The sequence below is a fragment of the Pseudomonas sp. ASL3 genome (assembly GCF_056680425.1).
In genome coordinates this window covers 1,645,343-1,759,000 of record NZ_CM155281.1, presented here as the reverse complement: position 1 = coordinate 1,759,000, position 113,658 = coordinate 1,645,343, and the positions used below count along the sequence as shown (strand labels likewise).

The following is a 113,658-nucleotide window of genomic DNA, read 5'->3' as shown; positions in this document are numbered from 1 at the left end:
ACGTTCTCACGCAGGGTCTTGTCGAAAATCGCGTTGTCGTACGCCGCGGTGTAGTAATCGGAAAACGCGCGCTTTCCGCCAGCCTTCTGATAGTTCTCGTTATAGACACGGATATTTTCCAGGGAAAAAATCCCCTGCTTGGCCTTCTCCAGCGAGCTGGGGTTGATGTCGGTCGCATAGAGGATGGTTCGCTCAAGCAACCCCTCCTCGCGCAGCAGGATGGCCATTGAATAGACCTCCTCCCCGGTGCTGCAACCGGCAATCCAGATCTTGATCGAGGGATAAGTCTTGAGCAGCGGAACCACTTCCTGACGGATCACCAGAAAATGCCCCGGATCGCGAAACATCTCACTGACGGGAATGGTCAGGAGCTGCAGCAATTGCATGAACGCTGAAGGATCGTGCAGCACACGCTCCTGCAAGGCCGAAATGGTTTTGCAGTCAAACTGGCGCAACGCATGATTGACCCGGCGCTTGACCGACGCACCGGAGTAATCACGAAAGTCGTAGCTGTATTTGAGGTAAATGGCCTCGATCAACAAGCGCAATTCAATTTCAGCGTTTTGCTCAAGCGACATGACGCAAATCCGGATACTCGATGCTGAGAGTCAACTTAGTGGCTTCAAAACTGGATACGTTCAATCAATCAGATGCGTTCCATTTTTGGCAGCCATACACGAATCAGCGAAAACAAGCGGTCAAGGTCGATGGGTTTGGCCAGGTAATCGTTGGAGCCGGCCTGCAGGCAGCGCTCTTGATCGTCCTTCATGGCCTTGGCCGTTACCGCAATGATCGGCAGTTTGCGCCAGCGTGGATCCTTGCGGATTTCTATGGTCGCCTCGTAGCCGTCCATCTCGGGCATCATCACATCCATCAATATCAGGTCGATGTCGTCGACTTCATTGAGCTTGCTGATGGCTTCTCGACCATTTCGAGCAATTTCAACCACAGCGCCCTTGTGTTCCAGGGCACTGGTCAGCGCAAAAATGTTGCGTACGTCATCATCCACCACCAGGATCTTGCGACCCTCGAAGACTTTGTCGCGGCTGCGGGCGGTCTTGAGCATCTTCTGCCGTTCGTTGGACAGCTGCGATTCGACCTTGTGCAGGAACAGCGTCACTTCATCGAGCAAACGTTCCGGCGAGCGAGCGCCCTTGATGATGATTGAGCGCGAATACTTGAGCAGCTCGGCCTCTTCATCACGGGTCAGGTTGCGCCCGGTGTAGACGATCACTGGCGGGAATGCACAGATGTCATCGGTGGACATGCGCTTGAGCAGGTCGTTGCCGAGCATGTCTGGCAGTTTGAGGTCGATGATCATGCAGTCATAGACGTTATCGCGCAGCAACTCCAACGCATCCTGAGCGAACCCGACGGCCGTGATCTCGATGTCATCGTCACCGATCAGCCGCGCGATACTGTCGCGTTGCAGGGCATCGTCCTCGACCAGCAGGATGCGCTTGACCTTCTGTGTCAGCTTGGCTTCGAGCTTGGCAAAGACATCCTTGAGCTCTTCGCGGGTGGTCGGCTTGACCACATAGCCGACGGCGCCCATGTGCATGGCGGCTTCCTGACGATCTTCGACCGAGATCACGTGCACCGGGATATGTCGGGTCTGCGCCAGTTCCTTCAAGCGTTGCAACACCGTCAGACCTGAATGATCCGGCAGACGCATGTCCAGCAGTATCGCGTCGGGCATGAACTGCGCGGCGAGGTTAAAGCCGTCGTCAGCGGCGTGGGCTACCAGACACTGATAACCCAATTCGTGGGCCAGATCGTAAAGAATCTGCGCGAAGCTAACCTCATCCTCGATAACCAGAATGCAGCGGCTGCTGAAGGGGCTGTTGTCTCGGTCATCGGCAAAAGCTGGAACGGGCGTCGGCACAACAACGGGGGCAATGACCGGGGCCACCGCCACAGGTGCCGCGACCGCAACCGGTTGCTCACCGTATTCGAGCTGAACCTGTTCAACGTAGTGCTCAGGCAGCACCAGGGTGAAGATACTGCCCTGCTCCGGCGCGCTGGTGACGGTGATGGAGCCACCGAGCAATCTGGCCAGATCGCGGGAAATCGACAATCCCAGACCTGTGCCGCCATACCGCCGATTGGTGGTGCCGTCGGCCTGACGGAACGCCTCGAAGATGCTTTCCTGCTGGTCTTCGATAATCCCGATCCCCGAGTCGCGGACAGTGAAGGTAATGCCCTCGCCCGGCTGACGCGACACCGTCAGGCTGACGCTGCCGTGCTCGGTAAACTTGATCGCGTTGGACAACAGGTTTTTCAGAATTTGTTCCAGTCGTTGGCGGTCGGTGAACAGCAGCGCGGGTGTTCCGGTCTGCAGTTCGACCTGGAAATCGAGCTTTTTGTCTACCGCCAAGGGTTGAAACATGCCACGCAAGCCTTCGACCAACCGCGCCACGCTGGTGTTTTCCGGGCGCATGTCGAGCTTGCCGGCTTCGACTTTGGAAATATCGAGAATGTCATTGATCAAGTTGAGTAGGTCATTGCCTGCCGAATAGATCGACTCGGCAAATTTGACCTGCTCGGCCGTCAGATTCTCCGTCGGGTTTTCCGCGAGCAATTTCGCCAGAATCAGTGTGCTGTTGAGCGGGGTGCGCAACTCATGGGACATGTTGGCGAGGAATTCGGATTTGTATTTGCTGGAGCGTTGCAGCTCTTCGGCCCGCGCCTCGAGTTCGACCTGCGCAACACTCAGCTCTTCGTTATTGCGGTCCAGCGCATCGCGCTGATCAGCCAGGGCCTGGCCCTGTTCGGCCAGTTGCTCATTGGTCCGCTCAAGTTCCGCCTGTTGGGTTTCCAGATGGACCTGGGATTCCTTGAGGATCCGCGACTGCTCTTCAAGCTCTTCGTTGGCGGTTTTGAGCTCTTCCTGTTGTACCTGCAACTCTTCATTGAGTTGCTGGGTTTCAGCGAGGATTTCCTGCAAACGCTGACGGTAACGCGCCGCTTCGATCGAAGTGCCAATGTTATCGGCTATCACCTCGAGGAGTTCGACATCACGCTCGGTCAGGGCCCGTAAAAATCCCAACTCAATCACGCCGTTGACCTGATCGTCATTGCGGGTCGGCACTATCAGGACGCTGCGCGGTAAGCCTTCGCCCAAACCCGAGCTGACCTTGAAGTAATCACCCGGTACATCGTTCAGGGTGATGATTTTGTCCTGCTGAGCCGCCTGACCAATGATGCCCTCGTCGCTGTAAACCGACTGTTCACGCTGTTCCTGCTCACGAGATAAACCGTAGGACGCCATGCGCTTAAAACCGCCATGCTCCTGGCGGACATACATCGCCGCCACGACCGAGCCCAGGTAATGAGCGAAAAACTGCAACACATTGCGACCCAACAGATTCACTGTCAGTTGTCCCAGCACCTGCTCAGCCAGTTCGCTTTGCCCGTTGCGCAGCCACGCCACATGCTGCAGGCGTTGAGCATTGTTCTCTTGCAGCTTCAGGTTTTCACTGTAACTGACTGATAGCGCTAACATATCGCGGCGACCGATGTACGCCAGCAACGCGCTGATCGAGAGGACGAAGATGAGGTACAGACTGATGCTGAGCACGGTCGTGTGGGTAACGTCTTCGTTGCGATTGATGCGCAGTTGCTGCTCCATCGCCACGGCTTGATCGTATTCGCTGCGAATCTCGTCGGACAACCGCTTGCCTTGCCCGGCCTGAATTGGGCTCAGGTAGTCGCCGTTTTGTCGACGCAGAGTGATCATTTCCTGCGCAAAATCGTTCCAGTCATTCTGCAACGCAGACAGTCGCTTGAAGCGATCTACCTGTGGAGGGTTGTCGTCGACCAACGCTTCCAGCCCTTTGAGTTCAGACTTGATCCCGGGTTTGGCCACTTCGTAGGGGTCAAGAAAGTGCTCATCTCCCGTCAATAGAAACCCGCGCATGGCGGTTTCCATGTCAATCGACAGTTTGAGTGAATGGTTAGTGTTGTTGATCACACGGTCAGTGTGTTCGACCCATTGGATCACCGACAATAAATAAGTAATCAGCGCAATAAAGAACACCGCGCTCAGCACGCCGACGCCCAAAGGCAGGCTGACATTGCGGCTCAGCATTTTACGGAAGCGTTGCTCGTCAATCGAAGACAGCTTGTTCATCAGGACGCCCAGGCGAATTCATCGAATTCACGGAGTTTGCCGTAAACGTCAGCAAAAGACTTGATTTCTAATACTGGAAGCGGAAATTTCAGGCACAAGGCCATGACGTTTCCTGGCTAAATTTTTTTCTGGATGAAAAGTGAACAAAAAAATATCCGAATGGATACTTTTTCAAGTTGTTGGGAACTTGTAGTCATCTTCTACTCACTTATTAACGAGCAGAACAGAGACAATCAGGCTCGAACCACCGCCTTTTCTACAGGGAGCACACCATGTCCGCACCAGCCAGCACCATCCTCGTGGTCGAAGACGACAATATAGTGCGTATGTTGATCGTCGACGTGCTTGAAGAGCTGGAGTACACCGTGTTCGAAGCCGCTGACGGTGAGGCCGCGCTCGCCCAACTGGGCGATGCTCAAAAAGTCTTCGACCTGCTGATGACTGATCAAGGATTGCCTGACATGCAAGGCAGCGACCTGGCGACCGCCGCCCGACAATTGCGCCCCACCTTACCCGTGCTGTTCGCCAGCGGCTACGCGGAAAACCTGGAGGTTCCGAAGGACATGTACATCATTGGCAAGCCGTTTTCCATCGATCAACTGCGCGACAAGGTGAAGGGAATTTTGAACCCAAGGGGCTGATGCTCAGCTTCTTGCGCAGCTGCAAACCTGTCGAGGTCAGTGCCTGTTAGCCGCCCTGTGGTTTAATTGCGCACCCTGCCCACCAAGGAACCTCCGTCCATGAGCCAGACCCACTCGAGCGCACCCACCCACGTGCTCATTATTGGTTACGTCTGGCCAGAGCCGTGCTCGTCGGCAGCGAGTGGGCACATGATGCAATTGATCGAATGCTTTCGGGAGCAAGGCTGGCAGATCACATTCAGCAGCCCGGCGACCGAGGGCGAGCATAAAGCTGATCTTGCGGCCCTGGGCATTACCGAGATTGGCATTGAGCTCAACAACAGCAGCTTCGACGCGTTCATTGCCGAACTCCAGCCCGACATCGTGTTGTTCGACCGTTTCATGATGGAAGAACAATTTGGCTGGCGCGTGGAGAAGCACTGCCCTAGTGCCCTGCGCGTTCTCGAAACCTCAGACCTGCAAAGCTTGCGCGACGCGCGCCATCAACTGTTCAAAGATCACCTGAAGACAAGTCCTGAACTTGATGATTTTACTGATTTTTTCAGACTTTCATCTCAGGCCGTTTTCCAACCTATGGCAGCAAGTGACCTTGCCCAGCGCGAAATTGCCGCTATCTACCGCTCAGATATCAGCCTGATGACTTCCGACGTAGAAATCGACCTGCTCGTTGATCAGTTCAGGGTACCCAAGGCGTTGTTGCAGTGGTGCCCGTTGATGCTTGACGGCAGTCCCGCCAGCGCGCGGCCGTTCGAAGAGCGTGCGCACTTTCTCAGCATCGGTAATTTTCGCCATGTGCCGAACTGGGATGCAGTGTTATGGATGAAAAACACCATCTGGCCGCTGATTCGCCAACAGTTGCCATCCGCGCAACTGCACATCTACGGCGCCTATACCCCGCCCAAAGCCACCGCTCTGCACAATGCAGCGCAAGGGTTCCACGTAATGAACTGGGCCGAAGATGCGCTGGAAGTGATGTCCGGGGCGCGAGTCTGCCTGGCACCCTTGCGCTTCGGCGCCGGTATCAAAGGCAAAATCATCGATGCGATGATCTGCGGCACGCCCAATGTGACCACCCCTATCGGCGCCGAAGCCATGAGCGGTGAACTGCCGTGGCCGGGTGTGATCGCCACCAGCGCCAGCGCTATTGCTGCCGCCGCCGTCGAGCTTTATCGGGATGAAAGCCTGTGGACCCAGGCGCAAGCCAAGGGCTGGGCGTTATTGGCAGCGCGTTATCAACACAAGCAACACTGCGCGAGCCTGATTGCCCGGATTGAGGCCTGTCGGCAGAGCTTGCAGCAGCATCGAACCGATAACTTCACGGGGGCGATGTTGCGTCACCATCATCATAAAAGCACTCAGTACATGGCTCAGTGGATCGAGGCGAAGAACCGCAAGGTTTGAGTCAGATCGGCTCGATCGGCTTGCGCAACAAGTAAGTGTCCATGATCCAGCCTTTCTCGCGTCTGGCGGCTTCGCGGACGCGCTGGATTTCAGCACTGACGTCCTTGAGCTTGCCGGCGATCAGGATTTCATCCGGAGTGCCCAGATACGCGCCCCAATAGATGTACAGATCGCTATCGGTCAGGGTATCGAACGTACAATGTGCGTCGAGCATCACCACGACGTTCTCTATACTTTCGACGTCCTGCTGCGCCAATCTCCGCCCCGTGGTGATCTGGATCGGCTCGCCAATGCGGTTGAGTGGAATCCGGTGCTGGGCGACCAACGCCTGTACGCTGGTGATGCCTGGAATGACCTGGTAATCGAACGACTGCGCGCCGCGCTCCAGTACCCGGTCGAGAATTCGCAAGGTGCTGTCGTACAGCGATGGATCGCCCCACACCAGAAAGGCGCCGACCTCCCCTTCGGCCACTTCATCGCCAATCAGTTGCTCGAACAACACCGCACGCTGCTCATGCCAGGTCTCGATGCCGAGTTGATAGGACTGCGGATCGTCTTTGCGTTGCGGATCCTGAATCTGCACCACGCGGTAATTGTCGCCCGTGATGTAGCGCTGGCAGATATCCCTTCTCAACCGCAACAGATCGTCATTGGCATAGCCCTTGTCCAGGATGAAAAACACGTTCGCCTGATTCAACGCGTTGATGGCCTGGACCGTGATCTGTTCCGGATTGCCTGCACCAATGCCGATCAGCAGGATTTTTCTCATCAGGTAACAACTCCGAAGTGGCGTGGTTTTCATGCGTGTGGATAGTGAACACCATATGCAATGGAAGCAAAAGCGACACATTGACTTTATCCCCATATAGGTATAATTTCGCCCATGTCATATGGATATGAAAAGCCACTATTCTGGGTGGCCAGTAGCAAAAAGGACCTGAGCACCATGCCTGAAGAAGTCCAGGACACGTTCGGCTTTGCCCTCCACCTTGCTCAGCACGGTGGCAAGCACCCTCAAACCAAACCACTCAAAGGTTTCGGCGGAGCGGGCGTGCTGGAAGTGGTCGAGAACGTTGATGGCAACACTTACCGGGCTGTCTATACCGTACGCTTTGGCGCAGCTATCTATGTTCTTCATTGCTTTCAGAAAAAGTCCACCAAGGGCATTCAGACGCCGCAGCCTGAGATCGCGATGATCAAGGCTCGCTTTATGGCGGCAGAGCATCACTCGAAAGGATCACCAACATGACTGAAATCGAAACCGGCAGCGGTAATGTCTATGCCGACCTGGGTCAGGCCGACGCAAGCGAAATGCTGGTCAAGGCGCAACTGGCCGCAAAAATCGGTAGCATCATCAAGGCGCGACACCTGACTCAAGTCCAGGCCGCCGAAATTCTTGCCATGCCTCAACCCAAGGTCTCGGAAATGCTTCGGGGCAAGTTTCGTGGCATCAGCGAATCAAAAATGATCGATTGCCTTGCTCGTCTGGGTCGTGACGTCCAAATTGTCATCAAGGCCGCACCACGTTCTCGACGTGAAGGACGTGTTGAAGTGGTATTTGCCTGATCCATCATTCCTGACGATTCACACATGACTAAAACAACAAGAATCACCGACCCTTCCTACGAGCTGATGGACGACCATAACGGCCTGTCGATCATTTATCGCGAGCATGGTTTCCCTTGTCCGTTGGTGCGCTGGCACTTCCATAAGGAATACGAGTTGCACCTGATCGTTGCCAGTTCCGGCAAGGTGTTCATTGGTGATTACATCGGCAATTTCTACCCGGAGAGTCTATTCCTGACGGGGCCCAACCTGCCGCATAACTGGATCAGCCAGGTCGGTGAGGACGAAGTGGTGCCCAAGCGCGACATGCTGGTGAACTTCACCGACGAGTTGTTCGAGAGCGGCAATCTGGTGTTCTCCGAGCTCAAGACCCTGACCCCACTGCTGGAGCGCGCTCAGTACGGCATCGAGTTTCGCTGCAAGCGCACGATCCGTCAGGCAATGAAACTGATGCAGAAAATCGCCGACAGCAAAGGCATCAGCCGGTTGGGGCATTTTTTCATTCTGTTGGAGCTGCTGGCTGCCAGTGATGATATCCAGTTGCTGTCGGGAACAACCTCGCCGCAATTGGCCGATGAGCACAGCATCGACCGCACCAACCGCGCAGTGGATTACATCTTTGCCCATTACGCGCGCGAACTGCCGCTAGAAGAAGTAGCCGATTACCTGGGCATGAAGCCGACGTATTTTTCCCGGGTGTTCAAGCAGGCAACCGGCCGCTGCTTCGTCGAATTCGTCAACCGTTTGCGCATCAGTAAATCCTGCGAGTTGCTGGCCGATGGCGATAAACCCGTGACCGATGTGTGTTTCGAGTCCGGCTTCAATAACATTTCCAATTTCAACCGGCGCTTCCAACAGCTTAAAGGCATGACACCGTCCCACTATCGTCGCTTGGCCGTGCAGCGCCTGACCGAACAAAACCTGTACTGATTCACCCCTCCTTTACCCACTTCAACTACGCTGGAATCGGCCTATCCCGTGTCGGAGCGGTGTTCCCGTGCATTTTCATTTCTGCCCTGAGTGCAAAATAGTATCGATTTGAGTGCGGCGCAGGATTTGTCATTAAACCCTCAGACCGTTGTAATCAGCTCACAGTCTTCCTTGCCTCCGGAAGATACAAAAACAATAACCGACCTTCTGCAGCTCACTGGGCGCAGGAGAGGAGTGATCGATGAAAATCGCAGCAAACGTTCTACTCGCAAGCACCTGCCTTATCGTCGGCGGTAGCGCCTTCGCTGGCACCGTGACCATTGCCACGGTCAATAACAGCGACATGATCCGCATGCAACGCCTGTCGAAAACCTTCGAAGAAAAGCACCCTGACATCAAGCTCAACTGGGTGGTGCTGGAAGAAAACGTCCTGCGCCAACGCCTGACCACCGACATCGCCACCAAGGGCGGGCAATTCGATGTGCTGACCATCGGTATGTACGAAGCATCACTGTGGGGCGAAAAAGGCTGGCTGGCGCCCATGACTGATCTGCCGGCGAGCTACGCGCTGGATGACGTCTTCCCCTCGGTACGTGACGGCCTTTCGGTCAAAGGCACGCTGTACGCCCTTCCGTTCTACGCCGAAAGCTCGATGACCTATTACCGTAGCGATCTGTTCAAGGATGCCGGGCTGGTCATGCCGGAGCGCCCGACCTGGACCGAGATCGCTGGTTTCGCCGAAAAACTTACCCATCGCGACAAAGAGCAGTACGGCATCTGCCTGCGCGGCAAGGCCGGCTGGGGTGAAAACATGGCGCTGATCAGCACCGTCGCCAACTCGTACGGCGCACGTTGGTTCGATGAGCAATGGAAACCTCAGTTCGATCAACCTGAGTGGAAAAACGCGCTGAACTTTTACGTAGAAACCATGAAGAAGTCCGGCCCGCCCGGTGCCTCCAGCAACGGTTTCAACGAAAACCTGGCCTTGTTCAACAGCGGTAAATGCGCGATATGGGTCGATGCCACCGTTGCGGGCTCTTTCGTGACCGACAAGAGCCAAAGCAAAGTCGCCGACCACGTAGGGTTTACCTACGCACCGCATGAAGTGACCGACAAAGGTTCAGCCTGGTTGTACTCCTGGGCGCTGGCCATCCCGACCAGCGCGAAAAATCAGGCTGACGCCAAAACCTTCAGCACGTGGGCGACGTCCAAGGAATATGCCGCACTGGTCGCCGAGAAAGACGGCGTTGCCAACGTACCGCCAGGCACCCGTGCTTCGACTTACAACGATGCATACATGGCAGCAGCGCCGTTCGCCAAAATCACCCTGGAATCGTTGAAAGCGGTCACACCCAAGACGCCGACGCTCAAGCCTGTGCCATACGTCGGTATCCAGCTGGTGACCATTCCCGAATTCCAGGCAATCGGCACCACGGTCGGCCAGAAATTCTCGGCGGCCCTGGTGGGCACAGCGACGGTCGATGCTGCCCTGACCGACGCGCAGACCTCCACTGAACGAGACATGAAGCGAGCGGGTTATCCGAAGAAATAGTCACGACTGACTGTTGCTTGTGTCGAGGGGAGCCTTGCCTCTCGACACCTTGTTCAAGCTTGCACCCAGGTTCGGAGTCATCATGAATACCTCAGCCGTTAATCCCCGTCTGGACACGTCCAGTCAACAACCCCAGGCCAAACGCCGCTTGGTCAAACCCGGCTGGTTGCTGGTCAGCCCATCAGTGTTGCTGTTGCTGGTGTGGATGATCGTGCCACTGGGCATGACCATTTATTTCTCGCTGATCCGCTACAACCTGCTGTCTCCTGGCGAGAACGAATTCGTCGGTCTGGAAAACTTCATCTACTTCATCACCGACAGCGGCTTCATCCCCGGCGCCACCAACACCTTGTTGCTGGTGGGCAGCGTGCTGGCGATCAGCGTGATTCTGGGTGTGTTGATTTCGGCACTGCTGGAAGCCAGCGAGTTTCTCGGTCGCGGCATCGTCCGAGTGCTATTGATTTCGCCGTTTTTCATCATGCCGACGGTCAGTGCGCTGATCTGGAAAAACCTGATTTTCCATCCGGTCTCCGGGATTCTCGCGGCCATATGGAAGTTCTTCGGCGCGCAACCGGTGGACTGGCTGGCGCACTTCCCGCTGCTGTCGATCATCATCATCGTGTCCTGGCAATGGCTGCCCTTTGCCATTCTGATCCTGATGACCGCCATGCAATCGCTGGATCAGGAGCAGAAAGAAGCTGCGCGTCTGGACGGTGCCGGTCCGCTGGCGATCTTCTGGCACCTGACGCTGCCGCATCTGGCACGGCCGATTGCCGTGGTGATCATGATCGAAACCATCTTTCTGCTGTCGGTGTTCGCCGAAATCTTCACCACCACCAATGGCGGGCCGGGCTACGCGTCGACCAACCTGGCGTACCTGATCTACAACCAGGCGTTGTTGCAGTTCGACGTCGGTATGGCTTCGGCCGGCGGCCTGATTGCCGTGGTCATCGCCAACATTGCCGCGATCATCCTGATTCGGATGATCGGCAAAAACCTCACCGACAAGTCATGAGGGCCTTGCCATGATGACGCTCAAACAATCCCGCCGCATGCAAAGTGTTTTGCTCGGCACCCTGTCCTGGGCCATTGCGGCGCTGGTGTTCTTTCCGATCTTCTGGATGGTGCTGACCAGCTTCAAGACCGAAATCGACGCCTTTGCCACGCCGCCGCAGTTCATCTTCACGCCGACACTGGAAAACTACCTGCACATCCAGGAACGCAGTGACTACTTTCACTTTGCCTGGAACTCGGTGGTCATTTCTTTCAGCGCCACCATTCTGTGCCTGCTGATCGCGGTGCCAGCGGCCTACTCCATGGCCTTCTTCGAGACCAAACAGACCAAGCGCACGCTGTTGTGGATGCTCTCGACCAAGATGTTGCCGCCGGTGGGCGTCCTGATGCCGATCTACCTGTTGGCCAAGACGTTCGGCCTGCTGGATACACGATTCGCGCTGATCGTCATCTACACCCTGATCAACCTGCCGATCGTGGTCTGGATGATCTACACCTACTTCAAGGACATTCCGCCGGACATTCTCGAGGCCGCGCGTCTGGATGGCGCCACGACCCTGCAGGAAATCTTCCGCGTGTTGGTGCCGATCTGCAAAGGCGGCCTGGCGTCCACAGCACTGTTGTCACTGATCCTGTGCTGGAACGAGGCCTTCTGGTCACTCAACCTGACCTCCTCCAACGCCGCGCCGCTGACCGCGCTGATTGCCTCGTATTCAAGCCCCGAAGGTTTGTTCTGGGCCAAGCTTTCCGCAGTCTCGACCCTGGCGTGCGCGCCGATCCTGATCTTCGGTTGGATCAGCCAAAAACAACTGGTTCGCGGCCTGTCTTTCGGCGCCGTCAAATAGTCTCTCAAGAATAAGACTGGAGGCCATCATGGCTAACCTGAGCATCAGAAATCTGCAAAAAGGCTTCGACGGTAACGCCATCATCCAAGGCATCGACCTGGATGTTCGCGATAAGGAGTTCGTGGTGTTCGTCGGCCCGTCAGGTTGTGGCAAGTCGACCCTGCTGCGCTTGATCGCCGGGCTTGAAGAGGTCACCGCCGGCACCATCGAACTCGATGGCCGCGACATCACCCAGGTCACCCCGGCCAAGCGCGATCTGGCCATGGTTTTCCAGACCTACGCCCTGTACCCGCACATGACCGTACGCAAGAACATGTCCTTTGCCCTCGATCTGGCGGGCGGCGACAAGGCCGAGATTAAACGCAAGGTCAGCGAGGCCGCACGTATTCTGCAGCTGGAACCGTTGCTGGAGCGTAAGCCGAAACAACTGTCCGGCGGTCAGCGTCAACGCGTGGCGATTGGCCGGGCCATCGTGCGCAACCCGAAGATCTTCCTGTTCGACGAACCCTTGTCCAACCTCGATGCCGCCCTGCGTGTGCAGACCCGACTGGAACTGTCGCGCCTGCATAAAGAACTGCAAGCAACCATGATCTATGTGACCCACGATCAGGTCGAAGCCATGACCCTGGCCGATAAGGTCGTGGTCCTCAACGGCGGCAAAGTGGAACAGGTCGGCTCGCCCCTGGAGCTGTACCATCATCCGGCCAACCTGTTCGTCGCAGGCTTTCTGGGCACGCCCAAAATGGGTTTCCTCAAGGGCACCATCAGCCGCATCGGTAGCAACGGCTGCGAAGTCGCTCTGGACGCCGGAACCAAAGTCAATCTGCCGTTGAGCGGCGCCAACTTGAGTGTCGGCAGCGCGGTGACCCTGGGGATTCGCCCGGAGCACTTGAATATCGCCAAGGATGGCGACTGCCAGATGCAGGTGATTGCTGACGTCAGCGAGCGCCTGGGCAGCGACACCTATTGCCATGTGCGTACCGCTTCAGGCGAAGCCCTGACCATGCGTATCCGCGGGGATCTGGCCAGTAAATATGGCGAGACACTGAACCTGCATCTGGATAGCGCCCACTGCCATTTGTTCGACGCCCAGGGCCTGGTGATCACCAAAGCCTTGCAGGTCGCCGCCTAAGCGAGATCGTTACCATGAAGCTCAACAAGCAGAACCTTTCGCAACTGGCAAAGCACATCGCCCGACCTGCCTACTCACCGAGCGAAACGCGTCAGGGCATCGCCCACATCGGTGTTGGCGGTTTTCATCGCGCGCATCAGGCGTTCTATACCGACGCGTTGATGAACGTTGGCGAAGGTCTTGACTGGAGCATCTGCGGGATCGGCTTGCGCCCGGAGGATCGCGCCGTGCGTGACGCCCTCGCAGGACAGGACTACCTCTATACGCTCTATGAGCTAGGCGACACTTACGACACCGAAACCCGCATCATCGGCGCTATCAGCGACATGTTGCTGGCTGAAGATGGCGTACAGAGGCTGATCGACAAACTGGCCAGTCCCGAGATTCGTATCGTCTCGCTGACGATCACCGAGGGCGGCTATTGCATCGACGATAGCAACGGCGAGTTCATGGCGCACTTGCCGCAAATCCAGCACGATCTGGCGCACCCGACCGCGCCAAAAACCGTGTTCGGCCTGCTCTGCGCGGCCCTGGCTAAACGCCGCGCGAACGCTACGCCAGCCTTTACTTTGATGTCGTGTGACAACCTGCCGCACAACGGCGCCGTCGCGCGCAAGGCCTTGCTGGCCTTCGCCGCCCTGCGCGACGCCGATCTGCATGACTGGATCGCCACCAACGTCAGCTTCCCCAACGCCATGGTCGACCGCATCACGCCGATGACCAGTACTGCCCACCGACTTCAGTTACATGATGAAGAAGGTATCGACGACGCCTGGCCGGTGGTCTGCGAACCGTTCGTGCAATGGGTGTTGGAAGACACCTTCGTCAACGGTCGCCCGGCCTGGGAAAAGGTCGGCGTGCAGTTCACCGACGACGTGACACCTTACGAAGAGATGAAAATCAAACTACTCAATGGCAGTCACCTGGCGCTGACCTATCTGGGCTTTTTGCAAGGCTACCGCTTCGTCCACGAGACCATGGAGGATCCGCTGCTTGTCCAGTACATCCGCGCCTATATGGACCTTGATGTCACGCCACAATTGGCTTCGGTGCCGGGCATCGATCTTGAAAGCTACAAGGACACGCTGATTGAACGCTTCTCCAATCGAGCGATTGCTGACCAGTTGGCGCGGGTTTGCTCGGATGGCTCGTCGAAGTTTCCCAAGTTCACTGTCCCGACCATCAATCGTCTGATTCTCGATCAGCGCAACCTCGACCGCGCGTCGCTGGTGGTGGCGGCCTGGGCCTTGTACCTCAAGGGCGAGGATGAAGCCGGCAATATCTACCCAATCCCCGACCCGCGGTCTGAGTTCTGTCAGGCATTGGTCGCCGACGATGTACTGATCACCCAGCGCTTGCTGGAGGTTGAAGAGATATTTGGCACGGCGATTCCACAGTCCGCCGAGTTTGTCGCCGCGTTCGAACATAACCTCAACAGCCTGCGGGAACTGGGCGTCAGCAAGACCCTGGAAAATCTGCTGGCCAAAGAAGGCTGAGGTGCCCATGTTTCTCGGTATCGATTGCGGCACCCAAGGCACCAAGGCGATTGTCCTCGACGCAGCAAGCGGTAAGGTCCTTGGCCAGGGCTCGGCGGCGCACAGCCTGATCAGCGCCGCCAACGGCCGGCGCGAGCAGGATGTACAGCAGTGGCTGACGGCGTTCGAACACGCCACCCATGGCGCGTTGGCAGAAGCAGGCGTCAGCGGGTTGCAGATTCAGGCAATCGGCGTTTCCGGGCAGCAGCACGGACTGGTGTTGCTTGATCAATACGGCGAGGTGTTACGCCCGGCCAAGCTGTGGTGTGACACCGAGTCCGCCTCGGAAAACGATCGACTGCTGGACTATCTCGGTGGCGAAGCCGGTTCTCTGGCGCGCCTGGGCGTTGCCATTGCACCGGGCTATACCGTGTCGAAACTGCTTTGGACCAAGGAGCAGCATCCCGAGCTTTTCGAGCGCATTGACAAGATCCTGCTGCCCCACGATTACCTCAACTACTGGCTGACCGGACGCTGTTGCAGCGAATTCGGCGATGCGTCCGGCACCGGCTACTTCAACGTGCGCACCCGCCGTTGGGACGTGGCGCTGCTCGAACATATCGACCCCAGCGGCCGCTTGAGCCGCGCGTTGCCGCAGCTGATCGAAGCACAGCAAGCCGTAGGCACGATTCGTCCGCAGATCGCCCAACGGCTGGGGCTTAACCCGCACGCCATTGTCGCCAGCGGTGGTGGCGACAACATGATGGGCGCCATCGGCACCGGCAATATCCAGCCAGGTTCCATCACCATGAGCCTGGGTTCCTCGGGCACGGTGTACGCCTATGCCGACCAGCCACAGGTCAGCGATCAAGCCTCCGTGGCGACCTTCTGTTCTTCTTCTGGCGGTTGGCTGCCGTTGATCTGCACCATGAACCTGACCAACGCCACCAGCGCAATTCGCGAACTGTTCGCGCTGGACATAGACGGCTTCAACCGCTCGATTACCCAGGCGCCGATCGGCGCTGAAGGCGTGTTGATGCTGCCCTTTCTCAACGGTGAGCGAGTGCCCGCCCTGCCCCATGCCACCGGCAGTATTCTGGGGCTCGACAGCACCAACCTGAGCCAGGCCAACCTGTGCCGGGCGGTAGTCGAGGGCACCACCTTTGGCTTGCGCTACGGCCTGGACCTGCTGCGCGCCAATGGCATCAAGAGCGAGGCCATCCGTTTGATCGGCGGCGGCGCGAAAAGCGCAGTCTGGCGGCAAATCGTCGCTGACATCATGGACACTCCCGTCATCTGTACCGAACACAGCGAAGCGGCGGCACTCGGCGCAGCGATTCAGGCAGCGTGGTGCTGGTCCGAAGAAATGGGGCAGAATCAGGGGTTGCAAGCATTGTGTCAGCGCTGCGTCAGCCTCGATGCAAACAGCGAAACGCAGCCAATCCGCGAGAATGTCGTTGCTTATCAGCAGGTCTATGACCGCTATCGCACTCACTTACCGGCACTTTAAACGCCGTGGACCCCCTTATGTTGATGGAGCGTTTATGTTTCTAGTCTGTGGCGAAGCGCTGTTCGATTTTTTCAGCCAACCGGATAGCAGCGGGCAAAGCAATAAACTGGGCTTCCAGGCCATTGCCGGCGGCTCACCGTTCAACGTCGCGGTGGGGCTAAGCCGTTTGGGAATCGATGCGGCTTTCTTTGCCGGGCTCTCCACCGACTATCTGGGCCGGCGCCTGCGCACGGTGCTCGATGAAGAAGGTGTGCGACCCTACTACCTGATCGACTTCGACGCACCCACCACGTTGGCGATGGTCGCTGTGGGTGCCGACGGTTCACCTCACTACAGCTTTCGCGGCGAAGGCTGCGCCGACCGACAATTGCAACATCAACACCTGCCGACGCTGAATGAGCAGGTGCGCGGCATTCATGTTGGCTCGTTTTCGTTGGTCGTGCGCCCTGTCGCCGACACCTTGCTGGCACTGGTCGAGCGCGAAAGCAATCAACGCCTGATCACCCTGGACCCGAACGTGCGCCTGAATCCGGAGCCGAATATCCAGCGCTGGCGCGAGCAAATCGCCGCGTTTGCCGAGCACGCACACATTATCAAGGTCAGCGACGAAGACCTGTCCCTGCTCTACCCGGATCGCGACCCACAGAGCGTGGCTCAGGGCTGGTTGAACAAACGCTGCCAACTGGTGTTCCTGACCCGCGGGAGCCAGGGCGCCAGCGTCTTCACCCGGCAACATGGAAGCTGGTCGGTGCCCGCCCGTGACGTCATCACGGCCGACACGGTCGGCGCAGGCGATACCTTCCAGGCCGCACTGATCACCTTCCTTAGCGAACGCCAACTCGACGCCCCGGACAAACTGGAATCGCTGTCTCGAGAGCTTATCGACGACATGCTCACATTCGCCGTAGCCGCCGCCGCACTGACCTGCACCAAGGTTGGGCCGGATTTGCCGTATCGGGAGCAGCTGGGTAAATTATAACTCTGGATACATCTTTTCTATTGCCTTAAGATAACCCCAGCCACACCATTCAGCGCTATCTGATTCAAAAGGAGCTGATGGTGAAGAGCAGGGAGTTGATAGCAGAACTTGAAGCGGCAGGCTGGACGCTTCAAAGGATCAAAGGCAGTCACCACATTTTTACGCACCCCTGCAACCCAAACACAATCCCTGTCCCCCACCCGAAAAAGGATTTGCCGGTCGGGACAGTTCGAAGCATCAGGAGGCGCGCATGGTTGATCCAGCCCAGCCTTGCCTGACACTTTTGCAGGAGAGCACCATGCAATACCCAATCGCCATAGAATGGGGTGACGAAAACACCGCCATCGGCATTCATATTCCCGACATCCCTGGTGCAGTGACCGCAGGCGATACCTTCGAAGACGCCTACAACGCAGCCATAGAAATCGCCCACATCATGCTCGAGGAAATGGCAGCTAACGGTCACGCCGTGCCCATGCCTACATCGGCCATGGACCATCACAACCACCCCGACTACGCCGCAATGGGCTGGGGCATGCTGGAAATCGATATCTCGCCTTATCTGGGCAAGACCGAAAAGGTCAACGTCACCCTCCCCGGCTTCGTCATCCAACGCATCGACCGCTATGTCCGCGACCACAACATCAAAAGTCGCTCGTCCTTCATTGCTGACGCAGCGATGGAGAAATTGAGCCGGCCTTACGGATGAATCCATTCAAACAGGAGCTAAAGAACATGGCAGTTGATTGCGAAAACATCGAGCAAGTCCGCGGGTATAGCACCGAAGCGGGCATGGGAGGTGGCGGGCGTTGCGGCCGGGCAAACCGTACTGATTGAAACGTTGGTATGGGGTGTGATGTACAGGGTGCCAATGGGCACGATGGTGACAGTTTTGCGCGAAAGGAATCACCGCAATGTAACATTGTTTTTGCACGTTAACATCAACGATGTTAACGTGCAGATATTAAGTTATATAGCGCTCCCATGAACATCTTTGACAGCACACAACATTACCTTCAAACGCTGTTCGGTTTATCCATTCAAATGGAGCGCTGGGCCGCAGATGGCGCGTTGCCTTATTTCCTGATCGACACCTACGAATTCCGCCTGATCCGACTTCTGGACACGCCCTGTTTACTCATGCGGTTTCGCGCCGACTATCCGGGGTTAGTGCAGGTTAAAAAACATATTCGGACGGTGAGAAACCTCACTGATGTCACGCCGGTATTGTTGTTCGAGGAGTTGGCCTCGTATGAGCGCAAAACATTGATCGATGGGCAGGTGTCCTTTGTCGTGCCAGGCAACCAGACTTACATCCCCGAACTGGCCGTGGATCTACGCGAGTATTTCAGAAAGAAAGAGGCAAAGGATAACGTGCGGGTGTCTCCCGCGACTCAAGCGCTGTTGATTCGAGCCTTACTCGGTGTATGGCAACAAAAAAACCATCCAAGCCTGCTGGGTGCAGAGCTGGGTTATACCGAAATGACCCTTTCCCGCGCAGCCAAAGAAATGATTGGTTTCAACATCGCGCAACCGATAACCCAGGGGCGAGAGCGCTGGGTGGAGTTTTTTGCTAAGAGCCCTCAAGAACTTTGGACGCAAATACGTCCGCTGCTTTCGACACCGGTAAAAAAGCAGCTGTACGGTGACCTCGATTCGTCTTCAAGGAAAATCCGTGCAGGTGAAACCTTGCTTGCCACACGAACGATGCTCACAGCCGCATCGCGAACAACAGTGGCTACCAACACTGAAATCATCAAGATCGCTAAGGGTTCGGGGCAGGAGTTTTCAGCAATGGATCAACGGCAGCCGCTCATGATCGAGGTTTGGAGCTATTCACCCTGGCTCCTGCCAAACGCTGAAGAGGCAGATCCTTTTTCGCTAATACTCAGCCTCCAGGGCCACCCTGACGAACGCGTACAAATGGCATTGGCCGATTTTGAGGAAAATATCGAATGGTAAGAGGACTGGATGTCTTCACCCGTTTCTTTGCGGATTTTACTGACCGCTACGTTCTTATTGGCGGCGTTGCGAGTGCCAAAGTCATGGATGAGGCGGGCCTTGCTTTCAGGGCAACCAAGGACTTGGATATCGTTCTGATTATCGAAGCGCTGGATGCCAACTTCGCAGAAATCTTCTGGCAGTTCATTGCAGCCGGTCATTATCAGATCGCTCAGCGCAGTGATGGTGCGCCGCAGTTTTATCGATTCCAGAAGCCACAGGATGAGAGCTTCCCTCTCATGCTGGAGCTTTTTTCTCGCATTCCCGACGGGTTGATCTTGATGCCTGGAGCCGAACTTTCACCCATTCCCGTTGACGAGGCTGTATCAAGCCTTTCGGCAATCTTGCTGGATGAGGATTATTACAACTTCATTATTACCGGCAGGCAGACTGCTGATGGTTTGTCCTTCATAGGCCCAGAACGGTTGATTCCCCTCAAGGCCAATGCCTGGCTGGATCTGAGCCGACGCAAGCTCGAAGGACAGGATGTCGATAGTAGAAATATCAAAAAGCACCGCAACGATGTGTTGCGCATTTCTCAATTGCTAAGTCCAGCGGCACAAATCGAGTTACCCGAGCGGGTCGCTGCCGATCTAGACCAATTTCTCACAAGGCTTGCCCACGAGAATATCGACCTGAAACAGCTGAACATTTCGGGAGGGGATTTACCCACATTGATCGCCCGCATTCGTCCGTCATTCAAGCTCACCGCATGAGCACCTTGCCAAATGCTCGTCAAGGATCGACGATTGTCAGTCGATACATCCCCTTATCGAACGTTTGAGGAATCAGCATGAGCCTGTCTTATTACCAACTGTCTGTTCCGGTGTTTTTGCGCGGTCTCAACAATCTCTCGACGTTGCTGGATAAGGCAGTCGACCACTCCAGCGCCAATGGCATGGAGATCGACGAGCTGTTGCAGGCCCGTCTCGCGCCCGACATGTTTAACCTGATTGGTCAGGTCCAGAGCGCCAGCGATGCTGCGAAATTCTGTACTGCGCGGCTGGCCGGCGTACAGGCGCCGAGCTTTCCCGATACCGAAACCACCCTTGAGCAACTGCGAGAGCGCATTGCCAATACACAAACCTTCATGCATAGCCTGACGCCTGAGCAATACCAGGCCAATGCCGGCAACACGGTGATCGTCAAGACCCCGAGCCAGGCGCTAACCTTCAGCCAGCAGGATTACCTGTTGAATTTCGCCCTGCCAAACTTCTATTTCCACCTGACCACGGCCTACGACATCCTGCGCCACAAAGGCGTGGCTGTCGGCAAGATGGACTATCTGGGCGGGCTTTGAGTCCCACCCCACCCTCTAGACGTGATCCTAAACCCCCGCCAGCTCCCGCAACCGTGCCAGTTCAGCCACAGGAATGTCGATACCCTGGGTTTGGGCCTTGGCGCGTTGCAGGTAGCGGCGGTCGCCGGGCATGCGCTCCTGACCGACGCCGTGCATCTGCCGGACCAACTCCTCACTGCGCTCGGCAAAGTTCTGCCCGGTGCCCTTGTTCGGGTCGATGACGATAAACAGTTGGCCCGTCCAGGGGGTTTGCGCGCCAGGATGTTTGGACCAGTCGAACTCGAAGGAGAAGTTGCCGCCCGTGAGCCCGGCCGCGAGCAGTTCGACCATCATCGACAGCGCTGAGCCCTTATAGCCACCAAACGGCAGCAGCGCGCCGCCATCGAGGATGGCCTTGGGGTCCTCGGTCGGTTGTCCAGCGCGATCCACGCCCATGCCGGCTGGCAGCATTGCACCCTTGCGGGCGGCGATCTGCACGTCACCGTTGGCGATGGCGCTGGTGGCCAGGTCGAACACAATCGGATCGCCACCGGCACGCGGTGCGGCAAACGCAATGGGATTGGTGCCGAACAACGGGCGCTGTGCACCATGAGGCACCACGCACGTCATACTGTTGACCACGCTTAACGCCACCAGCCCTTCACGTGCGAACGGCTCGACATCGGGCCACAGAGCAGCGAAATGGTGCGAGTTGCGAATCGCCAGGACAGCGATCCCGGCATTTTTAGCCTTTTCCACCAGCAACGACCTGGCTGCTGCCAATGCCGGTTGAGCAAATCCATTGGCCGCATCGACCCGGATAAACGCAGCCCCGACGTCCTCGACCTTGGGCACAGCCTTACCGTCCACCCAACCACTGGCCAGGGTTGAAAGGTAACCGGCAATGCGAAAAATACCGTGGCTATGGGCACCGTCACGCTGAGCGCTGGCGCAATTTTCGGCCAGGATACTGGCCACTTCCGGGGAGGTGCCGTTGCGTTGGAAGATCTGGCGCAGCAGCTCGACCAACTCAGGGAAGGAAATGTTTTGCGTCTCGACCTGGACAGCGGTATCGCCGGATGCAGACATTTGAAACTCCGATGTATTTATTGGGAGGTAATGGCGCTACTCATTGATCCCGCGCCTGTCGATAGACGTCAGGGTTTGACCTTGCGGCGCATGAACCCGTTGATGATCACCACCAGCACCGCAACGGCGATGGCGATGTATTGAAAGGTCTTCTCGGTGATCACGCCGCTGTTCTGTAGATGCGACAAGCCCAGCATGATCGCCAGCACCGTGAGGGCGATCAGAATCGAATACGTCAAACGCTGTTTGTTGGTCATTGCGGTTTCCTGAATGCTCGTAGAGATCATTTGTTCTGCACAAATGCGACCCTATGTTACCGCTGATTTAGTCCGCTCTCGTAGCGGGATTTTTTATCCATCACTCCCGAGAGCGAATACTCAACCACGCATTAATCCGATAGAGCGACTGCCGTGATCAACCAGTGATCCCGATCAGCACTCAATGAACGCTGATGAGGTAAACCTCCCATGATTTAATGCCCCACTATTCCAGTTGATCAAACCGTAACGAATCCAGGAGCTCACCATGCCCCACGAAGGCAATCTGCTGCAGGCCGCCGTTGTGTTTCTGCTCGCTGCAGTATTGACCGTGCCGCTGGCCAAACGTCTGCAATTGGGCGCCGTGCTGGGGTATCTGTTTGCCGGAGTCATCATCGGGCCGTCAGTGCTGGGCCTGATCGGCAATCCACAAAGCGTCAGTCATATTTCCGAGCTGGGCGTGGTCCTGCTGCTGTTCATCATCGGCCTTGAGCTCTCGCCACGTCGCTTGTGGGTGATGCGCAAGGCAGTGTTTGGCGTCGGGCTGGCGCAGGTGCTGCTGACTGGAATGGTCATTGGCAGCGTCGCCCTGTTTGCCTTCGGCCAGCCGCTGAACAGCGCGGTGGTGTTGGGTCTGGGGTTGGCGCTGTCATCTACCGCCTTCGGCCTGCAAAGCCTGGCCGAGCGCAAGGAATTGAACAGCCCTCATGGACGTCTGGCCTTCGCCATCCTGCTGTTTCAGGACATCGCGGCAATTCCGTTGATCGCCATGGTGCCGTTGCTCGCCGGCGTCGATCACAACGCCAGCACCGCCGATGACCTGGCCCACGGCCTGCGGGTGTTGGGCAGTATCGCGATTGTGGTGGTCGGTGGGCGTTACCTGTTGAAACCGGTGTTTCGTATCGTCGCCAAGACCGGTTTGCAGGAGGTCTCGACCGCCACCGCACTGTTGGTGGTGATCGGCACCGCCTGGCTGATGGATCTTGTGGGCGTGTCGATGGCCCTCGGTGCGTTTCTCGCAGGACTGCTGTTGGCCGACTCCGAATACCGTCATGAGCTGGAATCGCAGATAGAACCCTTCAAAGGCTTGTTGCTCGGATTGTTTTTCATCAGCGTTGGCATGGGCGCCAATATCAGCCTGCTCTTCAGCGCTCCGATGACGGTGCTGGGCCTGACACTGCTGCTGATTCTAATCAAACTGCCGTTGCTGTTTTGCATCGGGCGCCTGGCCAGTGGCCTGGGCCTGAGAAGCGCGTTACGTCTGGGCGTAGTATTGGCTGCCGGAGGTGAGTTTGCTTTCGTGGTGTTCACGATCGGCCGCGATCAAGGACTGTTCGAGGCGCGGCTGTACGACATTCTGGTACTGACCATTACCCTGTCCATGGCGCTGACACCGTTGTTGTTGCTGCTGATTTCGCGATTGCTCAAACCTAAACCCACCCCGCAGGTGGTGCCGGACGAGTACCGTGATATCGACAGCGATTCACCGCGTGTGGTGATCGCTGGCATGGGCCGTATGGGCCAGATCATTTCGCGGATACTGCGGGCGCAAAAAATCCCCTTCGTGGCGCTGGACACCTCCGTGGAATCCATCGAATTTTCCCGCAGTTTCGGCCATATACCGGCGTTCTACGGCGACCCGTTGCGCCCGGAGATCCTGCGCGCGGCGAAAGTCGATCAAGCCGAATTTTTCATCATCGCCACCGACGATCCGGACACCAACATCAAGACTGCCGAGCTGGTGCGCAAGCTGTACCCGCACATGAAAATCATCGCCCGGGCGCGCAACCGTCAGCATGTGCACCGACTGATGGACGTGGGCGCTCAAGCGGTACGGGAAACCTTTTATTCCAGCCTGGAGATGAGCCGACGTACGTTGGTGGGGCTGGGCCTTAGCCAGACTCAAGCCGATGCACGGATCAGCCGCTTCAAGCGCCACGATGAGCAGCTGCTGGCCGCCCAGCATCTGGTCTATGACGACGCCGCGAAAGTATTGCAGACCGCCCGCGAAGCCCGAACCGAACTGGAGAAGTTGTTCGAAGCGGACCGGCTGCAAGAGGAGTCAGCGACGCCTGAATAGCGGCCGTGGCTCGATCGCGGAGCGGCCATACGCAACACTGACGCCGGCCAGGCCCTTGAGCGCATCTTCGATCGATTTATCCTCGCGCACGGCAAAACAATCGAAGCCGCACTGGCGCATATGGCTGAGTTGATCGCGCAACACATCGCCAATGGCCCGTAGCTCACCTCCCCAGCCAAGGCGGGTGCGCAGCAGGTACGCTTGACTGTAACCCCGACCATCGCGAAAGCTGGGGAAGTCCACGGCAATCAATGGCAATACCGACAGAACCGGTTTCAAGGTTTCGACTTCGTCATCGGGCCCAAGCCAGACTCCGTCAAGACTCAAGCGCTCACCGGCCAGAGTCGCTCGATCCTGACGCGACCACCAACGGGACACTGGCAATAACAATGGCCCGCTCGGCAGTTCCCCTTGTGCTTCGCGAATCAGCGTCCACGGATCGAGGGCCGCGACATGCGCCAGGCCCGCTTTAAGTTTCAGCACATTGTTCACGGTGCCACCTCGGCTTCGACTTTCTTGTAGACGCGTTCTTTGAAGGGCTCCAGACCGATGCGATTGACGGTCTGCACGAAGCTCTCCTCGCTTTCCCGGTAATCGCTGAAGGTAGAGACGATCATTTCGATCACGTCCGGGACCTGGTCGGCACTGAAAGACGGCCCGATCACTTTGCCCAAGGCAGCCGCCTTACCTTGAGAGCCACCGAGGGTAATCTGATACCACTCGCTGCCATTTTTATCGACGCCCAGAATGCCGATATTGCCAATGTGATGGTGGCCGCAGGCGTTCATGCAGCCGGAGATATTCAGGCTGACCTCACCCAGATCGTGCAGATAATCCAGGTCGTCGAAACGCTGTTGAATGGCTTGCGCAATCGGGATCGACTTGGCATTGGCCAACGCGCAGAAGTCGCCGCCCGGGCAGGCGATGATGTCGGTCAACAGCCCAATGTTGGCGGCGCCCAGCCCGCTTTCGGAGGCGAGGCACCACAGCGCATGCAAATCGGATTTGCGAACGTCCGGTAAAACGATGTTCTGTTCATGGGCAATGCGGATTTCACCGAACCCGAACAATTGCGACCAATCGGCCACCGCGTCCATTTGCTCCGCGGTCACGTCCCCCGGCGGTGCGCTGATTCCGGGTTTGGTCGACAGCACCACGCTGACATAGCCGGGGATTTTATGCGGCTGCACATTGCGTGAGACCCAGCGCGCGAACGCAGGGCTTTGCGTCAGATGCGAACCGAAGTCCAGATCGGTGTCCGACAACCTGGCGTAGGCCGGGGCTACGAAGGCTGAGGCGACACGCTGAAACTCCTCATCCGTCAGCTGCGCCGGGCCGTCTTTGATGTATTGCCACTCTTGCTCGACTTCGCGGGAAAAGGCGTCGATGCCCAAGGCTTTGACCAGAATCTTGATCCGCGCCTTGTACTTGTTGTCCCGCCGCCCATGTCGGTTATAAACCCGCAACACCGCTTCGACATACGACAGCAGGTGCTGCCAGGGCAAACCTTCACGGATTTGCAGCCCGAGAATCGGTGTACGCCCCAACCCGCCACCGACCAGCACCCGCAGCAGCATCTGTCCGGCCTCGTCGCGGTACAGGTACAGCCCGATGTCATGCATCTGAATCGCCGCCCGATCCTGCTCTGCTGAACAGATAGCGATCTTGAATTTGCGCGGTAGAAACAGGAACTCCGGGTTGATGGTCGACCATTGCCGCAGGATCTCGGCCAGCGGACGCGGGTCGAGCAACTCGTCGGCGGCGACCCCGGCGAAGGCTTCGGTGGTGATATTGCGCACACAGTTACCGGACGTCTGGATTGCGTGCATCTCGACACCGGCCAGGCGCTCGAGAATGTCCGGCACCTGCGCCAGCTCGATCCAGTTGAACTGCATGTTCTGCCGAGTGGTGAAATGGCCGTACCCACGATCGTAATCGCGGGCGATGCTGGCCAACGTGCGCATTTGCCCGGCGCTCAAGGTGCCGTACGGAATGGCCACCCGCAGCATGTAAGCGTGCTTTTGCAGGTACAGGCCATTTTGCAGGCGTAGCGGCAGAAACTCTTCTTCGCTTAGATCGCCACTCTGGAAGCGCTGCACCTGATCACGAAACTGCGCGACCCGTTCAAAGACCAACGCACGGTCGTACTCGTCGTATTGATACATCGTTCACCCCCTCAAGCTCATCAGTGCTGGCTGCCTTCTTCGCAGGTCGAGGCAGTTGTCGAGACTTGAGACTATGGCGAAGGACAGCGGCGCAAAACAGCTTCAGGCTGGGTAAAAAAAACCGTATCAGACACTTTGATTTCGGGTCGTCTGCTCCGCTTTTCTTTGCGTTTTCTGAGTCTGTTTTGTTGGCCTCACAGTTTCTACAGTGCAGCCTCGTGCCAGACCGCGGGGGCCTGGCAAGCAATGGATTGATGGAAACTCAACCATGAGCACAGAACACATCGGGCAGGCCTACAACTACAAGGTGGTCCGGCAATTCGTCGTGGCGACCGTGGTGTGGGGCGTCATCGGAATGGCCGTTGGCGTCTGGATCGCCTCGCAACTGGTCTGGCCGCAGATGAACCTGGACTTGCCCTGGACCACGTTCGGCCGACTGCGCCCCTTGCACACCAGCCTGGTGATTTTCGGGTTCGCCGGCAGCGCGCAGTTCGCCGCAAGCTATTACGCAGTACAACGCACCTGTCAGGTACGGCTGTTTTCCGACAGGCTCGCCGCGTTTACCTTCTGGGGCTGGCAGTCAGTGATCGTAATCATGTTGGTCAGCCTGCCGCTGGGCTACACCACGACCAAGGAATACGCCGAAATCGAGTTCAGCGGCGCAGTGTGGATGACCGTCGTCTGGATCGCTTACGCCATCGTCTTTTTCGGCAGCGTGATCAGCCGCAAGACCTCCCACATTTACGTCGGTAACTGGTTCTTCGGCGCATTTATCGTGGTCATCGCCATGCTGCACGTAGTCAACCATCTGTCGATTCCGGTGAGCTGGTTCAAATCCTATCCGGTGTATGCCGGCGCTACCGATGCCATGGTGCAATGGTGGTATGGGCATAACGCCGTAGGGTTTTTCCTCACTACCGGCTTCCTCGGCATGATGTATTACTTCGTGCCCAAGCAGGTTGGGCGGCCGGTGTATTCCTATCGGTTGTCGATCATTCACTTTTGGGCGCTGATCACCCTGTACATCTGGGCTGGCCCGCACCATTTGCATTACACCGCCTTGCCGGATTGGGCGCAGTCGCTGGGCATGGCGATGTCGCTGATTCTGCTTGCGCCGAGCTGGGGTGGCATGATCAACGGCATGATGACCCTCTCGGGCGCTTGGCATAAGTTACGCAGCGACCCGATCCTGCGGTTTCTGGTGGTGTCACTGGCCTTCTACGGCATGTCGACCTTCGAAGGCCCGATGATGGCGATCAAGACCGTCAACGCCCTGTCCCACTACACCGACTGGACCATCGGCCACGTCCATGCCGGGGCGCTGGGCTGGGTGGCGATGATCACCTTCGGTTCGATGTATCACATGATTCCGAAAGTCTTCGGTCGGGAGCAAATGTACAGCGTTGGCCTGATCAACCTGCACTTCTGGTTGGCGACCATCGGTACGGTGCTGTACATCGCCTCGATGTGGGTCAACGGCATCACTCAAGGCCTGATGTGGCGGGCAGTGAATGACGACGGCACCCTCACCTACTCGTTCGTCGAAGCGTTGCAGGCCAGCCATCCAGGGTACATCGTGCGTTTTACCGGCGGCGTGTTTTTCCTGACCGGTATGTTGCTGATGGCCTACAACACCTGGCGCACCGTGCGCGTGGCCAGTCCGGTGCTCGCCGAGCAGCAAGCACAGTTCGCCTGACCTTACTGCGGGAGTACAGCGTGGCTCCCGCCTTTCTGACAAGGCCCTACTTTATGATCGAATCAGGTTACGAGTGGCTGGGAATCGCCGCCGTGGTGTTTTTCTTCGTGGTTACCCAGCTGTGCCTGAAAAACAGCAGCACCCAGAGCATCGACGAAGCCAGCATGCTCCCCTTCGCCGATGACCCGGAGGTGGCTAGACGGGTTGAACAGGCCACAGGCAAGACTATCCGCTGCGTGGAAGTCACCCAGTGGGATCAGGTCGAGATGTAATGGGCTGATACTTGTGGGAGATTCTATGCTGCCAGGCAAATTGATGGTGCCGGGACTGGATTCTAATGAAATGGTTACCCCCCGTCCCGCCCGGTGAAACGCCACTAAGCTTTCATCGGGCACCTAACGGAGACCATTGCCATGAATCGTGTAGAAGTCGTGAGTGTTGATCTGGGAAAACAGTGCTTCCACGCTATTGAGTTTGATAGTCGCGAGAAGGAGATTCTTCGCAAGAAGCTCACTCGCGTGACGCTGTTGCCATTCTTTGCCAACCTCGACCCTTGCACCGTGGTGATGGAGGCCTGTGGCGGTGCCCATTTTCTAGCGCGTGAGCTGATCAAACTCGGGCATACGCCCAAGCTGATTGCCGCCAAGCACGTGAAGCCAATGCTCAAAAGCAACAAAAATGACTTTGCCGATGCCGAAGCGATTTACGAAGCACGCAAGCGTCCGAATATTCATTTTGTCTCGCCAAAAACCGAAGTCCGGCAAGCGCAGGGCCTGTTGATTACGGTGCGCGATGCTTTCGTCAGAGACCGCATAGCGACGTCAAATCGGATTCACTGCATCCTTCTGGAGATCGGTATTGCGTTGAGTGCCAGCCACAAATCAATCAGAGAGCTCCCCGTCCTGCTTGATCAAAAGAGCATCCCGCCTGCTTTCAAAGCGCTGCTGTTAGAGCTGCATAGCCACTTCAATTACCTCGAGGTGAAGATCAAGGACATGGACCGGCAAATCAAACGCCAAGCCGCTGAAGATGATCTGGCTCGCCGTTTGATGACAATTCCGGGCGTCGGCCCGATCACCTCCAGCGTCCTGGCCTCGGAGCTGGGCGATGGCAAGCAGTACAAGTGTGGTCGCGACTACTCGGCGTCGATCGGGTTGGTGCCCAAGCAGTACACGACAGGCGGCAAGCCGAGACTTTTGGGGATCAGCAAGCGCGGCGATCCCAACCAGAGAAGGTTGTTAATCCAGTGTGCGCGGGTCTATTTGATCGCTCTGGATCGACAGAAAGGCGCGTTGGCAGACTGGGTCCGCCAACTGCTGAGCCGACACCACAGCAATCATGTGGTCTGCGCCCTGGCCAACAAATTAGGCCGCATTGCCTGGGCAATCGCGGCCAATCACAGCGAATTCGATGCAGGGCCAAGCGCGATGAGCGCCTGACCCTGCTGTCACCCGAGCACCACCCACCTGGTTTTGCGATGCTGGATAACAGATGACGTGAACGGCATACCGGCCTGACGAATACCCTGGGCTCCCACACGGCTGAAAAAGCCGTCATTCTATCAAGGGTCGTCGGGCGCGATTTTCATCGAGGCGCGGGGTGCGATATTCCCCAGACGCCGGATAGATTAAAGCAAGCCAAACACGCATCAAAAACAGTATTGCAGAAAAGGGGGTAACCATAGATGTGGGAGCAGGCTTGCAACTACGCGTCCCGCTGCGAAAGCCTTGGATCAGGCACAATATTTCGCAAGTCATGACGCTCTTCTTTGTGCGACCGGCCTCTTCGCAGGCAAGCCTGCTCCCACGGTTGATCCGGTACATCAAAAAGCTCTTTAAAAACAATGATTTAAACGGTGTTTGATAAGAGCTGCCGATCACAGGTCACCTGTAGGCACGGGGTCGTCGGTAGTTAGCCCAGCACCTCACTCAACGGAATGAAATTCAGGTAATCGCCCTCGGCAACGGTCGTGCCTTCACGCACTTCGATCAGGCCGTCTGCCCAGGCGGCGCTGCGCAATATGCCCGAACTCTGATTGCCGTGGAATACCGCGCGCCCCTGTTCCAATCGCCCGCGCAAGTATTCGCGGCGATCGCCAGCCTTGTTCCAGGTGAAACCGGCGGGGACCGGGAACTGCAACGGCGCAACATCCGCGACGCCTTGACGGCGCAACAGATAGGGGCGCGCAAGCAAAGCGAACGTCACCAGCGTCGAGGCTGGATTACCCGGCAGGCCAATCACCGGCACACCACGAAAATGGCCGAAAGTCAGTGGTTTCCCCGGCTTGATGGCCAGTTTCCACAATGACAATTCACCGTCTTCACGCAAAGCATGTCCGAGAAAGTCCGCCTCGCCCACCGACACACCGCCGGTCGACAGAATCAAATCGACGTGGCCCAGACTGCCCAGCGTGTTGCGGGTTTTTTCCAGATCGTCCGGCAAAATCCCGGCATCCACCACCTCACAACCCAGTCGCTGCAACCAGCTGCACAGCAATACCCGGTTACTGTTGTAGATCTGGCCAGGCCCCAGCGGCAGACCTGGTTCAATCAACTCGTCGCCCGTCGACAGCACCGCCACGCGGATGCGCCGCACTACGTTCAGCTCAGCCAGTCCCAGCGACGCGGCCAGACCCAACTCGATGGGCCCCATGCGCGTGCCAGCGGCAAGCACTTGCTCACCGGCAGTGGTTTCCTGGCCTTGCGGACGAATGTTTTGCCCTACGCGCATAGGCTGGCTGAAGCGCACCCGCTGGTCGCCCAGCACTTCGGTGTTTTCCTGCATTTCCACGCAATCGGCACCGGCCGGAACCGGTGCGCCGGTGAAAATCCGGGCGCAGGTTCCGGGTGCCAATGGCTCCGGCGCTTGTCCGGCAAAGATCCGCTGACTGACCACCAGCGGCTCGCCAGTCCAGTCCGCGAGGCGCAACGCATAACCGTCCATGGCGCTGTTGGACCACGGCGGTAAATCCAGGGTGGAAATCAGCGCCTCGGCCAGAACCCGGCCTTGCGCGGCTGCCAGTACGACCTGCTCACGCTCAAGGATCGGCATCGCCTCAGCCATCTCCAGCACGTGCGCCATTGCCACTTCGACCGGCATCATCGGTCGCGCTTCAGAGCGGCTCATATCAGTTCATCCACGGGTTTCGCAAGGCTCGGCCTGCTTGAGGTGGGGGACGAAGTTGCAGGGGCGGTGACGTGAATCCAGTTGCTCGGCAAGAATGCCGTCCCAACCGGTGCGGCAGGCATTGGTCGAACCCGGCAGGCAGCAGACCAGCGTGCCGTTGGCCAAGCCCGCCAGCGCGCGGGATTGCACGGTCGAGGTACCGATATCCGCCACGGAAATCTGCCGGAACAGCTCGCCAAAACCATCGACCTGTTTGTCCAGCAGGCAGGTTACGGCTTCGGGCGTGCTGTCGCGGCCGGTGAAGCCTGTGCCACCGGTGATCAGCACCACCTGCACGTCATCGTCGGCAATCCAGGTCGCGACCTGAGCGCGGATTTTGTACAGATCGTCCTTGAGCAGCACTCGCTCGATCAGGCTATGGCCTGCGGCGGTCAAGCGATCGACGAAGACCTGGCCGGACGTATCGGTTTCCCGAGTACGGGTGTCGCTGACGGTCAATACAGCGATGTTCAATGGCACAAAAGGTGTATCAGCCTTCGCTTTCATAGGCTCAATCCAGAGAGAGGGAAACAGCCCGCTGTTATATCACAGCGTCCATTTTAGCTGCCCACTCGTTGATCCAGACCAGTGATCGAGACCCCTGACCACTATTCATGGAACTTGCCAGTGATGTATACGTCTCAACCTCAGTAAAACCAAAGCATCCCCTGACGGAGACACACAATGACTCAACGGACCCTACCCGCTGCCTTCCTGCTCGCATTGAGCCTCGCCAGCCTTGCAGGTTGTGCTTCGCCCACGGTAATCACCCTCAACGACGGTCGCGAAATCCAGTCTGTTGATACGCCCAAGTATGACGAAAACTCGGGCTTCTACGAGTTCAAACAGCTCGACGGCAAAGAAACTCGCGTCAACAAAGACCAGGTTCGCACCGTTAAGGATCTCTGACCTTTACCGCACCCCTTGCGGCCTTGTGTCGCGAGCGGCTGGCGGACTTGTAGACCCTATTCCGCTGACTACCACAGCAGCTTGATTTCCGTCTCAAAGTGCCTGTGCTGCCCGGACAAAGGATCAATGAAACGCAGGCCCTGGGCCAGCAGCTTCAGCGGCTGGCTATAATCGTCCACCGTGGTTTTCACCACGTCCGGGTAAAACGGGTCATTGCAGATCGGCGCGCCCAAAGCGGCCATGTGCACGCGCAGCTGATGCTTTTTTCCGGTCACGGGAGACAAGCCGTAACGCCAATATTCGCCATTGCGTTCACTGACTTCAATGCGCGTTTCCGTGTTGCTGGCGCCCGGCCCTTCCTGCATGCGAAAGAACGGCTCGCCCGCGACCAGGCGACTTTTATGCACGCGGGGAAATTGCACCTCGGGCAACGCCCGGGCAATGGCCTCATAACGCTTGTCGATCTGACGCGTTGGAAACAGCGACTGATACGCCGAGCGACTGTCCTTGTTCGCCGAGAACAACACCAGGCCCGCCGTGTGCCGGTCAATCCGGTGCAACGGCACCAGATCAGGGTTGTCCAGGCGACGAATCAAGCGTCTGAGCAAAGTTTGCTCGACATATTCACCCGCTGGCGTGACCGGTAAAAAATGCGGTTTATCCGCCACCACCAGATGCTCATCCGCATACAGGATCGACTCCAGCACCGGTATTGGCGTTTCGTTCGGCACTTCGCGAAAGTAATGAACGCGCAAGCCTTCTTTATAAGGCAGTTCCGGCGTAATGACTGCGCCCTGAGCATCCAGCACCCGTCCCCTGGCTATTCGGTCCAGCCATTGTTCCCGGCTGATGGCAGCAAAGTGCGCGCACAAACAATCGAGCACTGTTGACCAGCGCCCGGCAGGCAGATACAGGGTGCTGGCTTGGCTTTGCGCGGGGGAGAAAACGGACTCGGACATGGGCAGGCTCAAAATCTCGGGCGGCGTTGATTGGCTAGCGGCGCATTATCGCGCAAGGGCTTGGCAGAACCTAATGACCGCAAATCAACCTCACTCATCCACGTGCCAATACCGGCGTTTGCGTGGCTGCTGCCTCAGTGAATTCCTTGAGCCAGCGCAGTACATCCACCGCTTCCCAGCGCGCCGGGTCATACAGTGCATAAAGCAGGCCCTGATAGCCAACCACGTCCAACTGACGGTGGTAGCCGGCACGCTGGAACAACGCTTCGATTTCCGCGAAACAGGTATTGAAATGCAATTTGGTAAACGGAGTTTTCCCCTCCGTGACGAGACCGTCCATACGCAGCTCCAGCACGGCCTCGCTGACCACCTCGGTAGACATGCGATTCACGCTGTTTTTAAGTTGTTCGACATTGACCATGGCTGTGCTCTCGTTGTGATCTTTTGATTCGCTCAATCGGGATGCGACCGCACTGTCAATCACCGACCTGTATCGGTTCATTGCGGGCAAGGAAGATGAGAGGCATACGGAGCTATCCGCAAACTGTATATGCATACAGTAAACGAATCGACGTTCGCTGGCCAATCGATTAACGACCGGCCGCGACGGATGGAGGGGTTTACCGAAGGAACAAGACCACCTGTTCGGCATCGAAAGGCCAATCCAGCTCGGCCCCTGTGTCCACTCGCCGCAGCACAGGGATGCGCAGGCCATATTGGTCCACCATCGCCGCGTTCTCGCCGATATCGATCAACTCGACCAGCAGGCCATGCTCGACCAGTGGTAACAGTTCGGCTTCGGCGACTTCGCACAGGTGACACCCAAGGGTGCCGAACAATTGGCATTCAGGAGGCATGAAGGCACCCTTAAACGTTGCGCAGGAAGAATGAAGAGTGCCGTATTTTAGGCCGCCCCGAATGGCCGCGTCGAGCCTGAATCCTGTGCGGCAGTCCCTTGCTTCACTCCTGACTGACCGAACCAATCTTGTGGATCGACAGATCGGCGCCGTAGTACTCCTGCTCCTGGCTCAAGCGCAGGCCGGTGATCATCTTGATTGCGCCGTATACCAGGAATCCGCCGAGCAAGGCCACGATCACCCCCAGCGCGCTGCCGATCAATTGGCTGACGAGACTGACCCCACCCAATCCGCCCAAAGCCGTCTGGCCAAAGACGCCACACGCGATGCCACCCCAGACGCCACACAGCCCATGTAAAGGCCAGACACCCAGCACGTCATCGATTTTCCAGCGCACCTGAGCCGCGGTAAAACACCAGACAAACAACGCGCCGGCGATAACGCCGGTGATCAAGGCACCCACTGGATGCATCAAATCCGATCCTGCACAGATCGCAACCAGGCCAGCCAAAGGCCCGTTGTGCAGAAAGCCGGGGTCGTTACGCCCCACAATCAGCGCGGCAACCGTACCGCCCACCATGGCCATCAATGAGTTGACTGCCACCAGACCGCTGACACCTTGCAGCGTCTGTGCGCTCATGACGTTGAAGCCGAACCAGCCGACAATCAGAATCCATGACCCCAGCGCCAGAAACGGGATGCTCGATGGCGGATAGGCGATCAACCGCCCTTCCCGATAGCGCCCGTTACGCGGCCCCAGCAACAGCACCGCGGCCAGTGCCAGCCAACCGCCCATGGCGTGGACGACGACAGAGCCGGCAAAATCATGAAAACTGGCGCCAAAGCGTGCCAGCAACCAGGCTTGCAGACCAAAGTTGCCGTTCCAGACCACGCCTTCGAAGAACGGGTAGACGAAGGCCACGATCAACACGGTTGCACACAACTGAGGGGCGAACCGCGCACGCTCGGCAATACCGCCGGAGATAATCGCCGGGATCGCCGCGGCGAAGGTCAGTAGAAAAAAGAATTTCACTAGCCCGTATCCATGATTGGCACTGATCACCGCGGCAGGCTGTAAAAAATTCACGCCGTAAGATATCCAGTAGCCTATAAAGAAATACGCCAGTGTCGATACGGCAAAATCGCTGAGAATCTTCGACAGTGCGTTGACTTGGTTCTTGTGCCGGACGGTACCGACCTCAAGAAAGGCAAAACCCGCATGCATGGCCAGAACCATGACTGCGCCGGTCAAGATGAACAAGGTATTGGAGCTTTGGACTAGAGTGTCCACCGCACTTTGTAAATTTTCCATGTAGGGGGCAGGCCTGCAAGTAGCTGAAAAGCACCAAAGCAGGTCAATCGATCCTCATGGCGCACCGAACTGGCGCCCAACCCCAGCGTAGCGCTGGAATGCGTGACCCGCTTTGGAGCAGTCAAGCCTGGAGGACAAATTGCTGCTTGAGCTTTTTCTCAAGTTTTTAGGGTGTGAGCGTAAGGTCTGGGCTCATTTGCCACCGCCTCCGCCCTTATTCAGCGCATCCGCCCTCCGTGGCGCACCAACGAGAAGCAAAACCTGTACCAGCCAACCGATCGAGTGCCGTTGGTGATTGAAATGAACCTTCAGTAATCCCTTGGACTCGAAACCCCATAAGCCACTAAACGGAGAACACCATGGCCCGCAAAACAGCGCAAAGCCCTCAGGATATATTGATGTCTGACTTTCAAACATTGGTCAGCGACACGGAGAAACTTCTTGAGCACACCGCCAGTCTGGCGGGCGATCAGGCCGAGGAGTTGCGGGGGCAGATTCAAGAGAGCCTGGTAAAGGCACGGGAAACGCTAAAACTGACCGAGGAATCGCTGCGCGAGCGCGGCAAGGCGGCGGTGGTGGCCACTGAAGATTATGTTCAGAGCAACCCATGGCAATCAGTGGGGATTGCGGCTGGCGTCGGGTTCCTGTTGGGGCTTCTGGCTACAAGGCGCTGACGACTATGGCTCTGGGTACGGAATCAGGTCCGCCACCTGCGGAAGACTCCTCATCGCGGCGCCTGGGTGCTGCGTTCCTGGGTCTGTTGCATGGCCATGTCGAACTGTTCGGCATCGAATTGCAGGAACAAAAATCACGCACGGTGAGCCTGCTACTGTTTGCCGGATTGACGCTGGTGTTCGCCCTGTTGCTATTGATCGGGCTGTCGGCGTTGGTACTGATCGTGCTGTGGGACAGCTATCGCCTGGCTGCCATCATCGGCTTATGCGTCTTCTACACGCTCGCAGCCGTGTTCTGCGGGTTGCGTTTGAAAGCGGCAATCTTCGATGAGTCGTCGCCTTTCCATTCCACCCTTCAAGAGCTGGCCAATGACCGCGAGCGACTGATCCCATGAGCCTGCCTGAACTGCCTGCAACCAATTCCCGGCGGGAACTGCGCAAGGCGCTGATTCGCCTGCGCATGGAAATGTATCGTCAGGAGATTCGTCACGAGTCCAGTCAACTGCTGCAGCCGCTGCGCCGTGTGCGCGGCATGACCCAGGACTGGCAAGGCACCCTCGGCATCAAACACGCCCCACTCTGGGGTCTGGGCATCGTTACCCTGCTGGGCTTTCTCAGCGGCAAGGGCGCCAAAGGCGGCGGCATCAGCAGCCTCACGCGCCTGGTCCAATTGGGCGCCAGCCTCATACCGCTGATAAAACTTGCGTTACAGGGTTCTTCGCCTAAACGCTGACCCTCCCCATCTGGCTACATTCTTGCAATGCGTTACGAATCCCGTCACTCCATGGTTCGCCATGGGTGACGGGTGCTGCCTGCCTGGCAGCCCAATTCCAAGATCTACTAAGGAGGCTCTGTGATCCATGGGCAACCGCTAGCCTGCTTTCAGCCGTTCATCGATACCGCTACTGGCCGCATTGCGGGTGTTGAAGCCTTGGGTCGTCTGCGCCAGAGCGATGGCAGGCTTTTATCCGTAGGCCCCTTGTTCGCCGACCCGAAGATCTCCCCTGCTACGCTTCGCCGCCTGGACCGGACGATCCGCGACAATGCCTTGAGCCGGCTGCATGAAGTGCCCAGCGACTGGTTTTTAAGCCTCAACATTTCCCCGCGCTGGATCAGTCGCCTGCGCCCCGAACAGCCGCTGCCCAGTCTCAAGCAATTGCACCGGCACAGCGTGGCGCCCCAACGAATCCTCTTCGAAATCACTGAGCTGGGCGGCGACAGCCAACGCCTGGCCAATGTGGTGGCACGCTATCGAGAAGCGGGTGCACGTATCGCGATCGATGACTTTGGGGCCGGTTATTCACAGTTGGATCGGGTATTGGCACTGCAACCTGACATTTTGAAACTGGACATGCGCTTGTTTCAAGCTGCCGCCCGCGGCGGTCCCAGCAGCGATGTCGTCAAGGCGCTGGCGCAAATGGCAGAGAAAACCGGCTGTTGGATCATCGCCGAAGGGGTGGAAACCGAAGCCGAACTGGATTTCGCCCTGGAGTGCGGCTCGCGCTACGTTCAGGGTTTTTTGTTCGCCCAGGGTGAGCTGGAGTTTTTCGCCGCCGACGCGTTCGTCCAGCGTTTCGCCCAATTGCGCGATCGTTATGTGTTGAAAAAGGTTGCCGAACGCGCGCGTATGATGACCCTGCGCCAGCAACTGAACAAGCTGATGACCGTCCTGCAAAGCTGGGCCGAAGGTGAGGCGCCCCTGAGTCAGTTGCCCCAATTGGACGACTATCCGTGGTTGTTGCGCTTTTACCAATGCGACCGCCATGGCACCCAGCTCACACCGAACCTGGAATGGCGCAATGGTGCCTGGCAGTCCGACGCCAGCTATATGGGTCACAACTGGTCGTGGCGACCGTATTTCTATCACTTTCTGGCCGAGGGTTGGGATGAACGACGCCTGACCCTGTCCAACACCTACCGCGATGCCACCAGCAACCAGTATTGCCTGACTGCCGGACAGTTCTTCGACAACGGCCAACGCCTGCTGCTGGTCGATATAGACGCCGCCGGGTTGTGATCGGAACGCGTCGATCAAGACACGACGATCAACGCTCTTGCAGCCCAAGGGCTGAACCGGGAAGCTAGGCTCATTCAACAGACGGAGTGAACGCCTTGGATTGGCAAACCCTGCTTACCCGCGAACGACTTGGCAAACCCCTGCACAGCCCTGAAGAACTGGGGCGCAGTCCATTCCACAAAGATCATGATCGCATCATTTTCTCCGGCGCTTTTCGCCGCCTGGGGCGCAAGACACAGGTTCATCCGGTATCGAGCAACGATCACATCCACACCCGCTTGACTCACTCGCTGGAAGTCAGCTGCGTCGGCCGCTCACTCGGCATGCGGGTCGGCGAAACCATTCGTGACGCCCTGCCCGACTGGTGCGAGCCGAGCGATTTGGGAATGGTCGTACAATCGGCCTGCCTGGCCCACGACATCGGCAACCCTCCGTTCGGGCATTCCGGTGAAGATGCGATTCGCCACTGGTTTCTACAAGCCGCCGGACGCGGCTGGCTGGATGCCATGAGTGACGCCGAGCGCAATGATTTTCTCAACTTCGAAGGTAACGCCCAAGGTTTTCGGGTTCTTACTCAGCTGGAGTACCACCAGTTCGAAGGCGGCACCCGCCTGACTTATGCAACCCTGGGCACCTACCTGAAATACCCCTGGACCGCGCGTCACGCTGACTCGCTGGGTTACAAGAAACACAAGTTCGGTTGCTACCAGAGCGAACTGCCAATCCTCGAACAAATCGCGCACAAACTCGGTTTGCCACAAATCGAAGAGCAGCGTTGGGCACGTCATCCACTGGTCTATCTGATGGAGGCGGCCGATGACATCTGCTATGCCCTGATCGACCTTGAAGACGGTCTGGAAATGGACTTGCTCGAATACGCCGAGGTGGAATCCCTGCTCCTGGGACTGGTGGGCGACGACCTCCCGGAAACCTATCGGCAACTGGGCCCCAGTGATTCACGTCGACGCAAACTGGCTATTTTGCGCGGCAAGGCCATCGAACACCTGACCAACGCCGCCGCCCGTGCTTTCGTCGAGCAGCAGGATGTGTTGTTGGCTGGCACCCTGAGTGGCGACCTGGTGGAGCATATGCACGGCCCCGCCAAGCGTTGCGTACTCAATGCCAAGGACATGGCGCGCAAGAAAATCTTCCAGGACAAACGCAAGACCCTGCATGAGATCGGCGCCTACACCACGCTGGAAGTGCTGCTCAATGCATTCTGCGGTGCCGCGCTGGAGCAGTTCGGCGGACGCACCCCCTCGTTCAAACACCGACGCATTCTCGACCTTCTAGGCAACAATGCGCCTGACCCCCATTGGCCGCTGCACACCTCGTTCCTGCGCATGATCGATTTCATCGCGGGGATGACCGACAGCTATGCCAGCGAGATGGCGAGAGAAATGACCGGCCGTTCAAGCCCGGTTTAACACGTGCGACCGAATGACCGGATGAGTGACCCGCATGCTGTCACTCATCCGGCGGCGGATCTGCAATGTGTGCCCCACGCATTGCAATTAAAGAGATGCCCTACATCCAGAACAGAAAAGCCCTATCGATCGAGATGCTCGGCTGCCGAATAATTCGACCTGTTCTTGCCCCGTACCGGTGAGATCACTTATCAGCCCGGAAGATCCTGATGTCAAAAAACAACCTGCGCATCTTGTTGGTGGAAGATCACCCTTTCCAGTTGATTGCCACCCAAATACTGCTGAACAACCAAGGCTACTACCGGTTGACCCCGGTGTTGAGCGCTGCTGAAGCAATGGTGGCAATGGAGAAGGCAAAAGACCCCTTCGACGTCTTGCTCTGCGATCAATGCCTGCCCGATCTGCCGGGCCTGGACTTGATAGAACTGGCCAGCCAGCAGGGTCTGATTCGCAGGGCTGTGGTGCTCAGCGGATTGAGCCAGGAACAATTGGAAGAACTGGAAAGCACTGCTGCTCAGCGCCGGCTACCCCTCCTGGGATGCTTGAGCAAGCCCTTGCACGTTCAGGCCTTCACCGCACTGCTGGCGGCAACGGCAGCCTCCATCGCCACTGACCGACCTATGTAATGGCTTGCTCATGCGCTTGCAAATGCTTCATCACCCTTTAAACGTCCATGTTAGATACAGCGAATAAACAAAGTCTTTGTCACGCAGGCAAAATCCTAATTTGCTGTAGGGTAATTCCCAAACGCTATAAATCGCGTGCAGTTTGATAGCAAATCTACACACTAGAACTGTCCGATATTTTAAACATCGACTCAGTTCCGTGAGCATTTACGTACGTAAATACGTTAATTCTTGTAGGAACTTTCCTATATCCACTTGGCAGCCCTGTCGGTTCATGTGCCTGCCTGAACATCTGAGCTAAGGTGCGCGCTTTCTTCGCTTGTATGGAATTGAATTATGAACTCGGTTTTTATCATCGACGACCACCCCGTTATTCGCCTGGCAGTACGCATGCTATTGGAAAATGAAAATTATGAAGTGGTTGGCGAAACGGACAACGGCGTGGACGCCATGCAAATGGTCCGCGAATGCATGCCTGACCTGATCATTCTCGACATCAGTATCCCCAAACTGGATGGCCTGGAAGTCCTGGCCCGCTTCAACGCGATGGGCTTGCCATCGAAAATCCTGGTGCTGACCGCTCAGACCCCCAATATTTTCGCTATACGCTGTATGCAATCGGGTGCAGCTGGTTATGTCTGCAAGCAGGAAGACCTGAGCGAATTGCTCAGTTCGGTAAGAGCGGTGTTATCCGGCTACAATTACTTCCCAAGCCAAGCCCTGAGCCCTGCTTGTCGCGAAGACGGGCCGCCTTCTGAAATTGAATTATTCAAGTTGGTCAATGATCGCGAATTGATGGTATTGCAGCTGTTCGCCCAAGGCAGAACCAACAAAGAAATTGCCAAAGGCATGTTCCTCAGCAACAAAACCGTCAGCACCTACAAGACCAGGCTTATGCAGAAACTCAGGACAAAAACCTTGGTAGACCTTATCGAGATGGCAAAACGCAACGCGCTAGTGTGAGAGACCGGATGTCGAAGCGCTTAATGGATTATCTGAAGCTGGTCGCAGGCATTTGCTTGAGCATGAATGTGCAGGCAGCAGAGCTTGCGTCCCAGCACTACACGCTGCTCAGCCGCTCCAGCCCCAGCCACATGGAAACCCGGCTGGACAGGGCGCAATGGCAGTGGCTGCAGAACAAGCGTGAGTTGATACTGGGCACTTCAGCCCCGGATTACCCGCCTTTCGACATGACCCTCACCGGTCGCGATTACGAAGGATTCACTGCCGACTACGCGGGCATTCTCGCCCATGCCCTGGACACGCCGATCAAGGTCCAGCGCTTCGAATCCAGGGACGCGGCCATTGAAGCCCTGACCCAGGGACAGATCGACCTCCTCGGTAGCGCCAACGGTTTCGAGGCGAAGGGCAAGAACATCACATTGTCCATGCCCTATGCCATTGATCAACCGGTGCTGGTCACCCGCGTGGGAGAGACCCGCCCGCTCACCGAGGGCCTGGCCGGCATGCGTTTGAGCATGGTCTATCACTACCTGCCGCTGGAAGAAGTCGAAGCGCTCTACCCCAACGCACTCATTCAAACGTACCCTTCATTTCAAAGTGCAATCAACGCCGTCGCCTTCAATCAGGCCGATGTCTTCCTTGGTGACACCATCTCGACCCACTATCTGATCAACAAGGGCTATCTGAACAATGTGCAGATGGCCAATTTCGGCAAGCATGAGGCCGACGGTTTCAGCTTCGCCGTGCGCAGCGATGACACCCAGTTGCTGGAGATCGTCAACAAAACACTCAAGGCGATCCCGATCGACGAACGGGTCAGCATTTCCAAACGCTGGAGCGCCGGCAGCGATTTGCTGCTCACCGACCATAAACTACAACTGACCCAACGCGAAGAGCGCTGGATTGCACAGCACCCGGTGGTGCGTATCGTCATCAATGAGGCGTATGCGCCGTTGACGTTTTTGGACGCCAGCGGAAACTTCCGCGGGATTACCGCCGACGTGCTCGATCTGGTCCGCCTGCGCACGGGCCTGAACTTCGAGGTCAAACGCGTTCCGAGCATGACCGAAATGATGAAGCAGGTCAGCGAGGGTGAGGCAGACTTGATCGGAACGATGATTCCCAGCGATGAACTGGAAAGTCGTTTCAGCTTCAGCCGTCCCTATCTGGACACCTCTTTCGTGCTGGTGACCCCAAAAAAACCCTCCAGCCCGACCCATCTGGATCAGCTCGCGGACAAGCGCCTGGCCGTCACCCAAAGCAGCCCGAGCCTCCCCTTCCTTCAGCGCGAGTACCCTCAGATCGACCTGGTGGAGACGGACAACCCTTTCCAGGCGCTGGACATGCTGGCTCAAGGGCAAGTGCAAGGCGCAGTCATTTCGTTGGTCAGTGCCAACTATTTCCTGTCCTCGCAGCTGTTCGAAGACAAATTGCAGATGAGTGCCACTGTCAGTGACGATCAGGCACGCATCTCCATGGCCACCGCGCGTAATGCCACAGAGCTAAGTTCGATCCTGGACAAGGCCCTTTCGAGCATCGTCCCGGAGGACCTCGCCGTGATCAACAATCGGTGGCGCGCCTATGTCCCGCCAAGCGGTGGTTACTGGCGCAACTACCATGAGCTGATTTATCGGATCGTAATCGGCACCGGCCTGTTACTGCTGGGCTCGCTGGCCTGGAACGCCTACATGCGCCGCCAGATCAAACAACGCGAGATGGCAAAGCGCGCCTTGAACGATCAGTTCGAATTCATGCGCACATTGCTCAATGGCACCCCTCATCCCATCTATGTGCGCGACCGTGAAGGTCTGCTGCAAACCTGCAATGACAGCTATTTGGCAGCCTTCTCGGTCAGGCGCGAAGACGTTATCGGCAAAAGTGTCATGGATGGCGTGCTGGGCAATGTGTTCGAAGCCCGGGAGTATGCCGCCGACTACCAACGGGTCATGGCCGAGGGCATCCCGCTGATTCTTGACCGCGCGCTGCAGATCGGCGATCGCCAACTGACCATCTATCACTGGATCCTGCCTTTCCGGGACTCGTTGGGTGAGGTACAAGGCATCATTGGCGGCTGGATCGACATTAGCGAGCGACGCCAGCTGATCGAAGACCTGCACGCCGCCAAGGACCTGGCCGACGATGCCAACCGCGCCAAAAGTACGTTTCTGGCGACCATGAGTCACGAAATCCGTACCCCGATGAACGCCGTGATCGGCATGCTCGAACTGGCTCTCAAACGTGCGGACCAAGGGCATCTGGATCGTCCGGCCATCGAAGTCGCCTACAACTCGGCCCGAGACCTGCTGGAGTTGATCGGCGACATTCTCGATATCGCCCGGATCGAGTCCGGCCGCCTCTGCCTGAGCCCGGAACGGGCCAATCTGCGGGAGCTGGTGGAGTCAGTGGTGCGAGTGTTCGACGGCCTGGCCCGGCAAAAAAGTCTGAACCTGTTGCTGGACTTCGACAGCCGCATAAACGTCGATGTGCTGCTCGACCCGTTACGCTTCAAACAGATCCTTTCCAACCTGATCAGTAATGCGATCAAGTTCACCGAACAAGGCCAGATCAAGATCAGCCTGCACCTCGAAGACAGCCCGGATCCGCAACAATTGCACCTGCACCTGTTGATTCAGGACAGTGGCATCGGCATCAGTGACGAGGACCAGCGGCGACTGTTCGAACCATTCGCCCAGGCCGACAATTCCGGTCAGTTGGCCAGAAGTGGTGCGGGATTGGGTCTGGTCATCTGCCGCAGCCTGTGTGAAATGATGGGTGGCCAGCTGACCTTGAGCAGCCAACACGGCCAGGGCACCCAAGTGCAGGTTGCCTTGACGCTGACCACGCTGGAATCGATCAAGGTCGTCGCGCAGCACCGCGTTCCCCTGCTCGATGTCAGCACCCCCCTGAACATTCTGATCGTCGATGATCACCCCGCCAATCGGCTGTTGATGTGCCAGCAGCTTGGCTTCCTGGGGCATCACTTTCAAGCGGCCGAACACGGCGCCGAGGGCTTGCACATCTGGCTGGAAGGTCATTTCGATCTGGTCCTTGCCGACTGCAACATGCCCGTGATGAACGGCTATGACCTGACCCGTGCCATCCGCGCTCATGAGCAGGCTCAGTCGCTCCCCCATTGCACCATTCTCGGTTTCACCGCCAACGCGCAACCCGAGGAGTTCCAGCGCTGCCGGGACGCAGGAATGGACGGCTGCCTGTTCAAACCCATCAGCCTGACCGCGCTCAATGAGCAGTTGACGAAGATAACCCCCCTCCCCCTGCATTCGACGAAAATCGCCACGGCGGTCTTCAGTGTCGACGGTATCAACGCGTTGACCGCTGGGCGTCCGGAACTGATTCAACGCTTGCTCGCGCAGTTGCTCAGCAGCAGTCAGGAAGACCGTAAAGAGCTGGCGGCGACTGCGATCGAGAGTAATCGGCAAAGCCTTCGCGACATGGCTCATAAAATCATAGGGGCAGCGCGAATCATCCAGGCCCGCGACGTGATCGAACACTGCGAAGCGCTGGAAGACGCCTGTGATGAAGCGACATCGGACGAAGTGATCGCCGCCCGGCTGCAGGCGATCGACGCCGCGATGATCGAACTCGAACACGCATTGCGCGCGCAACAGATCGATGGCGCTGCGACGCCAAACCCTCTCACTTGACCGAACAGGGCGTTCAACCGATGGTGCACTTGATCAACATGAGCGAAGAGCAATTTCAACGCTTCGTGGCCCACTCGGCCGCGGGTTATGTACAAGACGTCGGAGAGACGTATCGCCAGCCACCGCCGCCGGAAGACGTCATCGATGGCATGAAAGAGCTGCTCCCGGCCGGACTGGATACCCCCGACCACCATCTATTCAGTCTGCAATCCACCGAGGGCGAAGACGTCGGCGTCCTGTGGTTCGGCGTCAGCACGGAGCATGAGGTCGAGACTCTCTTTATCTATGACCTCGAAATTTTTCCTCATGCGCGGCGCCGTGGTTATGCGAAAAAGGTACTGCAAACAGTCGAGCAATGGGCCAGGGCCCGAGGCATCGGGAGCATCGAGCTGAATGTCTTCGCTCAGAATCAGGCGGCGCAGGCGCTTTACCGCTCGTTTGGCCTCAAACCTTACGAAATAACAATGGGCAAGCCATTGGATTGATTTGCCGACCGAATATCAAGTAGCCATCATTCGGACGATCTCGGCAGTCCTCAGCGAAGCGCTGACGATCATGGCGCAGATGTGTCGCGATGCGCATATCGATCCAGAACTGTTTCAGCTGTTTATCCAGGCAGGTATCTATCAGCAATACGCCACCCGCTTTCTACAGCCGCAACAAATCGACACCGTCGATGAAAACAGCGTTTTGGCCAAAGCGGGATTGGGTGCGCGGGGATAAATCGGGAGTCATCGCCGGAGCATTGCACTCGGCGAAAAAAGCAGGCCCTGGGGCGCCCCGGGGCCTGCCTTTTCTTACATCAAGTACATCAAGCTACCGGATTGATCGGCTTTTCCGGGTACCAGACGTCGATCAGCGGGCTGACGGTCATTTCTGTCAGTTCGCTGCGGCCTTTCAGCCAGGCTTCGACAGTGACACGCTGCTCTTCGTTGACCGAGCCACGTTTGCTCAAGCAAACCAGACCGAAATCATCACCGCCAACATAATTCAAACCATTGGCTTCCATGGCGTCAGTCAGGAAAGCGTCGAGGAAGGCATCAATAGCCTGATCATCAAGGTCTTGTTTGAAGTCCAGGTTCAGCTCAAAACCCAGCTCCTGGAATTCATCCACGCAGAGTTTTTTGCGCAGACGTTGGGAACGGTTAGTGGCCATGGAACAATCCTCATAAGTAATAACGGGCGGCACTTTACCAGCTTGGGCCATTAAATGCCCGCCTCAGTGCCGATGTTTGCCGGTGAGCGAGCCCTTCGCAGAAAAATTACCCGCCTGTCGAAAAAAATAGCCGATCAGACGGCCTTGCCACGGCACAAGTCACCCACGCTTGGGGCATAATGCCGCTCAATTCGGGGCCCGCTCCAGTCACTGACAAATCAGCCGTCAGCACAACAGCGCCTTGAACCGCCGTTTTCACTCCGCCTGAAGTAACGATGACCGAGGGAACCCATCCATGCCCTCCATTTTTTCCCCCTTCTCAGCAGTAGGGTTTTATTTCAAATGATCAAATCTTTGCGTCCATTGTTTTTCGCCAGCCTTCTTTTCCCCCTGGCCATGTCCGTCGCCGCCGCACCCATCAACACCTCATTGCCACCCAGGGTTCAGCAAGCCCTCAAAGCCGCCAAACTGCGAAACGATGCCCTGTCTCTGGTGATGTTGCCGCTCAATGGCCCGGGTACCGCGACCGTGTTCAATGCCGATGTTTCGGTCAACCCGGCGTCGACCATGAAACTGATCACGACCTATGCATCGCTGGAAATGCTCGGCCCGAACCATCAATGGAAAACCGAATTCTTCACCGATGGCACCCTGAGCAATGGCGTGTTGCATGGCAACCTCTACCTCAAGGGCGGCGGCGACCCCAAGCTCAACATGGAAAAACTCTGGCTGTTGATGCGTGACCTGCGTGCCAACGGCGTGCAACAGGTGACCGGTGACCTGGTGCTGGATCGCAGTCACTTCATCCAGCCGCAACTGGCGGAGTTCAATGACGACGGCAATGACGAAAACAAGCCGTTCCTGGTCAAGCCCGACGCATTGATGGTCAACCTCAAAGCCCTGCGCTTTGTGGCGCGCAATGACACGGGCAAGGTGCTGGTGTCCGTCGAGCCACCGATTGCCGGCATCCATATCGATAATCAGGTCAAAGCACTGCCGTCGGACAAATGCACCGGCGACGTCCGTTACAGCCCGGCCCCCCAGGCTGACGGCAGCGTCACGGTAACGGTCAGCGGCCAATTGGGCCAAGGCTGTAACTCGCAGACGTATCTGTCGCTGCTGGATCATCCAACCTATACCGCTGGCGCCGTACGCGCGATCTGGCAGGAACTGGGCGGAAGCATTCTGGGCAAGGACCGACTCGATGTCGTGCCGGGCGATGCGAAGTTGCTGGCCAAGGCGTTTTCTCCGGACCTGGCCGAGATCATTCGTGACATCAACAAATTCAGCAACAACACTATGGCTCAGCAGCTGTTCCTCAGCCTGGGCGCGCAGTTCCGCAACGAAGCCGACGGCGATGATGCCAAGGCCGCGCAACGCGTAGTTCGGCAGTGGCTGGCGAAGAAAGGCATCATCGCTACACATCTGGTCATGGAAAACGGCTCAGGTCTTTCTCGCGCCGAACGGGTCAGTGCACGTGAAATGGCACAGATGCTCCAGGCCGCCTGGCAGAGCCCCTACGCGGCTGAGTACATGAGTTCTCTGCCTCTGGCAGGCGTGGACGGCACCATGCGCAAACGCCTCAAGAACACGCCAATGCGGGGTGAGGCGCATATCAAGACCGGCACCCTGAACACCGTGCGCGCGATTGCCGGCTTCAGCCGCGACAGCAATGGCAATACCTGGGCGGTGGTAGCGATCCTCAACGGCTCAGGGGTAGGGGGCACAGCTTCAGTGCTCGACGAGGCGTTACTCGACCTGTATCGCCAACCGAAGCTGGCCAGCACCGCGGTCTCTCTGCAGCCCTGATCTTCAGCGGACCCGTTTATTGACGGGTCCGTTGACTGCCTATGGCTTCAAGGCAACTCTGGCTCGACCCGATCGCGCCCAGCCTGTTTAGCGGCATAAACCCCCGAGTCAGCCCTCAGCAACAAGGCATCGCCGCCTTCAGCCGGGCGCCAGCTGGCGATGCCGAAACTGGCCGTCACCACACCAACACCGTCGATGGGGTGGCTGCGCAGCACATTCCACAACTCCAGTGCCAGCGCATAAGCCTGCTTCCCATTCGTGTCTGGGCACAGCACCATAAACTCCTCGCCACCGAGCCGACAGAACACGTCGTCGCGGCGTAACCGCTGGCCGATCCGCTGGCAGAGCGCCTGCAACACCTGGTCACCCGTGGCATGACCGAATTGATCGTTGATGCGTTTGAAGTGATCGATATCGAGCATGATCACCGACAGCTCACGGCCATGCCGCTGGACCCGAGACAGCTCGGCCTTGAGCCGCTCCTGGAAATAACGGCGGTTGTAGACACCCGTCAGCACGTCCGTCACCGACAACGCACGCAACCCCTCCTCGACCCGCTTCAAGTCGGAGATGTCAGAGACGAAGCCGTGCCACAGCACCCCGCCATCGGGCAATCGCTCAGGAGTGGCCTCGGCACGCAACCAGCGCTGTCCCTGGCACGGCAGTTCGACACGGTACTCTTCACACAACGGGGTCAAGTGCTCGGCGGAAAAACCGATCGACCTCTTGATCCGGTCCAGGTCCACGGGGTGAATCCGCTCGAACACTGCATCTGCACTGCGCTGCATCACATCCTGCGACAGCTCGTAAATTCGCCACATACCGTTATTGGCGTAGTTAAAACAGGAACTGCCATCGCGATTCATCTGGTACTGATAAATACCACCGGGCACATGGGCACTGAGTTTTTCCCATGCGCTCAACACGCTGCTTAACTCGGTCGTGCGCTGCTCGACCAACAGCAAGGCGCGTTGACGCTGGCTGATCAGGCTGTAGAACAAGGCACTGAGGATCAGGCTGAGCAAGCCGCCCAACACGACCACACTGGTCGACGAGGACTGATTGGCCGCCATGAATGCAACGGATGGACGAATGTCCAACTGGTAATCACGGTCGGCCATGCTCAGCATCGTGGTGATGTGCAGATCGCTTTCGACGGCGCTGTTACTCGACTGGTAGAGCAAATCAGGCTCGGCCGGCGAAGACATGTCGAACAGCTGCACCGCGAGGTTATCGCGTGTCTGTTCGGGCAAGCCTTCGGACATCAATCTACGCAGGCTGATCACCGCCATGACATACCCCGACAGCGCCTGATTCTGCGCCCCACCTCCAAGACCCGGTGACAGCACCGGCGAAACCAGCAATACGCCACTGGTGTTGGCCGGCTCCAGGCCCACCAGATCCATTCGCGGCGACACTGCCATACCGCCCGTCAGGCGCGCGCGCTCAAGCGTGGCCCGGCGTATGCCTTCGGACAGCACGTCGAACCCCAGCGGCACCGGCAGCGTGCTGCGGGATTGGGTGTAGAGCACCGGGAAGTATTCCGCGCGATTCGTTGCAGGCTTGAATACGCCGGATGCATCCATCTCGCGAATGGTGTAATCGCTCAAGCCTGACGCATGCGCCCGCTGTTCGAACGCCAAGCGTTCAGCACCTGGAACCCTGGGCGTCCAGGAATAGGCCTGCGTCCACACCAACAAGGGCGCCGCATAACCATCGAATTCGCGTTGGGTGATTTCGTCGGAAAAGACAAAGAAGCGACGCAGGTCGTCAAGACGCTGGACCTGATCGTCGAAGCGCTCCTGAATCCGACTGAACCGTTCGCTGGCCAACAGATTGAAACGCTGATGCAGTTGGTGTTGATGCTTCTCGCTGTTGGCCGCGGCGAGCATAGCGGTCAGCGCGGCACCTGCCACGAACGCCAGAACAGCAGCGGACCATGCGCAGGCATCTTCGCTGATCAAACCTAAAATCTTGGGGCGGACGGTGTTGAGCGGCATAAGCAGAACTCATAACGCCGGCGTGTTGTGGCGTCACCTTGGCTATAGCTCCGTTATAGCCATTCGCCACTAATTTGCCTAGCCTCACGCCCGACTAATTGAAGTAAGGGCGTGAGGCATCGTCGATCTAGCGCGCCGTAATGCGCCAGGCGCGGTGGATCTTGCTGTTGCGAGCGAAGTCCGGGTCCACGGTTTGTGCGGTGATTTCCTCGACCGCATAACGCTCGCTGAGGTTTTCATCGAGCTGGAACTTGCGGAAATTGTTGGAGAAATACAACACACCACCCGGCGCCAGACGCGCCATCGCCAGATCGAGCAATTGCACCTGATCGCGCTGCACGTCGAAGATCCCTTCCATGCGTTTGGAGTTGGAGAACGTCGGCGGGTCGATGAAGATCAAGTCGTACTCGTCGCGGCTCGCTTCCAGCCAGGCCATGACGTCGCCCTGCTCCAGGCGGTTCTTGTCAGAGAAGCCATTGAGCGACAGGTTACGCCGTGCCCAATCAAGGTAAGTCTTGGACAGATCGACACTGGTGGTGGTGCGTGCACCGCCCTTGGCTGCATGCACGCTGGCGGTTGCGGTGTAGCAATACAGGTTGAGGAAACGCTTGCCCGCCGCCTCACGCTGGATGCGCATGCGCATCGGCCGGTGATCGAGGAACAGACCGGTATCAAGGTAATCGGTCAGGTTCACCAGCAGCTTGACGCCACCTTCGCTGACTTCCTTGAACTGGCCTTGGGCGCTCTGGCGTTCGTACTGTTTGGTACCGCTCTGGCGCTCGCGACGCTTGATCACCACACGGCTCTTGTCGATGCTCAGCGCCTGGGGAATGGCAGCCAAGGCGTCGAACAGACGGGCCGAGGCCTTTTCCGGGTCAATGGACTTCGGTGCGGCGTATTCCTGAACGTGAACCCAATCGTGGTACAGATCGATGGCCAGCGAGTATTCCGGCATGTCAGCATCGTAGACCCGATAACAATCGATGCCTTCGCGGCGCACCCACTTGCCCATCTGCTTGAGATTTTTTTGCAGGCGGTTGGCAAACATTTGCCCGCCTTCGCTCAGGCGTGCCTGCTCGACGACCACCGGGGCCGGTTTGATCGGATTGCCATTCTTGTTGTACTTTTCGTACTTGCCCGGCGCTTCGACTTCGCTGGAGATCTCGGTCTCGACCTGTTCGCGTTCGATTTGACGCTGTTCGGCGGTGCGACGCTCGCCGGTGACGAACTGATCCGGCAACACCTTGATCAACAGCAATTTGCACGGCAATGCGCCGTTCCAGAAGGCGTATTGCTTGTGGCTGCGAATGCCCATGCGCTTGCCCAGATCCGGTGCGCCGGTGAACACCGCCGCCTCCCAGTTCAGACACGCCTGACGCAGACGCTCGCCGAGGTTCTGGTAGAGATAGAGCAAGCTCGCTTCATCACCCAGACGTTCGCCGTAGGGCGGGTTACAAATCACCAGGCCTTTCTGGTTCTGGTCCGGGCGCGGCTCGAAGGTCGCGACTTCGCCCTGATACACCTTGATCCACTCGCTCAATCCGGCGCGTTCAATGTTATTGCGCGCAGGCTGAATCAGACGTGGGTCGGCTTCATAACCGCGAATCCACAGCGGTGGCTTGGACAGACCGATGTCGGCCCGCGCCTGAGCTTCTTCGTGCAGCTTTTTCCACAAGGCCGGGACGTGCCCCAACCAGGCCGAGAAGCCCCAACGCTCGCGCCTGAGGTTTGGCGCAATGTCCGCCGCCATCATTGCCCCTTCCACCAGGAAGGTACCGACACCACACATCGGGTCAGTCAGTGCGCCGCCTTCGGCTGCGATGCGCGGCCAACCGGCACGCACCAGAATCGCCGCTGCCAGGTTCTCTTTCAACGGTGCCGCGCCCTGCTGCAGGCGATAACCGCGCTGGTGCAGGCTGTGCCCGGAAAGGTCCAAAGACAGAATCGCTTCGCCGCGATCCAGACGCAGGTGAACACGCAGGTCCGGGTTGAGTTTATCGACGGACGGACGCAGTCCCGACGGGGTGCGCAGCTTATCGACGATTGCATCCTTGACCTTCAGCGCGCCGAAGTGGGTGTTGTCGATCCCCGAACCGTTACCGCTGAACTCCACCGCGAGGCTGCCTTCGGCGTCCAGGTGATCTTCCCATTCAACGTCGAGTACACCGTGGTACAGGTCCTCGGCATCTTTCATCGGGAAACGCTTGAGCACCAGCAACACGCGGTTGGCCAGGCGCGACCAGAGACACAGCCGATAGGCCGTCTCCATGTCGCCCATGCCACGAATCGCCGAGGTGTGTTCGCGGGTCTCCTCGAGGCCAAGCCCGGTGGCTTCCTCTGCGAGCAAGCCTTCGAGGCCCTTGGGGCAGGTAAGGAAGAGTTCGTAACGGTCCGACATGGGTAATCCAACGCCTTTGGCGATAAGCGGCGGGGCAACGCATTGCCCGACCAGATTTTAAACAGGCGCCTTTCTTGGAGAACGCCTGCGTGGCACACACATTGTGCCGGTCCACCGTCATCAGCGCAGAGCGTCAATGCGGCAGTCAGTCCATCAGCCTGGCGGCCGAATGACAACTAATGGTTCGAGCCAAGCGCGTTTATCTTGATGATCGTTGCGACAAAAAGTCACATCCCTCGACCCTTCGTCGATTAACGGTAGCGTGCAATTCGCCATCATTCATGCCTGAGAAACAACTTCAAATTTCAGCCAAAGCCTCGGTTCAGGGGGCTCGTGACAAAAACATCACGCCAAAAGAGTGACTTGCTTATGGCCATAACATGCCAACCGTTACGTTCTTATGACAAAACGATCATTCACAGGGCCCAGCGCATTGGTTAGAAATCAACTCAGGTTGTCACCGCAACGATGACGACACCAAGCCCGCGACGCCGGCAGCGGGTACCAACGGCAGAAGATTCTGCCCGACCTCGACATGAGGTCTTCAGGGACATAACAGTCAACAAACGAGGGCAATACCCTATGAGAAGACTTAAGCGTGATCCGTTGGAAAGAGCATTTTTACGCGGATATCAATTTGGTGTTCATGGTAAATCCCGTGAGCTTTGCCCCTTTACTCTACCGTCGGTACGCCAAGCCTGGATCAATGGCTGGCGAGAAGGACGCGGCGACAACTGGGACGGTATGACCGGCACTGCGGGCATCCACAGACTCAACGAACTTCACGCGGTCGGCTAACCAGGCACATTCCGATCAAGTTTTTTTAAAATCTTCGACATTAAACCTGAACCATGCACGCCCCATCCGGGCGGCGGGCGAAAGCCCAGGGGGTTCCCTCAAGGGAACCCCCTTTTTTATCGCCGTCTTTTATGGATAGCGGCTCAGCGTCTTGCCATCGCCGCGATGGCGTCCACCGACTGACCAATCAACGCCGGCCCTTTGTAGATGAAGCCCGAATAGATTTGCACCAGACTCGCACCTGCGGCGATTTTTTCAGCCGCGTGCATGCCTTCGGTGATCCCGCCCGCCGCAATGATCGGCAACCGCCCCGCCAGCTCGCCTGCCAGTATCTTGACCGTATGGGTACTTTTTTCGCGAACCGGCGCGCCCGACAGACCACCCGCTTCGTCGGCATGGGGCAAACCTTCGACACCCTTGCGGCTGAGGGTGGTGTTAGTGGCAATCACCGCATCCATACCCGACTCGATCAACGCAGCGGCCACCAGTACGGTTTCCTCATCTGTCATGTCCGGGGCGATCTTGATCGCCAGCGGCACACGTCTACCGTGCTTTTGCGCAAGGTCTTCCTGACGCAGGCGCAGCGCTTCGAGCAATTGCTTGAGCGAGTCGCCGAATTGCAGGCTGCGCAAACCGGGCGTGTTCGGCGAACTGACGTTGACCGTCACATAGCTGGCATGGGCGTAGACCTTGTCCAGACAGATCAGATAATCGTCCACGGCCCGCTCGACCGGCGTATCGAAGTTCTTGCCGATGTTGATTCCCAGGATGCCGCTGTATTTGGCCGCCTTTACGCGGCTGATCAGGTGATCGACACCCAGGTTGTTGAAGCCCATGCGATTGATGATCGCCTCGGCCTGAGGCAAGCGGAAAATCCGTGGTTTCGGATTGCCCGGCTGCGGGCGCGGGGTCACGGTGCCGATTTCGACAAAACCAAAGCCCAACTGCGCGAAGCCATCGATGGCCGCACCATTCTTGTCCAGTCCCGCCGCCAACCCGACCGGATTAGGGAAGTTCAGGCCCATGACCGTTACCGGCAACCGCGCGGGCGCTTTGCTCAACAAGCCATTGAGCCCCAAACGCCCGCCCGCGCCGATCAAATCCAGCGACAGGTCATGGGAGGTTTCCGGGGAGAGTTTGAACAATAACTGGCGGGCCAGGTTATACATGGGCGGGCGTAGCTCGTGAGGGGCTGAATTCAGGGCGGCGATTATAGACGGGCTGGGGGCTCGCAGGCGAGTTCGAACTACAGCAGATCAACATTGTGGGTTACCGACATTTGTAGGAGCGCGCTTGCCCGCGATGGCGGTGGGTCAGTCGCAGAAGGTCCTTCGTGTCGGACGCGACCCCGGCCTATCGCGGGCAAGCGCGCTTCTACAGGTTATGTGCCTTGGCAAGAGTGGCATATGCCTTGCACGAAACCGTGCATCAGCACTCGCTCCAACGGCGGAGCGAGGCATCGGACAATGGCGTCGTGACCGTCTTTGCTTCTGCAAACAGGGCGCGACGCTTTTTTATGGATGGCGCACACTCATGAACGACCGATTATGAATACATCACCGAGCAATGCCCTGGCGTGGGTCGCAGGCAGCGATGCGCCGGAGAAAAATGCCATCGACGTGGGCTTCATGGCCCTGACCGACTGCGCGTCATTGGTAGTGGCGGCCACCCAGGGTTTCGCTCAGCCGTACGGCCTGACCCTGAACCTGAAACGTCAATCGTCCTGGGCCAATCTGCGCGACAAGCTGGTCAGTGGCGAACTGGACGCCGCGCACAGCCTTTATGGCTTGATCTACGCCGTACAGTTAGGTATCAGCGGCAGCCTGGCCACCGACATGGCGGTGTTGATGGGCCTGAACCAGAATGGGCAAAGCATCAACTTATCCAAAGCACTGCAAGACGCCAACGTGACCAGTCCTGAGGCGCTCGACCGGCGCGTGCACCAAAGCCGCACAAAACTGACCTTCGCCCAGACCTTCCCCACCGGCACTCACGCCATGTGGTTGTATTACTGGCTCGCAAGCCAGGGCATTCACCCGCTGAACGACGTCAACAGCGTGGTTGTGCCACCGCCACAAATGGTCGCGCACCTGCAAGCCGGTCGTATCGACGGCTTTTGTGTCGGCGAACCCTGGTGCGCCAGCGCGGTGAATCAGGAGCTGGGTTTTACCCTGGCAACCACCCAGGCAATCTGGCCGGATCACCCGGAGAAAGTCCTCGGCTGTACCCGTGAGTTCGTCGAACAGTATCCCAACACCGCACGGGCGCTGGTCATGGCGGTGCTCGAAGCCAGCCGCTTCATCGAACAAAACGATGAAAACCGCCGCAGCACTGCACAGTTGCTCAGCGGCAGCGAATACCTCAACACGGCGGTGGGCTGCATCGAACCACGCCTGCTGGGGGATTACGCCGATGGCCTGGGCAATCACTGGCACGACCGGCATGCCGTGCGCTTTCACGGCGCAGGTGAAGTCAACCTGCCTTACCTGTCCGACGGCATGTGGTTCATGACCCAATTCCGGCGCTGGGGCCTGTTGCGCGAAGACCCCGACTATCTCGCGGTCGCCATGCAAGTGCAGCAGTTGCAGTTGTACGGCCAGGCCGCCGCCGCAGTGGGCGTTGCGATCCCCGCGTCGGCCATGCGCAGCAGCCAACTGATTGATGGCAACGTCTGGGACGGCAGCGATCCAGCAGCCTATGCACGCAGCTTCAAGCTGCACGCACTGGCTGATACCGTCCCCACCCGTGTCAGCCGCTGAAGGAGATCGCGAACATGCTGCGTATCCTGCTGATCAACGACACGGCAAAAAAAGTCGGACGCCTCAAGGCCGCCCTTAGCGAGGCCGGTTTCGAGGTGATCGATGAATCCGGACTGACCATCGATTTACCCGCACGGGTGGAAGCGGTGCGCCCAGACGTGATTCTGATCGACACCGAATCCCCCGGTCGCGATGTGATGGAACAGGTGGTGCTGGTCAGCCGCGATCAGCCACGCCCCATTGTGATGTTCACCGACGAACACGACCCCGCCGTCATGCGTCAGGCGATCAAATCCGGGGTCAGCGCCTACATCGTCGAAGGCATTCATGCCCAGCGCCTGCAACCGATTCTGGACGTGGCCATGGCCCGTTTTGAGAGCGATCAGGCGCTGCGTGCCCAATTACAGGCACGCGACCAGCAACTGGCCGAGCGCAAACGCATCGAACTGGCCAAAGGTTTGCTGATGAAAATGAAGGACTGCAAAGAGGAAGAGGCCTACACACTGATGCGCCGCCAGGCCATGAGCCGCCAGCAGAAGCTGATCCAGGTGGCCGAGCAGATCATTGCCATGAGTGAGTTGCTGGGGTAGATCACCCACCATCCATGTAGGAGCGCGCTTGCCCGCGATCGGCTGCGGAGCAGTCGCAAAATCAGCGACTCGATTCTGGCAGTAGAACGGTACTCAGCATTTTTGGGACCGCTTCGCGGTCCATCGCGGGCAAGCGCGCTCCTACAGGGATTTGCGTACAGCATTTGGCCCGGCTCTTGCTTTAACAATCTCAGGTAGCCAACGGCGGTTGCCCCGCATTACGACAAAGACGTCGCACACCCTTCTCGCTCAAGCGATTCGGGTTGCGGCGTTTTTTGCTTTCTGGCCTCCGGCCACGACTCTTTTTTTGCAGATGAGGTGTTCAATGAATACAAGCTTCTGGAAAGCCGGCCACAAACCGACTCTGTTCGCAGCCTTCCTGTATTTCGACCTGAGTTTCATGGTCTGGTACCTGCTCGGCCCATTGGCCGTACAGATCGCCGCCGACCTGCACCTGACCACCCAGCAGCGCGGATTGATGGTCGCGACACCGATTCTGGCGGGTGCCTTTTTGCGGGTTTTGATGGGCCTGCTCGCGGACAAACTGTCACCCAAAACGGCCGGCATCATCGGTCAAGTGATCGTGATTGGTGCGTTGTTGACAGCCTGGAAATTGGGCATCCACAGCTACGAGCAAGCGTTACTGTTGGGGATATTCCTCGGCATGGCAGGCGCATCCTTCGCCGTCGCCCTGCCGCTGGCCTCGCAGTGGTATCCGGCAGAGCATCAAGGCAAGGCCATGGGGATTGCCGGTGCAGGCAATTCCGGCACCGTATTCGCCGCCTTGATCGCGCCCGCGCTGGCCATGGCTTTTGGCTGGAGCAATGTGTTCGGTTTCGCCCTGATTCCGCTGGGTCTCACCCTGATCGCCTTTACGTTGCTGGCCCGCAACTCACCGCAGCGGGCCAAACCTAAATCCATGGCGGACTACATGAAAGCCTTGGGTGACCGTGACACCTGGTGGTTCATGTTTTTCTACAGTGTGACCTTCGGCGGCTTCATCGGCCTGGCCAGCGCCCTGCCCGGCTATTTCAACGACCAATACGGCCTGAGCCCGGTGACTGCTGGCTATTACACGGCTGCCTGCGTGTTCGGTGGCAGCATGATGCGCCCACTCGGTGGTGCACTGGCGGACCGATTCGGCGGGATTCGCACCTTGTCGGGGATGTACGCCGTAGCGGCCGTCTGTATTGCGGCGGTAGGTTTTAACCTGCCCAGTTCGTGGGCGGCCTTGGCGCTGTTCGTCTCGGCAATGCTCGGTCTTGGTGCCGGTAACGGCGCGGTGTTTCAACTGGTGCCACAGCGCTTTCGTCAGGAAATCGGTGTGATGACCGGCTTGATCGGTATGGCCGGTGGGGTCGGTGGTTTCTTGCTGGCAGCCGGTCTGGGGGCGATCAAGCAGAACACCGGCGAATACCAGATGGGCCTGTGGCTGTTCGCTAGCCTCGGCGTGCTGGCCTGGTTCGGCCTGTATAACGTCAAGCGTCGCTGGAGAACCACGTGGGGCTCGGCCGCTGTGACCGCCGCACGGGTTTAGGCCCAGCGATGAGCCTGCAACTGAGCTTCGCCCATTTCAGCGCCAGCGGCCCGCGTCCGGAGAATCAGGACGCCGGCCGTCTGGTGACACCGATGCCGGCGCTGGCGGCGAGCAAAGGCTACCTGTTCGCCCTCGCCGATGGTGTCAGCCACTGTGTCGATGGCGGACTGGCGGCCCGTTCGACTTTGCAGGCACTGGCACTAGACTACTACGCCACCCCGGAAACCTGGGGCATTGCGCAATCGCTGGATCGCCTGTTGCTGGCACAAAATCGCTGGCTCCAGGCCAACGGGCTGCTGACCACCTTGAGCGCAATCGTACTGCGCGGGCGGCGTTTCACCCTGGCTCATGTCGGCGACTGCCGGGTCTACCGCTGGCACGCCGGGCAACTGCAACGTGTCAGTGAAGACCACGTCTGGGAGCAGCCGGACATGCAGCATGTGCTCAAGCGCGCGCTGGGGCTGGATCAATACGTGGTCATGGACTACCTCGACGGCGAACTGCGCGATGGCGAGCGCTGGCTGCTGCTCAGCGATGGCGTGTGGGCGACTCTAAGTGATGCCAGCATCACCTCGATCCTGCGTGAACAGGACAATCTCGACAGCGCAGTGCAGACCCTGGTCAGCGCTGCGCACCTCGCTGGTAGCCAGGACAACGCCAGCGCCCTGCTGATTCAGGTCGATGGCCTGGGCCTGGACAGCCTCGGCGACACACTGATCCAGCTTCAGCAATGGCCATTGCCACCCCCACTGAAACCGGGGCAATGGTTTGAAGGCTGGCAGGTGGAAGCGGTACTCGGGCAGTCGCGGCAATCCTTGCTGTATCGGGTACGCGACCGGCAGCAACAGCCCTGGCTACTGAAAACCTTGCCCGCGAGTCGCCACACCGAAGCCAATGCCGGGCAAAGCCTGTTGCTGGAAGAGTGGTTTTTGCGACGCGTGGCCGGGCGGTTTTTCCCTGAGGTTCATCCGGCCACCGAGCGTCAACACCTGTATTACCTGATGCGCGAGTACCCCGGCCAGACATTGACTGAGGTGTTTGCGCAAAACGGTCCGTTGCCGTTAGCGCAGTGGCAAGACCTCGCAACACGCCTGCTGCGGGCCGTGGGCCTGCTGCATCGGCGCAATATCCTGCACCGCGACATCAAGCCGGAGAACATCCTGCTCGATGATGACGGCGAACTACGCCTGCTGGATTTTGGCCTGGCGTATTGCCCCGGCTTGTCGGTGGACACCGCCAACGATTTACCGGGCACGCCGAGTTACATCGCGCCCGAAGCCTTTACCGGCACGGCCCCGAGTGGACAACAGGATTTGTACAGCGTCGGGGTGACGCTGTATTACCTGCTCACCGGCAACTACCCCTACGGCGAAATAGAAGCGTTTCAGCATCCGCGCTTCGGCATTGCGGTCCCGGCCAGTCGCTATCGGCCGGACGTGCCCGACTGGCTGGACCATAACCTGAGTCGGGCGCTGCATGCCGACCCTGCCCAACGTTACGAGACCGCCGAAGAGTGGCTGCTGCAACTGGGGCAGGCCGAGACGACCATGCTCGAGGTCAGGCCCAGACCGCTACTGGAACGCGAACCGCTGAAGGTGTGGCGGACGTTAGCGCTGGTGTCGTTGTTGGTGAATCTGCTGCTGATGATTTGGCTGCTGCATGGATAACTAATGTGGGAGCAGGCTTGCACCATATCCGCGCAACCTGCTTTAAAAGGGTGCGATAAATCAGCCACCTCAGCGGGTAAACACCAGAAAAACCGGACCTTCCCCGACTTGGCACAACCACTGCATTAGCTTCATCAAGCAATTTATAAAAGTGCAGCTTTCAACGACGAAAGCTGCACTTCCCGAGAGAACGGGACTGGACAAAGGTGTCCTCGCCAGGTGACTGGCGGGACGCCTTTTTTTGTTTGCGCGGAATTTGTCGAGCACGCCCCTCGTGGTCTCTCGGAGGCAACATGAAAAAACTCAAACTGGTGATGATTGGCAACGGCATGGCCGGCGTTCGCACCTTGGAAGAACTGCTCAAACTGAGCGCCGATCTGTACGACATCACCGTGTTCGGGGCCGAGCCGCACCCCAATTACAACCGTATCCTGCTCTCGCCGGTGTTGGCGGGTGAGCAGACATTCGATGAAATCGTGCTCAACGATTTGAGCTGGTACCTGGACAACAACATCCAGCTGCTGCTCAACCGCAAAGTGGTGAAGATCGACCGCGCCAAGCGCATCGTCATCGCCGACGACGGCACCGAAGCACACTACGATCGCCTGCTGATCGCCACCGGTTCAACCCCCTTCATCCTGCCAATCCCTGGCAATACCTTGGAGGGCGTGATCGGTTACCGCGACATCGCCGACACCCAGGCCATGATCAACACCGCCAAGACCCACACCCACGCGGTAGTGATTGGCGGTGGCCTGCTCGGTCTCGAAGCCGCCAACGGCCTCAAGCTGCGCGGCATGGACGTGACCGTGGTGCATATCGGCGACTGGCTGCTGGAGCGGCAACTGGACAAAACCTCCGCCGGACTGCTGCAAACCGAGCTGGAACAACGCGGGCTGAGCTTCCGCCTGAACGAACAGACCCAGGCGCTGCACGATGACGGCAACGGCCGGGTGAAAACCGTGCAGTTCAAGAATGGCGATGTGATTCCAGCCGACCTGGTGGTCATGGCCGCCGGTATCCGCCCCGCCACCGAGCTGGCTGAACAGTCCGGCATCCCCTGCAACCGCGGGATTCTGGTCAACGACACAATGCAAACCTACGACCCACGGGTCTACGCCATCGGCGAATGCGCCAGCCATCGCGGTATCGCCTACGGCCTGGTAGCGCCACTGTTCGAACAGGCCAAGGTCTGCGCCAATCACCTGGCTCAGTTGGGCTTCGCTCGCTATCAAGGCTCGGTGACCTCGACCAAGTTGAAAGTGACTGGCGTCGATCTGTTTTCCGCTGGCGACTTCATGGGCGGCGAAGGCACCGAGACCATAACCCTCTCCGACCCGATTGGCGGCGTGTACAAAAAGCTGGTGATCAAGGATGACGTGCTGGTCGGCGCCTGCCTGTATGGCGACACTGCCGACGGCGGCTGGTACTTCCGGCAGATCCGCGAGAACGCGCAAATCAATGAAATCCGCGACCACCTGATGTTCGGCGAGAATGCCTTGGGCGACGTCGGCCACCAAGGCCAGGACAAAGCCATGGGCATGGCCGACAGCGCCGAAGTCTGCGGCTGCAACGGCGTTTGCAAAGGCACCATCGTCAAGGCGATTCAGGAACACGGCCTGTTCAGCGTCGATGACGTGAAAAAGCACACCAAAGCGGCCAGCTCCTGCGGCTCGTGCGCCGGGCTGGTGGAGCAGATCCTGATCAATACCGTGGGCGGCGCCGCAGACGTCAAGCCGAAGAGCGAAAAAGCCATCTGCGGTTGCAGCGACCTGAACCATGGGCAAATTCGCAAGGCCATCCGCGAGCAGCACCTGCTGACCATCGCCGGCGCCATCAGTTACATGAACTGGCGCACCCCCAACGGTTGCGCCACCTGCCGTCCGGCACTGAACTATTACCTGATTTCCACTTGGCCGGGTGAGGCGAAAGACGATCCGCAATCGCGCCTGATCAACGAACGTGCCCACGCCAACATCCAGAAGGACGGGACCTATTCGGTGGTACCGCGGATGTGGGGCGGCGTGACCAACCCTTCCGAGCTGCGCCGCATTGCCGATGTCGCCGACAAATACAACGTGCCCATGGTCAAGGTCACCGGCGGGCAACGCATCGACCTGCTGGGAATCAAAAAGCAGGACTTGCCGGGCGTCTGGAAAGACCTCGACATGCCGTCCGGGCATGCCTACGGCAAATCGATCCGCACGGTGAAAACGTGTGTGGGCAGTGAATTCTGCCGCTTCGGCACGCAGAACTCGACCCAACTGGGCATTGAGCTGGAGCACGACCTGTTCAACATGTGGTCGCCGCACAAGGTCAAGCTGGCCGTTTCCGGTTGCCCACGCAATTGCTCGGAAGCCGGGATCAAGGACGTCGGCATCATCGGGGTCGACTCCGGCTGGGAGATGTACATCGGTGGCAACGGCGGGATCAAGACCGAAGTCGCCGAGTTTTTCGTCAAGCTGAAAACCGCTGAAGAAGTCCGTGAATACAACGGCGCGTTTTTGCAGCTGTATCGCGAAGAAGCTTTCTACCTTGAGCGCACCGTGCACTACCTGCAGCGGGTCGGCATGGAACACATCAAAAAAGCCGTGCTGGAAAACGATGACAACCGCCGCGCCCTGAATGCACGGCTGCAATTCTCCTTGTCATTCGAGCAAGACCCCTGGAAAGAACGCATCGAGCAACCGCTGCTGAAAAAAGAATTCGAACGCATCCCTGTGGAGGTGCTGGCATGAACTGGCTCGATATCTGCGCACTGGACGACATCAACCCGTTGGGCTCGCGCATCGTCGAAGGGCCAAAAGGTGACATCGCGATCTTTCGCACCAGCGACGACGAAGTCTTCGCTCTGGATGACCGCTGCCCGCACAAAGGCGGGCCGCTGTCTCAGGGGCTGATCTACGGCAAACGCGTGGCTTGCCCGCTGCACAACTGGCAGATCGACCTGGAGTCGGGTGAAGCGCAGGCGCCGGACGTGGGCTGCGCGCACAAACACCTGGCCCGGATCGAGAACGGCCGCGTGCTGCTGGCACTTAAGGAAGCAGCATAATGCGCGCGCCAGCCGCGACGCAGATCACCGCGTCGACCTGCTGCTACTGCGGGGTCGGCTGCGGCGTGCTGATCGAGCATGACGATGAGCGCATTCTCGGGGTCAGCGGAGACCCGCAGCACCCGGCCAACTTCGGCAAGCTGTGCAGCAAAGGCTCGAGCCTGCACCTGACCGGCGACCTGACCGCCCGGGCGCTGCACCCGGAACTGCGCCTGGGTAAATCCCTGGCACGCAGCCCCACCGATTGGGACACGGCGCTGGACCACGCAGCCAATGTCTTCGCCGACACCATTCGCGAACACGGACCGGACAGCGTCGCGTTCTATGTCTCCGGGCAACTGTTGACCGAGGACTACTACGCGTTCAACAAACTGGCCCGGGCACTGGTTGGTACCAACAACATCGATAGCAATTCGCGGTTGTGCATGTCCTCCGCCGTAGTTGGCTACAAGCGCAGCCTGGGGGCCGACGCGCCACCGTGCAGCTACGAAGACATCGAACTCAGCGATTGCGTATTGATCGTCGGCAGCAACATGGCTTACGCCCATCCGGTGCTGTTTCGCCGGCTGGAAGAAGCGAAAAGCCAACGTCCGGACATGAAAATAATCGTTGTTGACCCCCGCCGCACCGACACCTGCGAACTGGCTGACCTGCATCTGGCGATCCAGCCGGGCACCGATGTCGCGCTGTTTCACGGCATCCTGCATCTGCTCCTCTGGGAAGACTGGATCGATCGCAGCTTCATCGACCACCACACCCAGGGCTATGCCGAGCTGAAAACCCTGGTGCGCGACTACACCCCGCAAATGGTCGCGGATATCTGCGGCATTCCCGTGGAGCAGCTGCACGCCTGCGCGCAGTGGATTGGCACGGCGCCAAGCTTTCTGTCGCTGTGGTGCATGGGCTTGAATCAGTCCAGCGCCGGCAGTGCCAAGAACAGCGCGCTGATCAATCTGCACCTGGCCACCGGGCAGATTGGCCGCCCTGGCGCAGGCCCTTTCTCTCTCACCGGTCAGCCAAACGCCATGGGCGGCCGCGAAACCGGCAGTTTGTCCAACTTGCTGCCGGGTCATCGCGAAGCGGCCAACGCCACGCATCGCGCAGACGTCGCCGCGTATTGGGGGGTCGATGCACTGCCTGCCACCACCGGGCTGACCGCGATCGAACTGTTCGAGCAACTACAGACCGGCAAGATCAAGGCCTTGTGGATCGCCTGCACCAATCCTGCACAGTCATTACCGGATCAGCAAAAGATCCAGCAAGCGCTGAGCGCCTGCCCCTTCGTCGTTTTGCAGGAAGCCTTTCGCACCACCGAAACCGCCCCATTTGCCGATTTGCTGTTGCCAGCCGCCAGCTGGGGCGAGAAGGAAGGCACTGTGACCAACTCTGAACGGCGCATCTCCCACGTCCGCAAGGCGATTCCGGCCCCGGGCCAGGCGCGCGCGGATTGGGCGATTACCGTGGATTTCGCCCAACGTCTCGAGCAACGGCTGCGCCCGGGCATGCCCAGCCTGTTCGATTTCGATCAGCCACAAGCGCTGTTCGACGAGTACAAACAACTGACTCGTGAACGCGACCTGGATTTGTCGGGCATCAGCTATGCCTTGCTCGATCAGCAAGGGCCACAGCAATGGCCCTTCCCAGTCGGCGCCCAGACAGGCACAGCGCGCTTGTACGGCGATGGCGTATTCCCTACCGACTCAGGCCGCGCCAACTTCATCGCCGAGCCCTACAGGGCCGCCAAGGAGCTGCGTGACGCGCGTTTCCCTCTGACATTGAACACTGGCCGCCTGCGCGATCAATGGCACGGCATGAGCCGTACAGGCACCTCTGCGCAGCTGTTCGGCCATGTCAGCGAGGCGGTATTGAGCCTGCACCCTGATGAACTGCGACGCCATCGCCTGCAAGCGGGTGATCTGGTGAGTTTGAAAAGCCGTCGCGGCAGCCTGATCGTGCCCGTCAGCAGCGATGACAGCGTACGCCCCGGCCAGGCGTTCCTGCCGATGCATTGGGGTAACCGCTTTCTCAAGGGCGGCGTTAACGTGCTCACGCAACCGGCCTTCGACCCGCTGTCCAAGCAACCGGAGCTGAAACACGCTGGCGTGCGCATCGAAGCGGTGAGCTTGCCGTGGCAACTGTTCGCGCTGGTCGAGGGCGACGTGCAGGCCCACCTGGAAGCCCTGCGCCCCCTGTGTGAGGCGTTTGCCTACGCCAGCCTCAGCCTGGCGGGCCGTGAGCGTCCCGCACTGCTGATACGCGCTGCCAGCGCCGAGGCACCCGACAATCGATTACTCACACAGATCGACCAATTGCTCGGTCTCAACGAAGGACCAGTGCTGTCCTACGACGATCCGCGGCGCTCCATTGGCAAGCGGGTGCGTATCGAAAATGGGCGAATCACTGCTATCCGTCTGGCCGGGGAAACCATCGCCCGGCATTGGCTGCAGAGTCTGTGGCTGGAAGGTCGCGCCGATGAGCAACTACGCCGCTGGCTACTGGCACCCATCAGCACGCCACCCGGCAACGCGGCGGCCGTGCCTCACAACAGCAAAACCTTGTGCAACTGCATGAATGTCAGCGAAAGCGCCGTGCTGGCGGGGATTGGTCGCGGGCTTGATCTGAATCAACTGAAAACACAACTGGGCTGCGGTAGCCAATGCGGCTCTTGCGTACCGGAAATCAAACGGCTGTTGGCGGTCAATCCGCTGCCGGTCGCGATCAATCAATGAGGGTTACAGCATGAGCGCAAAAGTCTGGTTGGTAGGCGCGGGCCCCGGCGATCCTGAGCTGCTTACGCTCAAGGCCGTGCGGGCCCTGCGCGAAGCCCAGGTGGTATTGATCGACGACCTGGTCAACGACGCGGTACTGGAACATTGTCCTGCGGCCCGCGTCATCGCCGTCGGCAAACGCGGCGGCTGTCGTTCGACGCCACAGGCCTTCATCCATCGGCTGATGCTGCGTTACGCCCGCCAGGGCAAATGCTTGGTACGGCTAAAAGGTGGCGATCCGTGCATTTTCGGGCGTGGTGGCGAAGAGGCTGATTGGCTGCGAGCACAAGGGGTGGAAGTCGAACTGGTCAATGGCATCACCGCAGGTCTGGCCGGGGCGACTCAGTGTGGTATCCCGCTGACGTTGCGCGGCGTCAGTCGTGGCGTGACGCTGGTTACCGCCCACACCCAGGATGACAGCAGCCTCAACTGGCAGGCTTTGGCGCAGAGCGGCACGACACTGGTGGTTTACATGGGCGTTGCCAAACTGCCGGAAATCCGTGACAGCCTGCTGGCAGGCGGTCTGGCTGCGGGCACACCAGTGGCGATGATCGAAAACGCTTCACTGCCTCATCAGCGCGAATGCCGCAGTTCGCTGGCCGATATGCAGCGGGATGCCGTGGCGTTTGAACTGAAAAGCCCGGCGATTCTGGTGATTGGGGAAGTGGCGGCTGCTCAAGCAGAGGTGACCCTGGCAGCGCAGTTCGCCTGACACACCGCGTCAAGCGCATCGCGGGCAAGCGCGCTCCTACAGGATTTCGCACGCGCCACTTTTTCCGTCCCGTTGAATCCTGAGTTCGGGAGAGGCCCCATTGCCAGAATGCCGGAGCGAGGGCAGTCCGAGCCACAGCGAGGACCCGCATGGAGGGGCAAGCGTTTTGGGTTACCTTTTTGTGGTCCGGCATTCCGGCGTTTGTAAAAGGTGACCCGCTGTAAGAGCGGAACCATAATCCCAGCAAACGCAAATGCCGGATATACACGTTGACTTCAGCAACGCCCACAAGCGCCGTCCGCATCTGCCGCCCCTAAATCGCAGGCAAAGAAAAGCCCGGCCTGAGCCGGGCTTTTCTTGAGAGGCTTTAGCTAGAATTACTGAGCTTTGGCTTCTACTTCAGCTTCTACGCGACGGTTCATCGCACGGCCAGCGTCAGTTTTGTTGTCAGCGATTGGGCGGGATGCACCGTAACCAACCGAGTTCACACGACCAGCGCCAACACCGTACTGCTTAACCAGTACTTGTTTGACAGCGCCTGCACGCTTCTCAGACAGTTTTTTGTTGTAAGCGTCAGGACCGACGGAGTCAGTGTGACCTTCAACAACGGTGGTGGTTTGTGGGTACTGCTTCATGAAGTCAGCAAGGTTCTTGATGTCGCCGTAGCTGTTAGGCTTGACCACAGCTTTGTTGAAGTCGAACTTGACGTCCAACTGAACACGTACGACTTGTGGAGCGGCTTCTACTGGAGCTGGCGCGATTTCAGCAACTGGCTCTGGAGCAGGTGCTGGAGCTGGAGCTGGCTTGGAGCCGCCACCGAAGTTCACACCCAGACCGATGCTAGGAGCGTAGTCCCAACGACCGTTATCCAGCTTGTACGAGGCATCAACGCCAGCACGAGCATACAGATTGTCGGTGATGTACCACTTGGCACCGCCGCCTACCGTAGCGAATGTGGAACCGTCACGACCGGAATGGCCATCAGCCTGCACGTTGGTCAGGCTCTGGTGAGCGAAACCACCGGAAACGTATGGACGAATAGCGTCGCCAACGGTACCGAAGTGGTACAGACCCTTCAGAGAAGTTTCGTCGCCGTTGATTTTCTGCCAGTTGGTATTGTTGTTCGAGCGCGTGTAATTGGTTTTGTCGTAGCTCAACGCAATTTCGACGTCGTCGGTCAAGAAGTAGCCGATGGAAGCACCAGGATTGTAGCCATCTTCAACGTCATTGACGCTACGGTTGAAGTGTTTCTGGTAGAACAGCTCACCCTCGACCGCGCCTTGGCCTTGTGCCAGAACGCCGAACGAAGTCACGGCTACAATTGAACCAATGGCAATGCCCAAGGTGTTTTTCAGTTTCATCCGTTAAATCCCCATCTGGTGATTGTTAAGCAGCCCTTCCTAACGAAGGACAACTCGTCGGCAAGTCTATCAGAACTTGCCAGCACGTTAGAGATATTTACCCGAGTTAAGTTTCGGTAATGCCTGCAAATTTCTCACGTAGTTTATCAAGGGCCCGTTTGTAGCGCATTTTCGTGGCGCTCAGGCCCATGTGCATAATATCTGCGATTTCCTGAAATTCCAGCTCTGCGACAAATCGTAGCACCAGAATTTCCCGATCAATCGGGTTCACATGGACAAGCCAGCGATCAAGTCCGCCCCGCTCTTCTGGTTTCGGCGTCCTCTCTTCAGACGCCTCCTCAAGTGGGTCGAGACTCAATGCGTCCATCAAGCGACGCTTTCGCCGTTCCTTCCTGTACTGCGTGATGCATTCATTGTAAGTGATGCTGTAGAGCCAGGTTTTGAACTTCGATTTGCCCTCGAAATTCTTCAATCCGTACAAGACCTTAAGCATCACTTCCTGACAGACATCATCAGCATCGCGATCGTTCCCTAAATAACGTGCACACACGTTAAAAAGAGTCCTTTGATAGCGCCGCATCAGTTCTTCGTATGCGCGAGTCACATGAAACAGCTCGACGTGCGCCCGCGCCACCAACTCCTCATCAGAGAGATCGCGGGGGTCGTAGCGCATGGATAGCGATTGGGTTTTATTCAAAACAAGTCGTGCCGACAGTCAGGTCAATGTCCGCCACTGCCCGTGTTCCTGGCAATTCTGTGGCGGCATACATTAGCAGGAATCGCCGGGTTAGCGGCTGCTCACTCGCTGTTCGAGGAGGATTCGGTTGGACAATGACACCAACTCTCCCTCATCGGTCAGCAAGGTAGTTTTCACCGTGCCAATTTCTTCGATCTGACCTTCGACCTCGCCAACACGCACTTGTTGCCCAACTTGATACAGCTCACGCACATAAATTCCCGCCAGAATCTGCCCGGCGATTTCACGGCTGCCCAGCCCCATTGCCAACGCAACGGCCAGACCAACGGTAATCAAACCGATCACAATCACATGGTTGAGCAGGTCGGTTTTGACCTCCAACTGGCTGATAGCGACCGAAATACTGATGATAATGACCAGCCCTTGAGCGATTCGCCCCAGGCCAGCGGAATAATCGAGCCCTACACCCTCGGCAGCACCGCGCACCAGACCATTGGCCAGTTGCGCCAGCAGTACACCGACGAGCAATACCAATGCGGCACCAAATACCTTCGGCAAGTACAGGGCCAACATGTCCAGCGTCGCGGAAACCCGCTCAAGACCCAGGGATTCAGCGGCCGAGACGAGGAAAATCAACAACACGAACCAGTAGACGATTTTGCCGACCAGGGTCGAAATCGGCACCTGGACGCCGGCCCGAGCAATCAATTTGGTCAAACCAGTACCGCCCATCAGGCGATCCAGCCCCAGCTTGGCCAGCAACTTTGACAGCAGCGTGTCGAGCAATTTGGCAACGACAAAACCCAGCAGCACCACAATGAGTGCGCCAAACAGGTTGGGAATGAAGTTAGCGACTTTGGTCCACAATACCGTCATTGCGGTGACCAGGCTCTGCGTCCAGAGATTTAATTCCATATTCAATCAGCCTTATCAGCAGGGCGAGCAGAAGAAAGAGTGCGACGCGAAACTGGCGCTACATGAGGCGAGCCGTTGTTCATACCGATCATCAACGCTTGCGACCAACGGCCGAGCAAGCTGAACAGGTCCCCCGCACCGACCTGACGGTTCGCGGTTTTCAGCACACGGCCCAGGCAAGCATCGTCATCCCGGCTGGAGGATGACGAATTGAGCATGTCGCGCAGTGATTCTTCGAACGGATCGTGCATAGGTACCTCACGCAATGTCACTGAAAGACGCGCCAAAAATTGCCCGAGTCACAAATGAGTCATTGGGTAGCGAAAACATCGACACGTCTAAACCCAGCGCAAGCGACGGAATAACCACCACTGCCCCACGCCCACTGCGCCCATTATCAAGCAAGCAATCAGAAACCCGTGAGGGTTGGCGGAACCGGGAAGGCCCCCGACGTTAACGCCCAGCAGACCGGTCAGGAAGCTCATGGGCAGGAAGATCCCGGTGATGATACCGAAGCGGTACATGACCCGGTTCATGCGCTCGCTCAGGCGTCGGTCCTCGGATTCGAGGATTAATCCGACACGTTCGCGGGTCAATTCCAACTCTTCCAGATAGCGGGTCAGGCTGTTGTTCAGTTCATTCCAGTAATTGGCATCGTCATCGACGAACCAATGCACTTTATTGCGGGTCAATTGAGCGTAAACCTCGCGTTGCGGTGCCAGAAACCGGCGCAAACCGGCAGCGCGGCGGCGAATGTGCAGCATATCGCCGTGATCAGACGCATACCGTTCATCGGCATCTATCTTTTCTTCCTCTTCATCGACTAACTCCGTCAGTTCACCGACCAGCGTCTGGACCTTGTCGGTGAGGTGTTGAGCGAGGTAGAGGATCAATTCGGAAGCGGTTTTCGGCCCTTTGCCTTGATTCAGGTGCTCGATTAGCTCATCGGTGGCACGCAGAGGACGCAAACGCAGGGAAATAACCTGCTGTGCCGCAGCAAAGATACGCACCGACACCATATCCTCAGGCTCGGCACCCGGGTTGAGGTTGACTCCACGCAGAAACAGCAGCAACTCGGCGTCGGGTAATGGCACCAAACGTGGCCGTGTGTTCTCTTCCAGCAGCAGATCGCAGCTGAACTCGCTCAGCCCGCTGGAGCTGCGCAACCAAGTCTGCGTTTGCGGATGACTGCGATCCCAATGCAGCCAGACACTTTCGTGCGGCTGCAATTGAAGACCGTCCAATTCGGTTCGAGCAATGAAACGCGCCCCGCCCTTACCATCCAGCACCAGGGCATGTACCAGCCCCCATTGCGCGTTTGTTTCGTCGAACATTCGGTGTCCTGTTTATTCCGGCATCTTTAGAGAGGTCGGGGAGATGATCACGCCGTTATTGTCGGCATAAACGTACTCTCCCGGACGAAAGGTCACGCCGGCGAACGTCACCGCCACATTCAGGTCGCCAATACCACGCTTGTCGGTTTTCATCGGGTGACTGGCCAGTGCCTGTACGCCCAGATCGGTTTGCGCGATAACGTCGACGTCGCGGATACAGCCGTAAATCACCAGCCCTTCCCAACCATTCTTTGCGGCTTTTTCGGCCAACATGTCACCCAGCAACGCCCGGCGCAGCGAACCGCCGCCATCGACCACCAGCACTTTACCCTTTCCGTCGAGCTCGACTTGCTCTTTGACCAGCGAGTTGTCCTCGAAACACTTGATGGTGACTATTTCGCCACCAAAGGAATCGCGGCCACCGAAATTGCTGAACATAGGTTCGACGACCTGCACCAATTCCGGGTAGGCATCGCACAAATCGGGAGTGAGGTAATGCATGGGTGAACTCCTGTCAGTGAAAAAACAACAATCTCATGGGGTACAGCTGATGTGACATGAAGAATCGCCTGCTGCAGATTAATTGCTGCATAGACAGACCTCATGTACGAGTCAAGGTTCCGCCGAAGCGCTAGACATCGATACCGATCCGATCGCCTTCGTACGCCAGGGTAAACAATTTCAGGCCCGGACATGAGCCCTGCAAGGGTCGTCCGCTTGGCAACTGAAACTCAATCCCATGACGCTGGCATCGCAAGACCGTACCCAGAAGAGTGCCACGGTGCAAGGGCGCACCTTGATGCGGGCAGCTGTCTTCGAGCAGCAGCGGCTGATTATCGACCACCAGCAGCAACAGATCGCGCCCGGCGACCTTGAAGGTCTGCCTATAGCCGTCATTCAAATTGATCAGACGCTCAAGTGGCACGAACATAAATACGGGACCGGAAGCGGAAAATGACTGAAACAGCGCAATGCGTCATAGCTTAGCCGCAAGCCGGCTTCAGCGAAACGGCTCGTCCAGCCTGGATCAATGCCCCGGCGCCAAGCCGTGCGACTGTGCCTGGTCGGTCAAAGGGACTGACTGATCCCGCAACCAACTCGCCACCAATGGCCAGACCTGAGTCTGCGCACCTTTGCTGACGAGCATTTCGACATGACCAAAATCTTCGGTGAAGCCCTGATCACGGCCCAGACAGACGAACTGTCGCTGCTCGGACCCGAACTGCTCGTACAGCTTGCGACAAGCCCAGGCAGGATCTTGATCATCGCCCGCGGCGGCAACGGCCAGCACCGGCACCTGCACCTCACTCAAACCGGCCCACCAATCTCGCTCGGCATCGCCAAAGCGACGGAACAGCCCATACCAGCGCATGCTTTCCAGCGCCAGGCCAATGGGCTCATCCTCGGGCCCACGCCTGAGGCGCGAACCGGAGAGGTGCGGGAAGCGCTTTAGCAACAGGCGTCCGCTCCACTCCACCGGCGGGATCTTCAACGGCCAATACGTGCGGCTGATCTGGCTGCCGAACAACGCAGCCGAGGCCACTGCCGCGGTGCCCAGGTAGTGACCGCCAAGCGCCGCGGCAAGGGTGATGCCGCCCAGCGAGTGGCCGATCCAGTGCGGAATCTGCCCGCTTTGCTCACGCACGAAGGCAGCAATCGCCGGCAGGTCATACCGCGCGTAATCGGCTACGCGGTTGTGCCGGTAAGCCTGATTGCGCGAAGAAAGGCCATGCCCACGCATTTCCGGAATCCACACATCAAAACCGGCGCGCGCCAGATACGCGCCCAGGCCAATGCCTTTGGGTGAGTACCAGAAACGTCGATTGGAGAAACTGCCGTGAAGCAAAACCACTGGAACGCCACGCGTGTCTGGCGGCTCCACCAGGCCGAGACGGGTCACAGCCAGTTCGACACTGATGTCCGGGCTGTTGGCGGGTTTCAAACGGTATACGTCCTCGATCAGATCGCCACGACGCTCGGCACTGATCAAGGCCACAGGAAAAAGATCGCTGCTGCTTTGCATATTGCTCTTGCATAAAAAAGGGCAGTCTTTTTTGAAAAAAACCGCCCTGCGAAAACAGAAAGAAACGTCAGCCTGCCAATGCAGACCGACGCCTCACTCATCACATCAGACCGGCGCCTGAGCTTCAGCCAGGAAGAACCAGGTTTCCAGCACGGAGTCGGGGTTCAACGAAACGCTTTCGATGCCCTGCTCCATCAGCCAACGAGCCAGATCCGGGTGATCGGAAGGGCCTTGACCACAGATACCGATGTACTTGCCCGCCTTGTTGCACGCCTGAATGGCGTTCGACAGCAGCTTTTTGACCGCCGGGTTACGCTCGTCGAACAGATGCGCAATGATCCCGGAGTCACGATCCAGGCCCAGGGTCAGCTGAGTCAGGTCGTTGGAACCAATCGAGAAGCCGTCGAAGAACTCAAGGAACTCTTCGGCCAGGATCGCGTTGGACGGCAGTTCACACATCATGATGATGCGCAGACCGTTCTCGCCGCGGGTCAGACCATTGGCCGCAAGCAGATCGATCACCTGACTCGCTTCGCCCAGGGTGCGCACGAACGGCACCATGATTTCGACGTTGGTCAGGCCCATCTCGTTGCGCACGCGCTTGAGGGCGCGGCATTCGAGCTCGAAGCAGTCACGGAAGCTTTCGCTGATGTAACGCGAAGCACCGCGGAAGCCCAACATCGGGTTTTCTTCTTCCGGTTCGTAGAGCTTGCCGCCGATCAGGTTGGCGTATTCGTTGGACTTGAAGTCCGACAGCCGCACGATGACCTTTTTCGGTGTGAACGCCGCCGCCAGGGTGCTGATGCCTTCGACCAGTTTTTCGACGTAGAAGCCGACCGGGTCGTCATAGCCAGCAATGCGCTTGTCGACGCTGTCTTTGATATCTTGCGGCAGACCCGCGTAATTCAGCAGCGCCTTGGGGTGCACGCCGATCATGCGGTTGATGATGAACTCCAGACGCGCCAGGCCGACACCGGCGTTGGGCAACTGGGCAAAATCGAATGCGCGGTCGGGGTTACCGACGTTCATCATGATCTTGAACGGCAGGTCAGGCATGGCGTCGACCGAGTTTTTCTTGATGTCGAAGCCCAGTTCGCCTTCGAAAATGTAGCCGGTATCACCTTCAGCGCAGGAAACGGTCACGCCCTGCCCGTCGCTCAACAACTCAGTGGCATTGCCACAACCGACCACAGCCGGGATACCCAGCTCGCGAGCGATGATCGCTGCGTGGCAGGTACGTCCGCCACGGTTGGTAACGATGGCGCTGGCGCGCTTCATCACCGGTTCCCAGTCAGGGTCGGTCATGTCGGAAACGAGTACATCGCCCGGCTGCACCTTATCCATCTCGGACACATCTTTGATGATCCGCACCTTGCCAGCGCCGATGCGCTGGCCAATAGCGCGACCTTCCACCAGCACGGTGCCGGTTTCCTTGAGCAGGTAGCGCTCCATGACATTGGCAGAGGTGCGGCTTTTCACGGTTTCAGGGCGCGCCTGAACGATGTACAGCTTGCCGTCATCACCGTCCTTGGCCCATTCGATGTCCATCGGGCACTTGTAGTGCTTCTCGATGATCATCGCCTGCTTGGCCAACTCGTTGACTTCAGCATCGGTCAGACAGAAACGCGCGCGATCAGCCGGCTCGACGTCGATGACCTTGACCGATTTACCGGCCTTGGCTTCGTCGCCGTAGATCATTTTGATTGCCTTGCTGCCCAGATTGCGGCGCAGGATCGCCGGACGACCGGCTGCAAGGGTGTTTTTGTGAACGTAGAACTCGTCCGGGTTGACCGCGCCCTGAACCACGGTTTCGCCCAGACCATAAGCGCCGGTAATAAACACCACATCGCGGAAGCCGGATTCGGTGTCCAGGGTGAACATTACGCCGGCAGTGCCGGTTTCGGAACGGACCATGCGTTGCACGCCGGCAGACAAGGCGACCAGTTTGTGGTCGAAGCCCTGGTGCACGCGATAGGAGATGGCGCGGTCGTTGAACAGCGAGGCGAACACTTCCTTGGCGGCGCGAATGACGTTTTCGACGCCGCGAATGTTGAGGAAGGTTTCTTGCTGACCGGCGAAGGAGGCGTCCGGCAAATCTTCGGCGGTGGCCGAAGAACGCACGGCGACGGCCAGGTTCGGGTTGCCGGCCGACAGTTCAGCGAACGCCATACGAATCTCGGCGTTGAGTTTCTCGGGGAACTCGGCTTCCATGATCCAGGCGCGAATCTGTGCGCCGGTCTTGGCCAGGGCGTTGACGTCATCGACATCAAGCGCATCAAGGGCCGCATGGATCTGATCGTTCAAACCGCTCAACTCAAGAAAATCACGATACGCTTGAGCCGTAGTGGCAAAGCCACCGGGGACCGAAACACCGGCACCCGCGAGGTTACTGATCATCTCGCCGAGGGATGCGTTCTTGCCCCCCACATGCTCCACATCATGGACGCCGAGCTTATCGAGGGAAACTACGTACTCTACCAAGGTGATCTCTCCACTAACTGTGTTGGGAAAAGCTCAGGACGCTGAAACTGCAGAAAGAGCGGTTCCGAGCGTGTGTGGCCTGGACCTGGAAAATAAGTGAGAATGCCGGCAGGTCCGCAAGCGGACCTATCATATCCAAGATTCGTCACCAGCTTAAGGCCCCGGCGCAAATGAAACGATCTGCTTTCTTTATCTCCGACGGCACGGGCATCACCGCCGAGACCCTCGGCCAAAGCCTGTTGGCGCAGTTCGAAAACATTACGTTCACCAAACTCACGCGACCGTACATCGATAGCGCGGAAAAGGCGCGCGCAATGGTACAACAAATCAACGCCGCCGCCGACCGGGACGAAGTTCGACCGATCATTTTCGATACCATCGTCAATCAGGACATTCGTGAAATCCTGGCGACTTCCAACGGTTTCATGATCGATATTTTTTCGACTTTCCTCGCCCCGCTGGAGCAGGAGCTTAGTTCACACTCCTCCTATTCGGTGGGGAAATCCCACTCTATCGGGCACAACTCCAACTACATGGAGCGGATCGAGGCAGTGAACTTTGCTCTCGATAATGATGATGGCGCCCGCACGCACTACTACGATAAGGCCGACTTGATTCTGGTGGGTGTCTCGCGCTGTGGCAAAACCCCGACTTGTCTATACATGGCCATGCAATTCGGCATCCGCGCGGCCAATTACCCGCTGACCGAAGACGACATGGAGCGCCTGCAACTGCCCGCCGCACTCAAGCAGCATCGGAACAAATTGTTCGGCCTGACCATCGATCCGGACCGATTGACCGCCATCCGTCATGAACGCAAACCCAACAGCCGCTATTCCAGCTATGCGCAGTGCGAATTCGAAGTGCGCGAAGTCGAAAGTCTGTTCCGCCGCGAAAACATCGCGCACATCAATTCCACCCATTTTTCGGTGGAAGAGATCTCCGCGAAGATCCTCGTGGAAAAAGGTGTCGAGCGGCGGTTCAAGTAATGCTTGAACAATGTAGGAGCTGACTTGTCTGCGATCCGTCCGGGGTCGCGCTCGACCGAAGCGCTGGCAAAAATGGTGAGTTCACCACCGCCGGAAGGTCCTTCGGCCCTTTTCGCAGACAAGTCAGCTCCTACACAGTTCAGATTTCAGCCGTCAGTTCAAATCACCCACAAATCAACAAACCGATTAACCGGCGTTGCCTCCAACTTCGCCTGATCCTTGCACAGGGCGAAGATTTCGCTGCTGCGCTGGGCGGTGAATCGGGTGGCCAGGTTGGCCTTGAACTTGTCTTCGAGCAACGGGATGCCATCGCCGCGACGACGACGGTGACCGATCGGGTACTCGACCACCACTTGCTCAGTGCTGGAGCCATCCTCGAAGAACACTTGAATCGCGTTGGCGATAGAGCGTTTGTCAGCCTCCAGGTACTCGCGGGTATAGCGCACGTCTTCAACGATCACCATCTTCTCGCGCAGCTCGTCGATGATCGGATGGGCGGCGTGGAAGTCGTCTTCGTACTGCTCGGCAACCAGGTTGCCAAAGGCCAACGGCACAGCGGTCATGTACTGAATGCAGTGATCGCGGTCAGCCGCGTTGGCCAGCTTGCCCTGCTTGGAAATGATGCGAATCGCCGATTCATGGGTAGTGATGACGATTTTTTCGATCTCGTGCAGACGACCCTTGACCTGCGGATGCAGGGTCACCGCTGCCTCACAGGCAGTTTGCGCATGGAATTCGGCCGGGAAGCTGATTTTGAACAGCACGTTCTCCATCACGTAGGTGCCGTACGGCTGGGACAGACTGAACTCGCGCTTGTCCTCCGGCTTAAGCGCCAGATCCTTGTTGGTGTGGCTGAACAGTACGTCGTAGAAGCCCCACTGCGGTGCACTCAGAACACCCGGAATGCCCATCTCACCGCGCATGGCGATATCGGCCAGACGCACACCACGGCTCGACGCATCGCCCGCTGCCCAGGATTTACGTGAGCCCGCATTTGGCGCGTGACGGTAGGTCCGCAGCGCCTGACCATCGACGAACGCATGAGACAACGCAGCCAGCAGCTGTTCGCGATTGGCACCCATCAGTTTGGCGGTGACGGCAGTCGACGCCACTTTCACCAACAATACGTGGTCGAGACCGACGCGGTTGAAGGAGTTTTCCAGTGCGATCACACCCTGGATTTCGTGCGCCATGATCATCGCTTCAAGCACGGCGCGCACGGTCAGCGGCGCATCGCCATTGGCTACACGCTTCTGCGACAGATGGTCGGCTACAGCGAGGATACCGCCCAGGTTGTCCGACGGATGACCCCATTCAGCAGCCAGCCAGGTGTCGTTGTAGTCGAGCCAGCGCACGATACAACCGATGTCCCAGGCCGCCTTTACCGGGTCCAGACGAAAGCTGGTGCCCGGAACCCGGGCGCCGAACGGCACCACGGTGCCTTCTACGATCGGGCCCAGGTGCTTGGTGCATTCCGGGAAGCGCAGCGCCAGCAGGCCACAACCCAAGGTGTCCATCAGGCAGTTGCGCGCAGTGTCCAGCGCCTCCTTGGACTTGATCTTGTAATTCAGAACGTAATCGGCGATGTCTTGCAGGACCTTGTCGTAGTCCGGGCGGTTATTCAGATCAACGTTGGCGCTCATCTTTAACTCCCTCTATTGATACCGTCTAGACACCGCCCACTAATGAAATGGTTACGGGTCAGACACAACATTGTGGGCTGACCTCAATCCTGTAATTGGATGGACTCGCCCAAGCCGAGGCGTCTATGCGCCACGGTGGCATCCTAAGCATGCCAACGACAGCGAGGGCGAGCCCATGAAAAAGCATACGACGATAAGTAATTCCTTGTCTGCGACCAATGTGTCGACGTGCACGACCGTGGCGGTGGATTTGGCCAAGAATGTGTTTCAGGTCGCGGGTGAAGACACCCTTGGCCAAGTGGTCCACGAGCAACGGATCAAGTCACGCGAAGCTTTCCACCTGTTCCTGCGCCAGTTGCCGCCGGGCGTGACAGTGCTGATGGAGACCGGTCCGGGCGCGCAGGCCTGGGCGCGGCTATTACAAGCGCAAGGTAATCCGGTGCGAATCCTGCCCGCACAGCGTGTGGCCGAGCACCGCAGTGGAGCGAAGAACGACCGCAACGATGTACTGGCCATATTGCGTGCAGGCCGAGATCACAAGATTGCAGCCGTGCCGGTCAAGAGCGAGGCGGCGTTAGCGATGCAGGCACTGCACCGCGTCCGGCAGGGGTGCGTGCGACGGCGCACGGCCATGGGTAACCAGATGCGTGGCTTGCTGCTGGAACATGACATTGCCATGGCACAGGGCGAGACGGCTATCAGCCGGGGCGTGTTACGGGTACTGGAAGACCCCAGCCAGCCGCTGCCGGAGTTGTTGCGCGAACTGATCGCCGAAATACTGGGTGAATGGAGCCAACTGGGCGAACGCATCAACGTGCTGACGGGGCGCCTCGAAGCCAGTGCACACGCGGACGAGACGGCGAAACGACTGATGACGATACGGGGTGTCGGCCCGATCATCGCCACGGCGATGCTGGCCAAAACGACCGAACCTGAGCGCTTTGCCAACGCGCGCCAGTTCGCCGCCTATTTCGGCACGGTGCCCGAACAGAACAGCAGCGGGCAAAAGGTTCGACTGGGCAAAATGTGCAAGCGCGGTGACGCCTACATGCGCAGCCTGGCGATTCAAGGTGCGCACGCCGTATTGAGGCAGGTGCGGCCGGATTCGGAACATCCAGATGACCAGCGTCTGCGACGCTGGTTGAGCCGTCACGGTCAAAAAGGTGCGGCGGTGCGGTTGGCCAACCGCAACCTGCGCATCATGTGGGTGCTGTTGCAAAACGAGCAAACCTATCATCGCCAACCGGCCACTGACCAGGAGGCGGCGATGAGGACCTGATTAACAGAGTTCTGCCACCGGGGCGCTGAGTCGCCTCAACCTCTGCTGAAGAACATTGACCCTAGGTCAGACCGTCGCGGATAGATGCCTGAGCTCCTACCGGCCCTTGAGGCCTTAATGTAATCGGCATACCGCGAGCTCACCCAATGTTGGCCAGAAGCCGATAAAGGCTTCCTCGAACAGGCCTTTATACATAGATGCAACCGGGTAGCAGTGTTCAAAAGCGGGTTGAAAGTGGGGGCGAGTCCATACATAGGAGCTGGCTTGCCTGCGATCAGTTTGATGCGGTGTGTCTGACACACCACCATCGCGGGCAAGCCCGCTCCTACAGTGAGTTACGGGTCAGGCACAGCATTGTGGGCTGACCTCAAAACGCATCACCCGGCACCCGCACCCACCCTTCCATCAACACTCGGGCGCTGCGACTCATAATGGCCTTGGTCACCGTCCATTCGCCGTTGTTCTGGCTGGCTTCGGCACCGACGCGCAGGGTGCCCGAGGGGTGACCGAAGCGCACTGCGCTGCGCGGGCTGCCTCCTGCTGCGAGGTTAACCAGCGTGCCCGAAATCGCGGCGGCGGCGCCGATGGCCACGGCAGCCGTGCCCATCATGGCGTGGTGCAGCTTGCCCATGGACAGCGCGCGCACCAGCAGATCCACGTCAGCGGCGACCACCGGTTTGCCGCTGGAGGCGAGGTAATCGGCAGGCCCTGCTACGAAGGCGACCTTGGGCGTGTGTTGGCGCTTGGCGGCTTCATCGAGGTGCTGGATCAGGCCCATGCGCAGTGCGCCGTGTGCGCGAATCGTCTCGAACATGGCCAGCGCCTTGGCGTCGCCATTGATGTCACCTTGCAACTCGGTGCCGGTGTAACCGATATCGCGCGCGTTGACGAAAATAGTCGGGATCCCAGCATTGATCATGGTGGCCTTGAACGTTCCGACGCCAGGCACTTCGAGATCGTCCACGAGATTACCGGTAGGAAACATCGAGCCGCCCGCCCCCTCTTCCTCGGCGGCCGGGTCCATGAATTCGACCTGGACTTCGGCGGCGGGGAACGTGACGCCATCGAGCTCGAAGTCACCGGTTTCCTGCACGGCGCCATCGGTGATGGGCACGTGCGCGATGATGGTCTTGCCGATGTTGGCCTGCCAGATGCGCACGATTGCCACGCCGTTGCGCGGGATGCGGCTGGCATCCACCAGACCGTTGCTGATGGCGAACGAGCCGACGGCGGCGGAAAGGTTGCCGCAGTTGCCGCTCCAGTCGATGAAGGGCTTGTCGATCGAGACCTGACCGAACAGGTAATCGACGTCGTGGTCAGGCTTGGTGCTCCTGGACAGGATGACCGTCTTGCTGGTGCTTGAGGTCGCCCCGCCCATACCGTCGATCTGCTTGTCGTAAGGGTCAGGGCTGCCGATCACGCGCAGCAGCAGTGCATCCCGGGCCGCGCCCGGAACCTGGGCAGAATCGGGGAGGTCTTGCAGGCGGAAGAACACGCCTTTGCTGGTGCCGCCGCGCATGTAAGTAGCGGGAATCTTGATTTGCGGTACGTGGGCCATCGGAATGTTTTTCCTTGTAAGCCGGGGCGGGACGTTTCCGCCCCCCCCCCGGCTTGTCGCGTTAGACAGCAACAGTCGATTCGAGGAAGTCCTGGGCAAAACGCTGCAGTACACCGCCAGCCTCGTAGATCGACACTTCTTCGGCAGTATCGAGACGGCAGGTGACCGGCACTTCGACACGCTCGCCGTTCTTGCGGTTGATCACCAGGGTCAGCGTGGTACGCGGAGTGCGCTCGCCGATCACGTCAAAGGTTTCGCTGCCGTCGATGCCCAGGGTCTTGCGATCGACCCCTGACTTGAACTCCAGCGGCAACACACCCATGCCCACCAGATTGGTGCGGTGGATGCGCTCGAAGCCTTCGGCGGCGATGGCTTCCACGCCGGCCAGACGCACGCCCTTGGCCGCCCAGTCACGGGAAGAACCCTGACCGTAGTCGGCACCGGCGATGATGATCAGCGGCTGCTTGCGCTCCATGTAGGTCTCGATGGCTTCCCACATGCGGGTCACCTTGCCTTCCGGCTCGATACGGGCAAGGGAGCCTTGTTTGACCTCGCCGTTCTCCAACACCATCTCGTTGAACAGCTTCGGGTTGGCAAAGGTGGCACGCTGGGCGGTCAAGTGGTCGCCGCGGTGAGTAGCGTAGGAGTTGAAGTCCACCTCTGGCAGGCCCATCTTCGCCAGGTACTCGCCGGCCGCGCTGTCGAGCATGATGGCGTTCGACGGCGACAAGTGATCGGTAGTGATGTTATCCGGCAGCACTGCCAATGGACGCATGCCCTTGAGTGGACGAGCACCGGCCAGCGCGCCTTCCCAGTACGGCGGACGGCGGATGTAGGTACTCATCGGGCGCCAGTCATACAGCGGCTCGACCTTGGGACCGGTGTCCTCCTGGATGGCGAACATCGGGATATAGACCTGGCGGAACTGCTCCGGCTTCACCGAGGCCTTGACCACGGCATCAATCTCTTCGTCAGTCGGCCAGATGTCCTTCAGACGAATGTCCTTGCCGTTGGCATCCAGACCCAGCACATCCTTCTCGATGTCGAAACGGATGGTCCCGGCAATGGCGTAGGCCACCACCAGCGGCGGCGAGGCCAGGAAGGCCTGCTTGGCATACGGGTGGATACGCCCGTCAAAGTTGCGGTTACCCGACAGCACAGCGGTGGCGTACAGGTCGCGGTCGATGATTTCCTGCTGGATGACCGGGTCCAGCGCACCGGACATCCCGTTGCAGGTGGTGCAGGCGAAAGCCACTATGCCGAAACCCAGTTGCTCAAGCTCGTGGGTCAGACCGGCTTCGTCCAGGTACAGCGCAACGGTCTTCGAACCGGGCGCCAGGGAAGACTTGACCCACGGTTTGCGGGTCAAACCCAGCTTGTTGGCGTTGCGTGCCAACAAGCCGGCGGCGATGACGTTGCGCGGGTTGCTGGTGTTGGTGCAGCTGGTGATGGCGGCAATGATCACTGCACCGTCCGGCATCTGCCCGGGCACCTCGTCCCACTGCCCGGCAATGCCTTGGGCCGCGAGGTCTGCGGTGGCCACACGGGCGTGGGGATTGCTCGGGCCCGCCATGTTGCGCACCACGGAAGACAGATCAAAGCGCAGCCCACGCTCATATTGCGCGCTCTTCAGGCTGTCGGCCCAAAGGCCGGTGTGTTTGGCGAAATTCTCGACCAGTTGCACCTGCTCGTCTTCACGGCCAGTGAGCTTGAGGTAATCGATGGTCTGCTGGTCGATATAGAACATCGCCGCGGTGGCACCGTACTCCGGGGCCATGTTGGAAATGGTGGCGCGGTCGCCGAGGGTCAGCGCCGAGGCACCTTCGCCGAAGAATTCCAGCCAAGCCCCGACCACCTTCTGCTGGCGCAGGAATTCGGTCAGCGCCAGCACCATGTCGGTGGCGGTGATGCCAGGCTGCAGCTTGCCGGTGAGTTCGACGCCGACGATTTCTGGCAGGCGCATCCAGGAGGCGCGGCCGAGCATAACGCTTTCGGCTTCAAGGCCACCGACACCAATGGCGATCACACCCAAGGCATCCACGTGCGGAGTATGGCTATCGGTGCCCACGCAGGTGTCGGGGAAGGCCACGCCATCGCGCACCTGAATCACCGGCGACATCTTCTCCAGGTTGATCTGGTGCATGATCCCATTGCCCGGCGGGATCACGTCAACGTTCTTGAACGCTTTCTTGGTCCAGTTGATGAAATGGAAGCGGTCTTCGTTGCGACGGTCTTCGATGGCGCGGTTTTTTTCGAACGCCTCCGGATCGAAGCCACCGCGTTCCACGGCCAACGAGTGATCGACGATCAGCTGGGTCGGCACCACCGGGTTGACCTGCGCCGGGTCACCGCCCTGCAAGGCGATTGCATCGCGCAAGCCGGCAAGGTCGACCAGTGCTGTCTGGCCGAGAATGTCATGACACACCACGCGGGCCGGGAACCACGGGAAGTCCAGATCGCGTTTACGCTCAATGAGCTGCTTCAGCGAGTCGGTCAGCGTGGCCGGATCGCAACGGCGCACCAGGTTCTCGGCCAGCACGCGGGAGGTGTAAGGCAGTGTGTCGTAGGCCCCGGGCTTGATCCCATCGACCGCCGCGCGGACGTCGAAGTAATCCAGTCGGGTACCGGGCAGCGGTTTGCGGTGTTCAATATTCATGGCGCGGGGACTCACTCACGGAATGGTCAGAGGGACGGGCGGGGAGCGTTGATGATCGCACTCCCCCTTCCCCTGTCAGCGTTGCTCGATTGGCACGAACTTGCGCTGTTCGACGCCCACATACTCGGCGCTCGGCCGGATGATGCGATTGTTGGCACGTTGTTCGAAGACGTGCGCGGCCCAGCCGGTCAGCCGCGAGCAGACGAAGATCGGCGTGAACAGCTTGGTCGGAATGCCCATGAAGTGGTACGTCGTGGCATGGTAGAAGTCGGCATTGGGGAACAGTTTTTTCTGTTCCCACATGGTTTTTTCGATGGCTTCGGACACCGGGTAAAGCACGGTATCGCCCGCTTCATCGGCGAGCTTTTTCGACCAGCCCTTGATCACCTCGTTACGCGGATCGCAATCTTTGTAGATCGCGTGACCGAAGCCCATGATCTTGTCCTTGCGCTCAAGCATGCCCAGCGTGCCTTTGATGGCTTCTTCGGCAGAACCGAAGCGCTGGATCATTTCCATCGCCGCTTCGTTGGCACCACCATGCAACGGGCCACGCAATGTGCCAATGGCCGCGGTGACGCAGGAATAGAGGTCCGACAGCGTCGAGGCACAGACCCGCGCGGCAAAAGTCGAGGCGTTGAATTCGTGCTCGGCGTACAGGATCAGCGAAACATCCATCACCTTGCGGTGCAGCTCACTCGGTTGTTTATCCAGCAACAGGTGCAGGAAATGCCCGCCGATGGACTCTTCGTCAGTCACGCAATCGATGCGCACACCGTCATGACTGAAACGATACCAATAGGTCATGATCGCCGGGAACGCCGCCAGCAGGCGGTCAGTGACATCGCGCTGCTGCTCGAAGCTCGCTTCAGGCTCCAGCGTGCCGAGCATCGAAGCGCCGGTACGCATTACGTCCATCGGGTGGGCATCGGCAGGAATGCGCTCCAGCACTTCCTTCAAGACTTGCGGCAAGTCACGCAGGCCTTGCAACTTTTTCATGTAGGCCGCAAGTTCGGCCTGGGTCGGCAATTCGCCGTAAAGCAGCAGGTAAGCCACTTCTTCAAAACGGGCATCGGCGGCCAGTTCACGCACGTCATAACCGCGATACGTCAGGCCCGCGCCGCTCTGCCCTACGGTAGACAGCGCGGTCTGCCCCGCCACCTGGCCCCGCAGGCCAGCCCCACTCAACACTTTTGCTTCAGCCATTGCTTTCTCCAATCTTGAATTTATTTGAGAAACTGCAATTTATTCCAGGCAACTTCAGGCCTGGACCCGGCGCTCAGAATCACTTCTTCTGTGCGAACAACGCATCGAGCTTCTGCTCGAAGATGTGGTAATCGATGGCGTCGTACAGCTCCATGCGGGTCTGCATGGTGTCGATGACGTTCTTCTGCGTGCCATCGCGACGAATGGCGCCGTAGACGTTTTCTGCGGCCTTGTTCATGGCGCGGAACGCTGACAATGGATAGAGCACAAGGGAGACATCGGCCGAGGCCAATTCATCAGTGGTATAGAGCGGCGTAGCACCGAATTCGGTGATGTTGGCCAGGATCGGCGCGCCAACCCGTGAGGCGAACAACTTGTACATCTCAAGTTCGGTGATGGCTTCCGGAAACACCATGTCAGCGCCGGCTTCGACGCAGGCCGCCGCCCGTTCCAGCGCCGATTCCAGCCCTTCGACTGCCAGCGCATCGGTACGCGCCATGATCACGAAGCTGTCATCGGTGCGCGCGTCGACGGCGGCTTTGATACGATCGACCATCTCTTGCTGGGAGACGATTTCTTTATTCGGGCGATGGCCGCAACGTTTGGCGCCGACCTGATCTTCGATATGAATCGCTGCCGCGCCGAACTTGATCATCGACTTGACCGTACGCGCCACGTTGAACGCGGAAGAACCGAAACCGGTATCCACATCCACCAGCAACGGCAGGTCGCAGACATCGGTAATCCGACGCACGTCGGTCAACACGTCATCCAGACCCGTGATGCCCAAGTCCGGGAGACCAAGCGAACCCGCTGCCACACCGCCACCCGAGAGATAGATCGCTTTGAAGCCGGCACGCTTGGCCAGCAGCGCGTGGTTGGCATTGATCGCGCCCACCACTTGCAGCGGATGTTCGCTGGCGACGGCATCACGGAAACGCTGACCGGGAGTGGTCTTGTCGTAACTCATTTTTCACCTCGGGCTGTGGGCTTGGGAGCCGCCTGATAATGGCGCTCGATATTGCGTTTCGATGCGCCGATATGGCGGCGCATCAACAACTCGGCCAGTTCGCCATCACGCTCGGCAATGGCATCAAGAATACGGTGGTGCTCGGCAAACGCCTGACGCGGACGATTGGGCGTCGCGGAAAACTGGATGCGGTACATGCGCACCAGTTGATACAGCTCGCCGCAGAGCATTTGGGTCAGCGTGCGGTTGCCACTGCCTTGAATGATTCGGTAGTGGAAATCGAAATCGCCTTCTTGCTGGTAATAACCCACGCCTGCCTGAAAAGCCGCATCGCGTTCATGGGTATCTAGGACCCGACGCAACTCGTCGATTTCCTCGTCGGTCATCCGTTCGGCGGCCAGGCGACAGGCCATGCCTTCCAGAGACTCGCGAATTTCATACAGCTCGATCAGCTCGGCATGGCTCAGGGAAACCACACGAGCGCCCACATGAGGGATGCGCACCAGCAGGCGCTGCCCTTCAAGTCGATGAATCGCCTCACGCAGCGGCCCACGGCTGATGCCATAGGTGCGCGCCAGCTCAGGCTCGGAAATTTTGCTGCCCGGCGCGATCTCGCCTTTGACTATAGCCGCCTGAATGCGCCGAAAGACGTTTTCGGACAAGGTCTCCGAATCGTCTTGGGTCAAACCTGGGATTTCGATCGTATCCAGCATATTGTTGACACCTTGGTCGCCATCGATGCCAAAAATAGCCAATACAGCCTAATACGTCAACGCAAAAGTAGAGACTGTCGACAATCGTCTAATGCCGATGCCAATCTACTGTAGGAGCTGACTTGTCTGCGATCGGCTGCGAAGCAGTCGTAAAATGGCTGAATTCACTATCGCAGGAAGGCCCTTCGGCCCTTTTTCGCAGACAAGTCAGCCCCTACAGGGACCGCGCCAGCACCGAATATTCCTACAAGATTTGCCAGCGGCTTCATTGGCTGCCGCCATAAAACTCTCATGCTAGAATGCCGCCCGGATCTGTCGGCTGAAACCGATGCCACTGCCTGTCTGCCAGGTGCCCAGGAAGCTAGCGCGCACTGTGAAACCGCCCTTGCCCCCGAAGATCGCCCGTCACTGCGCCAGGACTTATGAGACTCAAGCTCTTCCCCACCCTATTCTGTTTGTTCTTTCTACCCGGCGTGAGCGCTGCGGCTGACAAGACCGTTTATGGCCTCAACGAATACGCCACACTTTCCGATATCGATCTGCAGGTCGCGGCAAAACTCGACACGGGCGCCAAAACCGCCTCTCTCAGTGCCCGCGATATCAAACGCTTCAAACGCAATGGCGAAAGCTGGGTGCGCTTCTATCTGGCCATTGACGACGCCCATGCGCACCCCATCGAACGCCCACTGGCGCGGGTCAGCAAAATCAAGCGCCGCGCCAGCGACTACGACCCAGACGACGAGAAAAAGTACACCGCACGCCCGGTTATCAGCCTGGATGTGTGTATGGGGACTGCGTTACGCAACATCGAAGTGAACCTGACTGACCGAAGCGCATTCGAATACCCGCTGTTGATCGGCTCCGAAGCCCTGAAAAACTTTGATGCGCTGGTCGATCCAAGTCTTAAATACGCAGCCGGCAAACCTGCCTGTGCTACCGACGCTCATACGGCAGAGTAATACCCATGCGCTCTATTAACCTCCATCTGAAAATCCTGATTGCTGTCCTGGTGACACTGGGGATAGCGGTCACGGCCTATCAGATCTTCGTGCTTGGTATTCCGGTGACCGAGGATGAAACGGACGACCTGTGGAACATCGACGCCAAAGTCGTGTTCGTCGCCAATGCCAAAGACCCGGTCAAGATCCAGATGTTCGTGCCGCCACTGAGCCACGATTACGTCAGCCTCAACGAGAGCTTCATTTCCAATAATTATGGGGTCAGCGTCAACCGCGTCGATGGCAACCGCAAGGTCACTTGGTCGGCCCGACATGCCACCGGCAATCAGACCCTCTACTACCGCCTGGTACTGACCAAGCGTTACAGCGGTGACAAACCCAAGATCAAAGGACCGACTTTCCGCGACAGCATCGCTATCGAAGGCCCGGAGAAAATCGCCGCCGAGGCCCTGCTCGCACCGATCCGCCAGCACTCGGCGGATGTCGAAACCTTCATCACCGAAGCCATCAAGCGACTCAACAACCTCAGCGACGACAACGTGAAACTGTTGCTGGCCGGCGACACGAGCACCGCGAACAAAGCCCGAATCACCGAACTACTGCTGTCCATTGCCCACGTGCCGGTGGAAAAGGCGCATACCATTCGCCTGACGACCGATCAGCCTCAGACCCCGGAACTATGGCTGCGCAGCTTCAATGGCAAAGCCTGGCTGTACTTCAACCCGGACAATGGCGAGCAAGGCCTGCCGTCGGATCGTCTGCTGTGGTGGACCGGCGATGAAAACCTGATCAGCGTCGAAGGCGGGAAAAAAGTTACGGTCAACTTCACCCTCAATAACAGCGAGATGAACGCGATCCGACTGGCCAAGCTGACCGACGCCAACACCAACGGCGACTTCCTCGGCTATTCGCTGTACGGGCTGCCGCTGCAAACCCAGCAGACGTTCATGATCATGGTGATGATCCCGATTGGCGTGCTGGTGATCCTGATCCTGCGCAACCTCGTCGGTCTGGAGACCCTGGGCACCTTCACCCCGGTCCTGATCGCACTGGCGTTTCGAGAGACACAATTGGGCTTCGGCATTGTGTTATTCACCGTCATTACCGCGCTCGGGCTATCGCTGCGCTCCTATCTTGAGCATTTGAAACTGCAAATGCTGCCGCGACTGTCAGTGGTATTGACCTTCGTCGTGGTACTGATCGCCGCTATCAGCCTGTTCAGCCACAAGTTGGGGCTTGAGCGCGGGCTATCAGTGACACTGTTCCCGATGGTGATTCTGACCATGACCATCGAACGCCTGTCGATCACCTGGGAAGAGCGTGGCAGCGGTCACGCGATGAAAGTCGCGATTGGCACCCTCTTCGCCGCGTCGCTGGCGCACCTCATCATGAGCGTGCCGGAACTGACCTACTTCATCTTCACCTTCCCCGCCACGCTGCTGATTCTGGTGGGCTTCATGCTGGCGATGGGACGCTATCGCGGCTACCGTCTGACCGAGCTGATGCGCTTCAAGGCATTCCTCAAGGAAGAAGTAAAATGATGGGGTTCTGGAAGACCTGGAAGGCCCTGGAAGCCCGGGGCATCATGGGCATCAACCGGCGCAACGCGGACTACGTGCTCAAGTACAACAAACGCAGTCTGTATCCGATCGTCGATGACAAGATCATCACCAAGGAACGGGCGATTCAGGCCGGCATTCACGTGCCGGAGATGTACGGGGTCATTTCCACTGAAAAGGAAATCGAAAAACTCCACGAAATCATCGGCGAGCGCAACGATTTCGTGATCAAACCGGCACAAGGCGCCGGTGGGGACGGCATTCTGGTGATCGCTGACCGCTTCGACGACCGGTATCGCACGGTCTCGGGCAAGATCATCAGCCACGAAGAAATCGAACATCAGATTTCCAGCATCCTGACCGGTCTGTACTCCCTGGGCGGCCACCGTGATCGTGCGCTGATCGAATACCGGGTCACGCCAGACCAGATCTTCAAGAGCATCAGTTTCGAAGGCGTACCGGATATCCGCGTCATCGTCTTGATGGGCTATCCGATCATGGCCATGCTGCGCTTGCCGACGCGTCAGTCCGGCGGCAAAGCCAACCTGCACCAGGGCGCCATCGGTGTCGGCGTCGACCTGGCCACCGGCCTGACCCTGCGCGGCACCTGGCTGAACTCCATCATCAGCAAACACCCGGACACCACCAACGTGGTGGACGGCGTGCAACTGCCGAACTGGGGCAGTTTCATGAAACTCGCCGCTGACTGCTATGAGCTGTGTGGCCTGGGTTACATCGGCGTCGACATGGTGCTGGATCAGGACAAGGGCCCGCTGATTCTCGAACTCAACGCCCGCCCCGGCCTGAACATCCAGATCGCCAATGACTGCGGCCTGACCCATCGCGCCCATGCCGTGGAACGCCGTCTGAAACAGCTCGCGCTGAATGGGGAACAGGATACCCCGCAAGAGCGCGTGCGCTTTGTGCAGGAGCTGTTCGGGCATGTTCCCACAGGTTGATACAACTCACAAAATCCCGGTCTGCGTTGCCCACAGATGACCTCGGTCCTACAGAGGACTACAATCGCCGCCCTCACGCCGATGACTGATTTTCTTCGAATGCCGACCTGTTCCGTACATCCTCTGCCCTATCGCACCAATCCCGCCGAGTATTTCTCGAGGGTTCGCCATGCTCCTGGGGCAGTACTGCTCGACAGTGGCAGACCGAGCGCTGACCGGGGGCGGTTCGATCTGCTGAGCGCGTGGCCCACCGAGCAATTGCTGACGCAGCCAGACGAAACCGGCACCGCCTTTCTCCAGCGCCTGCGTGACAGCCTCGGCCGTCTGGGCCCCGCGCAACTGCCCAGCGGCTGCCCGCTGCCGTTTGCAGGTGGGCTGATTGGCTACCTCGGTTATGACTTTGGCCGGCGCCTGGAACCCCTGCCCAGCCAGGCCATCGATGACCTGCAACTGCCCGATGCGCGGCTGGGTGTCTACGCCTGGGCCATGATCAGCGATCACCAGCAAGGCACCAGTCAATTGGTGTTCCATCCCGCATTGGCCGAAAGCGAACGGCAGCGTTTACTGACGTTGTTCACCCAAAAACCTGCCGCTGATCCGGCGACCTTCAAGCTGAGCGCTGCCTTCAAGGCGGACCTTTCCCCCAGCGATTACCGCAGCGCCTTCCTGCGTATTCAGGCCTATATCCTGGCTGGCGACTGCTATCAGGTGAATTTCGCCCAGCGCTTCCAGGCGAACTATGAAGGTGATCCCTGGGCGGCTTACTGCGCACTGCGTAGCGCCTGCCCGACACCTTTTTCCGGTTATCAGGCATTGCCCGACAGCAATGCGCTGCTGAGCCTGTCCCCGGAGCGTTTCGTCCACGTCAGCGGCAGTCTGGTCGAAACCCGCCCGATCAAAGGCACCCGCCCGCGCGGCATCGACCCTACCGAAGACAGGGCCTACGCCGACGAACTGCTAGCCAGTGCCAAGGACCGCGCGGAAAACCTGATGATCGTCGATCTGCTGCGCAATGACCTCGGCCGCACCTGCCGGATCGGCACGGTGAAAGTGCCCGAGCTGTTCAGCCTGGAAAGTTATCCGAACGTGCACCATCTGGTCAGCAGCGTGACCGGCGAACTGGCGGCAGGCAAAGACGCGCTGGACCTGATCGCCGGCAGCTTCCCCGGTGGTTCGATCACCGGCGCACCGAAAATCCGTGCGATGCAGATCATCGACGAACTGGAGCCCACTCGTCGGGCCTTGTACTGCGGTTCGTTGATCTATCTGGATGTGCGTGGCGAAATGGACAGTTCCATCGCCATTCGCAGCCTGCTGGCCAAGGACGGGCGGGTTTCCTGCTGGGGTGGCGGCGGCATCGTCGCTGATTCCGACTGTGAAGCCGAATACCAGGAATCAATCACCAAGGTGCGGGTGCTGCTGGATACGTTGCAAGCGCTGTGAATGTATTCAATCTCATGTAGGAGCTGACTTGTCTGCGATCCGTCCGGGTCGCGCTCGACCGAAGCGCTGGCAAAAATGGTGAATTCACCACCGCTGGAAGGTCCTTCGTGTCGGACGCGACCCCGGCCTTTCGCAGACAAGTCAGCTCCTACATGGAATATCGATTTACAAACTCAACTCACGATTCGACGCCTTGATGAACTCTTTCTTCAGGTCCTCGAAGGTGTGCACTGCCGGGAACTGCGGGAATTCGCGGATCACGTTTTCCGGCGCATGGAACAGAATGCCAGCATCCGCTTCGCCGAGCATGGTGGTGTCGTTGTACGAATCACCGGCCGCCACTACTCGGTAGTACAGGCTCTTGAACGCCAGTACTGACTGACGCTTGGGATCTTTCTGACGCAGCTGATAGCTGACGACCCGATCGGTCTCGTCGGTGATCAGGCGATGGCAAAGTAAGGTCGGGAAGCCCAGCTGACGCATCAGCGGCTGGGAAAACTCGTAAAAGGTGTCCGACAGAATCACCACTTGGAAACGTTCGCGCAGCCAGTTGACGAACTCGATGGCACCGTCCAGTGGTTTGAGGGTCGCGATCACTTCCTGTATATCGGAGAGCTTCAGACCGTGTTCATCGAGAATCCGCAGGCGTTGCTTCATCAGCACGTCGTAATCGGGAATATCCCGGGTGGTCGCCTTCAGCGATTCGATACCGGTTTTCTCAGCAAAGGCGATCCAGATTTCCGGGACCAGTACACCTTCCAGGTCGAGACAGGCAATTTCCACAGAACACTCCTCGAGGGGACTTCAAAAGAAGCGGCACTTTAGGGCGTCTGATCAATTATTTCCAGCAGCGTTACCCTCACACCAACCGGCAATTGAACGAAGTATTTTGTTACCATCACCCTCATTACGAGCGCTAAGCGCCATACACGTTAGGAAGCCGCCTGATGAGCCAACCATTCGACGTCGCCGCACTCGCCGCGACTTACGCCAACAAGTCTGCACAGGACATTTTGAAACTGGCCTTCGAGCATTTCGGTGATGAGGTGTGGATCTCATTCAGCGGTGCCGAAGATGTGGTGCTGGTGGACATGGCCTGGAAGCTGAACAAGAACGTCAAGGTGTTCAGTCTCGACACCGGCCGTCTGCACCCGGAAACGTACCGTTTCATCGAACAGACGCGTGAACACTACAAAATCGACATCGAGCTGATTTCTCCGGATCAACGCGTGCTGGAACCGTTCGTCAAGGAAAAGGGCCTGTTCAGCTTCTACAAGGATGGCCACGGCGAATGCTGCGGCATCCGCAAGATCGAACCGCTGCGCCGCAAGTTGGCAGGCGTGAAGGCCTGGGCCACTGGCCAGCGCCGGGATCAGAGCCCCAGCACTCGCAGCGAAGTCGCCGTGATGGAAATCGACAGCGCGTTCTCCACGCCTGAACGCACGCTGTACAAATTCAACCCGCTGGCACAAATGACCAGCGAAGAAATCTGGGGTTATATCCGCATGCTGGAGCTGCCTTACAACAGCCTGCATGAGCGCGGTTTCATCAGCATCGGTTGCGAACCTTGCACCCGCCCCGTGCTGCCAAACCAGCATGAACGTGAAGGCCGCTGGTGGTGGGAAGAATCGACGCAGAAAGAATGCGGGCTGCATTCCGGGAATCTGATCGCCAAGGTATGAAGCTGCTGCGCCACCCAATAAAAACCCGGCAAACGCCGGGTTTTTATTAGGGAAAAAATCAATGCACCGGCAACTCAACACCCTCGAACAACTCTTCAAGCTCTTGCTTGTTGTGGCATTGGATCGCTTTGGCCATTACTTCGCGGGTCAGGTGCGGCGCGAACTTCTCGATGAAGTCGCACATGAAACCCCGCAAGAAGGTACCGCGACGGAAACCGATCTTGGTGATGCTCGCTTCGAACAACTCGCTGGCATCAAGCACCACCAGATCGCTGTCGAGCTTGGGGTCCACCGCCATTTTTGCCACGATACCCACGCCCAGGCCTAAACGAACATAGGTTTTGATCACGTCAGCGTCGGCTGCGGTGAACACCACTTTCGGGGTCAGGCCGCGATGGCTGAACGCCTCATCCAGTTTCGAACGACCGGTAAAACCGAAGACGTAAGTCACAATCGGGTATTCGGCCAGTACTTCCAGGGTCAGCTTGGATACCTTGGTCAGCGGATGACCTTGCGGCACAACGACACAGCGATTCCAGCGGTAGCACGGCATCATCACCAGATCACCGAACAGCTCCAGCGCTTCGGTGGCGATAGCGAAATCCACGGTGCCGTCGGCAGCCATTTCGGCGATTTGCATCGGCGACCCCTGATGCATGTGCAGCGCGACGTCAGGGTATTGCTTGATGAAGTTGCTGATCACCGGCGGCAACGCGTAACGCGCCTGAGTGTGGGTGGTAGCAATCGACAGCGTGCCTTTTTTCTCGTTGGAAAACTCTTGAGCGATCTGCTTGATGCTCTCGACCTTGCGCAAGATCTCACCAGCGGTGGTGATGATTCTTTCACCGGCCGGCGTGACACGAGTCAGGTGCTTGCCGCTGCGAGCAAAGACCTCGACGCCCAATTCGTCTTCGAGCAAGCGGATCTGCTTACTGATACCGGGCTGAGAGGTGTACAAGCTCTGAGCCGTAGCGGAAACGTTGAGGTCGTGGTGCGCCACTTCCCAGATGTAGCGCAGTTGTTGAAGCTTCATATGTATCCCTCAAAGCGGTAGACGCCACGGTCATCAGCGACGGTATATAACTATATTAATGGTCAGAAGAATAAAGCTAGAACTTTTTATCATTTTCAGACGGTAATGACACACCTGGCGTCTACTATTCACACACTTATTCACGTCCCCGATGCTGCAGCATGGGCACCATGTAAACCGGAACCTCCGATAATTGCAGGACCTTGGCGGCGGTACGACCCAGTGGCGTGTCGCCCTCAGTGCCATGGCTGTGGCTGCCGACAATCAGCAGATCCACCTCCAGTTTGTGCGCCTGTTCCAGTATCACGTTGGACGGATCCCCCTGTATGACCCGCACCGTGCGAATCAACGCCAGATCCTGATGCCCCTCCCCCAACTCATCCCGAAAGCCAGCCAGAACGCGCGCCTCGATACCTTCCATGACTGTATTCAAGCCCTGGCTGTGCAACTCCTTCAACGCATCCTCATCAAGATAGCTCTGCAAAACCGACTCGGCGAACAACCCCATGGGTTCCACGGCATGGATCACATACAGCTCGGCATTGAAAGTTCGAGCCAGCGCCAGGGCATGCTGCAAGACGTAGGGCGCATAAAGCCCAAGGTCAGTGGCATAAAGCATCGAACGAATCATATGACCTCCTCGACTGCCAATAATGGCGGAGATTGATTCAGCTTAGCAGCGCCTTAGCGACTGCGGCGGCCGAGCCCTCCCGAGGCGACAGGGGTTCAAAGTTTTATCTCATTGCTGATCCCATGCGGCACATGACCGGTCGCAACGACATCCCGTGCCTTTTCACAATGCCCCGGCTGATCGTCGAAGAACACGTCGGCCGCGAAGGCCTCAAGAAATGCCGATTTCTCCAGCCCGCCCAGAAACAGCGACTCATCCAGTCGAATATCCCACTCTCGCAATGTACGGATCACGCGCTCATGAGCCGGTGCCGAACGCGCAGTGACCAACGCTGTGCGTATCGGACAGGCATCCTCGGGAAATTCGCGTTGCAACAAATTCAATGCCGCCAGAAAAGGCTTGAACGGACCGCCGCGCAACGGCTCACGTGCCGACTCACGTTCGCTGGCCTGAAACGCTGCCAATCCACCGGATTGATAAACCCGCTCGGACTCATCGGAAAACAACACGGCGTCACCGTCGAACGCGATGCGTAATTCGGCACTGGCCGCGCGCCGTGCACCGCCCGACAAAATGGTCGCCGCGGCGAAACCGGCATCCAGGGCGCTGCGCACATCCTCGGCGTGGGTCGAGAGAAACAAATGGCAACCAAACGCTGCCAGATAAGGATAAGGGCTGCGTCCACCGACGAAGGCCGCACGCGTTATATCCAGACCGTAATGCTGAATCGAATTGAACACCCGCAAGCCCGTGTCGGCGCTGTTGCGCGAGACCAGAATCACCTCGACACGCGCTTCCTCCAAGCGGGCATTGAGGCTCAGCAGTTTCTCTACCAGCAGGTAAGCATCGCCTTGCTCAAGGATCTCTTCCTCATGCCCGATCTGGTATTGGCGATAAGCTTCCACGCCGTCGGCCACGTACACCGCATGGCTTTCGCGCAGATCGAACAGCGCACGCGAAGAAATCGCCAAGACCAATTTATTGCCTAGACCTGTAGCCATATCGCCCCCTTGGCTGACTCAGCGGTTTCGCGTATCGATGAAGGCCAATGCCTGGTACAACGCCCGAATTTTCGGCATGTCATGTCCGGCCTTCAACGTCGCCGCCAATGGCCTGGCATAGATCGCCTCCAGTTCCAGCGGCCGCTTTTCCTGATAATCGAGGTACATGCTCGGCCAGTAATCCGGCATTTTTTCAGTCACGGCAAACAGATGCTCAGCATAACCTGCCGGTAAGTCATGCCCACACGCCCGGGCGCCCAGCACCACTTCTTTCATCAATGCCTGGATCAACTCGCGGCTACTGGCGTCAGCCATTAATGGCGTTGTACTGGCCCCCAACAAAACAGACAGGCCGTTGTAGGGAATGTTCCAGACCAGTTTCTGCCAGCGCGCCTGATGCAAGTTGGCCATCGCCTGAGATTCCAGCCCCGCCTTGCGTAATAGCGCTGCACCCTCTTCGGCGATGCGTTGCCGGGCAGCCGCGTCGGCTGCCGGGCCGCTGTGATAACCCAGGTTCACCGCACCGAGTGCCTGATGGGTGATAACTCCCGGTGCCGCACGATGAACGCAAATAAAGCACAAACCACCCAACAGATGCAGCGAGTCAGGCAGCAAGGGTTGCAAGCTGTCTTCGACCTCCAGCCCATTCTGCAGCAACAAGACTTTCGCGCCGGGCGCCGCCACCTGAAGGATGGTCGGGGCAAGGCTGGCATTGCTGGTGGTTTTAGTGCCGACCAGCAACCAGTCGCAAGGTGGCATGTCGGCCGCCGAGGAATAGGCCTGGACCGGGCTCAAAGCCAAAGTGCCATGAATGGCACTGTCTATTTTCAGGCCATTTTGCGCCACCGCAGCAAACTCGCTGCGCAGCAGAAAATGCACGTCAAAACCGGCGCGCGCCAACATCAAACCGTAAAACCCACCGATTGCACCGGTCCCGATAATACCGATCCGTGCCCGTTTCGCTTCACTCGCCATGGCCACTCCCCTTAAGGCAACTCATCAGAATCAAGGCTCAACGCCTGCCCCAGAGCCGCGCTGAGCCCGGTCAGGGTCAGCCGTGAATGCAACGCCCCATAAAACTCACCGTCACGCACCACGAACAGCGCCGGCAGATGAAAAACCTGATAACGCTGCACGGCGCCTCCATTGTTCCCGGCATCGATCCAGCACAAACGTTCGATGGGCAAGTCGAGACCTGGCAGTTCACGCCTGGCCCAACGACAACTGGCACAGCCGACGCTGGTGAAAATGACCAACGAGACGCCCTGCAACTCCAGCAAACAATGATCCACGTCGAAGTCTGTCAGTTCCAATTCATTCACAAAGGATGTCCTGTGGGCTGGCTGCACACTATCCGTCCCGGCGGCGTTACTGGCAAATCTCCCATCCTGTTGACCTACGCCGCCAGCTAAACGCGCGTTTGCCCATTGTCGAACAACCGGATAACGCGCTAAGGTTCCTCCCCCCGCTGCGCTCAATCATGCTGGGCTCCGCCGCACGGGGATCGTTGGCGGCCAGCACCCGTGACCTGATGAGTAACACGATGGCTGATTTACCGATTGACGACCTCAACGTTGCCTCCAACGAGACTCTGATCACGCCGGATCAGCTCAAGCGCGAAATCCCGTTCAGCGAAGCTGCTTTGCACACGGTGACCAAGGGCCGCGAGGTAATCCGCAATATCCTCGATGGCAAGGATCACCGCCTGTTCATCGTGATCGGGCCGTGCTCGATCCATGACATCAAGGCCGCTCACGACTACGCCAATCGCCTCAAGGCCCTGGCTGCAGAGGTGTCCGACACCCTGTACCTGGTGATGCGTGTGTACTTCGAGAAACCGCGCACAACCGTCGGCTGGAAAGGCCTGATCAACGACCCGTATCTGGATGACTCGTTCAAGATCGAGGACGGCCTGCACATTGGTCGCCAGTTGTTGCTTGATCTGGCGGAAATGGGCCTGCCTGCCGCGACCGAAGCCCTCGACCCGATCTCCCCGCAGTATTTGCAGGATCTGATCAGCTGGTCGGCCATCGGTGCGCGTACCACTGAATCGCAAACCCACCGCGAGATGGCTTCCGGGCTGTCTTCGGCGGTCGGCTTCAAGAATGGCACCGACGGCGGCCTGACGGTGGCGATCAACGCCTTGCAGTCAGTGTCCAGCCCCCATCGCTTCCTCGGTATCAACCAGGAAGGTGGCGTGTCCATCGTCACCACCAAAGGCAACGCTTACGGTCACGTGGTACTGCGTGGCGGCAATGGCAAGCCTAACTACGATTCGGTTAGCGTCGCCTTGTGCGAGCAGGCGCTGAACAAGGCAGGCATTCGCCCCAACATCATGGTCGACTGCAGCCACGCCAACTCCAACAAGGATCCGGCCCTGCAACCGCTGGTGATGGAAAACGTCGCCAACCAGATCCTCGAAGGCAACCAGTCGATCATCGGCCTGATGGTCGAAAGTCACCTGAACTGGGGCAGCCAGGCAATCCCCAAGGATCTGGCAGAGCTGCAATACGGTGTGTCCGTCACCGACGCCTGCATCGACTGGGAAAGCACCGAGAAAACCCTGCGCAGCATGCACGCCAAACTCAAGGATGTGCTGCCCAAGCGCCAACGCGGCTGATTGCTGCAGATACAAAAACGCCGAGCGAATGCTCGGCGTTTTTCGTTGCAGCGTCAGGTGCGGCTGTCGCCAGCTGAATCAGATTTTCGCCATATGCCGCTGGTGGCGCTCCATGTACCGTTCGACATACGAACACGAAGGAATCACCGTGTAACCCATGCGATCGGCGTACGCGAGCGCCTGCTCGGTCAAGGCCGCGGCAATACCTCGACCTCGCAGGGCATTGGGTACAAAGGTCCGATAGATATCCAGGGTCTGCTTACCCAGATCCATATAGGTCAGGTAGGCACGATGACCGTCCACATTGGTCTCGAACTGATGACCGGCCTGGTCATGATGGATGGACAACGCCTCGCTCATCACTACTCCTCGCGGGTCTTGAAATTAGACCCCTACCTTACCGATGTTTTTCCGGCGAAGGAACCTCTACGCCACCCTGTGCCTGTTTTGGACACCGAGAAGAGTTGGCTACTCTCTACAAACGAGCACCTGCAAATAGTAGGCGTCATTGCCGTATATGCTCAAGCTGCTTGCAAGGGGGACGCAAAAAAAGCCCGACTGCACACCTCAGATTGTCACAACCTGAAGGGATCGTCCTGACACTTGAACTGAACATTGCCGGATGCTGTCAATTGAGACGAGTGCGAGATGGAAAAGTCACCTCTTCCCTGCGCAAAGAAGCAGGCTCGTGACGGGTACGGAACAGTGAAAAATCGAGAGGTTCAATATACTTGGCAGCAAATCGGCTATCCTCCCTTGCCACCGGTCAAGGGCGTGCTTGAGCCTTGCCCGGATTCAGAGCAGAACCGACAAGTTCATGCGGCGCCGCTGGATAATTTTCATACAAAAAGCCTGAGTAGTTGTGCGGATTACTTTCAAACCCAAGAATTTTTTCCGCTTCTTGCGCTTCCTCCGTTTACTTACTACAAACAATGGGTAGTATGTACGCCGGTCATTTTCTCATTTTCGAGAGATGACTATTTAATAGAAAGTCCTTGAAGGGGAACACGATGAACAACGTTCTGAAATTCTCTGCTCTCGCTCTGGCCGCAGTATTGGCCACCGGTTGCAGCAGCGTAAACAAAGAAACCGAAGCTCGTCTGACTGCAACTGAAGACGCAGCAGCTCGTTCGCAAGCTCGTGCCGATGAAGCCTACCGTAAGGCTGATGAAGCTCTGGCTGCTGCTCAAAAAGCTCAGCAAACTGCTGACGAAGCCAACGAACGCGCTCTGCGTATGTTGGATAAAGCAAGCCGTAAGTAATAGTCTTTCGAGATTATTGATAAGCCGATCCGGTTCTGGATCGGCTTTTTTATTGCACTCGCTTTACCGCAGGCAATAAAAAACCCGTCAGCCTTGCCTTGGAGTTCAAGGCAGGGCTGACGGGCTCGTCAGCAGGTGATTACTGCATATCGAGCGGAGCGCTCGAGACCACCGTAGCGCTCGGTACGGCGATTTCAACCGGCATACCGTCCTCGGCTGCTACCACGTCCCGCACGACGTCCCAGTTGACGCGCACTTTGTTGGACAGATCCTCACGCTTGAGCAAGGCATTGATCACCGCCGTGTGCTTGTCGACCACAGACGGATTGCCGCTCTCATCCAACGGAGCATGCGCTTCCAGGTAGACCTTGCCGCCACTGACGCCGAACTTGTACGGCTCGTTCATGATCCGCACCGAAGTACCGATCGGCACAATGCCGGCCAGTTCCAGCACGTTGTTGTTGTACAGGCGGAAGCAGCCGTGGCTGGTGCGCATGCCGATACCGAATTTTTTATTCGAACCGTGAATCAGGTAACCCGGTAAACCGAGACCGAACTTGAACGGCCCCAGCGGGTTGTCCGGGCCTGCCGGCACCACGTTAGGCAGCGGATCATCGTCAGCGGCATGTTCGGCCTTGACCGAAGCGGGCGGTGTCCAGGTCGGGTTCGGCGTCTTGGCCGTCACTTTAGTCACCGCCACTGGCGAGCCCCAACCCTCACGACCTATCCCCAGCGGGTAGGTGTAAACCACGTTCTTGCCTTTGGGGTAATAGTAGAGGCGGTATTCAGCCAGGTTGATCACGATGCCTTCGCGCGGGCCTGGCGGCAGCACGAAACGGGTCGGCAACACGATCTGGGTGCCGGCGCCCGGCAACCACGGATCGACGCCCGGGTTGGCCGCGATCATCTCCAGATAGCCCAGATCGTACTGGGTACCCAGGTCGGCGAAGGTATCTTCGTATTTGGCGGTCACCGTCTGAACCTGGCCGACGATATCTTCGCCGGGAGAAGGCAGAGGGAACTCCAATGCAGCAACGGGGCCCGCCGCACAGAGCATAGCAAGCGACAGACAGCGGGCGACGGCGGGAATGCGCGACAACATCCGGAAAATCCTTGACATAAACAGAGGGCAATAAAATAACAGAATTGTACACCGCCGCCCGAAAAATCAGGAGGTGGCTATCGATTTACTCCATGAATCGGAGCTCTGGCCAAATCGGTCGGGTACCCCGTTTCTGACTTTCGACAATCGCGCGACACAGCGAACACAAACGCTCATCACGAAAAACCGCGGGTTCGACGCCCGACCAACGTGGTTGTGCCGGTAACAACGTGCCACACAACGTACGGTCGATCGAGCCGCCCAACTCCAGCTGGCGCGCGACCAGATGCACCCGCACTTCCTGGCAAGCGAACAGGTCGAGCTGCTCATCAGGTTCGATCAGTTGATAGGCAAATAAAGACCAGGCGGGACGCGGCATCGGGGGCTCCAAATCGGGGCGCCACCTTAGCCCAAAGCCCGCCGCTAGAAAAGCGTCAAAGCAGCGGTTTTAGTGTCGGCCAGACGTTTTCCAGCAACTTGCCCTGGGCCGCGACGGCCGGGTGCAGACCATCGGCTTGCATCAACTCGGGAATCCCGCCCACGCCCTCGAGAAAAAACGGTACCAGCGCGACTTTTTTCTGCTCCGCCAGATTGCCGTAGACCTCTGCGAAAGCCTGGGTATAACGAGCGCCATAATTGGGCGGCAGTTTCATCCCTAAAAGCAGCACCTTGGCACCGGCGGCGCGGGAGCTGTCGATCATCGACGCAAGATTTTGTTGCAATTGCTCAGGCTGCTGGCCGCGCAAGCCATCGTTACCACCCAATTCGAGGATTACCAACTGTGGCTTATGCTCTGCAAGCAGCGCCGGCAGCCGCGCCTGACCGCCAGCACTGGTGTCGCCACTGACAGAGGCATTGACCACCTTATCGGTGAACCCCTCCTTTTGCAGACGCTGTTCCAGCAACGATACCCAGCCCATACGGGTATCCAGTCCGAAAGCCGCGCTGATACTATCGCCAACGATCAGCACCGTGCCCGCCGCCGCTCCTTGAGACAGCAACAGCACACCCAGGCCCGCACTTAAAAACCACGCACGCATCGGATTCTCCATGAGTGAAAGTATTCTCAGTGCTCGGAACCTTAGCAAAGTGGTCCCCAGCACCGAAGGTGACCTGACCATCCTGCACGAACTCTCCCTGGAACTGAACAAGGGCGACAGCCTGGCCATCATTGGCGCGTCGGGTTCGGGCAAATCCACCCTCCTCGGTCTGCTCGCCGGGCTCGACCTGCCCAGCGCCGGCGCGGTCACGCTGGCCGGGCGCAACCTCAGTGATCTGGACGAAGATCAGCGCGCGCGTATCCGCGCCGAGCATGTCGGTTTCGTCTTCCAGTCGTTTCAATTGCTCGACAGCCTCAACGCGCTGGAAAACGTCATGCTGCCCATGGAACTGGAAGGCCGCACGGACGCTCGAGCGCGGGCCCGTGTTTTGCTGGAGCGCGTAGGCCTGGGCCAACGCCTGACACATTCGCCGCGTCAGCTTTCCGGGGGCGAGCAACAACGGGTGGCCATTGCCCGAGCCTTTGCGGCTGATCCGGACGTGCTGTTTGCCGATGAACCCACTGGCAACCTCGACAGCCACACTGGTGAACGCATCAGCGATCTGCTGTTCGAGCTGAACAAAGAACGTCACACGACTCTGGTGCTGGTTACTCATGACGAACGTCTGGCACATCGCTGCCGACGCCAGATCCGCCTCGAAGGTGGCCGCCTGGTCGGCCCCCTGGAGCCTTGATGGCACGCTTGCCGTTTCTACGCCTGCTGAGCCTCGCAACCCGGCAACTCCTGCGCGACGCTCGCGCCGGGGAGTTGCGGGTGTTGTTTTTCGCCTTGCTGGTCGCCGTGGCGGCAAGCACCGCCATCGGCTACTTCGGCTCCCGCCTCAACGGCGCCATGATGCTGCGAGCCACCGAGTTTCTCGGCGCCGACTTGATCCTCGAAGGCACCAGCCCCGCGCAGCCGCCGCAGATTGAAGCGGGCAAGCCGTTAAACCTGGACCACGCCCGGGTCGTCGAGTTTTCCAGTGTGATCGCCACCGACATCGGCATTCAATTGGCGAGCGTGAAAGCGGTCGACGCGGCATACCCTTTGCGTGGCGAGCTGAAAAGTGCCGCCGCGCCGTATCAAACGGAAGAACCCGGCGGCAGACCAAAACCAGGTGAAGCCTGGGCCGAATCACGCTTGTTTGCGGCACTGAATCTAAAGGTTGGCGATAGCATCGACGTGGGCTCGAAAACCCTTCGCCTGAGTCGTGTGCTCACCTACGAGCCGGACCGCGCCGGCAACTTCTACAGCCTGACACCCAGGGTAATGATCAATCTGGCTGATCTTGCAGCGACCGGTGTCGTTCAGCCCGGCAGCCGGGTCAGCTATCGCGAACTCTGGCGCGGCAGCCATGAATCGCTGGAAGCCTATCGACAGGCGATCGCGCCGGGGTTGGCGGCTAATCAACGCCTACAGGACGCCCGTGACGGCAACCGGCAAATTGGCGGCGCGTTGGGCAAGGCCGAGCGCTACCTGAACATGGCCAGTCTGGTCGCGGTCTTGCTGTCCGGGGTTGCCGTGGCGCTATCGGCCGCCCGGTTTGCGACGCGGCGCTTCGATGCCAGCGCTCTGTTGCGCTGCCTGGGGCTGTCGCGCAACGAAGCGCTGGTGTTGTTCAGTCTGCAACTGGCGATGCTCGGGCTGCTGGCCAGTATCAGTGGCGCATTGCTGGGCTGGCTCGCGCAACTGGGTCTGTTCGCCCTGCTGCACAACCTGCTGCCTGCCGCCGTCCCGCCCGGCGGCCTGCTGCCGGCCCTCGCGGGCATCGGCACGGGTCTCGTCGCCCTCGCCGGCTTCGCCCTGCCACCCTTGGCCGCGCTGGGTCGCGTTCCCCCCCTGCGTGTATTGCGCCGCGACATGCTGCCCATCCCACCGAGTTCGTGGCTGGTCTACGGTGCGGCGCTGTTGGCGCTGGGCCTGATCATGTGGCGGCTGAGTCTGGATCTGGTGCTGACCTTCGCTCTGCTCGGCGGCGGCATCATTGCCGCTGTGGTGTTGGGCGGCTTGCTGTTGCTGGCCCTGCAAAGCCTGCGTCGTCTGCTGGCCGGCGCGTCACTGCCGTGGCGACTGGGCCTGGGTCAACTGCTGCGCCATCCTCTGGCCGCCGCCGGGCAATCGTTGGCATTCGGCCTGATTCTGCTGTCCATGGGGCTGATCGCCCTGCTGCGGGGTGAGTTGCTCGACACCTGGCAAAACCAGTTGCCCAAAGATGCGCCAAACTACTTCGTGCTCAACATCCTGCCCTCCGACAAAGACACCTTCACCGAACGGATGACCAGCCTTTCCACCCATGCCGCGCCGCTTTATCCGGTGGTGCCCGGACGCCTGATCAGCATCAATGGCCAACCGGTGCGCAACAGCGTCAGCAAGGACTCGCGTGGCGAAAACGCTACTGAACGCGACCTCAGCCTGACCTGGGCCGCCGACCTGCCCCAGGGCAATCACCTGAGCGCCGGTAGCTGGTGGACGCCTGCCGGCAGCGACCCAACCGCCGAGCACATTCCTGGCGTGTCCGTGGAATCGAAATTGGCCGCAAGCCTGAACCTCAAGCTCGGCGACCGCATGAGCTTTGTCGTCGGCGGGATCACCCGTGAGGCTGAAGTCACGAGTCTGCGGGATGTGAACTGGGACAACTTCCAGCCAAACTTCTTCATGATCTTCCAGCCTGGCACGCTCAAGGATTTACCGACCACGTACCTGACCAGTTTCTATCTGGCACCCGGTAATGATCAGCAGATCGTCGAATTGTCTCGAGCCTTCCCGGCGGTGACCATCCTTCAGGTCGAAGCCCTGCTGGAGCAACTGCGGAGCATTCTCGCCCAGGTGACGATAGCGGTGGAATACGTATTGCTGTTCGTGCTGGCGGCGGGCCTTGCAGTGTTGTTCTCCGGCTTGCAGGCGACCCTTGACGAACGCATCCGCCAGGGCGCCCTGTTGCGCGCACTGGGTGCCGAGCGAGCGTTGTTGATCAAGGCGCGACGCATCGAGTTCGGCTTGCTCGGCGCGGCCAGTGGCGTTCTGGCTGCCTTGGGTTGCGAGTTGGTGAGCTTTGCGCTGTACCGCTATGCCTTCGCCCTTCAATGGCACCCTCACGCCTGGCTGCTGCTCCTGCCGGTGATCGGTGCGCTGTTGGTCGGCGGTGCCGGGGTATTTGGCACCCGCCGCGCCTTGAATGTCAGCCCACTGACGGTGCTGCGTGATGGCTGATAAACTCGGCGCCCCTCAATCGCTTGGCGACAGCCCATGAGCCGCTACCGTCCTCCTCGCTCCGCCGGCACCGCGCTGATCACCCCTGAAGGTGAAGCGCGGATGCGCGCCGAACTTCACGAGCTTTGGCATGTCCGCCGCCCTCAGGTCACTCAGTCCGTGAGCGAAGCCGCGGCTCAGGGCGATCGTTCAGAAAACGCCGAGTACACCTACGGCAAAAAAATGCTGCGCGAGATCGACAGTCGCGTGCGCTTTTTGACCAAGCGCCTGGAAAGTTTGAAAGTGGTCAGCGAACACCCCAGTGACCCGAACAAAGTCTATTTCGGCGCCTGGGTCACCATCGAGGACGAAGAAGGCAAAGAAGCACGCTACCGAATTGTCGGCCCCGACGAACTGGACCTGAAACAAAACCTGATCAGTATCGACTCGCCACTGGCCCGCGCCCTGATTGGTAAAGCACTGGATGCAGAAGTTCGGGTTCAAACGCCCATCGGCGAGCAACTCGCGTACATCATCGCCATTGAGTACTTATGAGGGCCTGCATCATCGGGGTTTATGTGTACTCGCTTTTAAAAACCCCCGTCAAAATACTCAGACCCTCAACACGCTATTTTTCCCACAGTGCCTGATGAACGAGCATGTTCAATAATATCTGCCCTCCCACGGCAGCCTCATTGACGATGGCCAGCACTCATTTAAACTTCAGTCAGACCCTAGGCGGCGCTTATCCGCTGTAGCGGTTTAACTAAATCAAACCCTCCGTACACTCAATCATGGAAGATTGATCAATGAGAATAAACCCCGACACTCGCCCCCACAGTTGGATGGGGCAAAACGCTGCATTCGCCACACTCACCCTCGACCAACTGATCCTTCCCGGCTCTCACGATTCGGGCGCAGATAAGCAGGCGCCCACCGGTTATTTCTTTGAAATGACCCAGGACGTATCCCCGGTCGAGCAAGTAAAAGGAGGCGTCCGCGTACTGGATTTAAGGGTGTATTGCGATACCCACTATTCGGTGGGCAACCCCAAGCGATTTCAGCTGTTCCACTTCACGTCGACCGGCAGGACCGTCTCCCTCGATATTTTCAAACAGCTCAATCTCTTTTTCGAAGGCGTTGAAAAGCCCGGGGACACCAGCAGGGAAATCATCATCCTGGATTTCCATCAACTCGAGAACTTCACACCGGAGATCCATCGCGAATTCGAAGAGTTGATCACCCAGGAAATCGGGCATCGGATCATTCCCTGGGAATTACGCGAGTGCTCCGTGAGCCAACTTTGGTACAAGCACCCTCAAAAAAATATCGTTATCGCTTACTCAAGCCAATATGCCCCCGCCTATGCCTGGCCTGGCGTCCAACAGCAATGGAGCGAAAAGAACTTCATCAGCACGGACACGCTGAAGGCATTTATGGATGAGAGAAAGAACAGTTATAAAAGCCCTTTTCATCTGCGAGCAATTCAATGCGCTAAATATGCAATAGCCGCCGATGATTTCAGTGACAAGATTGATGAGTGGTTTCACTCGGTTGACGAGGACAGCTATATTCAGAGTTTTTACATCATCAACACCGACTGGACACTGAGAAGCTCCATCGTGGAAAACTGCATGCACGCCTGTTTGGTGCGTGCATTGTCCCGATAAACCTGAGCACACGCTTAGGCCAACATCGACCCCATCGTTACCAACGACGGGGCCGATGCCCGCTAGTCACTTGCGCGAGTAATCAGCCCCTGCCGGGCAACACGCGTCAAATGCTTGATGAAGTCTTCAACCTTGTCGGCACTGGGTGCCTGTACTACTGCAAGGTCAAACCGATCATTGGGGAAGTTCGCGAGGGATTCACAATGGTCGACGAACTGGATCAGGAAAGCAGCAGGTTTGCCGTTACGCTTGGGCCAGCCATCGAGATAGCGCAGCAACGTCGGCTGATGGGACCCCCCCAGCAGAATCCTTGGATTGCGGCGAGTCAGGGGTGACGTAAAAGGTGACAGTCGTATAAGGGGACGCGGACAGCTCATGGTGTTTTTTCTCAGCCTCAGAAATCCCGCTGGGCAGCGGTGAGAGGCAACACCGAACCAGCGCTTTAGCGGTATTTCGAAGTCTTGTGCAGACTTCTGTAGGTGAGGGTTCAAGCCTCACCTGGCGCCCCGCAAGTAGCTGTTTAAATCGGCGCATGGGCAGCATCCTAGAGAAGCCGCCGGTGGACTGTCAAGAACGGCATGGGCCGCAAAAATAACCAGGCCCGCACGGGGCGGGCCTTGTTCGTCACTGTAACGTTCAATCGGCGATGGTCCGATCAACCGATAATTTGCCGGCGCCTTCGATCAATACTGCTATGACCCCACCCAACAGAGCGAGGGCGAATTCATAACCGTCATTGGCCAAAAACAGACCATTGCCGATATGCACCGACAAAATGGCTACCACCAACATGCCGGTCAACAACACGGCAGCTGGACGGGCCAACAGTCCGATGATAAAGGCCAGCCCTCCGAAGAACTCTGAACCACCGGACAGCACGGCCATGAGATAGCCCGGTCTCAAGCCCAGGCTTTCCATGTATTGCGCGGTCCCGGCGAGACCGTATCCACCAAACAGGCCAAAAAGTTTCTGCCCCCCGTGGGCGACGAAGATGATCCCCACGAGGATCCGCAGAACAGTCAGTCCGTAACCGGCACGGGTTGCAAAAACGGTTTTGATCAGTGTGCTCATCGCGTTCATTCCTTTGTAGGAGGGAGTGTTTTGGCCGCCATCTTAATCAAAATAATGCATATGAAAACCGTAGAAATACGGGCACAACCATTAGTTATATCGATTGTTTTTTGAGGCTACCTTCCGCTGTTTCGCTTCCAGAGGCTGGGTCTCCAAGGCCCCCCGTTCGCGATCGAACGCCAGATAGTACTTGTTGACACTATTAACATAGCTGACGACGCCCATCCCCACCTGCTCCATGGCAATTCGGCCTTCACCGCGCTGCAAAGCGGTGAGCAGTAGTGTTATAACCAGCTGTATTAACTGGATTTTTTTATATCGATAAAGCTCTGATATCCTCTTCAGCCTTAGGCCTGAGGTAGCACCATGCAACTCATCGACATCGGCGTCAATCTGACCAATGCAAGCTTCGCTAACCAGCAGCAGGCTGTGCTCGATCGCGCCTACCAGTCCGGCGTATGCCAACTGGTGCTGACCGGGACCAATGTCGAGGGCAGCGAACAGGCCCTTGAGTTGTGCCGGCAATTGGACGAATCGGCGCAACGTTTGTTCTCTACCGCCGGGATTCACCCCCATGCAGCCAGCGATTGGACCGTCGATACCGAGCGCCAGTTGCGTGCCTTATTAAAAGAAAATCGAGTCCGCGCCGTGGGCGAATGCGGACTGGATTTCAACCGTGACTTCTCCCCGCGCCCGCAGCAGGAAAAAGTTCTCGAAGAACACCTGGCCCTGGCCGTCGAGCTGCAATTACCGGTGTTTCTGCATGAGCGCGATGCCAGCCAGCGCTTGCTGGAGATCCTGCGCGATTACCGCGACCGCCTGCCCGCCGCCGTGGTGCACTGCTTCACCGGTGAACAACGCGCGCTGTTCAGCTATCTGGACCTGGACTTGCACGTCGGCATCACCGGCTGGATTTGCGATGAGCGACGCGGCACTCATCTGCATCCACTGGTACGGGAAATCCCTCGGGGTCGGCTGATGCTGGAAAGCGATGCGCCCTACCTGCTCCCGCGAAGCCTGCGGCCCAAGCCGAAAAGCGGCCGCAATGAACCCGCCTACCTGCCGGAAGTGCTGCGCGAAGTCGCGCTGCATCGGGGTGAAAGCCTGGAGGATCTGGCGGCCCACACGACTACCTGTGCGCGCGCGTTTTTTGGTTTGCCTGACGCCCCTTCTGCGGCTGACTGACCGCCGTTCGCAGGCAAGCCTGCTCCCACAGATTCCATAAGTCCCCTGTGGGAGCCAGGCTTGCAACTACGCGTCCCGCTACGAATGGCTTGACCCAGATCAAGAAGCCTTCTGAAGATTCGCGGCACAATAATGGCACCTTGCCTTTATCTATTACCGCCAATCAAAAGAAGACCTCCCATGGGCGCCTGGCTTAGCAACGTTTCCCTGAAGTACAAGTTCTGGGCCGTGAACGCGGTCGCTTTTATCACCACATTGATGCTGGTGCAGTACGCCTTGCAGCTTGAGCAACAAGCCCGGGTGAGCGCTGCACAAGACTCAGCCCAGGCCCAGGCCCATTTGCTCAGTGCCTGGCCCGCCGCTCAAGCATTGCCCACTGCTGCCAATCTGCTGATCTACGCCCAGGGTCAGGCCCCGAGCTTGAACGGACAGCGATTGCCCGAGTTAAGTAACTCCAGTGGCTGGGTCGAGTTCAGCCATCAGCCGCTGGTGGGTGATGACCCGCTGATTGGCGCTCAGGTGGTCACACGAACCGATGGTCAACGACTGGCGGTGTTGGCTTTCGCGCCGAGTCTGGCGCAAGTACTGGCTGAACGCTTTGCCCAGTACGCCGTCGCCGTGAGTATTCTGATGCTGGCCATGCTTGGCGCCTCGCAGTTACTGATCCGCTTTCTGCTCAGCCAGCTCAACACCCTCAAGGACGTGATGCTGCACGTGGAAAAAAGCGGCGATCTGTCCGCTCGCGTGCCGTTGGCCGGTGAAGATGAAGTCGGGCAGATGGCCAAGGCGTTCAATGCCATGCAGGCCGGCTTCCAACGGGTGGTGAATACCGTCGCCCAGACCGCCGCACGGCTCGACGAAGGCGCGGTGCGTCTGGCAGCCGGCATGAGCGAAGTGCGCCACGGCATGCTCGGCCAGCAGAGCGAGACGGACCAGGTCGCCACCGCCATCAACCAAATGTCGGCGACGGTGTTTCATATCGCCCAATACGCTGGAGACACCCGCGACCAATCGCAGACCGCCGATGCACTGGCAGGCACAGGTAAAGAAGTGGTCAATCGTGTGCAATTGTCCATCGCCGGGCTCTCCAGCGGCGTGCAGCAGACCGCTGAGATGATCCAGCAACTGGCCCAGGACAGTCAGAAAATCAACGGTGTGGTCAGCGTGATTCACAGCATCGCCGAGCAGACCAATCTGCTGGCCCTCAACGCCGCGATTGAAGCGGCGCGTGCCGGCGAGATGGGCCGTGGGTTTGCGGTGGTCGCCGACGAGGTGCGCAACCTCGCCAAACGGGTGCAGAGCTCGACCGACGAAATCACCACCATGGTCTCCGCCTTGCAGGCTGGCACCCGTGACGCGGTGGATTTCATGCAAGAAAGCTCGTTCAAGGCCGATGACTGCGTGCAACAAGCCAGGGAAGCCGGGGAAGCGTTGGCTGCCATCACCGGCGCGGTGGCGCAGATGCGCGAAAGCAATACGCAGATCGCCGTAGCGGCCCAGCAACAAAGCCAAGTGGCGGAAGAAATGAATCGGGCGGTGGTCAGCATTCGCGACGTGACCGAACAGACGGTGCAGCAGACTGTTGATTCGGCCACCACCAGTGGAGAGCTGGCCGTCCTGGCTGGCGAGTTGAGCCGCGCCATCGGCCAGCTCAAGTTATAAACGCGCACCTCTGAAGAACCACGTCGCTGAAGCCGCAGCCCTCGTTAATCCGCGCCGTCGCGGCCATTACAGACGCGGGAAGCGCGTTTAGCCGAACACTGTCACCGTCTGCCGACTGATCGCCACCAACTCACCCTGCGGTGTCCACAGTGCAGCAGCCGTGTGGCCATAACCATCGCGGGCATGCTCGATCACGGCCCGGTACATACACCAATCCAGCGTGTTCAACGCCGGCAACGGCTGCACGAACTCAATGGTCCAGGTCAGCGAGCTTCCCGGTACCGGCTTGCTCAAATGCGGCAACAACGCAGGCGGCCAGGCATCCACCAGCGCCAACAGGTGCGCTTCGCTCAGACGCTCCTGTTTGTCACCGTCGCGCATACGCACATAACCACCGATTTCCCGCGAACGCGTGTTGCTGAAAGGCAAGCCACCCACCCCCCAACGCAGGGCCATGAGCCGCATGAATTCGGGGGTAACGCCTTTGACGTAAGGCACTTCCTGGCACTCTTCCACCGGCTTCATGCTTGGCGCAGGCTCCGCCTGAACTGAAATCACCGACTCGCGGGGCGCACCGAAGCTGCCCTGAATCAAGGTCATGACCTGACCATTTTGCATGGCACGCCCCAGCACCTGGCTGACCGCTTTGCCCTCGCGCAACACTTCCACCTCGAAGCGGATCGGCACATCTGCCGCGGCCGGGCCGACGAAGGTGATCGCCAGCGAACGAACCGGTCGATCTGCCGGGACCTGCGCACGCATCGCTTCGAACTGCAATGCAGCCATCAACCCGCCAAAACAGGCGCGACCCTGCGACCACTCACCGGGAATGACCACGGACAGAGGATTATCACGTACGGCATCAACCAATTCGGAAAAGCTCATGCAGACCTCATGCCTGTCAAAACACTGGAAAAAACAGTGCATGAATCTTAACCAGCGTTGTGCCTGCACGCAGGGTTCATTTACGCCAAATTGCGGCCTGAATTCGATTTAACTGCCGAAACACGCCTTGCCCAAACGCTCCAGCGCCTGATCGGCTTCTTGCTCAGCGCGGGCGATCCCCAAACGCCAGCCGGGAACGCACGGTGCCAGATCGTGTTGCTGTTCGGCCTGCGCCAGCCACTGCAGATGGTCGTGCCAACCGCCCAAAGCGCTTTGCGCCGCTTTTAGCCGCGCCTGGGTATTTTTACCGGTACGACTCAAGTCCGGGTAGGCCTCGGCGGCATAGCGCACCCGCTTGATCAGCAGGCGCAAACGATGGCGATCGTGCTCAGGATCATTCATTGCGCTATCGAGTTTCTTCCATTGTTTGTCCAGGCGTTTTTCGATGCGCGCCTGCAAACCTCGCAACAACCCTTGATGCTGTGAAGCGCGAAGGAAGCGCGGAAAGGCATCCAGCACGGCGAACAGTCGAGCCAACACCTCGGACGTCGCGACCTGCTTGTAGGCGTCACCCATCGAATCACTGCGCCGCCGAGCCGCTTCGATCATGCCCTGCCCGTACAGCCAGGCGGCCAGCACTTCCCGATCGCGCAACGGCGTGGTCAGTTGGCCGAGGTCTTTTGCCGCCTGCTCGAGTTGCTCGACACCGGGTAAGCCGCGCAAGGGTCGCAGCACACTGCGCAAGCGCCGAACCGTGATACGCAGATCATGCAGCGCCTCACTGTCAGTCTCGGCCGCCAGGCGTGCATGGCAGGCCATCAGTTTTACATCCAGAGCCAACAGCTGAGCGACAAGGCGATCAACCCGTGCAGACATCACTCTCTCTCCTCTCTCATTTTTATTGTTGAAAACCGCCACGGCAGACTCCGCCGCAATCGCCTCAATTGTCGACGCAACCGTGTCAGCGAATAGGTCTGACCAGCATAGCGCTGCGCTTCGAACTCGGCGGCGAAGGCCTCGATAATTACGGCTTGCGCCGGGAATTGTCGGACCGCTCGCCGAGAAAAGGCCTGCGCGCCCTCGGCGTGACGACGGGGTAACCCATGGCGCGCCAACAGCCGTTCAAACGCTTTGAACAACCGCAGTTGCGGATCGTTTTCGCGCTGCCAGGGTTTGAACAGCCACAGGGCCAACAGGCCAATCACAGCGCAGGCCCCTCCGAAAAACGCCAGGCCGTCGAAGCCGGCGAACCAGCGACTGAGCACCTGCACTTGCTGTTGCCCCTGATAACCCAACACCCAACGCTGCCAACCATAGTTAAGATTATCCCAGCTCAATCGCAACGAATTGAGCCAGGGCAAGTTTCGGTAACGCAGGGCTGAAAATGGCGAACCTTCGAGAAACGCTTCATCCGCCGCCAGGGCCTGTTCCAGACCTTGCTCGATCCGCTGCGGCGCCACGGCGGCCGTGGGGTCCACGCTGCGCCAACCGCTTCCCGGCTGCCAGTATTCGACCCAGGCGTGGGCGTCGAACTGGCGCACGCTCAGGTATTGGCCGTCCGGGTTCAGCTCCCCGCCTTGGTACCCGGCCACCACCCGTGCCGGAATCCCTGCCGCGCGCAGGACGAAGGTCATCGCCCCAGCGTAATGGGCACAGAACCCACTGCGGCTGTTGAACAGGAAATCGTCGATGCTGTCGGCACCCAGCACCGGCGGTTTCAGGGTGTAGTGGTAGGGCTCGTCGCTGAACTGCGCCAACATCGCTTCGACCAACGCGTCGGCTCGCTGATAGCGTCGATTCAAGTCGGCGGCCCACTGTCGGGCCTGCGGGTTGCCACGCGGCGGCAACTGCAGATTCTGGCGTTTTGCCGCGTCACTCAGCTGCGTTTCGCGAACCGCTTGCGGCCACGAGCTGACGCTGTAGAGCAACGCCTGGTCCACCGGGCGTCGACGCTGCAAACGAAAGTCGTTCATCTGGCGTACATCAGCCAACGTGGTTTCGCCGATGTCCAGCGCCAGCAGCCAGGGTCGCCCGCTGGGCTCCATGACAATGCTGTAGGTCTGCGCGTCGCCACGCTTTTGCCAATCCGGCGCCAGGCTGATCATCGCCCTGCCCGACTGCGACCAGCGTCGACCGTCGAACTGCTCCAGGCTCAGAGCGCGCCAGTACAGCTGATTGCGCGGTGGTATCGGCCCATCGAAACTGGCACGAAACACCAGCGCAGCCGACCTGCTCAGCTCAGCAATATCACCCGGCGCCATGTTGTCGGACAGCCCGGTGACGCCTTTGTTATTCGGCTGCGGCAGCGACCACAGCGGCTCTAGCCGGGGGAAGAACAGAAACAGCAACAACATCAGCGGTATGGCCTGCAACAACAGCTTCAGCGCCAGTTTCAGGGTGCCGACCGGTTTATTCGCCAGCGAGGACTGTTGCAGGCCGATCAATGCCGCCAACAGCGTACTGACTGGCAGCACAGTGAATACCGCCCAGGGCAGGCTGTCCTCGAACAGATAGCCCACCACCACGCAGAAAAAGCCGAGAAAAATCAGCACCAGCGCATCGCGTCGGGTACGCATCTCGAGCATTTTGAGAATGAAAGCCGCCATCAACAACGCGGCGCCAGCGTCCAGCCCGACCAGGCTGCCTCGGGAGAAAAACACCCCGGCGGCGGTCGCCAGCAACAGCACCGACTTAACCAGCGTGCCGGGATACTCGGCGCGCATGCGCAAGATCTGCACCCGCCATACCGTACAACCCAGCCACAAACCGATCATCCAGATCGGCAGATGCGCCAGGTGTGAAACCATGACCAACGCTTGCGCCAGTAACAACCAGATCAGGCTGGTGCGCGGAATTGGCAGGTTCAGGTTCATGAGCGGCTGCCAAACAAGGCCAATGCCTGCAAACAGGCTTCACGATGCTCATCACCGCTGCCTGACGCCAGCAGAAAACCGGGCAGGCGCAAGGCGAAAGGTTGGCGGCGCTGGGATAGCTCCAACACCCAATAACAGAGCCGCGACAGGCGTTCTTCGATATCGCCGCCCAGGGCCATGAAGTCCAGACACAGGTCGTGGCCGCTGACGTCGGTAAAGTCTTTGATCAACAGGCCCTGCCCTCTGGAATAAGCCTTCCAGTGCAGACGTCGCTGTGAATCTCCCGGTTGATACGCTTTCAAGCCTTGATAATCGTCGACACCCGGCCCTCGCGTGGCCTGGCCTTGATCTTCGGCATGGGGTTGCGCGCCCACCAGCAACGGCATGGCACCGGGCACCGGTCGTGGGTAGATCAGCACCGATTGCTGCATATCCAGCCAGCTCCA

Annotated in this window: 105 protein-coding genes and 2 pseudogenes (2 of these 107 only partly in view); 58 read left to right on the top strand and 49 right to left on the bottom strand. The window is 58.4% G+C overall.

Going from position 1 to position 113,658, the window contains the following annotated elements; all coding sequences use genetic code 11:
- Positions 1-578 carry the 5' portion of a CheR family methyltransferase gene (locus AC1MEE_RS07965; protein ID WP_480414795.1) on the bottom strand. The gene continues 244 nt to the left of window position 1, outside the view, so 578 of the gene's 822 nt are visible here — the first part of the coding sequence; the start codon lies at positions 576-578; the stop codon falls past the left edge of the window.
- A 68-nt stretch (positions 579-646) separates the two neighbouring features.
- Positions 647-4,132 (bottom strand): response regulator, encoded by a 3,486-nt coding sequence (locus AC1MEE_RS07960; protein WP_480414793.1) that lies wholly within the window; start codon positions 4,130-4,132, stop codon positions 647-649.
- 272 nt (positions 4,133-4,404) lie between these two features.
- Between AC1MEE_RS07960 and AC1MEE_RS07955 the strand changes: the two genes are divergently transcribed.
- Together AC1MEE_RS07955 and AC1MEE_RS07950 are read left to right on the top strand one after the other, a co-directional pair.
- The gene (locus tag AC1MEE_RS07955) at positions 4,405-4,773 is read left to right on the top strand and encodes a response regulator (RefSeq protein ID WP_480414792.1); all 369 of its coding nucleotides are present in this window, start codon (positions 4,405-4,407) and stop codon (positions 4,771-4,773) included.
- A gap of 99 nt (positions 4,774-4,872) precedes the next feature.
- Positions 4,873-6,174 carry a glycosyltransferase gene (locus tag AC1MEE_RS07950; RefSeq protein WP_480414791.1) on the top strand — a complete coding sequence of 434 codons (1,302 nt, stop codon included), beginning with the start codon at positions 4,873-4,875 and terminating at the stop codon, positions 6,172-6,174.
- A 1-nt stretch (position 6,175) separates the two neighbouring features.
- Here the strand turns inward: AC1MEE_RS07950 and cobF are convergent, their stop codons facing one another.
- A complete protein-coding gene (gene cobF, locus AC1MEE_RS07945; protein WP_480414790.1) occupies positions 6,176-6,943 on the bottom strand; it encodes a precorrin-6A synthase (deacetylating) in 768 nt (255 codons plus the stop codon).
- Positions 6,944-7,057: 114 nt separating this feature from the next.
- Between cobF and AC1MEE_RS07940 the strand changes: the two genes are divergently transcribed.
- The 15 genes from AC1MEE_RS07940 (at position 7,058) to AC1MEE_RS07870 (ending at position 20,478) form a co-directional block, all read left to right on the top strand.
- The gene (locus AC1MEE_RS07940) at positions 7,058-7,423 is read left to right on the top strand and encodes a type II toxin-antitoxin system RelE/ParE family toxin (protein WP_480414789.1); all 366 of its coding nucleotides are present in this window, start codon (positions 7,058-7,060) and stop codon (positions 7,421-7,423) included.
- The gene (locus AC1MEE_RS07935) at positions 7,420-7,740 is read left to right on the top strand and encodes a helix-turn-helix domain-containing protein (protein ID WP_480414788.1); all 321 of its coding nucleotides are present in this window, start codon (positions 7,420-7,422) and stop codon (positions 7,738-7,740) included. Before AC1MEE_RS07940 ends, AC1MEE_RS07935 begins: the two co-directional genes overlap by 4 nt.
- Before the next feature lie 24 nt (positions 7,741-7,764).
- Positions 7,765-8,670: a helix-turn-helix domain-containing protein gene (locus AC1MEE_RS07930; RefSeq protein WP_480414786.1), complete on the top strand. Its 906-nt coding sequence runs from the start codon at positions 7,765-7,767 to the stop codon at positions 8,668-8,670.
- Positions 8,671-8,911: 241 nt separating this feature from the next.
- A complete protein-coding gene (locus AC1MEE_RS07925; protein WP_480414785.1) occupies positions 8,912-10,222 on the top strand; it encodes an ABC transporter substrate-binding protein in 1,311 nt (436 codons plus the stop codon).
- An 82-nt stretch (positions 10,223-10,304) separates the two neighbouring features.
- Complete coding sequence (locus AC1MEE_RS07920; protein ID WP_480414784.1) at positions 10,305-11,237, top strand: carbohydrate ABC transporter permease; 933 nt, start codon at positions 10,305-10,307, stop codon at positions 11,235-11,237.
- Between the two features lie 10 nt (positions 11,238-11,247).
- Positions 11,248-12,081, top strand: a complete 834-nt coding sequence (locus AC1MEE_RS07915; protein WP_480414783.1) for a carbohydrate ABC transporter permease — start codon at positions 11,248-11,250, stop codon at positions 12,079-12,081.
- 28 nt (positions 12,082-12,109) lie between these two features.
- Positions 12,110-13,213, top strand: a complete 1,104-nt coding sequence (locus AC1MEE_RS07910; protein WP_480414782.1) for an ABC transporter ATP-binding protein — start codon at positions 12,110-12,112, stop codon at positions 13,211-13,213.
- Between the two features lie 14 nt (positions 13,214-13,227).
- Complete coding sequence (locus AC1MEE_RS07905; protein WP_480414781.1) at positions 13,228-14,709, top strand: mannitol dehydrogenase family protein; 1,482 nt, start codon at positions 13,228-13,230, stop codon at positions 14,707-14,709.
- Positions 14,710-14,716: 7 nt separating this feature from the next.
- Positions 14,717-16,198: a xylulokinase gene (xylB, locus tag AC1MEE_RS07900; protein ID WP_480414779.1), complete on the top strand. Its 1,482-nt coding sequence runs from the start codon at positions 14,717-14,719 to the stop codon at positions 16,196-16,198.
- A 34-nt stretch (positions 16,199-16,232) separates the two neighbouring features.
- On the top strand, positions 16,233-17,177 hold the full coding sequence (locus tag AC1MEE_RS07895; RefSeq protein WP_480414778.1) for a carbohydrate kinase family protein: 945 nt from the start codon (positions 16,233-16,235) through the stop codon (positions 17,175-17,177).
- Between the two features lie 80 nt (positions 17,178-17,257).
- Positions 17,258-17,455 (top strand): type II toxin-antitoxin system HicA family toxin, encoded by a 198-nt coding sequence (locus AC1MEE_RS07890; protein ID WP_480414777.1) that lies wholly within the window; start codon positions 17,258-17,260, stop codon positions 17,453-17,455.
- Positions 17,456-17,475: 20 nt separating this feature from the next.
- Complete coding sequence (locus AC1MEE_RS07885) at positions 17,476-17,886, top strand: type II toxin-antitoxin system HicB family antitoxin (RefSeq protein WP_480414775.1); 411 nt, start codon at positions 17,476-17,478, stop codon at positions 17,884-17,886.
- A 275-nt stretch (positions 17,887-18,161) separates the two neighbouring features.
- Entirely contained in the window at positions 18,162-19,139 is a 978-nt protein-coding gene (locus AC1MEE_RS07880; protein ID WP_480414774.1) for a hypothetical protein, read from the top strand.
- Complete coding sequence (locus AC1MEE_RS07875; RefSeq protein WP_480414773.1) at positions 19,133-19,894, top strand: hypothetical protein; 762 nt, start codon at positions 19,133-19,135, stop codon at positions 19,892-19,894. The genes AC1MEE_RS07880 and AC1MEE_RS07875 overlap by 7 nt, the downstream gene beginning before the upstream one ends.
- 77 nt (positions 19,895-19,971) lie before the next feature.
- A complete protein-coding gene (locus AC1MEE_RS07870; protein ID WP_480414771.1) occupies positions 19,972-20,478 on the top strand; it encodes a DUF1993 domain-containing protein in 507 nt (168 codons plus the stop codon).
- Between the two features lie 27 nt (positions 20,479-20,505).
- On the opposite strand, the gene AC1MEE_RS07865 is transcribed toward AC1MEE_RS07870, so the two are convergent.
- Together AC1MEE_RS07865 and AC1MEE_RS07860 are read right to left on the bottom strand one after the other, a co-directional pair.
- Positions 20,506-21,546: an Ldh family oxidoreductase gene (locus tag AC1MEE_RS07865; RefSeq protein WP_480414770.1), complete on the bottom strand. Its 1,041-nt coding sequence runs from the start codon at positions 21,544-21,546 to the stop codon at positions 20,506-20,508.
- Positions 21,547-21,614: 68 nt separating this feature from the next.
- Positions 21,615-21,803, bottom strand: a complete 189-nt coding sequence (locus AC1MEE_RS07860; RefSeq protein WP_480414769.1) for a hypothetical protein — start codon at positions 21,801-21,803, stop codon at positions 21,615-21,617.
- Positions 21,804-22,071: 268 nt separating this feature from the next.
- On the opposite strand from AC1MEE_RS07860, the gene AC1MEE_RS07855 reads away from it, so the two are divergent.
- On the top strand, positions 22,072-23,883 hold the full coding sequence (locus AC1MEE_RS07855; RefSeq protein ID WP_480414768.1) for a monovalent cation:proton antiporter-2 (CPA2) family protein: 1,812 nt from the start codon (positions 22,072-22,074) through the stop codon (positions 23,881-23,883).
- On the opposite strand, the gene AC1MEE_RS07850 is transcribed toward AC1MEE_RS07855, so the two are convergent.
- Both AC1MEE_RS07850 and AC1MEE_RS07845 read right to left on the bottom strand, forming a co-directional pair.
- Positions 23,866-24,375, bottom strand: coding sequence for a DUF934 domain-containing protein (locus tag AC1MEE_RS07850; protein WP_480414767.1), 510 nt, complete (start codon positions 24,373-24,375; stop codon positions 23,866-23,868). The genes AC1MEE_RS07855 and AC1MEE_RS07850 overlap by 18 nt on opposite strands.
- On the bottom strand, positions 24,372-26,048 hold the full coding sequence (locus AC1MEE_RS07845) for a nitrite/sulfite reductase (RefSeq protein WP_480414766.1): 1,677 nt from the start codon (positions 26,046-26,048) through the stop codon (positions 24,372-24,374). Before AC1MEE_RS07845 ends, AC1MEE_RS07850 begins: the two co-directional genes overlap by 4 nt.
- A 268-nt stretch (positions 26,049-26,316) precedes the next feature.
- Between AC1MEE_RS07845 and ccoN the strand changes: the two genes are divergently transcribed.
- The 3 genes from ccoN to AC1MEE_RS07830 all read left to right on the top strand — a co-directional run bounded on the left by ccoN (position 26,317) and on the right by AC1MEE_RS07830 (position 29,183).
- Positions 26,317-27,744, top strand: a complete 1,428-nt coding sequence (gene ccoN, locus AC1MEE_RS07840) for a cytochrome-c oxidase, cbb3-type subunit I (protein ID WP_480414764.1) — start codon at positions 26,317-26,319, stop codon at positions 27,742-27,744.
- Positions 27,745-27,797: 53 nt separating this feature from the next.
- Entirely contained in the window at positions 27,798-28,016 is a 219-nt protein-coding gene (locus AC1MEE_RS07835; protein WP_480414763.1) for a cbb3-type cytochrome c oxidase subunit 3, read from the top strand.
- A gap of 141 nt (positions 28,017-28,157) precedes the next feature.
- A complete protein-coding gene (locus AC1MEE_RS07830; RefSeq protein WP_480413682.1) occupies positions 28,158-29,183 on the top strand; it encodes an IS110 family RNA-guided transposase in 1,026 nt (341 codons plus the stop codon).
- A 472-nt stretch (positions 29,184-29,655) separates the two neighbouring features.
- Here the strand turns inward: AC1MEE_RS07830 and AC1MEE_RS07825 are convergent, their stop codons facing one another.
- Positions 29,656-30,870, bottom strand: a complete 1,215-nt coding sequence (locus tag AC1MEE_RS07825; RefSeq protein ID WP_480414762.1) for a molybdopterin molybdotransferase MoeA — start codon at positions 30,868-30,870, stop codon at positions 29,656-29,658.
- A gap of 6 nt (positions 30,871-30,876) precedes the next feature.
- On the bottom strand, positions 30,877-31,416 hold the full coding sequence (moaB, locus tag AC1MEE_RS07820) for a molybdenum cofactor biosynthesis protein B (protein WP_480414761.1): 540 nt from the start codon (positions 31,414-31,416) through the stop codon (positions 30,877-30,879).
- Between the two features lie 177 nt (positions 31,417-31,593).
- Here moaB and AC1MEE_RS07815 point away from each other — a divergent pair, with 177 nt between their 5' ends.
- Positions 31,594-31,818, top strand: coding sequence for a YgdI/YgdR family lipoprotein (locus AC1MEE_RS07815; RefSeq protein WP_480414760.1), 225 nt, complete (start codon positions 31,594-31,596; stop codon positions 31,816-31,818).
- Positions 31,819-31,886: 68 nt separating this feature from the next.
- Here the strand turns inward: AC1MEE_RS07815 and AC1MEE_RS07810 are convergent, their stop codons facing one another.
- The 4 genes from AC1MEE_RS07810 to AC1MEE_RS07795 form a co-directional block, all read right to left on the bottom strand.
- Positions 31,887-32,777: a pseudouridine synthase gene (locus AC1MEE_RS07810; protein ID WP_480414759.1), complete on the bottom strand. Its 891-nt coding sequence runs from the start codon at positions 32,775-32,777 to the stop codon at positions 31,887-31,889.
- A 94-nt stretch (positions 32,778-32,871) separates the two neighbouring features.
- Positions 32,872-33,198, bottom strand: a complete 327-nt coding sequence (locus AC1MEE_RS07805; protein ID WP_480414758.1) for a transcriptional regulator — start codon at positions 33,196-33,198, stop codon at positions 32,872-32,874.
- A gap of 199 nt (positions 33,199-33,397) precedes the next feature.
- Positions 33,398-33,634, bottom strand: a complete 237-nt coding sequence (locus AC1MEE_RS07800) for a glutaredoxin family protein (protein WP_480414756.1) — start codon at positions 33,632-33,634, stop codon at positions 33,398-33,400.
- 103 nt (positions 33,635-33,737) lie between these two features.
- Positions 33,738-34,946 carry an ammonium transporter gene (locus AC1MEE_RS07795; protein WP_480414755.1) on the bottom strand — a complete coding sequence of 403 codons (1,209 nt, stop codon included), beginning with the start codon at positions 34,944-34,946 and terminating at the stop codon, positions 33,738-33,740.
- Between the two features lie 359 nt (positions 34,947-35,305).
- Here AC1MEE_RS07795 and AC1MEE_RS07790 point away from each other — a divergent pair, with 359 nt between their 5' ends.
- The 10 genes and pseudogenes from AC1MEE_RS07790 to AC1MEE_RS07745 form a co-directional block, all read left to right on the top strand.
- Positions 35,306-35,620, top strand: a complete 315-nt coding sequence (locus tag AC1MEE_RS07790; RefSeq protein WP_480414754.1) for an ElaB/YgaM/YqjD family protein — start codon at positions 35,306-35,308, stop codon at positions 35,618-35,620.
- Between the two features lie 5 nt (positions 35,621-35,625).
- Positions 35,626-36,015 (top strand): phage holin family protein, encoded by a 390-nt coding sequence (locus AC1MEE_RS07785; RefSeq protein WP_480414753.1) that lies wholly within the window; start codon positions 35,626-35,628, stop codon positions 36,013-36,015.
- Positions 36,012-36,353: a hypothetical protein gene (locus AC1MEE_RS07780; protein WP_480414752.1), complete on the top strand. Its 342-nt coding sequence runs from the start codon at positions 36,012-36,014 to the stop codon at positions 36,351-36,353. Before AC1MEE_RS07785 ends, AC1MEE_RS07780 begins: the two co-directional genes overlap by 4 nt.
- A gap of 120 nt (positions 36,354-36,473) precedes the next feature.
- Positions 36,474-37,637 (top strand): EAL domain-containing protein, encoded by a 1,164-nt coding sequence (locus tag AC1MEE_RS07775; protein ID WP_480414751.1) that lies wholly within the window; start codon positions 36,474-36,476, stop codon positions 37,635-37,637.
- Positions 37,638-37,732: 95 nt separating this feature from the next.
- A complete protein-coding gene (locus AC1MEE_RS07770) occupies positions 37,733-39,064 on the top strand; it encodes a deoxyguanosinetriphosphate triphosphohydrolase (RefSeq protein WP_480414750.1) in 1,332 nt (443 codons plus the stop codon).
- Between the two features lie 209 nt (positions 39,065-39,273).
- Positions 39,274-39,690: a response regulator gene (locus tag AC1MEE_RS07765; RefSeq protein ID WP_480414749.1), complete on the top strand. Its 417-nt coding sequence runs from the start codon at positions 39,274-39,276 to the stop codon at positions 39,688-39,690.
- 336 nt (positions 39,691-40,026) lie between these two features.
- Positions 40,027-40,653: a response regulator gene (locus AC1MEE_RS07760; protein ID WP_480414748.1), complete on the top strand. Its 627-nt coding sequence runs from the start codon at positions 40,027-40,029 to the stop codon at positions 40,651-40,653.
- An 8-nt stretch (positions 40,654-40,661) separates the two neighbouring features.
- Positions 40,662-44,318: a transporter substrate-binding domain-containing protein gene (locus AC1MEE_RS07755; protein WP_480414747.1), complete on the top strand. Its 3,657-nt coding sequence runs from the start codon at positions 40,662-40,664 to the stop codon at positions 44,316-44,318.
- A 38-nt stretch (positions 44,319-44,356) separates the two neighbouring features.
- Complete coding sequence (locus AC1MEE_RS07750) at positions 44,357-44,803, top strand: GNAT family N-acetyltransferase (RefSeq protein ID WP_480414746.1); 447 nt, start codon at positions 44,357-44,359, stop codon at positions 44,801-44,803.
- Positions 44,804-44,852: 49 nt separating this feature from the next.
- Positions 44,853-45,041 (top strand): annotated as a pseudogene (locus tag AC1MEE_RS07745) (hypothetical protein); the annotation flags it as partial.
- Between the two features lie 88 nt (positions 45,042-45,129).
- On the opposite strand, the gene AC1MEE_RS07740 reads toward AC1MEE_RS07745, so the two are convergent.
- Positions 45,130-45,474: a YggL family protein gene (locus AC1MEE_RS07740; RefSeq protein ID WP_480414745.1), complete on the bottom strand. Its 345-nt coding sequence runs from the start codon at positions 45,472-45,474 to the stop codon at positions 45,130-45,132.
- A 342-nt stretch (positions 45,475-45,816) separates the two neighbouring features.
- Here AC1MEE_RS07740 and dacB point away from each other — a divergent pair, with 342 nt between their 5' ends.
- Positions 45,817-47,283, top strand: coding sequence for a D-alanyl-D-alanine carboxypeptidase/D-alanyl-D-alanine endopeptidase (gene dacB / locus AC1MEE_RS07735; protein ID WP_480414744.1), 1,467 nt, complete (start codon positions 45,817-45,819; stop codon positions 47,281-47,283).
- A gap of 47 nt (positions 47,284-47,330) precedes the next feature.
- Here the strand turns inward: dacB and AC1MEE_RS07730 are convergent, their stop codons facing one another.
- The gene (locus AC1MEE_RS07730; protein ID WP_480414743.1) at positions 47,331-49,283 is read right to left on the bottom strand and encodes a sensor domain-containing diguanylate cyclase; all 1,953 of its coding nucleotides are present in this window, start codon (positions 49,281-49,283) and stop codon (positions 47,331-47,333) included.
- A gap of 127 nt (positions 49,284-49,410) precedes the next feature.
- Positions 49,411-51,681 carry a bifunctional 23S rRNA (guanine(2069)-N(7))-methyltransferase RlmK/23S rRNA (guanine(2445)-N(2))-methyltransferase RlmL gene (rlmKL, locus tag AC1MEE_RS07725; protein ID WP_480414741.1) on the bottom strand — a complete coding sequence of 757 codons (2,271 nt, stop codon included), beginning with the start codon at positions 51,679-51,681 and terminating at the stop codon, positions 49,411-49,413.
- Between the two features lie 582 nt (positions 51,682-52,263).
- On the opposite strand from rlmKL, the gene rmf reads away from it, so the two are divergent.
- Complete coding sequence (rmf, locus tag AC1MEE_RS07720) at positions 52,264-52,479, top strand: ribosome modulation factor (protein ID WP_080290409.1); 216 nt, start codon at positions 52,264-52,266, stop codon at positions 52,477-52,479.
- A 143-nt stretch (positions 52,480-52,622) separates the two neighbouring features.
- On the opposite strand, the gene AC1MEE_RS07715 is transcribed toward rmf, so the two are convergent.
- On the bottom strand, positions 52,623-53,648 hold the full coding sequence (locus tag AC1MEE_RS07715) for a quinone-dependent dihydroorotate dehydrogenase (protein ID WP_480414739.1): 1,026 nt from the start codon (positions 53,646-53,648) through the stop codon (positions 52,623-52,625).
- A 378-nt stretch (positions 53,649-54,026) separates the two neighbouring features.
- Between AC1MEE_RS07715 and AC1MEE_RS07710 the strand changes: the two genes are divergently transcribed.
- From AC1MEE_RS07710 to cobA, 8 genes are all read left to right on the top strand, one after another.
- Entirely contained in the window at positions 54,027-55,238 is a 1,212-nt protein-coding gene (locus tag AC1MEE_RS07710) for a CmpA/NrtA family ABC transporter substrate-binding protein (protein ID WP_480414738.1), read from the top strand.
- A gap of 14 nt (positions 55,239-55,252) precedes the next feature.
- On the top strand, positions 55,253-55,828 hold the full coding sequence (locus tag AC1MEE_RS07705; protein WP_480414736.1) for an ANTAR domain-containing response regulator: 576 nt from the start codon (positions 55,253-55,255) through the stop codon (positions 55,826-55,828).
- Positions 55,829-56,153: 325 nt separating this feature from the next.
- Positions 56,154-57,365: a nitrate/nitrite transporter gene (locus tag AC1MEE_RS07700; protein ID WP_480414734.1), complete on the top strand. Its 1,212-nt coding sequence runs from the start codon at positions 56,154-56,156 to the stop codon at positions 57,363-57,365.
- An 8-nt stretch (positions 57,366-57,373) separates the two neighbouring features.
- Positions 57,374-59,032: a bifunctional protein-serine/threonine kinase/phosphatase gene (locus AC1MEE_RS07695; protein ID WP_480414733.1), complete on the top strand. Its 1,659-nt coding sequence runs from the start codon at positions 57,374-57,376 to the stop codon at positions 59,030-59,032.
- A gap of 293 nt (positions 59,033-59,325) precedes the next feature.
- Positions 59,326-61,770 carry a nitrite reductase large subunit NirB gene (gene nirB / locus AC1MEE_RS07690; RefSeq protein WP_480414732.1) on the top strand — a complete coding sequence of 815 codons (2,445 nt, stop codon included), beginning with the start codon at positions 59,326-59,328 and terminating at the stop codon, positions 61,768-61,770.
- Positions 61,767-62,084: a nitrite reductase small subunit NirD gene (gene nirD, locus AC1MEE_RS07685; RefSeq protein ID WP_480414731.1), complete on the top strand. Its 318-nt coding sequence runs from the start codon at positions 61,767-61,769 to the stop codon at positions 62,082-62,084. Before nirB ends, nirD begins: the two co-directional genes overlap by 4 nt.
- Positions 62,084-64,813: a nitrate reductase gene (locus tag AC1MEE_RS07680; RefSeq protein WP_480414730.1), complete on the top strand. Its 2,730-nt coding sequence runs from the start codon at positions 62,084-62,086 to the stop codon at positions 64,811-64,813. The genes nirD and AC1MEE_RS07680 overlap by 1 nt, the downstream gene beginning before the upstream one ends.
- Positions 64,814-64,823: 10 nt before the next feature.
- Positions 64,824-65,564 (top strand): uroporphyrinogen-III C-methyltransferase, encoded by a 741-nt coding sequence (gene cobA, locus AC1MEE_RS07675; RefSeq protein WP_480414729.1) that lies wholly within the window; start codon positions 64,824-64,826, stop codon positions 65,562-65,564.
- Between the two features lie 377 nt (positions 65,565-65,941).
- On the opposite strand, the gene AC1MEE_RS07670 is transcribed toward cobA, so the two are convergent.
- The 9 genes from AC1MEE_RS07670 to ppsA all read right to left on the bottom strand — a co-directional run bounded on the left by AC1MEE_RS07670 (position 65,942) and on the right by ppsA (position 74,375).
- Positions 65,942-66,925 (bottom strand): OmpA family protein, encoded by a 984-nt coding sequence (locus AC1MEE_RS07670; protein ID WP_480414727.1) that lies wholly within the window; start codon positions 66,923-66,925, stop codon positions 65,942-65,944.
- Between the two features lie 106 nt (positions 66,926-67,031).
- Entirely contained in the window at positions 67,032-67,622 is a 591-nt protein-coding gene (gene sigX, locus AC1MEE_RS07665) for an RNA polymerase sigma factor SigX (protein ID WP_480414726.1), read from the bottom strand.
- A 90-nt stretch (positions 67,623-67,712) separates the two neighbouring features.
- Complete coding sequence (locus AC1MEE_RS07660; protein WP_219060226.1) at positions 67,713-68,537, bottom strand: mechanosensitive ion channel family protein; 825 nt, start codon at positions 68,535-68,537, stop codon at positions 67,713-67,715.
- A gap of 2 nt (positions 68,538-68,539) precedes the next feature.
- On the bottom strand, positions 68,540-68,788 hold the full coding sequence (locus tag AC1MEE_RS07655) for a CrfX protein (protein ID WP_480414725.1): 249 nt from the start codon (positions 68,786-68,788) through the stop codon (positions 68,540-68,542).
- An 87-nt stretch (positions 68,789-68,875) separates the two neighbouring features.
- Positions 68,876-69,871 carry a zinc transporter ZntB gene (locus AC1MEE_RS07650; protein ID WP_480414724.1) on the bottom strand — a complete coding sequence of 332 codons (996 nt, stop codon included), beginning with the start codon at positions 69,869-69,871 and terminating at the stop codon, positions 68,876-68,878.
- A gap of 12 nt (positions 69,872-69,883) precedes the next feature.
- Positions 69,884-70,372, bottom strand: a complete 489-nt coding sequence (gene rraA / locus AC1MEE_RS07645) for a ribonuclease E activity regulator RraA (protein WP_480414723.1) — start codon at positions 70,370-70,372, stop codon at positions 69,884-69,886.
- A gap of 130 nt (positions 70,373-70,502) precedes the next feature.
- Entirely contained in the window at positions 70,503-70,802 is a 300-nt protein-coding gene (locus AC1MEE_RS07640) for a Rieske (2Fe-2S) protein (protein ID WP_480414722.1), read from the bottom strand.
- A gap of 96 nt (positions 70,803-70,898) precedes the next feature.
- On the bottom strand, positions 70,899-71,894 hold the full coding sequence (locus tag AC1MEE_RS07635) for an alpha/beta fold hydrolase (RefSeq protein WP_480414721.1): 996 nt from the start codon (positions 71,892-71,894) through the stop codon (positions 70,899-70,901).
- Positions 71,895-71,999: 105 nt separating this feature from the next.
- Positions 72,000-74,375 (bottom strand): phosphoenolpyruvate synthase, encoded by a 2,376-nt coding sequence (gene ppsA / locus AC1MEE_RS07630; RefSeq protein ID WP_480414719.1) that lies wholly within the window; start codon positions 74,373-74,375, stop codon positions 72,000-72,002.
- Positions 74,376-74,545: 170 nt separating this feature from the next.
- On the opposite strand from ppsA, the gene ppsR reads away from it, so the two are divergent.
- Entirely contained in the window at positions 74,546-75,364 is an 819-nt protein-coding gene (gene ppsR, locus AC1MEE_RS07625) for a posphoenolpyruvate synthetase regulatory kinase/phosphorylase PpsR (RefSeq protein WP_480414718.1), read from the top strand.
- A 158-nt stretch (positions 75,365-75,522) separates the two neighbouring features.
- Here the strand turns inward: ppsR and prpD are convergent, their stop codons facing one another.
- Entirely contained in the window at positions 75,523-77,007 is a 1,485-nt protein-coding gene (gene prpD, locus AC1MEE_RS07620) for a 2-methylcitrate dehydratase (protein ID WP_480414717.1), read from the bottom strand.
- A gap of 220 nt (positions 77,008-77,227) precedes the next feature.
- Between prpD and AC1MEE_RS07615 the strand changes: the two genes are divergently transcribed.
- Positions 77,228-78,286: an IS110 family RNA-guided transposase gene (locus AC1MEE_RS07615; protein WP_480416177.1), complete on the top strand. Its 1,059-nt coding sequence runs from the start codon at positions 77,228-77,230 to the stop codon at positions 78,284-78,286.
- 367 nt (positions 78,287-78,653) lie between these two features.
- On the opposite strand, the gene prpF is transcribed toward AC1MEE_RS07615, so the two are convergent.
- The 5 genes from prpF to AC1MEE_RS07590 all read right to left on the bottom strand — a co-directional run bounded on the left by prpF (position 78,654) and on the right by AC1MEE_RS07590 (position 85,386).
- A complete protein-coding gene (gene prpF / locus AC1MEE_RS07610) occupies positions 78,654-79,844 on the bottom strand; it encodes a 2-methylaconitate cis-trans isomerase PrpF (RefSeq protein ID WP_480414716.1) in 1,191 nt (396 codons plus the stop codon).
- Between the two features lie 61 nt (positions 79,845-79,905).
- A complete protein-coding gene (acnD, locus tag AC1MEE_RS07605) occupies positions 79,906-82,500 on the bottom strand; it encodes a Fe/S-dependent 2-methylisocitrate dehydratase AcnD (RefSeq protein WP_480414715.1) in 2,595 nt (864 codons plus the stop codon).
- Positions 82,501-82,575: 75 nt separating this feature from the next.
- Positions 82,576-83,703, bottom strand: coding sequence for a bifunctional 2-methylcitrate synthase/citrate synthase (gene prpC / locus AC1MEE_RS07600; protein ID WP_480414714.1), 1,128 nt, complete (start codon positions 83,701-83,703; stop codon positions 82,576-82,578).
- A 79-nt stretch (positions 83,704-83,782) separates the two neighbouring features.
- On the bottom strand, positions 83,783-84,673 hold the full coding sequence (prpB, locus tag AC1MEE_RS07595; RefSeq protein ID WP_480414713.1) for a methylisocitrate lyase: 891 nt from the start codon (positions 84,671-84,673) through the stop codon (positions 83,783-83,785).
- Positions 84,670-85,386: a GntR family transcriptional regulator gene (locus AC1MEE_RS07590; RefSeq protein WP_480414711.1), complete on the bottom strand. Its 717-nt coding sequence runs from the start codon at positions 85,384-85,386 to the stop codon at positions 84,670-84,672. The genes prpB and AC1MEE_RS07590 overlap by 4 nt, the downstream gene beginning before the upstream one ends.
- A 422-nt stretch (positions 85,387-85,808) precedes the next feature.
- On the opposite strand from AC1MEE_RS07590, the gene rloA reads away from it, so the two are divergent.
- From rloA to pabB, 4 genes are all read left to right on the top strand, one after another.
- The gene (rloA, locus tag AC1MEE_RS07585) at positions 85,809-86,345 is read left to right on the top strand and encodes a retropepsin-like aspartic peptidase RloA (protein ID WP_480414710.1); all 537 of its coding nucleotides are present in this window, start codon (positions 85,809-85,811) and stop codon (positions 86,343-86,345) included.
- A gap of 5 nt (positions 86,346-86,350) precedes the next feature.
- On the top strand, positions 86,351-87,886 hold the full coding sequence (gene rloB / locus AC1MEE_RS07580) for an osmotic stress tolerance membrane protein RloB (protein WP_480414709.1): 1,536 nt from the start codon (positions 86,351-86,353) through the stop codon (positions 87,884-87,886).
- The gene (locus AC1MEE_RS07575) at positions 87,886-88,863 is read left to right on the top strand and encodes an alpha-L-glutamate ligase-like protein (protein ID WP_480416176.1); all 978 of its coding nucleotides are present in this window, start codon (positions 87,886-87,888) and stop codon (positions 88,861-88,863) included. Before rloB ends, AC1MEE_RS07575 begins: the two co-directional genes overlap by 1 nt.
- A gap of 99 nt (positions 88,864-88,962) precedes the next feature.
- Complete coding sequence (gene pabB / locus AC1MEE_RS07570; RefSeq protein ID WP_480414708.1) at positions 88,963-90,306, top strand: aminodeoxychorismate synthase component I; 1,344 nt, start codon at positions 88,963-88,965, stop codon at positions 90,304-90,306.
- 165 nt (positions 90,307-90,471) lie between these two features.
- On the opposite strand, the gene thrH is transcribed toward pabB, so the two are convergent.
- A complete protein-coding gene (thrH, locus tag AC1MEE_RS07565; protein ID WP_480414707.1) occupies positions 90,472-91,089 on the bottom strand; it encodes a bifunctional phosphoserine phosphatase/homoserine phosphotransferase ThrH in 618 nt (205 codons plus the stop codon).
- 164 nt (positions 91,090-91,253) lie between these two features.
- Between thrH and AC1MEE_RS07560 the strand changes: the two genes are divergently transcribed.
- Entirely contained in the window at positions 91,254-91,988 is a 735-nt protein-coding gene (locus AC1MEE_RS07560; protein WP_480414705.1) for a phosphoadenylyl-sulfate reductase, read from the top strand.
- Between the two features lie 58 nt (positions 91,989-92,046).
- Here AC1MEE_RS07560 and cysB read toward each other — a convergent pair whose 3' ends face one another.
- The 5 genes from cysB to AC1MEE_RS07535 all read right to left on the bottom strand — a co-directional run bounded on the left by cysB (position 92,047) and on the right by AC1MEE_RS07535 (position 95,975).
- Positions 92,047-93,021, bottom strand: a complete 975-nt coding sequence (gene cysB / locus AC1MEE_RS07555; protein ID WP_480414704.1) for an HTH-type transcriptional regulator CysB — start codon at positions 93,019-93,021, stop codon at positions 92,047-92,049.
- Positions 93,022-93,157: 136 nt separating this feature from the next.
- A complete protein-coding gene (locus tag AC1MEE_RS07550) occupies positions 93,158-93,652 on the bottom strand; it encodes a universal stress protein (RefSeq protein WP_480414703.1) in 495 nt (164 codons plus the stop codon).
- A gap of 95 nt (positions 93,653-93,747) precedes the next feature.
- A complete protein-coding gene (locus tag AC1MEE_RS07545) occupies positions 93,748-94,653 on the bottom strand; it encodes a 5'-nucleotidase (protein ID WP_480414702.1) in 906 nt (301 codons plus the stop codon).
- 18 nt (positions 94,654-94,671) lie between these two features.
- The gene (locus tag AC1MEE_RS07540) at positions 94,672-95,628 is read right to left on the bottom strand and encodes a putative 2-dehydropantoate 2-reductase (RefSeq protein WP_480414701.1); all 957 of its coding nucleotides are present in this window, start codon (positions 95,626-95,628) and stop codon (positions 94,672-94,674) included.
- 11 nt (positions 95,629-95,639) lie between these two features.
- On the bottom strand, positions 95,640-95,975 hold the full coding sequence (locus AC1MEE_RS07535) for a YbbN family protein (RefSeq protein ID WP_480414700.1): 336 nt from the start codon (positions 95,973-95,975) through the stop codon (positions 95,640-95,642).
- Between the two features lie 221 nt (positions 95,976-96,196).
- Here AC1MEE_RS07535 and AC1MEE_RS07530 point away from each other — a divergent pair, with 221 nt between their 5' ends.
- The gene (locus tag AC1MEE_RS07530; protein ID WP_480414699.1) at positions 96,197-97,273 is read left to right on the top strand and encodes a 3-deoxy-7-phosphoheptulonate synthase; all 1,077 of its coding nucleotides are present in this window, start codon (positions 96,197-96,199) and stop codon (positions 97,271-97,273) included.
- 78 nt (positions 97,274-97,351) lie between these two features.
- On the opposite strand, the gene AC1MEE_RS07525 is transcribed toward AC1MEE_RS07530, so the two are convergent.
- Positions 97,352-97,633 (bottom strand): GNAT family N-acetyltransferase, encoded by a 282-nt coding sequence (locus tag AC1MEE_RS07525; RefSeq protein WP_480414698.1) that lies wholly within the window; start codon positions 97,631-97,633, stop codon positions 97,352-97,354.
- A 288-nt stretch (positions 97,634-97,921) separates the two neighbouring features.
- Here AC1MEE_RS07525 and AC1MEE_RS07520 point away from each other — a divergent pair, with 288 nt between their 5' ends.
- The gene (locus AC1MEE_RS07520) at positions 97,922-98,272 is read left to right on the top strand and encodes a hypothetical protein (protein WP_480414697.1); all 351 of its coding nucleotides are present in this window, start codon (positions 97,922-97,924) and stop codon (positions 98,270-98,272) included.
- Between the two features lie 11 nt (positions 98,273-98,283).
- Positions 98,284-98,535 (top strand): Lpp/OprI family alanine-zipper lipoprotein, encoded by a 252-nt coding sequence (locus AC1MEE_RS07515; RefSeq protein ID WP_480414696.1) that lies wholly within the window; start codon positions 98,284-98,286, stop codon positions 98,533-98,535.
- Positions 98,536-98,674: 139 nt separating this feature from the next.
- Here the strand turns inward: AC1MEE_RS07515 and AC1MEE_RS07510 are convergent, their stop codons facing one another.
- From AC1MEE_RS07510 to AC1MEE_RS07500, 3 genes are all read right to left on the bottom strand, one after another.
- Positions 98,675-99,637, bottom strand: coding sequence for a L,D-transpeptidase family protein (locus AC1MEE_RS07510; protein ID WP_480414695.1), 963 nt, complete (start codon positions 99,635-99,637; stop codon positions 98,675-98,677).
- 85 nt (positions 99,638-99,722) lie between these two features.
- Entirely contained in the window at positions 99,723-100,016 is a 294-nt protein-coding gene (locus AC1MEE_RS07505) for a hypothetical protein (RefSeq protein WP_480414694.1), read from the bottom strand.
- Positions 100,017-100,071: 55 nt separating this feature from the next.
- Entirely contained in the window at positions 100,072-100,677 is a 606-nt protein-coding gene (locus AC1MEE_RS07500) for an arylesterase (RefSeq protein ID WP_480414693.1), read from the bottom strand.
- Between the two features lie 10 nt (positions 100,678-100,687).
- On the opposite strand from AC1MEE_RS07500, the gene AC1MEE_RS07495 reads away from it, so the two are divergent.
- From AC1MEE_RS07495 to AC1MEE_RS07480, 4 genes are all read left to right on the top strand, one after another.
- On the top strand, positions 100,688-101,371 hold the full coding sequence (locus AC1MEE_RS07495) for an ABC transporter ATP-binding protein (protein WP_480414692.1): 684 nt from the start codon (positions 100,688-100,690) through the stop codon (positions 101,369-101,371).
- Positions 101,371-103,887, top strand: a complete 2,517-nt coding sequence (locus tag AC1MEE_RS07490) for an ABC transporter permease (protein ID WP_480414691.1) — start codon at positions 101,371-101,373, stop codon at positions 103,885-103,887. Before AC1MEE_RS07495 ends, AC1MEE_RS07490 begins: the two co-directional genes overlap by 1 nt.
- A gap of 36 nt (positions 103,888-103,923) precedes the next feature.
- The gene (gene greB, locus AC1MEE_RS07485; RefSeq protein ID WP_480414689.1) at positions 103,924-104,421 is read left to right on the top strand and encodes a transcription elongation factor GreB; all 498 of its coding nucleotides are present in this window, start codon (positions 103,924-103,926) and stop codon (positions 104,419-104,421) included.
- Between the two features lie 254 nt (positions 104,422-104,675).
- Positions 104,676-105,536: a PI-PLC domain-containing protein gene (locus tag AC1MEE_RS07480; RefSeq protein ID WP_480414688.1), complete on the top strand. Its 861-nt coding sequence runs from the start codon at positions 104,676-104,678 to the stop codon at positions 105,534-105,536.
- A gap of 62 nt (positions 105,537-105,598) precedes the next feature.
- On the opposite strand, the gene AC1MEE_RS07475 is transcribed toward AC1MEE_RS07480, so the two are convergent.
- The 3 genes and pseudogenes from AC1MEE_RS07475 to AC1MEE_RS07465 form a co-directional block, all read right to left on the bottom strand.
- Positions 105,599-105,913 carry a class I SAM-dependent methyltransferase gene (locus tag AC1MEE_RS07475; RefSeq protein ID WP_480414686.1) on the bottom strand — a complete coding sequence of 105 codons (315 nt, stop codon included), beginning with the start codon at positions 105,911-105,913 and terminating at the stop codon, positions 105,599-105,601.
- A 259-nt stretch (positions 105,914-106,172) separates the two neighbouring features.
- Positions 106,173-106,607: a DoxX family protein gene (locus AC1MEE_RS07470; RefSeq protein ID WP_480414685.1), complete on the bottom strand. Its 435-nt coding sequence runs from the start codon at positions 106,605-106,607 to the stop codon at positions 106,173-106,175.
- Between the two features lie 90 nt (positions 106,608-106,697).
- Positions 106,698-106,856, bottom strand: a pseudogene (locus AC1MEE_RS07465) (hypothetical protein); the annotation flags it as partial.
- A gap of 117 nt (positions 106,857-106,973) precedes the next feature.
- Between AC1MEE_RS07465 and AC1MEE_RS07460 the strand changes: the two are divergent.
- Positions 106,974-107,792: a TatD family hydrolase gene (locus AC1MEE_RS07460; protein ID WP_480414684.1), complete on the top strand. Its 819-nt coding sequence runs from the start codon at positions 106,974-106,976 to the stop codon at positions 107,790-107,792.
- A 180-nt stretch (positions 107,793-107,972) separates the two neighbouring features.
- Positions 107,973-109,454, top strand: a complete 1,482-nt coding sequence (locus tag AC1MEE_RS07455; RefSeq protein ID WP_480414683.1) for a methyl-accepting chemotaxis protein — start codon at positions 107,973-107,975, stop codon at positions 109,452-109,454.
- A gap of 87 nt (positions 109,455-109,541) precedes the next feature.
- Here the strand turns inward: AC1MEE_RS07455 and AC1MEE_RS07450 are convergent, their stop codons facing one another.
- The 4 genes from AC1MEE_RS07450 to AC1MEE_RS07435 all read right to left on the bottom strand — a co-directional run.
- The gene (locus AC1MEE_RS07450; RefSeq protein WP_480414682.1) at positions 109,542-110,339 is read right to left on the bottom strand and encodes an acyl-CoA thioesterase; all 798 of its coding nucleotides are present in this window, start codon (positions 110,337-110,339) and stop codon (positions 109,542-109,544) included.
- 108 nt (positions 110,340-110,447) lie between these two features.
- Entirely contained in the window at positions 110,448-111,215 is a 768-nt protein-coding gene (locus tag AC1MEE_RS07445) for a CHAD domain-containing protein (protein ID WP_480414680.1), read from the bottom strand.
- The gene (locus AC1MEE_RS07440) at positions 111,215-113,212 is read right to left on the bottom strand and encodes a transglutaminase TgpA family protein (protein WP_480414679.1); all 1,998 of its coding nucleotides are present in this window, start codon (positions 113,210-113,212) and stop codon (positions 111,215-111,217) included. Before AC1MEE_RS07440 ends, AC1MEE_RS07445 begins: the two co-directional genes overlap by 1 nt.
- Positions 113,209-113,658 carry the final stretch of a DUF58 domain-containing protein gene (locus tag AC1MEE_RS07435; protein ID WP_480414678.1) on the bottom strand. The gene runs 534 nt beyond the window's last position, so 450 of the gene's 984 nt are visible here — the last part of the coding sequence; the start codon falls outside the window, past its right edge — the gene reads right to left on this strand; its stop codon occupies positions 113,209-113,211. The genes AC1MEE_RS07440 and AC1MEE_RS07435 overlap by 4 nt, the downstream gene beginning before the upstream one ends.

Excerpts from the sequence above, each read along its gene's own strand:
- AC1MEE_RS07830 (WP_480413682.1), top strand. The coding sequence starts at position 28,158 with ATGAATCGTGTAGAAGTCGTGAGTGTTGATCTGGGAAAACAGTGCTTC.
- cysB (WP_480414704.1), bottom strand. The coding sequence starts at position 93,021 with ATGAAGCTTCAACAACTGCGCTACATCTGGGAAGTGGCGCACCACGAC.
- AC1MEE_RS07930 (WP_480414786.1), top strand. The coding sequence starts at position 7,765 with ATGACTAAAACAACAAGAATCACCGACCCTTCCTACGAGCTGATGGAC.
- rloB (WP_480414709.1), top strand. The coding sequence starts at position 86,351 with ATGCGCTCTATTAACCTCCATCTGAAAATCCTGATTGCTGTCCTGGTG.
- AC1MEE_RS07460 (WP_480414684.1), top strand. The coding sequence starts at position 106,974 with ATGCAACTCATCGACATCGGCGTCAATCTGACCAATGCAAGCTTCGCT.
- prpC (WP_480414714.1), bottom strand. The coding sequence starts at position 83,703 with ATGGCTGAAGCAAAAGTGTTGAGTGGGGCTGGCCTGCGGGGCCAGGTG.
- AC1MEE_RS07700 (WP_480414734.1), top strand. The coding sequence starts at position 56,154 with ATGAATACAAGCTTCTGGAAAGCCGGCCACAAACCGACTCTGTTCGCA.
- AC1MEE_RS07560 (WP_480414705.1), top strand. The coding sequence starts at position 91,254 with ATGAGCCAACCATTCGACGTCGCCGCACTCGCCGCGACTTACGCCAAC.
- AC1MEE_RS07785 (WP_480414753.1), top strand. The coding sequence starts at position 35,626 with ATGGCTCTGGGTACGGAATCAGGTCCGCCACCTGCGGAAGACTCCTCA.
- moaB (WP_480414761.1), bottom strand. The coding sequence starts at position 31,416 with ATGAAAGCGAAGGCTGATACACCTTTTGTGCCATTGAACATCGCTGTA.
- AC1MEE_RS07550 (WP_480414703.1), bottom strand. The coding sequence starts at position 93,652 with ATGATTCGTTCGATGCTTTATGCCACTGACCTTGGGCTTTATGCGCCC.
- AC1MEE_RS07815 (WP_480414760.1), top strand. The coding sequence starts at position 31,594 with ATGACTCAACGGACCCTACCCGCTGCCTTCCTGCTCGCATTGAGCCTC.
- AC1MEE_RS07695 (WP_480414733.1), top strand. The coding sequence starts at position 57,374 with ATGAGCCTGCAACTGAGCTTCGCCCATTTCAGCGCCAGCGGCCCGCGT.
- AC1MEE_RS07950 (WP_480414791.1), top strand. The coding sequence starts at position 4,873 with ATGAGCCAGACCCACTCGAGCGCACCCACCCACGTGCTCATTATTGGT.
- AC1MEE_RS07705 (WP_480414736.1), top strand. The coding sequence starts at position 55,253 with ATGCTGCGTATCCTGCTGATCAACGACACGGCAAAAAAAGTCGGACGC.
- nirB (WP_480414732.1), top strand. The coding sequence starts at position 59,326 with ATGAAAAAACTCAAACTGGTGATGATTGGCAACGGCATGGCCGGCGTT.
- AC1MEE_RS07655 (WP_480414725.1), bottom strand. The coding sequence starts at position 68,788 with ATGCACGATCCGTTCGAAGAATCACTGCGCGACATGCTCAATTCGTCA.
- AC1MEE_RS07650 (WP_480414724.1), bottom strand. The coding sequence starts at position 69,871 with ATGTTCGACGAAACAAACGCGCAATGGGGGCTGGTACATGCCCTGGTG.
- AC1MEE_RS07635 (WP_480414721.1), bottom strand. The coding sequence starts at position 71,894 with ATGCAAAGCAGCAGCGATCTTTTTCCTGTGGCCTTGATCAGTGCCGAG.
- greB (WP_480414689.1), top strand. The coding sequence starts at position 103,924 with ATGAGCCGCTACCGTCCTCCTCGCTCCGCCGGCACCGCGCTGATCACC.
- AC1MEE_RS07780 (WP_480414752.1), top strand. The coding sequence starts at position 36,012 with ATGAGCCTGCCTGAACTGCCTGCAACCAATTCCCGGCGGGAACTGCGC.
- AC1MEE_RS07875 (WP_480414773.1), top strand. The coding sequence starts at position 19,133 with ATGGTAAGAGGACTGGATGTCTTCACCCGTTTCTTTGCGGATTTTACT.
- AC1MEE_RS07905 (WP_480414781.1), top strand. The coding sequence starts at position 13,228 with ATGAAGCTCAACAAGCAGAACCTTTCGCAACTGGCAAAGCACATCGCC.
- AC1MEE_RS07885 (WP_480414775.1), top strand. The coding sequence starts at position 17,476 with ATGCAATACCCAATCGCCATAGAATGGGGTGACGAAAACACCGCCATC.
- AC1MEE_RS07440 (WP_480414679.1), bottom strand. The coding sequence starts at position 113,212 with ATGAACCTGAACCTGCCAATTCCGCGCACCAGCCTGATCTGGTTGTTA.
- AC1MEE_RS07880 (WP_480414774.1), top strand. The coding sequence starts at position 18,162 with ATGAACATCTTTGACAGCACACAACATTACCTTCAAACGCTGTTCGGT.
- AC1MEE_RS07470 (WP_480414685.1), bottom strand. The coding sequence starts at position 106,607 with ATGAGCACACTGATCAAAACCGTTTTTGCAACCCGTGCCGGTTACGGA.
- AC1MEE_RS07755 (WP_480414747.1), top strand. The coding sequence starts at position 40,662 with ATGTCGAAGCGCTTAATGGATTATCTGAAGCTGGTCGCAGGCATTTGC.
- prpB (WP_480414713.1), bottom strand. The coding sequence starts at position 84,673 with ATGAGTTACGACAAGACCACTCCCGGTCAGCGTTTCCGTGATGCCGTC.
- AC1MEE_RS07445 (WP_480414680.1), bottom strand. The coding sequence starts at position 111,215 with ATGTCTGCACGGGTTGATCGCCTTGTCGCTCAGCTGTTGGCTCTGGAT.
- AC1MEE_RS07800 (WP_480414756.1), bottom strand. The coding sequence starts at position 33,634 with ATGCCTCCTGAATGCCAATTGTTCGGCACCCTTGGGTGTCACCTGTGC.
- AC1MEE_RS07845 (WP_480414766.1), bottom strand. The coding sequence starts at position 26,048 with ATGTATCAATACGACGAGTACGACCGTGCGTTGGTCTTTGAACGGGTC.
- AC1MEE_RS07920 (WP_480414784.1), top strand. The coding sequence starts at position 10,305 with ATGAATACCTCAGCCGTTAATCCCCGTCTGGACACGTCCAGTCAACAA.
- AC1MEE_RS07490 (WP_480414691.1), top strand. The coding sequence starts at position 101,371 with ATGGCACGCTTGCCGTTTCTACGCCTGCTGAGCCTCGCAACCCGGCAA.
- rmf (WP_080290409.1), top strand. The coding sequence starts at position 52,264 with ATGAGAAGACTTAAGCGTGATCCGTTGGAAAGAGCATTTTTACGCGGA.
- AC1MEE_RS07895 (WP_480414778.1), top strand. The coding sequence starts at position 16,233 with ATGTTTCTAGTCTGTGGCGAAGCGCTGTTCGATTTTTTCAGCCAACCG.
- AC1MEE_RS07855 (WP_480414768.1), top strand. The coding sequence starts at position 22,072 with ATGCCCCACGAAGGCAATCTGCTGCAGGCCGCCGTTGTGTTTCTGCTC.
- rlmKL (WP_480414741.1), bottom strand. The coding sequence starts at position 51,681 with ATGTCGGACCGTTACGAACTCTTCCTTACCTGCCCCAAGGGCCTCGAA.
- AC1MEE_RS07525 (WP_480414698.1), bottom strand. The coding sequence starts at position 97,633 with ATGAGCGAGGCGTTGTCCATCCATCATGACCAGGCCGGTCATCAGTTC.
- AC1MEE_RS07740 (WP_480414745.1), bottom strand. The coding sequence starts at position 45,474 with ATGGCCACTAACCGTTCCCAACGTCTGCGCAAAAAACTCTGCGTGGAT.
- AC1MEE_RS07915 (WP_480414783.1), top strand. The coding sequence starts at position 11,248 with ATGATGACGCTCAAACAATCCCGCCGCATGCAAAGTGTTTTGCTCGGC.
- AC1MEE_RS07955 (WP_480414792.1), top strand. The coding sequence starts at position 4,405 with ATGTCCGCACCAGCCAGCACCATCCTCGTGGTCGAAGACGACAATATA.
- AC1MEE_RS07750 (WP_480414746.1), top strand. The coding sequence starts at position 44,357 with ATGAGCGAAGAGCAATTTCAACGCTTCGTGGCCCACTCGGCCGCGGGT.
- AC1MEE_RS07640 (WP_480414722.1), bottom strand. The coding sequence starts at position 70,802 with ATGTTCGTGCCACTTGAGCGTCTGATCAATTTGAATGACGGCTATAGG.
- AC1MEE_RS07960 (WP_480414793.1), bottom strand. The coding sequence starts at position 4,132 with ATGAACAAGCTGTCTTCGATTGACGAGCAACGCTTCCGTAAAATGCTG.
- AC1MEE_RS07790 (WP_480414754.1), top strand. The coding sequence starts at position 35,306 with ATGGCCCGCAAAACAGCGCAAAGCCCTCAGGATATATTGATGTCTGAC.
- AC1MEE_RS07710 (WP_480414738.1), top strand. The coding sequence starts at position 54,027 with ATGAATACATCACCGAGCAATGCCCTGGCGTGGGTCGCAGGCAGCGAT.
- AC1MEE_RS07765 (WP_480414749.1), top strand. The coding sequence starts at position 39,274 with ATGTCAAAAAACAACCTGCGCATCTTGTTGGTGGAAGATCACCCTTTC.
- xylB (WP_480414779.1), top strand. The coding sequence starts at position 14,717 with ATGTTTCTCGGTATCGATTGCGGCACCCAAGGCACCAAGGCGATTGTC.
- rraA (WP_480414723.1), bottom strand. The coding sequence starts at position 70,372 with ATGCATTACCTCACTCCCGATTTGTGCGATGCCTACCCGGAATTGGTG.
- AC1MEE_RS07935 (WP_480414788.1), top strand. The coding sequence starts at position 7,420 with ATGACTGAAATCGAAACCGGCAGCGGTAATGTCTATGCCGACCTGGGT.
- AC1MEE_RS07575 (WP_480416176.1), top strand. The coding sequence starts at position 87,886 with ATGGGGTTCTGGAAGACCTGGAAGGCCCTGGAAGCCCGGGGCATCATG.
- AC1MEE_RS07810 (WP_480414759.1), bottom strand. The coding sequence starts at position 32,777 with ATGTCCGAGTCCGTTTTCTCCCCCGCGCAAAGCCAAGCCAGCACCCTG.
- AC1MEE_RS07730 (WP_480414743.1), bottom strand. The coding sequence starts at position 49,283 with ATGCCGCTCAACACCGTCCGCCCCAAGATTTTAGGTTTGATCAGCGAA.
- AC1MEE_RS07760 (WP_480414748.1), top strand. The coding sequence starts at position 40,027 with ATGAACTCGGTTTTTATCATCGACGACCACCCCGTTATTCGCCTGGCA.
- AC1MEE_RS07860 (WP_480414769.1), bottom strand. The coding sequence starts at position 21,803 with ATGACCAACAAACAGCGTTTGACGTATTCGATTCTGATCGCCCTCACG.
- AC1MEE_RS07910 (WP_480414782.1), top strand. The coding sequence starts at position 12,110 with ATGGCTAACCTGAGCATCAGAAATCTGCAAAAAGGCTTCGACGGTAAC.
- prpD (WP_480414717.1), bottom strand. The coding sequence starts at position 77,007 with ATGAGCGCCAACGTTGATCTGAATAACCGCCCGGACTACGACAAGGTC.
- AC1MEE_RS07795 (WP_480414755.1), bottom strand. The coding sequence starts at position 34,946 with ATGGAAAATTTACAAAGTGCGGTGGACACTCTAGTCCAAAGCTCCAAT.
- AC1MEE_RS07660 (WP_219060226.1), bottom strand. The coding sequence starts at position 68,537 with ATGGAATTAAATCTCTGGACGCAGAGCCTGGTCACCGCAATGACGGTA.
- ccoN (WP_480414764.1), top strand. The coding sequence starts at position 26,317 with ATGAGCACAGAACACATCGGGCAGGCCTACAACTACAAGGTGGTCCGG.
- AC1MEE_RS07510 (WP_480414695.1), bottom strand. The coding sequence starts at position 99,637 with ATGTTGTCGCGCATTCCCGCCGTCGCCCGCTGTCTGTCGCTTGCTATG.
- AC1MEE_RS07805 (WP_480414758.1), bottom strand. The coding sequence starts at position 33,198 with ATGGTCAATGTCGAACAACTTAAAAACAGCGTGAATCGCATGTCTACC.
- AC1MEE_RS07870 (WP_480414771.1), top strand. The coding sequence starts at position 19,972 with ATGAGCCTGTCTTATTACCAACTGTCTGTTCCGGTGTTTTTGCGCGGT.
- AC1MEE_RS07530 (WP_480414699.1), top strand. The coding sequence starts at position 96,197 with ATGGCTGATTTACCGATTGACGACCTCAACGTTGCCTCCAACGAGACT.
- AC1MEE_RS07825 (WP_480414762.1), bottom strand. The coding sequence starts at position 30,870 with ATGAGCCGCTCTGAAGCGCGACCGATGATGCCGGTCGAAGTGGCAATG.
- AC1MEE_RS07505 (WP_480414694.1), bottom strand. The coding sequence starts at position 100,016 with ATGCCGCGTCCCGCCTGGTCTTTATTTGCCTATCAACTGATCGAACCT.
- AC1MEE_RS07520 (WP_480414697.1), top strand. The coding sequence starts at position 97,922 with ATGGAAAAGTCACCTCTTCCCTGCGCAAAGAAGCAGGCTCGTGACGGG.
- AC1MEE_RS07540 (WP_480414701.1), bottom strand. The coding sequence starts at position 95,628 with ATGGCGAGTGAAGCGAAACGGGCACGGATCGGTATTATCGGGACCGGT.
- prpF (WP_480414716.1), bottom strand. The coding sequence starts at position 79,844 with ATGGCCCACGTACCGCAAATCAAGATTCCCGCTACTTACATGCGCGGC.
- AC1MEE_RS07500 (WP_480414693.1), bottom strand. The coding sequence starts at position 100,677 with ATGCGTGCGTGGTTTTTAAGTGCGGGCCTGGGTGTGCTGTTGCTGTCT.
- ppsR (WP_480414718.1), top strand. The coding sequence starts at position 74,546 with ATGAAACGATCTGCTTTCTTTATCTCCGACGGCACGGGCATCACCGCC.
- dacB (WP_480414744.1), top strand. The coding sequence starts at position 45,817 with ATGATCAAATCTTTGCGTCCATTGTTTTTCGCCAGCCTTCTTTTCCCC.
- AC1MEE_RS07480 (WP_480414688.1), top strand. The coding sequence starts at position 104,676 with ATGAGAATAAACCCCGACACTCGCCCCCACAGTTGGATGGGGCAAAAC.
- AC1MEE_RS07590 (WP_480414711.1), bottom strand. The coding sequence starts at position 85,386 with ATGCTGGATACGATCGAAATCCCAGGTTTGACCCAAGACGATTCGGAG.
- AC1MEE_RS07715 (WP_480414739.1), bottom strand. The coding sequence starts at position 53,648 with ATGTATAACCTGGCCCGCCAGTTATTGTTCAAACTCTCCCCGGAAACC.
- acnD (WP_480414715.1), bottom strand. The coding sequence starts at position 82,500 with ATGAATATTGAACACCGCAAACCGCTGCCCGGTACCCGACTGGATTAC.
- nirD (WP_480414731.1), top strand. The coding sequence starts at position 61,767 with ATGAACTGGCTCGATATCTGCGCACTGGACGACATCAACCCGTTGGGC.
- pabB (WP_480414708.1), top strand. The coding sequence starts at position 88,963 with ATGCCGACCTGTTCCGTACATCCTCTGCCCTATCGCACCAATCCCGCC.
- AC1MEE_RS07455 (WP_480414683.1), top strand. The coding sequence starts at position 107,973 with ATGGGCGCCTGGCTTAGCAACGTTTCCCTGAAGTACAAGTTCTGGGCC.
- cobF (WP_480414790.1), bottom strand. The coding sequence starts at position 6,943 with ATGAGAAAAATCCTGCTGATCGGCATTGGTGCAGGCAATCCGGAACAG.
- AC1MEE_RS07670 (WP_480414727.1), bottom strand. The coding sequence starts at position 66,925 with ATGAAACTGAAAAACACCTTGGGCATTGCCATTGGTTCAATTGTAGCC.
- AC1MEE_RS07495 (WP_480414692.1), top strand. The coding sequence starts at position 100,688 with ATGAGTGAAAGTATTCTCAGTGCTCGGAACCTTAGCAAAGTGGTCCCC.
- AC1MEE_RS07515 (WP_480414696.1), top strand. The coding sequence starts at position 98,284 with ATGAACAACGTTCTGAAATTCTCTGCTCTCGCTCTGGCCGCAGTATTG.
- AC1MEE_RS07940 (WP_480414789.1), top strand. The coding sequence starts at position 7,058 with ATGTCATATGGATATGAAAAGCCACTATTCTGGGTGGCCAGTAGCAAA.
- AC1MEE_RS07865 (WP_480414770.1), bottom strand. The coding sequence starts at position 21,546 with ATGTCTGCATCCGGCGATACCGCTGTCCAGGTCGAGACGCAAAACATT.
- AC1MEE_RS07450 (WP_480414682.1), bottom strand. The coding sequence starts at position 110,339 with ATGAGCTTTTCCGAATTGGTTGATGCCGTACGTGATAATCCTCTGTCC.
- AC1MEE_RS07475 (WP_480414686.1), bottom strand. The coding sequence starts at position 105,913 with ATGAGCTGTCCGCGTCCCCTTATACGACTGTCACCTTTTACGTCACCC.
- AC1MEE_RS07545 (WP_480414702.1), bottom strand. The coding sequence starts at position 94,653 with ATGGCTACAGGTCTAGGCAATAAATTGGTCTTGGCGATTTCTTCGCGT.
- AC1MEE_RS07925 (WP_480414785.1), top strand. The coding sequence starts at position 8,912 with ATGAAAATCGCAGCAAACGTTCTACTCGCAAGCACCTGCCTTATCGTC.
- cobA (WP_480414729.1), top strand. The coding sequence starts at position 64,824 with ATGAGCGCAAAAGTCTGGTTGGTAGGCGCGGGCCCCGGCGATCCTGAG.
- AC1MEE_RS07680 (WP_480414730.1), top strand. The coding sequence starts at position 62,084 with ATGCGCGCGCCAGCCGCGACGCAGATCACCGCGTCGACCTGCTGCTAC.
- rloA (WP_480414710.1), top strand. The coding sequence starts at position 85,809 with ATGAGACTCAAGCTCTTCCCCACCCTATTCTGTTTGTTCTTTCTACCC.
- AC1MEE_RS07835 (WP_480414763.1), top strand. The coding sequence starts at position 27,798 with ATGATCGAATCAGGTTACGAGTGGCTGGGAATCGCCGCCGTGGTGTTT.